The 115,343-nt window shown below is 65.6% G+C and carries 92 protein-coding genes, 3 tRNA genes and 4 pseudogenes (2 of these 99 only partly in view); 43 read left to right on the top strand and 56 right to left on the bottom strand.

Features of this window, described 5'->3' with window-relative positions; all coding sequences use genetic code 11:
- The 3 genes in view from ACH5N8_RS12420 to mtnA are tightly spaced (at most 56 nt apart) and all read right to left on the bottom strand, a layout consistent with a single transcriptional unit that may run on beyond the window.
- Positions 1-248: the 5' end (the start) of a DUF2806 domain-containing protein gene (locus tag ACH5N8_RS12420; RefSeq protein WP_483281531.1), read on the bottom strand. Its footprint begins 613 nt before the window's first position; the window shows 248 of its 861 coding nt (coding positions 1-248); its start codon is at positions 246-248; its stop codon lies off the left edge, out of view.
- Positions 245-1,519: a serine--tRNA ligase gene (serS, locus tag ACH5N8_RS12425; RefSeq protein ID WP_483281532.1), complete on the bottom strand. Its 1,275-nt coding sequence runs from the start codon at positions 1,517-1,519 to the stop codon at positions 245-247. The genes ACH5N8_RS12420 and serS overlap by 4 nt, the downstream gene beginning before the upstream one ends.
- A gap of 56 nt (positions 1,520-1,575) precedes the next feature.
- Complete coding sequence (gene mtnA / locus ACH5N8_RS12430) at positions 1,576-2,625, bottom strand: S-methyl-5-thioribose-1-phosphate isomerase (protein ID WP_483281533.1); 1,050 nt, start codon at positions 2,623-2,625, stop codon at positions 1,576-1,578.
- 114 nt (positions 2,626-2,739) lie between these two features.
- On the opposite strand from mtnA, the gene ACH5N8_RS12435 reads away from it, so the two are divergent.
- Positions 2,740-2,943: a hypothetical protein gene (locus ACH5N8_RS12435; protein WP_483281534.1), complete on the top strand. Its 204-nt coding sequence runs from the start codon at positions 2,740-2,742 to the stop codon at positions 2,941-2,943.
- A 24-nt stretch (positions 2,944-2,967) separates the two neighbouring features.
- Here ACH5N8_RS12435 and rlmB read toward each other — a convergent pair whose 3' ends face one another.
- Both rlmB and rnr read right to left on the bottom strand, forming a co-directional pair.
- Positions 2,968-3,711 carry a 23S rRNA (guanosine(2251)-2'-O)-methyltransferase RlmB gene (rlmB, locus tag ACH5N8_RS12440; protein ID WP_483281535.1) on the bottom strand — a complete coding sequence of 248 codons (744 nt, stop codon included), beginning with the start codon at positions 3,709-3,711 and terminating at the stop codon, positions 2,968-2,970.
- A complete protein-coding gene (rnr, locus tag ACH5N8_RS12445; protein WP_483281536.1) occupies positions 3,708-5,948 on the bottom strand; it encodes a ribonuclease R in 2,241 nt (746 codons plus the stop codon). Before rnr ends, rlmB begins: the two co-directional genes overlap by 4 nt.
- Before the next feature lie 312 nt (positions 5,949-6,260).
- Here rnr and ACH5N8_RS12450 point away from each other — a divergent pair, with 312 nt between their 5' ends.
- On the top strand, positions 6,261-8,495 hold the full coding sequence (locus tag ACH5N8_RS12450; protein ID WP_483281537.1) for a heavy metal translocating P-type ATPase: 2,235 nt from the start codon (positions 6,261-6,263) through the stop codon (positions 8,493-8,495).
- Between the two features lie 29 nt (positions 8,496-8,524).
- Here ACH5N8_RS12450 and ACH5N8_RS12455 read toward each other — a convergent pair whose 3' ends face one another.
- From ACH5N8_RS12455 to ACH5N8_RS12470, 4 genes are all read right to left on the bottom strand, one after another.
- Positions 8,525-9,466, bottom strand: a complete 942-nt coding sequence (locus ACH5N8_RS12455) for a class I SAM-dependent methyltransferase (RefSeq protein ID WP_483281538.1) — start codon at positions 9,464-9,466, stop codon at positions 8,525-8,527.
- 211 nt (positions 9,467-9,677) lie between these two features.
- On the bottom strand, positions 9,678-11,744 hold the full coding sequence (locus ACH5N8_RS12460; RefSeq protein WP_460027405.1) for a sodium-translocating pyrophosphatase: 2,067 nt from the start codon (positions 11,742-11,744) through the stop codon (positions 9,678-9,680).
- Positions 11,745-12,104: 360 nt separating this feature from the next.
- Positions 12,105-14,276, bottom strand: coding sequence for a zeta toxin family protein (locus tag ACH5N8_RS12465; protein WP_483281539.1), 2,172 nt, complete (start codon positions 14,274-14,276; stop codon positions 12,105-12,107).
- Between the two features lie 182 nt (positions 14,277-14,458).
- Positions 14,459-15,877, bottom strand: coding sequence for a M20/M25/M40 family metallo-hydrolase (locus tag ACH5N8_RS12470; RefSeq protein ID WP_483281540.1), 1,419 nt, complete (start codon positions 15,875-15,877; stop codon positions 14,459-14,461).
- A 74-nt stretch (positions 15,878-15,951) separates the two neighbouring features.
- Between ACH5N8_RS12470 and ACH5N8_RS12475 the strand changes: the two genes are divergently transcribed.
- The 7 genes from ACH5N8_RS12475 (at position 15,952) to ACH5N8_RS12505 (ending at position 25,019) form a co-directional block, all read left to right on the top strand.
- Positions 15,952-16,884 (top strand): HAD-IIA family hydrolase, encoded by a 933-nt coding sequence (locus ACH5N8_RS12475; RefSeq protein ID WP_483281541.1) that lies wholly within the window; start codon positions 15,952-15,954, stop codon positions 16,882-16,884.
- Between the two features lie 16 nt (positions 16,885-16,900).
- Positions 16,901-17,545, top strand: a complete 645-nt coding sequence (gene adk / locus ACH5N8_RS12480) for an adenylate kinase (RefSeq protein WP_483281542.1) — start codon at positions 16,901-16,903, stop codon at positions 17,543-17,545.
- Positions 17,546-17,617: 72 nt separating this feature from the next.
- Positions 17,618-19,180, top strand: a complete 1,563-nt coding sequence (leuC, locus tag ACH5N8_RS12485; RefSeq protein WP_483281543.1) for a 3-isopropylmalate dehydratase large subunit — start codon at positions 17,618-17,620, stop codon at positions 19,178-19,180.
- The gene (leuD, locus tag ACH5N8_RS12490; protein WP_483281544.1) at positions 19,177-19,821 is read left to right on the top strand and encodes a 3-isopropylmalate dehydratase small subunit; all 645 of its coding nucleotides are present in this window, start codon (positions 19,177-19,179) and stop codon (positions 19,819-19,821) included. Before leuC ends, leuD begins: the two co-directional genes overlap by 4 nt.
- Positions 19,822-19,845: 24 nt before the next feature.
- Positions 19,846-20,925 (top strand): 3-isopropylmalate dehydrogenase, encoded by a 1,080-nt coding sequence (gene leuB / locus ACH5N8_RS12495; RefSeq protein ID WP_483281545.1) that lies wholly within the window; start codon positions 19,846-19,848, stop codon positions 20,923-20,925.
- Positions 20,926-20,935: 10 nt separating this feature from the next.
- A complete protein-coding gene (locus ACH5N8_RS12500) occupies positions 20,936-21,958 on the top strand; it encodes an aspartate-semialdehyde dehydrogenase (RefSeq protein WP_483281546.1) in 1,023 nt (340 codons plus the stop codon).
- A gap of 247 nt (positions 21,959-22,205) precedes the next feature.
- On the top strand, positions 22,206-25,019 hold the full coding sequence (locus ACH5N8_RS12505) for a FimV/HubP family polar landmark protein (protein ID WP_483281547.1): 2,814 nt from the start codon (positions 22,206-22,208) through the stop codon (positions 25,017-25,019).
- A 21-nt stretch (positions 25,020-25,040) separates the two neighbouring features.
- On the opposite strand, the gene trmL is transcribed toward ACH5N8_RS12505, so the two are convergent.
- The 7 genes from trmL to ACH5N8_RS12540 all read right to left on the bottom strand — a co-directional run bounded on the left by trmL (position 25,041) and on the right by ACH5N8_RS12540 (position 32,878).
- Positions 25,041-25,532 (bottom strand): tRNA (uridine(34)/cytosine(34)/5-carboxymethylaminomethyluridine(34)-2'-O)-methyltransferase TrmL, encoded by a 492-nt coding sequence (gene trmL, locus ACH5N8_RS12510; protein WP_460027383.1) that lies wholly within the window; start codon positions 25,530-25,532, stop codon positions 25,041-25,043.
- A gap of 4 nt (positions 25,533-25,536) precedes the next feature.
- On the bottom strand, positions 25,537-28,020 hold the full coding sequence (locus ACH5N8_RS12515; protein ID WP_483281548.1) for a glycogen/starch/alpha-glucan phosphorylase: 2,484 nt from the start codon (positions 28,018-28,020) through the stop codon (positions 25,537-25,539).
- Between the two features lie 252 nt (positions 28,021-28,272).
- On the bottom strand, positions 28,273-29,688 hold the full coding sequence (gene ntrC, locus ACH5N8_RS12520) for a nitrogen regulation protein NR(I) (protein ID WP_483281549.1): 1,416 nt from the start codon (positions 29,686-29,688) through the stop codon (positions 28,273-28,275).
- Complete coding sequence (gene glnL, locus ACH5N8_RS12525) at positions 29,681-30,760, bottom strand: nitrogen regulation protein NR(II) (RefSeq protein ID WP_460027380.1); 1,080 nt, start codon at positions 30,758-30,760, stop codon at positions 29,681-29,683. The genes ntrC and glnL overlap by 8 nt, the downstream gene beginning before the upstream one ends.
- A 153-nt stretch (positions 30,761-30,913) precedes the next feature.
- Complete coding sequence (locus ACH5N8_RS12530) at positions 30,914-31,699, bottom strand: HvfC family RiPP maturation protein (RefSeq protein ID WP_483281550.1); 786 nt, start codon at positions 31,697-31,699, stop codon at positions 30,914-30,916.
- Positions 31,671-32,522: an HvfB family MNIO-type RiPP peptide maturase gene (locus ACH5N8_RS12535; RefSeq protein WP_483281551.1), complete on the bottom strand. Its 852-nt coding sequence runs from the start codon at positions 32,520-32,522 to the stop codon at positions 31,671-31,673. The genes ACH5N8_RS12530 and ACH5N8_RS12535 overlap by 29 nt, the downstream gene beginning before the upstream one ends.
- A 32-nt stretch (positions 32,523-32,554) precedes the next feature.
- The gene (locus ACH5N8_RS12540) at positions 32,555-32,878 is read right to left on the bottom strand and encodes an HvfA family oxazolone/thioamide-modified RiPP metallophore (RefSeq protein ID WP_460027377.1); all 324 of its coding nucleotides are present in this window, start codon (positions 32,876-32,878) and stop codon (positions 32,555-32,557) included.
- Positions 32,879-33,226: 348 nt separating this feature from the next.
- Between ACH5N8_RS12540 and ACH5N8_RS12545 the strand changes: the two genes are divergently transcribed.
- Positions 33,227-33,418: a zinc ribbon domain-containing protein gene (locus ACH5N8_RS12545; RefSeq protein ID WP_483281552.1), complete on the top strand. Its 192-nt coding sequence runs from the start codon at positions 33,227-33,229 to the stop codon at positions 33,416-33,418.
- Positions 33,419-33,430: 12 nt separating this feature from the next.
- Here ACH5N8_RS12545 and orn read toward each other — a convergent pair whose 3' ends face one another.
- On the bottom strand, positions 33,431-33,976 hold the full coding sequence (orn, locus tag ACH5N8_RS12550; RefSeq protein WP_483281553.1) for an oligoribonuclease: 546 nt from the start codon (positions 33,974-33,976) through the stop codon (positions 33,431-33,433).
- An 83-nt stretch (positions 33,977-34,059) separates the two neighbouring features.
- Here orn and ACH5N8_RS12555 point away from each other — a divergent pair, with 83 nt between their 5' ends.
- Positions 34,060-35,304: a M48 family metallopeptidase gene (locus tag ACH5N8_RS12555; protein WP_483281554.1), complete on the top strand. Its 1,245-nt coding sequence runs from the start codon at positions 34,060-34,062 to the stop codon at positions 35,302-35,304.
- Between the two features lie 3 nt (positions 35,305-35,307).
- On the top strand, positions 35,308-36,237 hold the full coding sequence (gene rsgA / locus ACH5N8_RS12560) for a ribosome small subunit-dependent GTPase A (protein ID WP_483281555.1): 930 nt from the start codon (positions 35,308-35,310) through the stop codon (positions 36,235-36,237).
- Positions 36,238-36,294: 57 nt separating this feature from the next.
- On the opposite strand, the gene ACH5N8_RS12565 is transcribed toward rsgA, so the two are convergent.
- The 6 genes from ACH5N8_RS12565 to lptM form a co-directional block, all read right to left on the bottom strand.
- Positions 36,295-37,323 carry a DUF2333 family protein gene (locus tag ACH5N8_RS12565; RefSeq protein ID WP_460027372.1) on the bottom strand — a complete coding sequence of 343 codons (1,029 nt, stop codon included), beginning with the start codon at positions 37,321-37,323 and terminating at the stop codon, positions 36,295-36,297.
- Between the two features lie 277 nt (positions 37,324-37,600).
- Positions 37,601-38,515 (bottom strand): tyrosine recombinase XerC, encoded by a 915-nt coding sequence (gene xerC, locus ACH5N8_RS12570; RefSeq protein ID WP_483281556.1) that lies wholly within the window; start codon positions 38,513-38,515, stop codon positions 37,601-37,603.
- Positions 38,516-38,518: 3 nt separating this feature from the next.
- On the bottom strand, positions 38,519-39,223 hold the full coding sequence (locus ACH5N8_RS12575; protein WP_483281557.1) for a DUF484 family protein: 705 nt from the start codon (positions 39,221-39,223) through the stop codon (positions 38,519-38,521).
- The gene (gene dapF, locus ACH5N8_RS12580; RefSeq protein ID WP_483283193.1) at positions 39,220-40,047 is read right to left on the bottom strand and encodes a diaminopimelate epimerase; all 828 of its coding nucleotides are present in this window, start codon (positions 40,045-40,047) and stop codon (positions 39,220-39,222) included. The genes ACH5N8_RS12575 and dapF overlap by 4 nt, the downstream gene beginning before the upstream one ends.
- 6 nt (positions 40,048-40,053) lie before the next feature.
- Positions 40,054-41,304 carry a diaminopimelate decarboxylase gene (lysA, locus tag ACH5N8_RS12585; RefSeq protein ID WP_483281558.1) on the bottom strand — a complete coding sequence of 417 codons (1,251 nt, stop codon included), beginning with the start codon at positions 41,302-41,304 and terminating at the stop codon, positions 40,054-40,056.
- Positions 41,304-41,486, bottom strand: coding sequence for an LPS translocon maturation chaperone LptM (gene lptM / locus ACH5N8_RS12590; RefSeq protein ID WP_460027368.1), 183 nt, complete (start codon positions 41,484-41,486; stop codon positions 41,304-41,306). The genes lysA and lptM overlap by 1 nt, the downstream gene beginning before the upstream one ends.
- Positions 41,487-41,697: 211 nt before the next feature.
- Here lptM and ACH5N8_RS12595 point away from each other — a divergent pair, with 211 nt between their 5' ends.
- The 4 genes from ACH5N8_RS12595 to ACH5N8_RS12610 are packed head-to-tail and all read left to right on the top strand — an operon-like array spanning position 41,698 to position 43,961.
- On the top strand, positions 41,698-42,327 hold the full coding sequence (locus ACH5N8_RS12595; protein WP_460027367.1) for a MotA/TolQ/ExbB proton channel family protein: 630 nt from the start codon (positions 41,698-41,700) through the stop codon (positions 42,325-42,327).
- Entirely contained in the window at positions 42,324-42,746 is a 423-nt protein-coding gene (locus tag ACH5N8_RS12600) for an ExbD/TolR family protein (RefSeq protein WP_483281559.1), read from the top strand. Before ACH5N8_RS12595 ends, ACH5N8_RS12600 begins: the two co-directional genes overlap by 4 nt.
- Before the next feature lie 8 nt (positions 42,747-42,754).
- Entirely contained in the window at positions 42,755-43,771 is a 1,017-nt protein-coding gene (gene lpxK / locus ACH5N8_RS12605) for a tetraacyldisaccharide 4'-kinase (RefSeq protein ID WP_483281560.1), read from the top strand.
- Entirely contained in the window at positions 43,752-43,961 is a 210-nt protein-coding gene (locus tag ACH5N8_RS12610; RefSeq protein WP_460027364.1) for a Trm112 family protein, read from the top strand. Before lpxK ends, ACH5N8_RS12610 begins: the two co-directional genes overlap by 20 nt.
- 73 nt (positions 43,962-44,034) lie before the next feature.
- Here ACH5N8_RS12610 and ACH5N8_RS12615 read toward each other — a convergent pair whose 3' ends face one another.
- Both ACH5N8_RS12615 and ahr read right to left on the bottom strand, forming a co-directional pair.
- On the bottom strand, positions 44,035-46,443 hold the full coding sequence (locus ACH5N8_RS12615; RefSeq protein ID WP_483281561.1) for a fatty acid cis/trans isomerase: 2,409 nt from the start codon (positions 46,441-46,443) through the stop codon (positions 44,035-44,037).
- A gap of 28 nt (positions 46,444-46,471) precedes the next feature.
- Positions 46,472-47,488 carry an NADPH-dependent aldehyde reductase Ahr gene (ahr, locus tag ACH5N8_RS12620; RefSeq protein ID WP_483281562.1) on the bottom strand — a complete coding sequence of 339 codons (1,017 nt, stop codon included), beginning with the start codon at positions 47,486-47,488 and terminating at the stop codon, positions 46,472-46,474.
- Between the two features lie 148 nt (positions 47,489-47,636).
- Here ahr and ACH5N8_RS12625 point away from each other — a divergent pair, with 148 nt between their 5' ends.
- Entirely contained in the window at positions 47,637-48,215 is a 579-nt protein-coding gene (locus tag ACH5N8_RS12625; protein WP_483281563.1) for a DOMON-like domain-containing protein, read from the top strand.
- Positions 48,212-49,417 (top strand): exo-beta-N-acetylmuramidase NamZ family protein, encoded by a 1,206-nt coding sequence (locus ACH5N8_RS12630; RefSeq protein WP_483281564.1) that lies wholly within the window; start codon positions 48,212-48,214, stop codon positions 49,415-49,417. Before ACH5N8_RS12625 ends, ACH5N8_RS12630 begins: the two co-directional genes overlap by 4 nt.
- Positions 49,418-49,566: 149 nt before the next feature.
- On the opposite strand, the gene ACH5N8_RS12635 is transcribed toward ACH5N8_RS12630, so the two are convergent.
- Entirely contained in the window at positions 49,567-49,806 is a 240-nt protein-coding gene (locus ACH5N8_RS12635; RefSeq protein ID WP_460027359.1) for a hypothetical protein, read from the bottom strand.
- Between the two features lie 306 nt (positions 49,807-50,112).
- Between ACH5N8_RS12635 and ACH5N8_RS12640 the strand changes: the two genes are divergently transcribed.
- The 3 genes and pseudogenes from ACH5N8_RS12640 (at position 50,113) to ACH5N8_RS12650 (ending at position 53,194) form a co-directional block, all read left to right on the top strand.
- Positions 50,113-50,892: an oxygen-binding di-iron domain-containing protein gene (locus tag ACH5N8_RS12640; protein ID WP_483281565.1), complete on the top strand. Its 780-nt coding sequence runs from the start codon at positions 50,113-50,115 to the stop codon at positions 50,890-50,892.
- 3 nt (positions 50,893-50,895) lie between these two features.
- Positions 50,896-52,296: pseudogene (locus ACH5N8_RS12645) on the top strand (PAS domain-containing protein); the annotation flags it as partial.
- Positions 52,238-53,194, top strand: coding sequence for a diguanylate cyclase domain-containing protein (locus ACH5N8_RS12650; RefSeq protein WP_483281566.1), 957 nt, complete (start codon positions 52,238-52,240; stop codon positions 53,192-53,194). The pseudogene ACH5N8_RS12645 and the gene ACH5N8_RS12650, both read left to right, overlap by 59 nt.
- Before the next feature lie 48 nt (positions 53,195-53,242).
- Here ACH5N8_RS12650 and ACH5N8_RS12655 read toward each other — a convergent pair whose 3' ends face one another.
- Both ACH5N8_RS12655 and ACH5N8_RS12660 read right to left on the bottom strand, forming a co-directional pair.
- Positions 53,243-53,809, bottom strand: a complete 567-nt coding sequence (locus tag ACH5N8_RS12655) for a lipid-binding SYLF domain-containing protein (RefSeq protein WP_460027356.1) — start codon at positions 53,807-53,809, stop codon at positions 53,243-53,245.
- A 737-nt stretch (positions 53,810-54,546) separates the two neighbouring features.
- Positions 54,547-54,711: pseudogene (locus ACH5N8_RS12660) on the bottom strand (IS3 family transposase); the annotation flags it as partial.
- Between the two features lie 72 nt (positions 54,712-54,783).
- Between ACH5N8_RS12660 and ACH5N8_RS12665 the strand changes: the two are divergent.
- Positions 54,784-55,916 (top strand): IS3 family transposase gene (locus ACH5N8_RS12665; protein WP_483281567.1). Its coding sequence is split into 2 segments (ribosomal slippage): positions 54,784-55,039 and positions 55,039-55,916, totalling 1,134 coding nucleotides; the frame shifts between segments, so codons are not numbered across the junction.
- A gap of 57 nt (positions 55,917-55,973) precedes the next feature.
- Here the strand turns inward: ACH5N8_RS12665 and ACH5N8_RS12670 are convergent.
- From ACH5N8_RS12670 to ACH5N8_RS12755, 18 genes and pseudogenes are all read right to left on the bottom strand, one after another.
- Positions 55,974-56,857: pseudogene (locus ACH5N8_RS12670) on the bottom strand (transposase); the annotation flags it as partial.
- Positions 56,858-57,289: 432 nt separating this feature from the next.
- Positions 57,290-57,472: a hypothetical protein gene (locus tag ACH5N8_RS12675; RefSeq protein WP_483281568.1), complete on the bottom strand. Its 183-nt coding sequence runs from the start codon at positions 57,470-57,472 to the stop codon at positions 57,290-57,292.
- Positions 57,473-58,105: 633 nt separating this feature from the next.
- Complete coding sequence (locus tag ACH5N8_RS12680) at positions 58,106-60,223, bottom strand: YfjI family protein (RefSeq protein WP_483281569.1); 2,118 nt, start codon at positions 60,221-60,223, stop codon at positions 58,106-58,108.
- A complete protein-coding gene (locus ACH5N8_RS12685; RefSeq protein ID WP_483281570.1) occupies positions 60,220-60,513 on the bottom strand; it encodes a CHC2 zinc finger domain-containing protein in 294 nt (97 codons plus the stop codon). The genes ACH5N8_RS12680 and ACH5N8_RS12685 overlap by 4 nt, the downstream gene beginning before the upstream one ends.
- 953 nt (positions 60,514-61,466) lie before the next feature.
- Positions 61,467-62,339: a hypothetical protein gene (locus tag ACH5N8_RS12690; RefSeq protein ID WP_483281571.1), complete on the bottom strand. Its 873-nt coding sequence runs from the start codon at positions 62,337-62,339 to the stop codon at positions 61,467-61,469.
- Positions 62,336-63,370 carry a tyrosine-type recombinase/integrase gene (locus ACH5N8_RS12695; protein ID WP_483281572.1) on the bottom strand — a complete coding sequence of 345 codons (1,035 nt, stop codon included), beginning with the start codon at positions 63,368-63,370 and terminating at the stop codon, positions 62,336-62,338. Before ACH5N8_RS12695 ends, ACH5N8_RS12690 begins: the two co-directional genes overlap by 4 nt.
- A 1,046-nt stretch (positions 63,371-64,416) precedes the next feature.
- Positions 64,417-64,490, bottom strand: a tRNA-Gln gene (locus tag ACH5N8_RS12700).
- A gap of 18 nt (positions 64,491-64,508) precedes the next feature.
- A complete protein-coding gene (rpsI, locus tag ACH5N8_RS12705) occupies positions 64,509-64,901 on the bottom strand; it encodes a 30S ribosomal protein S9 (protein WP_460028796.1) in 393 nt (130 codons plus the stop codon).
- A gap of 21 nt (positions 64,902-64,922) precedes the next feature.
- The gene (rplM, locus tag ACH5N8_RS12710) at positions 64,923-65,351 is read right to left on the bottom strand and encodes a 50S ribosomal protein L13 (RefSeq protein ID WP_483281573.1); all 429 of its coding nucleotides are present in this window, start codon (positions 65,349-65,351) and stop codon (positions 64,923-64,925) included.
- Positions 65,352-65,442: 91 nt separating this feature from the next.
- Positions 65,443-67,332: a polysaccharide biosynthesis protein gene (locus ACH5N8_RS12715; RefSeq protein WP_483281574.1), complete on the bottom strand. Its 1,890-nt coding sequence runs from the start codon at positions 67,330-67,332 to the stop codon at positions 65,443-65,445.
- Between the two features lie 12 nt (positions 67,333-67,344).
- A complete protein-coding gene (locus tag ACH5N8_RS12720) occupies positions 67,345-68,349 on the bottom strand; it encodes an MraY family glycosyltransferase (RefSeq protein WP_483281575.1) in 1,005 nt (334 codons plus the stop codon).
- 104 nt (positions 68,350-68,453) lie between these two features.
- Positions 68,454-69,014 (bottom strand): ribosome biogenesis factor YjgA, encoded by a 561-nt coding sequence (yjgA, locus tag ACH5N8_RS12725; protein ID WP_483281576.1) that lies wholly within the window; start codon positions 69,012-69,014, stop codon positions 68,454-68,456.
- 22 nt (positions 69,015-69,036) lie between these two features.
- Entirely contained in the window at positions 69,037-69,249 is a 213-nt protein-coding gene (locus ACH5N8_RS12730) for a hypothetical protein (RefSeq protein ID WP_483281577.1), read from the bottom strand.
- A 45-nt stretch (positions 69,250-69,294) separates the two neighbouring features.
- Positions 69,295-69,744 (bottom strand): type II toxin-antitoxin system RatA family toxin, encoded by a 450-nt coding sequence (locus ACH5N8_RS12735; protein ID WP_460028802.1) that lies wholly within the window; start codon positions 69,742-69,744, stop codon positions 69,295-69,297.
- A gap of 107 nt (positions 69,745-69,851) precedes the next feature.
- Positions 69,852-70,310: a PAS domain-containing protein gene (locus ACH5N8_RS12740; protein ID WP_460028803.1), complete on the bottom strand. Its 459-nt coding sequence runs from the start codon at positions 70,308-70,310 to the stop codon at positions 69,852-69,854.
- A gap of 41 nt (positions 70,311-70,351) precedes the next feature.
- The gene (locus ACH5N8_RS12745; RefSeq protein WP_460028804.1) at positions 70,352-70,840 is read right to left on the bottom strand and encodes an SRPBCC family protein; all 489 of its coding nucleotides are present in this window, start codon (positions 70,838-70,840) and stop codon (positions 70,352-70,354) included.
- Positions 70,841-70,902: 62 nt separating this feature from the next.
- Positions 70,903-72,057 (bottom strand): NAD(P)/FAD-dependent oxidoreductase, encoded by a 1,155-nt coding sequence (locus tag ACH5N8_RS12750; protein ID WP_483281578.1) that lies wholly within the window; start codon positions 72,055-72,057, stop codon positions 70,903-70,905.
- Positions 72,058-72,141: 84 nt separating this feature from the next.
- Entirely contained in the window at positions 72,142-72,618 is a 477-nt protein-coding gene (locus tag ACH5N8_RS12755; protein ID WP_483281579.1) for a Fur family transcriptional regulator, read from the bottom strand.
- A 136-nt stretch (positions 72,619-72,754) separates the two neighbouring features.
- Here ACH5N8_RS12755 and ACH5N8_RS12760 point away from each other — a divergent pair.
- The 3 genes from ACH5N8_RS12760 (at position 72,755) to ACH5N8_RS12770 (ending at position 75,345) form a co-directional block, all read left to right on the top strand.
- Positions 72,755-72,831, top strand: a tRNA-Arg gene (locus ACH5N8_RS12760).
- A gap of 415 nt (positions 72,832-73,246) precedes the next feature.
- A complete protein-coding gene (locus ACH5N8_RS12765) occupies positions 73,247-74,536 on the top strand; it encodes an Lcl C-terminal domain-containing protein (protein ID WP_483281580.1) in 1,290 nt (429 codons plus the stop codon).
- A gap of 611 nt (positions 74,537-75,147) precedes the next feature.
- Positions 75,148-75,345 (top strand): hypothetical protein, encoded by a 198-nt coding sequence (locus tag ACH5N8_RS12770; RefSeq protein ID WP_460028758.1) that lies wholly within the window; start codon positions 75,148-75,150, stop codon positions 75,343-75,345.
- A 103-nt stretch (positions 75,346-75,448) separates the two neighbouring features.
- Here ACH5N8_RS12770 and ACH5N8_RS12775 read toward each other — a convergent pair whose 3' ends face one another.
- On the bottom strand, positions 75,449-76,351 hold the full coding sequence (locus ACH5N8_RS12775) for a hypothetical protein (protein WP_483281581.1): 903 nt from the start codon (positions 76,349-76,351) through the stop codon (positions 75,449-75,451).
- Between ACH5N8_RS12775 and ACH5N8_RS12780 the strand changes: the two genes are divergently transcribed.
- On the top strand, positions 76,350-77,315 hold the full coding sequence (locus ACH5N8_RS12780) for an IS481 family transposase (protein ID WP_483281582.1): 966 nt from the start codon (positions 76,350-76,352) through the stop codon (positions 77,313-77,315). The genes ACH5N8_RS12775 and ACH5N8_RS12780 overlap by 2 nt on opposite strands.
- Here ACH5N8_RS12780 and ACH5N8_RS12785 read toward each other — a convergent pair.
- Together ACH5N8_RS12785 and ACH5N8_RS12790 are read right to left on the bottom strand one after the other, a co-directional pair.
- Positions 77,291-77,800 (bottom strand): LD-carboxypeptidase, encoded by a 510-nt coding sequence (locus tag ACH5N8_RS12785; RefSeq protein ID WP_483281583.1) that lies wholly within the window; start codon positions 77,798-77,800, stop codon positions 77,291-77,293. The two genes, ACH5N8_RS12780 and ACH5N8_RS12785, sit on opposite strands and share 25 nt — an antisense overlap.
- A 190-nt stretch (positions 77,801-77,990) precedes the next feature.
- Positions 77,991-81,632 carry a PAS domain S-box protein gene (locus ACH5N8_RS12790; protein WP_483281584.1) on the bottom strand — a complete coding sequence of 1,214 codons (3,642 nt, stop codon included), beginning with the start codon at positions 81,630-81,632 and terminating at the stop codon, positions 77,991-77,993.
- Positions 81,633-81,996: 364 nt separating this feature from the next.
- Here ACH5N8_RS12790 and ACH5N8_RS12795 point away from each other — a divergent pair, with 364 nt between their 5' ends.
- Complete coding sequence (locus tag ACH5N8_RS12795; protein WP_483281585.1) at positions 81,997-82,809, top strand: DUF2092 domain-containing protein; 813 nt, start codon at positions 81,997-81,999, stop codon at positions 82,807-82,809.
- 10 nt (positions 82,810-82,819) lie between these two features.
- Positions 82,820-83,806, top strand: a complete 987-nt coding sequence (locus ACH5N8_RS12800) for a DUF6515 family protein (RefSeq protein ID WP_483281586.1) — start codon at positions 82,820-82,822, stop codon at positions 83,804-83,806.
- A gap of 41 nt (positions 83,807-83,847) precedes the next feature.
- On the opposite strand, the gene ACH5N8_RS12805 is transcribed toward ACH5N8_RS12800, so the two are convergent.
- Positions 83,848-84,183 (bottom strand): hypothetical protein, encoded by a 336-nt coding sequence (locus tag ACH5N8_RS12805; protein ID WP_460028762.1) that lies wholly within the window; start codon positions 84,181-84,183, stop codon positions 83,848-83,850.
- Positions 84,184-84,314: 131 nt separating this feature from the next.
- On the opposite strand from ACH5N8_RS12805, the gene ACH5N8_RS12810 reads away from it, so the two are divergent.
- From ACH5N8_RS12810 to ACH5N8_RS12830, 5 genes are all read left to right on the top strand, one after another.
- On the top strand, positions 84,315-84,566 hold the full coding sequence (locus ACH5N8_RS12810; RefSeq protein WP_460028763.1) for an accessory factor UbiK family protein: 252 nt from the start codon (positions 84,315-84,317) through the stop codon (positions 84,564-84,566).
- Between the two features lie 16 nt (positions 84,567-84,582).
- Complete coding sequence (locus tag ACH5N8_RS12815; protein ID WP_483281587.1) at positions 84,583-86,097, top strand: YifB family Mg chelatase-like AAA ATPase; 1,515 nt, start codon at positions 84,583-84,585, stop codon at positions 86,095-86,097.
- Between the two features lie 85 nt (positions 86,098-86,182).
- Positions 86,183-88,192, top strand: coding sequence for a UvrD-helicase domain-containing protein (locus ACH5N8_RS12820; RefSeq protein ID WP_483281588.1), 2,010 nt, complete (start codon positions 86,183-86,185; stop codon positions 88,190-88,192).
- A gap of 22 nt (positions 88,193-88,214) precedes the next feature.
- Positions 88,215-88,291, top strand: a tRNA-Arg gene (locus ACH5N8_RS12825).
- 542 nt (positions 88,292-88,833) lie between these two features.
- Positions 88,834-92,247 carry a PAS domain S-box protein gene (locus tag ACH5N8_RS12830; protein WP_483281589.1) on the top strand — a complete coding sequence of 1,138 codons (3,414 nt, stop codon included), beginning with the start codon at positions 88,834-88,836 and terminating at the stop codon, positions 92,245-92,247.
- Here ACH5N8_RS12830 and ACH5N8_RS12835 read toward each other — a convergent pair.
- On the bottom strand, positions 92,244-93,839 hold the full coding sequence (locus tag ACH5N8_RS12835; RefSeq protein ID WP_483281590.1) for a CHAD domain-containing protein: 1,596 nt from the start codon (positions 93,837-93,839) through the stop codon (positions 92,244-92,246). The two genes, ACH5N8_RS12830 and ACH5N8_RS12835, sit on opposite strands and share 4 nt — an antisense overlap.
- Before the next feature lie 148 nt (positions 93,840-93,987).
- Between ACH5N8_RS12835 and ACH5N8_RS12840 the strand changes: the two genes are divergently transcribed.
- Positions 93,988-96,144 (top strand): RelA/SpoT family protein, encoded by a 2,157-nt coding sequence (locus tag ACH5N8_RS12840; protein ID WP_483281591.1) that lies wholly within the window; start codon positions 93,988-93,990, stop codon positions 96,142-96,144.
- A gap of 9 nt (positions 96,145-96,153) precedes the next feature.
- On the opposite strand, the gene ACH5N8_RS12845 is transcribed toward ACH5N8_RS12840, so the two are convergent.
- The 4 genes from ACH5N8_RS12845 to ACH5N8_RS12860 form a co-directional block, all read right to left on the bottom strand.
- On the bottom strand, positions 96,154-96,849 hold the full coding sequence (locus ACH5N8_RS12845; RefSeq protein ID WP_483281592.1) for a Dph6-related ATP pyrophosphatase: 696 nt from the start codon (positions 96,847-96,849) through the stop codon (positions 96,154-96,156).
- Complete coding sequence (locus tag ACH5N8_RS12850) at positions 96,846-97,367, bottom strand: ester cyclase (RefSeq protein WP_483281593.1); 522 nt, start codon at positions 97,365-97,367, stop codon at positions 96,846-96,848. Before ACH5N8_RS12850 ends, ACH5N8_RS12845 begins: the two co-directional genes overlap by 4 nt.
- Positions 97,364-98,728, bottom strand: coding sequence for a catalase (locus ACH5N8_RS12855; RefSeq protein ID WP_483281594.1), 1,365 nt, complete (start codon positions 98,726-98,728; stop codon positions 97,364-97,366). The genes ACH5N8_RS12850 and ACH5N8_RS12855 overlap by 4 nt, the downstream gene beginning before the upstream one ends.
- A 380-nt stretch (positions 98,729-99,108) precedes the next feature.
- Complete coding sequence (locus tag ACH5N8_RS12860; RefSeq protein ID WP_483281595.1) at positions 99,109-99,537, bottom strand: DUF1353 domain-containing protein; 429 nt, start codon at positions 99,535-99,537, stop codon at positions 99,109-99,111.
- A gap of 217 nt (positions 99,538-99,754) precedes the next feature.
- Between ACH5N8_RS12860 and secA the strand changes: the two genes are divergently transcribed.
- The 6 genes from secA (at position 99,755) to ACH5N8_RS12890 (ending at position 109,128) form a co-directional block, all read left to right on the top strand.
- Positions 99,755-102,484, top strand: coding sequence for a preprotein translocase subunit SecA (secA, locus tag ACH5N8_RS12865; protein WP_483281596.1), 2,730 nt, complete (start codon positions 99,755-99,757; stop codon positions 102,482-102,484).
- A 57-nt stretch (positions 102,485-102,541) separates the two neighbouring features.
- Entirely contained in the window at positions 102,542-103,483 is a 942-nt protein-coding gene (gene secF, locus ACH5N8_RS12870) for a protein translocase subunit SecF (RefSeq protein ID WP_483281597.1), read from the top strand.
- Positions 103,484-103,516: 33 nt separating this feature from the next.
- Entirely contained in the window at positions 103,517-104,941 is a 1,425-nt protein-coding gene (gene nhaD / locus ACH5N8_RS12875) for a sodium:proton antiporter NhaD (protein ID WP_483281598.1), read from the top strand.
- A gap of 20 nt (positions 104,942-104,961) precedes the next feature.
- Entirely contained in the window at positions 104,962-106,476 is a 1,515-nt protein-coding gene (locus ACH5N8_RS12880) for a DUF4118 domain-containing protein (protein ID WP_483283194.1), read from the top strand.
- A 1-nt stretch (position 106,477) separates the two neighbouring features.
- Positions 106,478-107,167: a response regulator gene (locus ACH5N8_RS12885; protein WP_483281599.1), complete on the top strand. Its 690-nt coding sequence runs from the start codon at positions 106,478-106,480 to the stop codon at positions 107,165-107,167.
- Positions 107,168-107,265: 98 nt separating this feature from the next.
- Complete coding sequence (locus ACH5N8_RS12890) at positions 107,266-109,128, top strand: potassium transporter Kup (protein WP_483281600.1); 1,863 nt, start codon at positions 107,266-107,268, stop codon at positions 109,126-109,128.
- Between the two features lie 210 nt (positions 109,129-109,338).
- Here ACH5N8_RS12890 and metE read toward each other — a convergent pair whose 3' ends face one another.
- Complete coding sequence (gene metE / locus ACH5N8_RS12895; protein ID WP_483281601.1) at positions 109,339-111,648, bottom strand: 5-methyltetrahydropteroyltriglutamate--homocysteine S-methyltransferase; 2,310 nt, start codon at positions 111,646-111,648, stop codon at positions 109,339-109,341.
- A 96-nt stretch (positions 111,649-111,744) separates the two neighbouring features.
- Here metE and ACH5N8_RS12900 point away from each other — a divergent pair, with 96 nt between their 5' ends.
- The 3 genes and pseudogenes from ACH5N8_RS12900 to ACH5N8_RS12910 all read left to right on the top strand — a co-directional run.
- Positions 111,745-112,722, top strand: a complete 978-nt coding sequence (locus tag ACH5N8_RS12900) for a LysR family transcriptional regulator (protein WP_483281602.1) — start codon at positions 111,745-111,747, stop codon at positions 112,720-112,722.
- 83 nt (positions 112,723-112,805) lie between these two features.
- Entirely contained in the window at positions 112,806-114,716 is a 1,911-nt protein-coding gene (gene htpG / locus ACH5N8_RS12905) for a molecular chaperone HtpG (RefSeq protein WP_483281603.1), read from the top strand.
- A 319-nt stretch (positions 114,717-115,035) separates the two neighbouring features.
- Positions 115,036-115,343: pseudogene (locus tag ACH5N8_RS12910) on the top strand (transposase); its annotated part runs 180 nt beyond the window's last position; the annotation flags it as partial.

The raw sequence follows: 115,343 nt of genomic DNA on the forward strand, positions 1-115,343 counted from the left end.
CGCGAATCCGCGGCTGTCACCGCACGGCGCAGCACCCGCTCGAGGTTGGCCTGGCTCAACAGCTGACGCCGCTGGTCCAGCAGGATCGCCCGGGTGGCGAACCCAGCCTCATCGCTGTCCCCGGAAACCAGCGCCGAAAGCGGGAACCCGAGCTGATCCGCCAGCGCCAGCTCCAGCGCATGGGCCCCGCCGCCGCCCGCGAACGATGCCGCTGGCGATTCAATCCCGTCCTGCCGGCCGGCCGTCATCCGATGAACTCCAGACCACCCATGTAGGCACGCAGAACATCCGGCACCCGAATGCGCCCATCGGCCTCCTGGCAGTTCTCGACGATGGCGATCAGAGTGCGTCCCACGGCCAGCCCCGAACCATTCAGGGTATGCACCAGCTCCGGCTTGCCAGTCTCGGGATTGCGCCAGCGCGCCTGCAAGCGTCGCGCCTGGAAATCGCGGAAATTGCTGCACGAGGAAATCTCCCGGTAGGCGCCCTGCCCCGGCAGCCAGACCTCCAGATCGTAGGTCTTGGCCGAGGAAAAACCGGTATCGCCCGCACACAGCAACACGCGCCGGAACGGCAAACCCAGCCGCTGCAACACCGCTTCCGCATGTCCGGTCAGGGCCTCGTGCGCCTCGGCGGAGGTTTCCGGCGGCACGATCTGCACCAGCTCGACCTTCTCGAACTGGTGCTGCCGGATCATGCCCCGCGTGTCCTTGCCATAGGAACCGGCCTCGCTGCGGAAGCAGGGGGTGTGACAGACATACTTGAGCGGCATGGCGCCGGCTTCGACGATGTCGCCGCGCACCAGGTTGGTCACCGGTACCTCGGCCGTCGGAATCAGGTAATAGGGCGGTTCCGTGGCCAGCCGGAAAAGGTCGGCCTCGAACTTGGGCAGCTGGCCGGTGCCGCGAAGACTGTCGGCGTTGACCATGAACGGCACGTAGGTCTCCGTATAGCCATGCTCCCCCACATGCAGATCGAGCATGAACTGCACCAGTGCGCGTTGCAACCGACACAGGGGCCCGAACAGGGTCACGAAGCGCGCACCGGCTATCCTGGCCGCCAGCTCGAAATCCATCAGTCCCAGGGTGCCGCCCAACTCGACATGATCCTTGGGCTCGAAATCGAAAACACGCGGTTCGCCCCAGCGATGCACTTCCCGATTGTCCTCCTCGCTGCGCCCGTCGGGCACGTCGGCGTCAAGAAGGTTGGGAACGCCCAGCAGCATATCCTCGAGCGACGTCTGAATCTCGTCGAGCGCTGCCTCCATGCGCTTCAGCTCATCGCCAAAGCCCTGCATCTCGGCCAGCAGCGGCTCGATGTCCTCGCCGCGCGCTTTGACCTGACCGATCAGCTTCGACCGGCTGTTGCGTTCGCTCTGCAGGGACTGGGTCTTCTGCTGCACCTCGCGGCGACGCTCCTCGAGCTCGCGGAAAGCGGCGGTATCCAGCCGGAAGCCGCGACGCGCGAGCTGCGCCTCCACCTGCTCCAGCTCCGTGCGGATCAATTTCGAATCTAGCATCTGAGGTCCTGATCAAGTAGTGAATGTGGCTGTGACGTGCGCCCCGGCAGATCGGGTCAGGCCGCCGGCGACGGACGCAAGGCCCGCATGCTCTCGATCGACGGCTGGCGGACGATGCCACGTTCGGTGACCAGGACATCGATCAGGCTGGCGGGGGTGACATCGAAAACGGGATTCCAGGCACGGATCACGCTGCCCGGCGCCAGGTAGGTGGGCGGCAACAGCTCCCGGCTGTCGCGCTCCTCGATCTCGATGGCCTCGCCAACCGCCGTGTCCCAGTCGATGGTGGACATCGGCGCCACCACCATGAGGCGGACCCCGTGCTGCCGGGCGGCGACCGCCAGGGCATAGGTTCCGATCTTGTTGGCGGTATCGCCGTTGGCGGCAATCCGGTCGGCTCCGACGATGACCCACTGCACCTTGCCCGAACGCATCAGCAGCGCAGCGGCCGAATCCGCGATCAGCGTGGCGGGAATGCCATCCTGGTTGAGCTCCCAGGCGGTCAGCCGCGCGCCCTGGTTCCAGGGGCGGGTCTCGGTGGCGAAGATGGCCTTGCCGCCTTGTGCCCAGGCGCTGCGGATGACGCCCAATGCCGTGCCGTAGCCGCCCGTCGCCAGCGAGCCGGTATTGCAGTGCGTCAGCAAGCCGGTGGCATCCTGCACTTGCGCCGCGCCCCATGCACCCATGACGCGATTGGCCTCGATATCCGCCTCGTGAATCGCACTCGCCGCATCAAGCAGGGCCTGCAGCGGATCTTGCGTGGGTCGGGACAGGATCTCGCGCATGCGATCCAGCGCCCAGAAGAGATTCACTGCCGTGGGGCGCGACCTTGCCAGCGTGGCCAGGTCCGCCTCGATGGCGACGCGCCAGGTCTCGGGGTTCTGCCGCCATCGCGCCCGGGCCGCCAGCACCACGCCATAGGCAGCGGCAATGCCGATGGCGGGGGCGCCGCGCACGGCCATATCCCGGATGGCATCGGCCACCTCGTTTGCCGACCGGCAGATGAGATACGTCAGCGTCTCGGGCAACCGACGCTGATCCAGCACCTGCAGGCTGTCATCGTTCCACCGCAGGGGGCGTACCGTATCGTTGAGAGGCTTGGTCATGGTCTCGGCGTCAAAAACTGTCTGCGGTTGCGGGGGAACCCTGGGGCATACGCGCCTTCCAAGGGCTCACCTTTGTCAAGGGAAAGGTCATGAACGGGTCAAGGACATAACATCATGCTGCTGGAAATCTATACCTGGAGCTGGATCAATCTGCACCCCCGGCATCTCGCGCGGCGACTCACCCAGCTTGCGGTGATGTCGGCGCTGATATTGCTGCCGCTGCTGGCTCTCAACGTCGTCATAGTCAAGCGGGGCTTCGTGCCGGACAGGCCCGGGCTCGAGATCGATCTCAGCCAGGCCGGACTTGCCGGTGGCTGATGATCCGCCGCCGTCTGGCGAAACCTATTGCCGCCGTTGCCGGACCGCCTCGAACAGCAGGATGCCGGTTGCGACCGAGACATTCAGGCTCGCGACCGTGCCCGACATCGGTATCCGCACCAGCCAATCGCACCGTTCGCGGGTCAGGCGCCGCAGGCCCTTGCCCTCCGCTCCCATGACCAGCACCAGCGGCAGGGCAAGATCCACCTCGTAGACCGTCCGTTCCGCCTCCCCGGCGGCCCCCACCAGCCACAGCCCGGCCTCCCTGAACCAGCCCAGGGTTCTCGCCAGATTCGTCACCCGATAGATCGGCATGGTCTCGGCGGCACCACTGGCGACCTTGGCCACCACCGGCGTGATGCCGGCCGCCTGGTCCCGGGTCAGCACCACGCCCTGCACACCGGCCGCATCGGCGGTCCTGAGGCAGGCCCCCAGGTTGTGCGGATCCTGGACATGATCCAGCACCAGGAACAGGGGCGCAGGACCCGGCGCCTCCAGCGCCGTTTGCAACGCATGCTCGTCCAGTTCCGCGGGCAGGGTCATCTCGATCACCACGCCCTGGTGCGCCTGCCCCTCGGCCAAGGCATCCAGCCGGCCCCTGTGCGCCGCCTGTGGCCGGATGCCCAGCCGCCCCAGCGCATCGGTGACGGCGCTCAGGCGGCGGTCGACCCGGTCGGCGTCGACCCAGGCGGCGAGGATACGCTCGGGATGGCGCAGCAGGGCCGCCTCGACCGCATGCAGCCCGGCGACCCGCCGGCGCGCCTTCATGAACGGGACCGCTTCCGCTTCTTGCGGGGCCCTGCGGCAGACGGCTTCGGCTCGGGCGCCTTGACGATCTCGAGATCGATCTTGCGGTCGTCCAGATTGACGCGCGCCACCACGACCTTGACCACGTCGCCCATGCGATAGGTGATGCCGGTCCGCTCGCCCTTGAGGCTGAGGCCGGCGGGATCATAGTGGAAGAAATCCTTGTCCAGGCTGGCGACATGCACCAGCCCCTCGATGAAGATGTCCTTCAGTTCCACGAACAGCCCGAACGCCGTCACCGACGAGATGACCCCGTCGAATGCCTCGCCCAGCTTGTCGAGCATGTACTCGCACTTGAGCCAGGCGACGACGTTGCGCGTCGCCTCGTCGGCCCGCCGCTCGGTGAAGGAGCAGTGCTCGCCCAGCTGGGCCATGTCATTGGTGCCATAGGGGAACGCGCCGCGCTTCTTGCCCTCGATGGCATGACGGATGGCGCGGTGCACCAGCAGATCCGGATAGCGGCGGATCGGCGAGGTGAAATGGGTGTACATGTCCAGAGCCAGGCCGAAGTGGCCCTTCTGCTCCGGGCTGTAGACGGCCTGCGCCATGGAGCGCAGCAGCACGGTCTGGATCAGGTGCTCGTCCGGGCGCCCGGCGATCTCCTCGATCAGGCGGCAATAATCCCGTGGCTCCGGTTTTTCGGCGCCACCCAGATTCAGGCCCAGCCGCCCCAGCAGCGTGCGCAGATCGGCCAGCCGCTCGGCGCCGGGTCCTTCGTGAATGCGCACCAGATGGGGCAGCTTGTGCCGCTCCAGGAAGCGGGCCGCCGCCGTGTTGGCGGCCAGCATGCATTCCTCGATCAGCTTGTGGGCGTCGTTGCGCACGACCGGAATGATCTTCTCGATCTTCTTGCCCTCGCCGAAGACGATGCGCGACTCCTGGGTCTCGAAGTCGATGGCGGCACGGTCCTCGCGGGCCCGCCGCAGGGCACGGTAGAGCGCGTGCAGCTCCTCGATGTGCGGAATCAGGGTACGGTAGCGGCGACGCGGCGCTTTCTCGCCGGCCAGGATCGCCGCCACCTCGGTGTAGGTCAGCCGGGCATGGGAATTCATCAGCCCCTGGAAGAAGCGCGAACGCAGCAGGGTGCCGTCGCGGCCGATGCTCATCTCGCAGACCATGCACAACCGGTCGACCTGTGGATTCAGGGAGCACAGGCCATTGGACAGCACCTCCGGCAACATGGGTATCACCCGGTTGGGGAAGTAGACCGAGGTGCCCCGCCGCTGGGCTTCCTGATCCAGGGCGGTATCCGGCCTGACGTAATAGGAAACGTCGGCGATCGCCACCAGCAGCTTCCAGCCCTTGGCCGCAGGCTCGCAGTAAACCGCATCGTCGAAATCCCGCGCGTCCTCGCCGTCGATGGTCATCAGCGGCAGGTGCCGGATATCCTCGCGGTCCGCGCGGGCCGCCTCGGGAATTTCCTCGCCCAGGTACCGAATCTCGGCCTGCACCGGCTCCGGCCACTCGCTGGGCAGATCGTAGCTGTGGATGGCGACCTCGATCTCCATGCCCGGCGCCATGTGCTCGCCCAGCACATGGGTGATGCACCCGATGGGGTCGCGCTTGCGACTGGGCTGCTCGATGACCTCGACCACCACAATCTGGCCGGGTACGGCATTCGCCAGCGATTCGGCGGGAATCAGGAAATCGTGGGTAATGTACTTGCTGTCGGGCACCACGAAATAGATGCCACGCTCCTCGTGCAGGCGGCCAACGATGCGGTGGGTCTTGCGCTCCAGCACCTGCAGCACGCTGCCCTCGCGGCGTCCGCGACGATCGACCCCGCGCACGCAGACCAGCGCCCGGTCGTCGTGCATCAGGGCGCGCATTTCCTTGGAGGAAAGGTAGAGGTCCTCGCCGCCATCGTCCGGGCGCAGGAAACCGAAGCCATCGGGGTGGGCGATGACCCGGCCGGCGATGAGATCGGTCTGGTTGACGACGCAGTAGCGGTCGCGCCGGTTGCGGAGCAGCTGACCATCGCGCTCCATCGCATTCAGGCGGCGACGCAGCGATTCCAGATCATCGGGTTCCGTGATCTCCAGGAAGCCCGCCACCTCCTCGCCCGCCAGGGGCACGCCCTGCTGTTTCATCACCTCCAGGATCAGCTCCCGACTGGGAATGGGGCGTTCGTACTTGCTGGCCTCGCGTTCGGCGAACGGATCCTTGAGCTTGGCTTTTCCGGGTGTCTTGGCAGTCAAGTTGCGGTTCTCGATGAGGTGGGCGTCAGGCAGACGGAGCGATCAAGCAGACCGCAGGGCCGGATCGGCCATGGCAAGGGCGGATGAGTCGGCAAAGTGCATCTCGTCCGGGACAGTGGTTGTCGCATCAGGATAAAAACTTGAAGAGTATAACGATTGCCCGCCTTCAACTCTAACCCCAGCCGGCTCAAGCCCTGCAACTGCTGGCCGAACGATGGTCATGCGCCGGACAGCCCGCTTTTGTTTTATAGTCCCGGGTCTAGCCTACACCGGGCCGAACGCCGCCCGCCCACCGCGCCGGAGGATTCCCTTATGTCGTCCCCCACCGTTGATATCGCCAAACCCATCCGCCTGTCCATCGCCGGCATGCGCTGCGCCGGCTGCGTCGAGGCGGTGGAAACCGCCCTGCGCAACACGCCCGGCGTGGACGCGGCGGATGTCAGTTTCGCCGATCATACCGCGCTGGTGCGTGGCCAGGTCGCGCCGGAAACCCTGAAAATGGCCCTGCAGGATGCCGGCTATGACGGCGCGGTCATGGAGGGCCTGGAAGACCCGGCGGCGCAGGAGCACCTCGAGATGGACCGTTACCGGGAACTGTTGCACAAGGCCGGCGTCGCCGCCCTGCTCGGCGTCCCGCTGATGGTGGCCGAGCATTTCCACTGGCTGCCGATGCTCGGCGAACCGCTGGCGGGGCTGTTCTGGATCGTGATCTCGGCGCTGACCTTCGCGGTCATGCGCTACTCGGGTGGGCATTTCTTCCGTGGCGCCATCAAGAGCCTGGAACATCGCCAGGCCAACATGGATACCTTGATCGCCCTCGGTACCGGTGCCGCCTGGTTCTACTCCACCGCCGCCATCATCTTCTCCGACAGCCTGCCGCCGATGAGCCGTCACGCCTACTTCGAGGCAGCCGTCACCATCCTGGCGTTCATCAACCTGGGCGGCGCGCTGGAAATGCGCGCCCGGGGTCGCACCTCCTCGGCAATCCGTGCCCTCATCGGCCTGCAGCCGCGCACCGCCCGGGTCATCCGCGACGGGCAGGAAATGGACATCGCCATCGCCGAGGTCGGTCTCGACGAGGTGCTGCGGGTCAGGCCGGGGGAAAAGATTCCCGTCGATGGCGAAGTCATCGAGGGCCATTCCAGCGTCGACGAGTCGATGCTGACCGGCGAGCCGATGCCGGTGGAAAAGAATCCCGGCGACGAGGTTGTCTGCGGCACCCTGAACCAGACCGGTTCGTTCCTCTTCAAGGCCACCCGTATCGGCCGCGACACGGTGCTGGCGCAGATCATCGCCAGTGTCCGCAACGCCCAGGCCAGCAAACCCGAGATCGCGCGGCTGGTCGACCGGATTGCCGCCGTGTTCGTGCCGGTGGTGGTGGCGATTTCCGCGCTGACCTTCCTGGTCTGGTGGAACCTCGGCCCGGCCCCGGCTTCCGGCTACGCCTTCGTGACCGCCATGACCGTACTGGTCATCGCCTGCCCCTGCGCGCTCGGGCTGGCGACGCCGATCTCCATCATGGTGGCGGTCGGCCGGGCGGCCCAGGCCGGGATCCTGATCCGCCAGGGCGACGCGCTGCAAAGCGCGGGGGGACTGACCACCCTGGTGCTGGACAAGACCGGCACCGTCACCGAAGGCAAACCGCGGCTGGTGCGCATCGAAGCCAGTGGGGACTGGACCGAGGCAAGCGTCCTGCAATGGGCGGCCAGCCTGGAGCAGGGGTCCGAGCATCCGCTGGCCGCCGCCATCCTGGCCGGCGCCGCAGAGCGCCAGACCACGCTGCTGCCGGTGGCCGGCTTCGGCGCGCTGGCAGGACACGGCGTGCGTGGCGAGATCGAGGGCAAGGCCGTGCTGCTCGGCAACCTGCCGCTGATGACGAACGCAGGCATCGCGGGCGGCAGCCTGGCAAAGCGGCTCGACGAGCTGGCCGCGGCAGGTCAGACGCCGGTGATGCTGGCAGTCGGTGGCCGGGCGGTGGGCCTTTTGTCGGTCGCCGACCCGATCAAGCCGGATTCGCGCGCCGCCATCGCCGCCCTGCGCGAACTGGGCATCCGCCTGCTGATGGTGACCGGCGACAACGAGATCACGGCCGGGGCCATCGCCCGCGAGGCGGGCATCGACGAGGTCCGCGCGCAGGTGCTGCCGCAGGACAAGGCCGCCGTCGTCAAGGCCCTGCAGACGCAGGGCGAGGCCGTGGGCATGGTCGGCGACGGCATCAACGATGCGCCGGCCCTGGCGCAGGCGAACGTCGGTTTCGCCATCGGCACGGGCACCGACATCGCCATCGAAAGCGGCGACGTGGTGCTGATGAGCGGCTCGCTGACCAAAGTGCCGGAAGCCATCCGGCTGTCGCGCGCCACTGTCCGCAACATCAAGCAGAATCTCCTGGGCGCTTTCATCTACAACGTGCTGGCCATTCCGGTCGCCGCCGGGCTGCTGTACCCGCTGTTCGGCCTGCTGCTGAACCCGATGATCGCCGGCGCGGCGATGGCGATGTCATCCGTGACCGTCGTCACCAACGCCAACCGGCTGCGCTTCATCAAGTAGGCGACGCCGCGCCTCCCCGGGCCACCGGCTCAGGCCGGCTTGGTGGCCCGGAACAGGCAATAGCGCACCAGGCCGCCATGGAAAACCTTCCATTGCGCCAGCGCGACCTTGAAGTTGGCGGTCTGCGCCTTCTTGCGCAGGCCCAGCACCTGCATCAGCGTCTGCATCGGGTAGGTCCAGAGCGCCGTCAGATACATGCGGCGGGCCGAGGGCAGGGTTTCCTGGGTTGCCTCGGTAACCTGCACGTTCCGGAATCCGCATTCCTCCAGACCCGCCTGGAATTCCTCGACGCTGGCGAGGTTCGGTACGGCCCAGCCGTTGAGACAGTCCATGACGGCCTGCCACTCCTCCTCGTCGAAATCCCGCCGCGTGGCGTAGCCATCGCAGGCGATCAGCGTGCCACCCTCCTTCAGCAGCCGGTAGGCCTCGCGAAAGAAGTCGCGCTTGTCCACGGCATAGCAGCTGCTTTCGACGGCCCAGACCACGTCGAATGACTCGTCCGGAAATGGCGTCTTGAGAAAGTCGGCAACCTCGAAATGCACCCTGTCGGCCACACCATGGCGTTCGGCATTGCGACGCGCGTGGCGCACCTGCTCGGCACTGACGGTGATGCCGGTGGCCCGGCAGCCGATGTGCTTGGCCAGCCAGATGGAGCTGCCGCCGATGCCGCAGCCGGCATCCAGCACATGGTCGGTGGGCTGGATGCCGGCGGTGACAGCCATGATGCGGTTCTTGTTCAGCAGGGCCTGACTGTGGGTCCTGATGCCTTCTTCCCAGTAGCCGTAATGCAGAGCCAGGTTCTCGTTGTCGAACCAGGCGGTACGGTAGTCCCAGTAGCAGTCGTCGTAATGCTTGGCGGTATCGAGGCGTATCTCCTCCTCGGAGAACGCCGCGCCCTTGCGCAGGCTATCGGTACGGTAATCCCGGTTGGGCTCCAGGAAATAGGTTTTGGCTTTCGCGGATGCAGACATGGTCGATGGCTCGTGAGGTCAAAGGCGATCGGCCGCGCGGGCCGTGCGAGTCGGCGCGAGGGCCGCTGAGGGCTGGGAATGGGCTGGAAACGAAAATTTCCCGCCCCCCCTGGCGAGGGACGGGAAATCCGGTGGGCGTCCTAGGGATGCCCGGACACCCGGCAAGCCGGCCGCCGGAGGCGCGCGAAGCGCCCCGACGGCCGACCGGGGCTCAGAAGCTGAACCAGCCCGAGCCGAAGGCGGATGCGAACACCAGGCTGACGATGCTCATCAGCTTGATCAGGATGTTCAGCGACGGACCGGAGGTGTCCTTGAAGGGGTCGCCAACGGTATCGCCGACCACGGCCGCCTTGTGGGCGTCGGAGCCCTTGCCGCCATACTCGCCGGTCTCGATCCACTTCTTGGCGTTGTCCCAGGCGCCACCGGCATTGGCCATCATGACCGCCAGCAGGAAGCCGGAAGCGGTGGTGCCGACCAGCAGGCCAGCCAGCGCTTCCTTGCCAAGGATCATGCCCACCGCCAGCGGCACGATGACCGCCAGGGCGCCGGGCAGCATCATCTGCTTCAGGGCGCCCTCGGTGCTGATGCCCACGCAGGCGGCATAGTCGGGCTTGCCGGTGCCTTCCATGATGCCGGGAATTTCCTTGAACTGACGGCGTACCTCGAGAACGATGTCATGCGCGGCCTTGCCCACGGCGGTCATGGTGAGCGCCGAGAAGAAGTACGGCATCATCGCGCCGATCAGGATGCCCGGCAGCATGGTCGGGCTGAGGATATTGAGCGATTCCACCTTGGCGGCAGTGACATAGGCGGCCAGCAGAGCCAGCGCGGTCAGTACCGCGGAACCGATGGCAAAGCCCTTGCCGGTGGCAGCTGTGGTGTTGCCGAGGCTGTCGAGGGCGTCGGTACGCTCGCGGACTTCCTTGGGCAGATGGCTCATCTCGGCGATGCCGCCGGCGTTGTCGGCCACGGGACCATAGGCGTCGGTCGCGAGGGTCACGCCCAGGGTGCTGAGCATGCCGACACCGGCCAGAGCGACGGCATAGAGGCCGGCAGTGATGCTGCCATCGGCCTTCATGCCCAGCCAGATGCTCAGCAGGATGGCGACGGCGGTGATCAGGACCGGAATGGCGGTACTCATCATGCCGACGGCGGTGCCCTGGATGATGGTGGTGGCGGCGCCGGTCTGGCAGGCGTTGGAAATCGACTTGACCGGTTTCTCGGTGTAGGAGGTGTAGTACTCGGTCACGTAGGCGATACCGTTGCCCGCCACCAGACCGACCAGGATCACCAGCCAGTAGTTGAAGCTCACGCCGGTCAGCAGCACCGCGGCCAGCGACAGGCCCAGGATCACCACGGACGCACCCCAGACCGAGCGACGCAGGGCGTGCAGCAGGTCTTCCAGGCTAGCGTTCTCGTCGATCTTGTGGACGTACTTGTCGATGTGCTTGGTCAAGCAGGCCGGCAGCTTGATGGCTTCGTCGCCGCCGATGACCATGTAGATGCCGAACAGCGAAGCGACGACGCCGACCGCGGCAACCAGGAACGGCAGACCGATGAAGGCCATGGCATTGGCGCCCAGGCTCGCGCCCAGGGCGGCGGCGGCGATGATGGAGCCGCTGTAGCTCTCGAACAGGTCGGCGCCCATGCCGGCGACATCGCCAACGTTGTCGCCGACGTTGTCGGCAATGACCGCCGGATTGCGGGGATCATCCTCGGGGATGCCCTGCTCGACCTTGCCCACCAGGTCGGCGCCGACATCGGCGGCCTTGGTGTAGATGCCGCCACCGACGCGGGCGAACAGCGCGATGCTGCTGGCGCCGAAGCCGAAGCCGGTGATGTAGGTCATCTGGTTGGGATCGCCGTTGAAGTACAGGAACAGCAGGGTCATGCCCAAGAGGCTGAAGCTGACCACCGACATGCCCATGATGGCGCCGCTGCCGAAAGCCACCCGCAGACCTTCGTGCAGGCCCTTGCTGGCCGCCGCCGCGGTGCGCACGTTGGCGCGTACCGCCACGTACATGCCGAGGTAGCCGGCGCCGGCCGAGGCGATGGCGCCGATGATGAACGACAGCGCGGTCTGCCATTGCAGGAAGACGGTGATGACGATGGCGACGACGGCGACGAACATGCCGAGCACCCGGTATTCCCGGTTCAAGAATGCGGACGCACCCTCCTGGATGGCCAGGGCGATGTTGCGCATGGTGTCGTTGCCTTGGTCGCAACTGAGCACGCGCTTGAATTGCCAGAGCACGTACCATACCCCGGCCAGTCCCATCAGCAATGCGATGGTCACTGATGCATTAGCTTGCAACACGATGTCTACCTCTCTGTAGTTATTTTGAATTTGTCTTGCCGGACGCAGCCCGGTGCTTTGCGGCATGCCAACGGGCGCGCGTCCACCCCCTGCGCGACCCCGCTCAGCGCGCTTGCCAGATGTGTTGAACCTGAGTTAACAGACCGTGCACGACCGCAAAAAACCTCGGCAGGGTACTCAAAAATGACCGGGAGCTCAATAAAAAACCACGCTCGCGTATCCGTTCGACCTGGAAAAGTTCCCACCGGCCGACCCGATCCGCACCTGCCGGGTTGACGCGACCCCCATCGCCTGCCCGAGCCGGTTCAGTCGATCACGCCGTTAGCTCTTGGCGGTGGAGGAATCCTGCAGGCGGATGATCCAGGGCTCGGGCGTGCGCGGGTCGATGTGGAAGGACAGGGAGGCATGCTTGTGCAGCAGGCCCTCCTCCCCGGAGGCGTTCGGGTTGAGTTGCCCCTTCTCGAGAAAATCCACCATGCGGCGAACGTTGTAGACCGCCAGCACGCGGTGCTCGCTCTGGTAGCTGTAGACCTGGTAGCCCACATTGGCCTCGCTCCAGGCCGGAATGCGGGCGATCAGCTCCTGCAGGCGGGCATCGTCGCCGCCGGCCAGGCTGCCGAGGATGGAACCCGGCCGCGTGCGGATCAGCCCTCGCAGGAAGTCGGCCAACCGGCCCTCGCGCTGCGCGTCCTGGAGCGAACGTACCTCCTCGCCGGAGAACGCGAAGGTCTCGGCGACCAGGTAATGGCGGTCCATCTCGCCGTCGTTGGCGAACAGCGACAGTTTGTCCAGCGCCGTGTGCTCCAGCGCATCGAGGAAGGCGCCGGGCGCCCGTATGTGCTTGTCGACCGCGACGACCCAGGGCAGGGCGCGGCCAGTCTTCTCGAAACGGTGCTTGACGCTGCCGATGGCGGCCTCGCGCGGCAGTTCGTCCTCGCGTCCGCGCGGCTTGACGATGAAGGCGTCGACGGCGGCGATCAGGGTCTTGAAGCCGGCCGCCTTGAAGTTGTCGACGATGCCCGAGTAGCGCGGGATGTAGGGAATGCTGGTGCCATCGTAGAGCAGATTGATGCGGTCCTGCCGCGCCTGGCTCGCGACCCAGTCACGCAGGCTGTTGGCAAACGGCTCCACGTAGATGTAGTCGTCGCTGTGATGGTTGGCCGCCGTCAGGACCAGGTAGAGATCGCTCTGCTTGCGAAATTCGTCCAGCGAGGCAACGACGAAATTGTCGCCGCAGCGGGAGCGGGCGATTTCCTCCACGGCCGTCTTGCCGGCACCGGCGCCGCCCATGCAGAGAAACAGGATCGGCGTTTCCGCCGGTGTCTTGCCGCTGAAGATGGACGCCTTGACGCGGTCCAGCTTGCTGGCGATGTTGCTGAGCCGCTCGAAGGCGATCTCGACCGTGCGGCGCAGTCGCTCGTCGCCGTCGGCGGCCTCGATCAGGCGGTCGCGCAATCCCGGGTTGTTGGCCAGCGTGAACACCGGGGTCTTCTCGCCAGTGCATTCATGGAGCAGTTCCACGAACTCGGTATGGCTGGGCGAGCGCAGTCCCGTCAGGATGTTGACGTCCAGACAGAACAGCGGCGCCTCGCCGTTGGGCCCGATGGGGATGCCGTCGATCTCGCGCCGGTCGCGCAGGCTTTCGGTGCCCGGCAGATAGCCGATGACGTGCTCGGAGAGGGACAGGGGGTAATCGGCGAAGTGGATGCCGAGAGGGATCAGTTCCTCGCGCAGGCTGGAAAGGGGGACCAGACCACCATTGACCGTGACCAGGCAATCGATGCCATCCGGCGTCCGGTGACGCAGGAAGGGCATGCCGAACACGAAGGCCTTCTGTTCCGGCCACTTGCCATAGCCGTTCGGCGCGTTTTCCAGCGACCGCGCGCGGGTCGGGTCCATGGCATGACGGATGGCCCGGGTCACATCCTCCAGCGGAGTGTTGTAATCGTGCAGGACCGCCGCATCGCGGGCGTCGATGCGGCGAAAATCCAGGCCCTGCTCATAGACGCTGCTGAAGGCCGGCAGGTTGCTGAGCGCGATCATGAAGAAATCCAGCGTCAGCTTGTTGCCATAGCCGAACGGCTTGATGGTGCGCATGGTGTGGTAGAACCGCGCCAGCCGCTCGGCGATGTTGGAGGTGCGGATGACGAAGCCATTGTTGTCGAACAGGGCCGTATCCTTGTTCTCATCCTCGTTCAGCACCAGGCTCTCGATGGCCTCGCGGAAGCGCTTGCGCTTTTCCGCATCGGCCATGGTGCCGGGCCGGTCGCCGGTGATCGCCTGATCCTTCCAGTCCTGGAAGATCTCGCGATGGATGCGCGAAAACAGCTCGGTCAGGTAGGTGACCCGCTTGGCCTGGTCATGGGAAATCGTGCCTTCGGCTTCCTTCTGGAAGGTGGACAGCAGGCGCCGGCAATGCATGATGGCCAGGGCATTGCGCAGCCTCTTGAGCTGGGCGTGTCCGGCAATGGTCGGGTAGGCAGGATTGTTCATGGAATGACATGGCGTTGGCAGGCGGACGCGGGCGTGTCGCTGTACGATTCCCGCATGAGCAAGCCTGGAAAAATACCATTCAAACCGGTTACTGAGAACTGCGGCAGTGCCGTCGGCAGCCGGGCCGGCGGGGACTGCCGCCATCGGGCCCGACCGCCACGCCACCCAGGATCGCGCAAGCGTCAGCCGGGGATGCCCTCGGCGCCCAGCCGCGCGAGGATATGCGCCACGCAGCAGGTCAGCCGCTTGGCATAGGGAATGTGCAGGAATTCGTTGGGCCCGTGCGCATTGCTGAGCGGGCCGAGAACGCCGGTGATCAGGAACTGCGCCTCGGGAAACCGCTCGCCGAGCAGGCTCATGAAGGGAATGCTGGCGCCCAGCCCCACGTGCACGGCATCCTGCCCGTAAAACTGCCGCGACGCCTCCGCGGTCAGGCTTTCCAGCCAGGGCGCCAGGGGTGGTGCGTTCCAGCCGGTGCTGGACTGCTCGAAGCTCACGGCGACGTGGGCGCCGTAGGGTGGATCGGCCGTCAAGGCGCGTCGCAGGGCCTGCTCGGCCGCATGTGCGTCGACGGTCGGCGGCAGGCGCAGCGACAGCTTGAACGCCGTGTGGGCACGCAAGACATTGCCGGCGGACCGCAGCGGGGGCAGCCCGTCCTGTCCGACCACGCTCAGCGTCGGTCGCCAGGTATTGTTGAGCAGTTGCTCGACCGGGGCCTCGCAGGCGGCCTGTAGCCCCGGCACGATGCTGAAGCTTTGCAGCAACCGGTCCTGCAGGATATCGGCCGCGGCCTGGGCCTGCCGTACCCGCTGCGCCGGAATCGCGGCCCTGAGCTCGGGCAGGCGGATCTCGCCGGTCTGCGGATCCTCGATGCGGTCGAGCAGCCGCCGCAGGATCCGCAGGGAGGACGGCACGATGCCGCTGGCCATGCCGGAGTGCGCGCTTTCCGTCAGCACCCGGATATCGACGACAGCGTTGACCATGCCGCGCAGCGAGGTCGTCGACCACAGCCGCTCGTAATCGCCGGCGCCGGAATCGAGGGCAATCACCAGATCCGGCCGGCCGATCAGGTGGCCATGGGCTGCGAGATAGGCCGGCAGGTCTGGCGAACCGCTTTCCTCGGAGAACTCGATCAGGATGACGACGCGCGGCAGGCGGCAGCCGGCCAGGGCCTGCAGCGCCGCCACCGCCGCGAACAGCGCATAACCATCGTCGGCGCCGCCACGGCCATACAGCCGTCCCTCGCGAAGAACCGGCTGCCAAGGCCCCAGCCCCGGATGCCAGCCCTCCATTTCCGGCTGCTTGTCGAGATGCCCGTAGATGAGCACCGTTTCCTCGCCGGTACCCGGCACATCGACCAGGATCAGCGGCGTCCGCCCGGGCAGTTCGAGGTCGTGCACGATGGCCCCCGGCAGGGCATGCCGCCGCAGCCACTCGACCGCCAGGCGGCGCGCCGCCTGCAGATGGCCGTTCGTCGCCCAGTCGGGATCGAAATGCACCGACTTGCACGGAATTTTGATGTATTCGGTCAGCGCCGGTAGGATTCCCCGGTCCCAGAAATCCCCGATCTGCGTGGCCAAGTGGTTGAGGTTGCGGTTCATGCGGATCTCCCTGTGCGTACCATGCGAGTGTAGCGCCCGCGCCGCCATCCCGACACCGAACCTGCCACCGCCCCATGATGCGCGATGTTCCCGTTACCACCGTCGAAGCCCTGAGCGATCGCTATCAGGCCCTGCTGTTCGACGCCTATGGCGTGCTGGTCCATGCCGACGGCCCCCTGCCCGGCGCCGTGGAGCTGCTGCGCTGGCTGCGGCAGGCGGGCAAGCCGTTCTACGTGGTCACCAACTCGGCGGCGCGCCTGCCGGAAGTCGCCGCCGAGCGCTACCGGCGCTTCGGCCTCGACCTCCAACCGACCCAGATCATCACCGCCGGTTCCCTGCTGGGACCCTACCTCCGGGCGGCCGGGCTGCTCGGCTGCCGCTGCGCCATCCTCGGCCCGGAGGGCACCTTTCGCTACGTCGAGCAGGCCGGCGCCGAACCGGTGCCGCCGACCGCCGATTTCGATGCGCTGGTGATCGGCGACCAGGTCGGCTTCCCCTTCCTCGAGGGCGTCGATGCTGTCCTGTCGCGGCTGATCGAGAAGTTCGACTGCGGCGAATCGCCACCGCTGATCCTTCCCAACCCGGACCTCATCTACCCGAAACCCAGGGGTTTCGGCATTACCTGCGGCGCCCTGGCCCTGATGCTGGAGGCAGCACTGCGGCGGCGCTATCCGGGTCGCCCCGACATCCGCTTCGTGCCGCTGGGCAAGCCGGAAACGCCGATCTTCGCCGAGGCCGCCCGGCGGGCCGGCAGCCGTAACCTGGTGATGATCGGCGACCAGATCGAGACCGACATCCGCGGCGCGTGGCACTTCGGCATCGATTCCGCGCTGGTCGCGGGCGGTGTCGCCGGGCTGGCCTTCCACGCCGGGCAGCCCGCCTGGTGGCCGACCTGGCGGCTGGAGACACTGCAACCCGGCCACCGGCCCCGCATCGCGCCTGACCCCGAGGGCAATGCCCAATCTGTGACACTCACAGGCAGTTGTGACAAAATCGCGCACTTTTGACGCGGGAGGCGTTGTCATGCGAGTCATCCTTCTGGGCGCCCCGGGTTCGGGAAAAGGCACCCAGGCCCAGGCCATCACCGAGAAATTCGGCATCCCCCAGATTTCCACCGGCGACATGCTGCGCGCCGCGGTCCGCGCCGGCACGTCGCTGGGCCTGGAAGCCAAGAAGATCATGGATGCCGGGCTCCTGGTATCGGATGACATCATCCTCGGCCTGATCAAGGAACGCATCCAGGCCGACGACTGCCGCAACGGCTTCCTGCTCGACGGCTTCCCGCGCACCATCGCTCAGGCCGATGGCCTTGAGCACATGGGCATCGCCATCGATCACGTGGTGGAATTCATGGTCGACGACGAAACCATCGTGGCGCGCATGAGCGGCCGGCGGGTACATCCGGCCTCGGGACGGACCTATCATGTGGTCTTCAACCCGCCACGCGAGGCGGACAGGGACGATGTCACCGGCGAACCTCTGATCCAGCGCGACGACGACAGCGAGGCAACGGTGCGCAAGCGCCTCGCCATCTACCATGAACAGACCCGGCCGCTGGTCGGTTACTACCAGCAGAAGGCCGCGCAGGGAGCCGTCCGGTTCGCCAGCATCGACGGCATCGGCAACGTGGAAGCCATCACCGAGCGCCTCCTTGCGGCACTGCGCTGAGTCCCCGGATTCCCTGACAGCCACGCACCGCAATCGACGCCCCATTCACCCAAGACCTGAGACCCAACGCCTATGGCCGGTAAAACGCTATACGACAAACTGTGGGACGCCCATGTGGTCTGCACCGAACCCGATGGCTCGGCGCTCATCTACATCGATCGTCAGCTGCTGCACGAGGTAACCTCGCCGCAGGCCTTCGAAGGCCTGCGCCTGAGCGGCCGCAAGCCCTGGCGGGTGGGCGCCAACCTGGCGACGGCGGACCACAACGTGCCGACCAAGGGTCGCGACCAGGGCGTGGCCGATCCGGTAGCGCGCGTGCAGATCGAGGCGCTGGACAGCAACTGCAAGGAATTCGGCATCCTCGAATTCGACATGGCCGACGAGCGCCAGGGCATCGTCCACGTCATGGGGCCGGAACAGGGCGCCACCCTGCCCGGCATGACCATCGTCTGCGGCGACTCGCATACCGCCACCCACGGCGCCTTCGGCGCGCTGGCCTTCGGCATCGGCACCTCCGAGGTCGAGCACGCGCTGGCCACCCAGTGCCTGGTGCAGCGCAAGTCCAGGAGCATGCTGGTGCGCATCGACGGGCAGCTGGGTCCCGGCATCACCGCCAAGGACATCATCCTCGCCGTGATCGGCCGCATCGGCACCGCCGGCGGTACCGGCTACACCATCGAGTTTGCCGGCAGCGCCGTCCAGGGCCTGAGCATGGAAGGCCGCATGACCCTCTGCAACATGGCCATCGAGGCCGGTGCCCGCGCCGGTCTGATCGGCGTCGACAGGACCACCATCGACTACCTCAAGGGCCGCCGCTTTGCGCCCACCGGCGCGGCGTGGGACCGGGCGGTCGACCACTGGATGAACCTGCACAGCGACCCCGACGCGACCTTCGACGCGGTGATCGAAATCAACGCCGCCGAGATCCAGCCGCAGGTAACCTGGGGCACATCGCCGGAGATGGTCGTCGCCATCGGCGACAAGGTGCCCGACCCGCAGCAGGAGAAGGACGCCGTCAAGCGCGACAGCATGAGCCGCGCCCTGCACTACATGGGCCTCGAACCCGGCACGCCGATCCGCGAGGTCCACATCGACAAGGTCTTCATCGGCTCGTGCACCAACGGCCGCATCGAGGACCTGCGTGCCGCGGCCGAGATTGCCCAGGGGCGCAAGGTGGCCGCGAATGTCAAGCTGGCCATGGTGGTGCCCGGCTCGGGGCCGGTCAAGCGGCAGGCCGAGGCCGAGGGGCTGGACCGCATCTTCGTCGAAGCCGGCTTCGAATGGCGCGATCCGGGCTGCTCCATGTGCCTGGCGATGAACGCGGACCGCCTGGAGGCCGGCGAACGCTGCGCCTCCACCTCCAACCGCAATTTCGAGGGCCGCCAGGGCTACGGCGGACGGACCCACCTGGTGAGTCCCGCCATGGCGGCGGCGGCGGCGGTCAGCGGCCATTTCGTCGATGTCCGCCAGCTGGCAAAGATCGCCGCCGACCGGACCGCGACGGCACACGCGGAAGCCGATCCGGCGCCCGCGCCGGCGGTCCAGCCGGCCGCCCCCGCGCGAAAGCCGGCCGCGCCCAAACAGATCGGTTCCAATGCCGCCGCCACGCCACGCAAGAGGACACCCAAGTCATGAGATCGTTTCGCTACATCAGCTCCCGTGTCGTACCGCTGGACCGCGCGAATATCGACACCGACGCCATCATCCCGAAACAGTTCCTGAAGTCGATCAAGCGCAGCGGCTTCGGTGTCTACCTGTTCGACGAATGGCGCTACCTGGATCGCGGCGAGCCGGACATGGATTGCAGCAACCGCCCGCTGAATCCGGACTTCATCCTCAACCAGCCCCGCGCCTACCGCGCCCGCATCCTCCTGACGCGGGAGAACTTCGGCTGCGGCTCCTCGCGCGAGCATGCGCCTTGGGCGCTGGAGGATTACGGTTTCCGCGTCATCATCGCGCCGAGCTTCGCCGACATCTTCTACAACAACTGCTTCAAGAACGGCCTCTTGCCCATCGTGCTGCCGGCCGAGACCGTCGACCATCTGTTCCAGGAGGCCAACGGCGTCGGCTATCAGCTGGAAGTCGACCTCGAGAAACAGCTGATCACGACCAAGTACGGGGAGAAGATTCACTTCGACATCGAACCGACCCGCAAGCACCGCCTGTTGAACGGCCTGGACGACATCGGCCTGACCCTGCAGCAAGCCGATGCCATCCGCGCCTACGAGGAACGCCGCCGCAAGGAGGCACCGTGGCTGTTCGCCGACGTCGCCTGAACCAGATCACAAGGACTCCAACCCATGACCCACAAAATCGCAGTCTTGCCGGGTGACGGCATCGGCACCGAAATCGTCGCCGAGGCACTCAAGGTACTGGACGCGCTCCGGCAGGACTTCGGCCTGCACGTCGAAACCGAACAGGCCCTGATCGGCGGCGCCGCCTACGACGCCACCGGCACCCCGTTCCCCGAGGCCACGCTGAAGCTCTGCCAGCAGGCCGACTCGGTGCTGCTGGGTGCCGTCGGCGGCCCCAAGTGGGAACCGCTGGATTATTCCGTGCGCCCCGAGCGCGGGCTCCTGGGCCTGCGGGCCGAACTGGCGCTGTTCGCCAACCTGCGCCCGGCCATCCTCTATCCACAGCTGGTCGCCGCCTCCACGCTGAAGCCGGACGTGGTCGCAGGACTCGATATCCTGATCATCCGCGAACTGACCGGCGGCATCTACTTCGGCCAGCCGCGCGGGCGCCGCACCAACGCGCAGGGCGAGCGCGAGGGCTTCAACACCCTGATCTACAGCGAGTCGGAAATCCGCCGCATCGGCCACATCGCCTTCCAGACCGCGCAGAAGCGCAACCGCAGGCTCTGCTCGGTCGACAAGGCCAACGTGCTGGAATGCACCGAGCTGTGGCGCGAGGTCATGATCGAGGTCGGCAGGGATTATCCGGACGTCGAGCTCAGCCACATGTACGTCGACAACGCCGCCATGCAGCTGGTCCGTGCGCCCAAGCAGTTCGACGTCATGGTCACCGAAAACATGTTTGGCGACATTCTCTCGGACTGCGCCGCCATGCTGACCGGGTCCATCGGCATGCTGCCCTCCGCCTCGCTGGACAAGGACGGCAAGGGCATGTATGAGCCCATCCACGGCTCGGCCCCGGACATCGCCGGCAAGGGCCTGGCCAACCCCATCGCCACCATCCTGTCGCTGGCCATGATGTTGCGCTACAGCTTCGGCGACGCCGCCAACGCCGATCGCATCGAACAGGCCGTGACCCGGGCCCTGGATGCCGGCTACCGGACCGCCGACATCCACTCCGAGGGCACGCGCAAGGTCGGCACCCCCGAAATGGGCGATGCCATCGTCGCCGCCCTGCGCGCCTGAGGACCCTGCCATGAGCCAGACCTACAACGTCGCCGTGCTGGGCGCCACCGGCGCCGTCGGCGAGACCATGCTGGAACTGCTGGAGGAGCGCGATTTTCCGGTCGGCGAGGTCTATGCCCTCGCCAGCCAGCGTTCCGCCGGCAAGCAGATCCCGTTCAGGGGCGGCGAGCTGACCGTGCTGGACGTCGAAAGCTTCGACTTCAGCCAGGCCCGGATCGGCCTGTTCTCGGCCGGCGCCTCCGTATCCGAGGTCTACGGCCCCAGGGCCGCCGCTGCCGGCTGCGTGGTGGTCGACAACACCTCGCGCTTCCGCTACGAGGACGACATCCCGCTGGTGGTGCCCGAAGTCAACGCCGCCGACATCGCCCGGTATACCCAACGGGGCATCATCGCCAACCCGAACTGCTCGACCATCCAGATGCTGGTCGCGCTCAAGCCGATCCATGACGCGGTGGGCATCGAGCGCATCAACGTCGCCACCTACCAGGCGGTGTCCGGTACCGGCAAGCAGGCCATCGAGGAACTGTACGAGCAGACCGTGCAGCTGCTCAACGGCAAGCTCGTCACGCCCAGGGTCTACCCCAAGCAGATTGCCTTCAACGTGCTGCCGCAGATCGATGTCTTCATGGACAACGGCTACACCAAGGAGGAAATGAAGATGGTCTGGGAGACCCGCAAGATCATGGGTGACGAATCGATTCAGGTGAACCCCACCACGGTGCGCGTGCCGGTGTTCTACGGTCACTCCGAGGCGGTGCACATCGAGACCCGCGAAAAGCTCACGGCCGAGCGCGCCCTCGAGCTGCTGCGCGCCGCGCCGGGTGTCACCGTGCTGGACGAGCGCAAGCCCGGCGGCTATCCGACGGCGGTCACCGAGAGCGCCGGCAAGGATCCGGTCTTCGTCGGCCGCGTGCGCGAGGACATCTCCCACCCACGCGGGCTGAATCTCTGGGTCGTCTCCGACAACATCCGCAAGGGCGCCGCGCTCAACAGCCTGCAAATCGCCGAAGTGCTGGTCAGGGACTATCTCTGACAGCGCTGGGGATGTGCCCGGAATGCGGCACATCCCCACCCTCCGGCTCACACCGGGGATTCCGCCAATACCCGCGCGGCCGGCAGGTGGTTTCCGGCAAGCCCCGCAGAGTAGCGGTCGCGACCGTTTGCAAATTGCCGGAGTCCTGATACAAAGACGGCCTCTGATGCCTCATTCCGGGCCCGGACGGCATCCCCGGCCGGGTCCGCACTTCGTGGAGATGGCTGGCCCGGCTCGACAGATGCTTATGTCCCGACTGCCCAAGGTTCTCGCGCGGCTCGGCCTGCTGGCGCCGCTGGCTGCCCATGGCCTGGGTATCGGCGACATCCGTGCGCAGTCGGCGCTGAATCAGGCGCTGCGGGCCGACATTCCGCTGGTGCTCTCCGGTTCTGACCGGATCGACGCCATCCAGGTCCGCCTGGCCAGCCCAGCGGCCTTCGAAAAGGCCGGGGTGGAGCGGATCCATGCCCTCAGCGAGCTACGCTTCCAGCCGGTCGCCCTGCCAAACGGCCGCCACGCGATTCAGGTCAGCTCCCGCGCCGCCATCACCGAGCCCTTCCTGGATTTCCTGGTGGAGGTGGCGTCGCCGCTGGGAACGGTCCTGCGCGAATTCACCCTGCTGCTGGACCCGCCGCGCGGCCTGGTGGGCGGTCCGCTGGCGGATGACACGGCGAGGCCTGTCCCGCAACGCCAGCCCCAGGGCGCCAGCCTGGAGCCGGTCACAGCCGCCGATGCCATCACGCCACCACGCTACCGGGTGCCGGACGCAAGAACCGCGGCGCCGGCCAGCCAGCGCCCAGTCATCGGCAGCGACCAGCTGTCGGGCCAACGCTATGGACCGGTCCAGCGCCACGAAAAGCTGCTGGATATCGCCAACTCGCTGGACCGTCCGGCCTCGGTGAGCCCCGAGCAGATGGCGCTCGGACTCTATCTGGCCAACCCGCGCGCCTTCTCGCGCAGCCTCAACAGCCTGCGGGCCGGCAGCATCCTGCAGATACCCAGCGAGACGGCGCTGGCGCAGATCGATCCGGCCGATGCGGCCGCCATGCTGTTCGGTGGCGCCCCGGGCATGCGCCAACGGGCCTATGCCGCACCGGAGGATACCGGCGGGGTGACCGCCCGGCTGCCGCCTTCCCCGCCGCAGGCCCCTGACAGCGCGGCGACAACGACAGGCGCGGTGGCGGAGGTTTCGGCCCGCATACCGGCCGCCCTCAAGCGGGAAAACGAGGAACTGCGCGAGCAGTTGGTGCGGCTCGAACAACGGCTGGAGGAAACCCAGCGCATGCTGGCGCTCAAGAACGCCGAACTGACCGCCCTGCAGAGCCATGCCGCCACCCAGGTCGGGGTGCCGCCGGATGGTCAGGACGAACCCTCCCTCCCGGACAGCCAGCCACCGGCAGCCGGCACGGAAAGCAGCGAATCCGCCATCGCCGCCGCACCGCCGGTCATGCCCCAGGCACCGGCCATAGTGGCGCAACCGGAGCCCCCGGCGCCATCAGGCAACGCGACCAAGCACACCGCACCGGCTCCGCCGCCCACCCCGATGGCCGAACGGCCTGCGGAACCCGAACCCGTCATTGCGCCCGGCTACTGGCTGGCCAGTGCCGGCTTCACCCTGCTGGGTCTCGCCGCCTGGCGGTATCGGCGCCGACGCCGGCACGCGGACGAGACGGGAGCGGAAGTGGCGCAAGCTCTCGCCGAACCCATGGACAGGGCCAGACCACCCGCCGAAGCCGCGCGCCCGGTGGCGACCCTCGACCCCGCGGCCAGCGGACTGGACGAACCGACGGCCGCGGCGGAGGCCGAACCGCTGGACCCCGTATGGGAGGCCGACGTCTACCTCCGCTATGGCCGCTTTGTGCAGGCCGAATCGCTCATCCGCGCCAGCCTGGTGCAGGAACCGGAGCGCCTGGTGCTCAAGCTCAAGCTGCTGGACATCCTGCAGCAGGCCGGCAAGCAACAGGCCTTTACCGACTATGTGCGCGAACTCGAAGCCCAGCAGCCCGGGCTGCCAGCGGAGTTCTGGGCGGCCGTGCGGGCACTGAATCCCGGGCAACCGGTGGGGAACGATGCCGCCGTCGCCCCGGACATGACCGAGGCAACGCTGGAGAGCCTTGACAGTCAGGCATCCGCGGCAACCGACACTGACGATTCGCCGGCCACGGAACTCGACCTCGACGACACCGACTTCATGGCCGAACTGCGAACGCTGGAGGCGCAATTGTCGGCACAGCCCCTTCAGCCCCAGGCGGAGCAGGCCGCGCCGGAACCGGACATCGTCGAGGCAGACCGGCCGGCAGCCAGCGATTGGCAGACGACGACCGCGATACCGACCCTGGAGGCGGGCTTGCCCAAACCCGGCGCGGATGACACCGGCGCAAGCCGGCAGGAAACCGCTCACACCGAGTTCCCCCCCATCCCGCAGCACCAGACCGAGGCAGCAGACACGACGGTGGACGAATCACTGCCGGCCGCCGCAGACGTCAGCCGGAACGAACAGCCCCCGGAGACAGCCCACCCGGCGGACAGCGCCTACCTCATCGATTTCGTCGCGCCGGACCTCGAGGACTGGAAAACCCCAGCCAAGACGGCAGAAGCGTCGGCGCCGGAAGCCCGCACCGAACCCGGCAACTGGATCGACTACGAGGTGCCGACCACCGGGGATCCCGCCCGCACGAGCGCTGCCGAAACGGCACCACCAGCCGGCCTCGTGGAACTGGACTTCAACACCTTGCCCGCCCGCCCGCGCCCGGACAACCCGCGCTTCGGCATGCTGGATTTCGAACTGGAGTTTCTGGAGGACATCGCCGGGACGGGTACGGGGACAGCGGCGTCAAGCCTGGATCGGGCGCGCGCGCTCATGGCCAGGGGCGACAAGGGCGCGGCCCGCCGGCTCCTGCAGACGGTGCTCCAGGACGGAACCCCCGCGGACAAGGCCGCGGCGGAGACCCTGCTCGACGAATTGCACCGGGTCCGGCTGACGCTGGTTCCCCCGCCGCCTCAGGACACGCCGGCGCCGGACAGCGCCGGCACACGCCCCAAGGCCCGCCCCGCCATCTGACCCCGCGCCGGTGGCTCAGGCTCAGGCAGCGGACGGGCCGCCCTCCACCGCGCTGGCGCCGGCATAGCCCAGCTGGCGCCAGGCCTCGTAGAGAACGATGGCGGCGGCATTCGACAGGTTGAGACTGCGGCTGCCCGGCCGCATGGGAATGGCGAGCCGCTGCGCCTCCGGCAGGCTGTCCAGCAGCGCCGCCGGCAACCCCCGGCTTTCCGGCCCGAACAGCAGCGCATCGCCCGGCTGGAAGCGGATTTCGGCATAGGGGCGCCGCCCCCGCGTCGACAGAGCGAGGATGCGCCCCGGACCGAACGCGGCGCGGAAGGCGCCGAAGTCCGCATGCTCGCGGACCTGCGCATATTCGTGATAGTCCAGACCGGCACGCCGGAGCCGGGCGTCGTCCAGCGAGAAGCCCAGCGGCCGGATCAGGTGCAGGCAGGCGCCGGTGTTGGCGCAGAGCCGGATGATGTTGCCCGTGTTGGGTGGAATCTCCGGCTCGAACAGGACGACGTGCAGCACGCCGTCAGGGCGCAACCGGCGTCAGCTGCCAGATGTCGCGGTTGTATTCCTGAATGGTGCGATCCGAGGAAAACTTGCCGGCAGCCGCGGTATTGAGAATGCTCATGCGGGTCCAGGCGTCGCTGTCGCGGTAGGCGGCGGCGGCCCGCCGCTGGGCCTCGAGATACGCCGGGAAGTCGGCCGCGGTCATCCACGGATCCCAGGCGCCCTGGATGGCGTCGATGACCGGGTCGAAGATGCCGGGCTCCTCGGCGTTGAAATGCCCCGACGCCAGCAGGTCCACCACGCGCCGGAGATCCTCGTTCTCGCGGATGATGCGCTGCGGGTCGTAGTGGGGACGCAGCTGCTCGACTTCCTCGGCCGTCAGCCCGAACAGGAAGAAGTTCTCTGCTCCCACTTCCTCGCGGATCTCGATGTTGGCGCCGTCCAGGGTGCCGATAGTGAGCGCGCCGTTGAGCATGAATTTCATGTTGCCGGTGCCCGAGGCCTCCTTGCCGGCGGTGGAAATCTGCTCGGAGAGATCCGTGCCGGGGCAGATGATCTCCATCGCCGTCACCCGGTAATTGGGCAGGAACACCACCTTGAGGCGGTCGCCGACCAGGGGATCGTGATTGACGACCTGCGCCACGTTGTTGACCAGCTTGATGATGCGTTTGGCCATCTGGTAGCCGGGCGCCGCCTTGCCGCCGAAGAAGACGACGCGCGGGGTCCAGTCGCCGACATCGCCGCGCCGGATGCGGTCATAGAGGTGGATGCAGTGCAGGACGTTGAGCAGCTGGCGCTTGTACTCGTGAATGCGCTTGACCTGGGTGTCGAATAGCGCCGCCGTGTCGAGCTGCACCCCCAGCTCGTCCCGGGCATAGGTGGCCAGCCTTTGCTTGTTGGCCAGCTTGATTGCCCGCCAGCGCTCGCGGAAGGCCGGCATCTCGGCATAGGGGGCCAGCTTGGACAGCTGGGCAAGGTCGCGCGTCCATTCGTCGCCGATGGCCTCGGTGATCAGCGCCGCCAGGCTCGGGTTGCAGCCCGCCAGCCAGCGCCGCGGCGTGATGCCGTTGGTCTTGTTGTTGAACTTCTCCGGCCACAGCTCGTAGAAATCGCGGAACAGGCCGTGCTTGAGCAGGTCGGAATGCAGCGCGGCGACACCGTTGACCGAGAAACTCCCGACGATGGCCAGGTAGGCCATGCGGACCTGCTGTTCCCAGCCTTCTTCGATCAGCGACATGCGGGCGACGCGCTCGTGGTCGCCCGGCCAGCGGGCCTCGACCTCGCGCAGGAAGGTGGCGTTGATGTCGAAGATGATCTCCAGCAGCCGCGGCAGCAGCTGCCGGAACATCCGCACCGGCCACTTTTCCAGCGCCTCCGGCAACAGGGTGTGGTTGGTGTAGGCCATGGTCCGGCGGGTGATCGACCAGGCCTCGTCCCAGGGAACGCCGTGCTCGTCCACCAGCAGGCGCATCAGTTCGGCGACGGCGATGGTCGGATGGGTATCGTTGAGCTGGAAGACATTCCTCTCGGCGAACCGGCTGAAATCCTCGCCGTGGCTCTGCACCCAGTAGCGCAACACATCCTGGAGGCTGGCCGAGGCGAGGAAGTACTGCTGCCGCAGGCGCAGTTCCTTGCCGTTCTCGCTGGCGTCGTTGGGATACAGCACCATGGTGATGTTCTCGGCCATGTTCTTCGAACGCACCGCCTCGGTGTAATCGCCGGCATTGAATTCGCTGAGGCTGAATTCATCGCTGGCCGCCGCCTTCCACAGGCGCAGGGTGTTGACCGTGCCGTTCTGGTAGCCGGGAATCGGCACGTCATAGGGCACCGCGAGCACCTCCTGCCCGTGCACCCAGCGCGCGCGGCCCTGCTCGTCCCGCTCCGTGTGCCCGCCGAAGCGGATGGACACGGTCAGCTCCGGGCGCTCCAGTTCCCAGACGTTGCCGTCCCGCAGCCAGTGGTCGGGCTCCTCCAGCTGATGGCCGTTGTCGATCAGCTGGCGGAACATGCCGTATTCGTAGCGGATGCCGTAGCCGGTGACCGGCAATTGCAGGGTGGCGCAGCTGTCGACGAAGCAGGCCGCGAGACGGCCGAGACCGCCGTTGCCGAGGCCGGCGTCGACCTCGATGTCGGCCAGTTCCTCCAGTTCCAGCCCGAGGCCCTGCAGCGCCTTGTGCAGGGGACGATCCAGCCCGAGGTTAAGCATCGCGTTGCTCAGGGCGCGGCCCATGAGGAATTCCAGCGATAGGTAATAGGCTCTCTTGCTGTCCGCTTCGCGGTAGGCCTGCAGGGTATTCTTCCAGCGCTCCATCAGCCGGTCGCGCACGGTCAGAGCCAGCGAGGTATAGGCGTAGTAGGCGGACTTGCAGGATTTGTCGCGCCCCAGCGTGTAGTTGAAGTGCTGGGCGATATCCCGGGCAAGCTCCTTCGGCTTGACGCCCAGCGGCTTGGTCTCGGTCAGTTCGGCGGTCGGGCGGCTCTGGATCAGTTGGCGGGTCAGCATGCGCGTCTTCCTTTTCGTGGAACGGTGAGAGGGGTCCCCGGGGTGGGGATCAAGGCGCCGCCGGCAACCTGGCGAAAGCAGATTCCCCGGGTCGGACGCACGCGGTCGGCTGCGCAACCGGGGTTTCACCCGGGCAGGCGCTTCCGTCAGACGGTCATTATCCCATCCCGGCCGCCGCGTATCAGCACTCTGGCCGGTAGCGGCGCATTTCCTCCCGCTGCACGCACGAGCGGGCCCGGGGCCGGCCCCCGATCAGACGTCGAGGTGCAGCTCGGCGATCTTGCGCGTCAGGGTATTGCGGCCATAGCCCAGCAGCTTGGCGGCCTCCTGCCGGCGACCGCGGGTGGCGCCCAGAGCGGTGGTGATGAGGATGCTTTCGGCGGACTCGATGGCATCCTTGGCGATATTGACGTGCCCCAGGCGCAGCTGCTCGTCGACCCACTGCCGCAAGGCATCCTGCCAGCCCTCGGCCACGACCGTCGACGACGCTTCGCGGGGCGGTTGCAGCAGCTCCGGCGGCAGATCGTCGAGGTGCACGTCGTTGCCCGCCGCCATCACCGTGATCCAGCGGCAGGTGTTCTCCAGTTGCCGCACGTTGCCGGGCCATTCCAGCGCGCAGAGATAGGCCTCGACGTCGGGCCGCAGGATCTTGGTATCGACCTTCAGCTCCCGGCTGGCCTCCTTGAGGAAATGCCTGAGCAGCAGCGGGATGTCCTGCCGCCGCTCGCGCAGCGGTGGCAGATGGATGCGGATGACGTTGAGGCGGTGGTAGAGATCCTCGCGGAAACGTCCTTCGGCGACCAGGGCATCCAGATTCTGGTGCGTGGCGGCGATGATGCGGACATCGACCTTGACCGGCGCGTGGGCGCCGACCGGAAAGAACTCGCCGTCGGCCAGGACGCGCAGCAGCCGTGTCTGCAACTCGGCCGGCATGTCGCCGATCTCGTCCAGGAACAGGGTCCCGCCATCGGCCTGCTCGAAACGGCCGGCGCGACGCGCCTGGGCGCCGGTGAAGGCGCCGCGCTCATGGCCGAACAGCTCCGACTCGAGCAGGTCGCGCGGTATCGCCGCCATGTTGAGGGCGATGAACGGCTGCTTGGCGCGCGGGCTGTGACGATGCAGGGCCTTGGCGACCAGTTCCTTGCCGGTGCCGGACTCGCCATTGATGAGGACGGTGATGTGCGAGCGCGCCAGACGGGCGATGGCCCTGAATACTTCCTGCATGGACGGCGCGGCGCCGATGATTTCGGGCGTCGCCTCCGTGGCCGGCGCCGGCTCGCGCTCGTGCCGCAGGTTGCGGGCGTGGGCACAGGCGCGACGCACGCGGTCGACCGCCTCGTCCACATCGAATGGCTTGGGCAGGTACTCGAAGGCACCGCCATGAAACGCCGAAACGGCGCTCTCCAGGTCGGAGTGGGCGGTCATGATGATGACGGGCAGTTCGGGATGACGCTCCTGCAGGCGCTTCAGTAGCGACAGGCCATCCATGCCCGGCATGCGGATGTCGGTAATGATGGCTTCCGGCTGCTCGGTTTCCAGCGCCTCCAGCGGGCCATTGGCGCTGGCGAAGCTGCGGGTCTTGATACCCGCTTTCTGCAGGGCCTTTTCCAGCACCCAGCGGATGGACCGGTCATCATCGACGATCCAGACCTGATCGGCTTCAGTCATGGCCCGACTCCAGAGGCAAGTAGATGGAAAACACGGTATTGCCGGGCGTGCTGGCGCACTCGATCAGGCCACCGTGCTGATTGATCAGCGATTGAGCGATCGACAGCCCGAGCCCCGTGCCCTCGGCGCGGCCGGTGACCATCGGGTAGAAGATCTGCCCCATCAGCTCGGCCGGAATGCCGGGCCCATCGTCCTGGACATCGATCTTCACCGCCATGCGGTTGCGCTTGTGGCCGATGGTGACCTGGCGGTGGATGCGGGTGCGGATCACGATGCGGCCGCGGGTGCCGACGGCCTGGGCGGCATTGCGGACGATATTGAGGATGGCCTGAATCAGGAGATCGCCATCCCCCTGCACCAGCGGAATGCTGGGGTCATAATCGCGTTCCAGCAGCACGCCGGCACGCGCCTCGACCTGCACCAGCTGGCGGACCCGCTCCAGTACCTTGTGGATGTTGATGGGCTCCATGATCAGGGGCTTGTTCGGCCCCAGCATCCGGTCGACCAGCGATTGCAGCCGGTCGGATTCGTCCATGATGATCTGTGTGTATTCGCGCAGTTCCTCGTCCTGCAACTCGCGCTGCAGCAGCTGCGCCGAGCCGCGGATACCGCCGAGGGGATTCTTGATCTCGTGCGCCAGCCCCCTCAGCAGCATGCGCGCGGCATTCTGCTGGGCCAGGATCTGCTCCTCCATGGAGATGCGCAGATGGCGGTCGACCTGCTCGATCTGCACCAGCACCGCTTCCGCCCGCTCCTTCTCCAGCACCGGCACGATGGTCAGGTTGACGGTTAGCGGATGCGAGGGCGCGCCGAGCACCAGGTTGCGCTTGGTCAGGGTCTCGCCACGCTGGACGGCACGACGAAAATCGGATTCGATGCGCCGGTCGCAAAGCCCGAACATCTCCCGGGCCCGCATGCCGCGCACCTGGCGAGCGCTGACCGCGAACAGCATCTCGCCGGCCAGGTTGATGTAGGACAGCCGGCATTCGGCGTCGAACAGCAGGACCGCGTCCGTCAGGTGATCGAGGATGCGCAGGCTGAGGTCGTCGGTATCCGGAGCATTAGCATTCATGCCCTGTGGCCAAGCAAATAAGGGGCCAAGCCGGTTCACGGAAGCTGACGCAAGGCATCACACCCGCGGCGGCCATCATGCACCATTATTGGGCATCAGTGGCCGACAAAAAAGCCCCAGAACGGGGCATGTCCGGCGTGCGAACCGTGCGGCTCAGGCGCTCGGCCCCACCACGCCGCGTTGATGCAGGGAAACGAGCAACGCCTGGCCGAAGGCCAGCACCGGGTCGGGCTCGGGAGCTTGCAGCTCACGGGCGATTTGCCGCAGATGCACCCTGACGGGAAGCTCAGGGTCATCGCTCAGCAGTTCCAGCAGCCGGTGCGAGACGGCATTGGCCTCCATGAAATGCACGACATCGTCGCGGCCGCGGTAGGCCACGAGGCAGGTCGGGGTCTCCGGCATCACGCTTGGCCGGTGTTGCGGGCCGATCCGGTGCACCGGATAGCGGTATACCAGCGACCAGGCCACCGGCGAACGCAACACGCCGATATCCGGCAGGCTGGCGGCGAAATCGGCGCGCAATTCCGGCGGCTCGTCCTCTGCGACCGCCAGGGCCAGCTCCACCCACTCGTAATGGGCAAGTTCGGCCAAAAACGGTGGCTCGCCAGGTCCGGGCGTCCGCTCGGTTTCCAGATAGCGCAGGAACTCCCGGGCGATCTCGCTGAAAAGGGGGGTCTCGCATCGATGCCGGGCGTAGAAATCCCGCACCAGGGCACGCCAGCCATCCTCCGCCAGCAAGCTCCTGAGAACCGGGAACCCGGCCGAGAGGAAGCTTTCGATATTGTTGAAAAACAGCTCCCGGTAGGCTGCCAGCCGTCGCTCGGGAACTCCCGCCGGCCCCGGCGCCGCGGCCGGATTGCGGATATGCGCGGCGAAGACCAGCTGCAGCTGCTGGAAATGCGGTCGCGCCTCAGCCATGGCAGTGCGCAAGCGGCGCATGGGCCAGCTGCAGGCGGCGGATTTCCGCGATCTCCGTCAGCAACTCGGCCAGCGGCGGCAGATTGAAGTCGCGCTCCAGCAGCGTCGGCAAGACCCCGAACAGGCTGTAGGCCAGATCCAGAAGGCGCCAGACCGGATCGATGACGGCGGCACCGTGGGTATCGATCAGGAAATCCTCGTCCTCCACGTAGTGCCCCGCGATGTGCAGGCCGACGATCCGGTCTGCCGGCAGCGCCCGGATGAAGGTCTCCGGGTCATAGCCATGATTGACGCTGTTGACATGGACATTGTTGACGTCCAGCAGCAGATCGCAGTCAGCCGCCGCCAGGACGGCGCGCAGGAAGTCGGATTCCGGCATTTCCTGCCCGGGCGCGGCATAGTAGGAAATGTTCTCGATGGCGATGCGCCGCTCCAGGATGTCCTGGGTTCTGCGGATGCGGCCGGCCACGTAGTCCACGGCCTCGGCCGTGAAGGGAATGGGCATCAGGTCGTAGAGATGCCCGTCGTCGCCACAGTAGCTGAGATGCTCGCTGTAGGCGGCGATCCGATGCACAGCGAGAAACGCCTTCAGCTCGACGAGGAAATCCTGGTCCAGCGGCGCGGGGCCGCCCAGGGAGAGCGACAGGCCGTGGCAGGAGAAGGGATATCGCTCGGTGAGTCGCCGGAACTGCCGGCCGAGGCGGCCGCCGACCCCCATCCAGTTCTCGGGCGCCACCTCGTAGAAATCGATGCCGGGCGGCGCCTGCTCGACCAGCTGGTCGAGCAGGGCCCGACGCAACCCCAGCCCGGCCCCCCGAATCATCCGGTCGCGCGATGTCGACATGCCGGACCGGGGCTCGGGGGGAGGGGCTGGCCTTACTTGGCCGGCTCGGCAGCCGGCGGATCCATCTTCATGCCCGCGGCGCACTTGCCTTCCATCGCCTTCTTTTCCTGCTCGGGCGTCTTCTTGGACTGCTCCATCATGGCGCCGCAGTTCATCTCGGGGCTCTGCATTTTCTGTCCGCCGCACTTGCCCTCCCCACAGACCATTTCCTTGCTGTCCTTGCCGGCCTCGGCAACCTGAACATAGCCGGAAGCCAGATCCTTGAGGGCAAAAGGATTCTCGCCTGCGCTGACGGCGCCGGCCAGCGATCCGGCGACTGCCGCGCCCAGCACGGTCGAAAAGGTTTTCTTGCTCATGTCGTTCCTCTTGAAGTTTAAGGGGGTGCAGGAAAATCGGCCTGAAGGCTCATCCGCCCGGGGGTGGGCAGGGCTTGCGCCGGTCTGAGGCCTGGCGCGTCACGAGCCGGGCCGCGGGCCTGCTGACCGCGCCGGGCATTCTCACACATGCCCGAAAATTGTGCACCGGCTCACGCCGGACCGGCCCCGACGCGCCATGCATCGACCACGGGGGCGGGACAGGGTTCCCGCCTGAGGAGCCACGGCCCGCCCATGGCACGCCGGAAAGGCTTAGGCTATGCTCTGCGCGTTGCGAGAGCCCGGGCGTTCGCCGGCGCTCCCCGTTTTCCCGTCTGCCGAGGTCACAGCATGTTTTGCCGTCATTGTGGAACCGAGTTGAAAGACAAGGCCATCGTTTGCAGCCACTGCGGCAACGCCGTCGCCGAGGGCGGCGAGGCACCCGTGCCATCGGCGGCGCCGCGCTGGAGCTGGTTCACCATGCTGGTGACGCTGGGCATCATCCTGGTCCTGCTGCTGGTGGCCATCATCGCCGGACTGTGATCGCAGCGAGGCTCAGATCCTGAACAGGCCCGCCCGGTAATGGCGCAACTCCGCAATCGACTCGCGGATGTCGTCGAGCGCCCGATGGGCGTTGTTTTTCCTGAAGGCGTCCTTGACCTCCGGCGCCCAGCGCGCCGCCAGCTCCTTGAGGGTCGAGACGTCCAGGTTGCGATAGTGGAAGAAGCGCTCCAGACGCGGCATGCTCGCCGCCATGAAGCGGCGATCCTGACAGATGCTGTTGCCGCACATGGGTGAAACGCCGGGTGGCACCCAGGCGGCGAGAAAGTCCAGGGTAGCGGCTTCGGCGGCCGCCTCGTCCAGGGAACTCTCGCGTACCCGCTCCATCAGACCCGACGCCCCATGATGGGTCTGGTTCCAGTCATCCATGGCGGCGAGAATCGCCTCGTCCTGATGGATCGCCAGCACCGGCCCCTCGGCCAGAATGTTCAGGTCCCTGTCGGTGACCAGGGTCGCGATTTCGAGGATGCGATCCCTGAGCGGATCCAGCCCCGTCATTTCCAGATCGACCCAGACCAGATTCTGTGCATTCGACGACATGATGATGAAATATCCGTGTTACGCGACCGACGCCACAAAGGCTGTCCCGTTCGGCTCCCCGCGATAGACCCCACGAGAACCCCATGAACGATTTTACTGTAGTGTTCCTGATCGCCCTAGCCGCCTCCACCGGCATCGAATACTGGCTGTCCCGGCGCCAGGCCGACCATGTGAGTCGGCATCGGACGGCAGTTCCCGAGGCTTTCCGGGCGAGCGTCAGCCTGGAGGCGCACCAGAAGGCAGCCGCCTACACCCTCGACAAGCTCCGCCTGGCCAATGTCGATCGGGCACTCGGCGTCGCCGTCCTGCTGCTGTTCACGCTCGGCGGCGGAATCGGCTGGCTGCAAGGTCTCTGGGCCGGCCTCGGACTTTCGTCACGCCTGGCCGGCATCGCCCTGATCCTCAGCGTCCTGCTGCTGATGCAGCTTATCGAGCTGCCGATGAGCCTGTACCAGACCTTCGTCATTGAGGAGCGCCACGGCTTCAACCGCAACACCCCGGCCCAGTTCGCCAAGGACCTGCTCATGCAGACACTGCTGAGCCTAGCCATCGGCGCCCCGCTGCTGGCGCTGGTACTGTGGGTGATGGACTCCAGCGGCAGCTACTGGTGGCTGCTGGCCTGGGCCATCCTGATCGGCTTCTCGATCGTCATGAGCTGGGCCTACCCCACCCTCATCGCGCCCCTGTTCAACAAGTTCACGCCACTGCCCGATGCAACCTTGCGCCAGCGGATCGAGGCCCTGCTGGAGCGCTGCGGCTTCCACAGCCAAGGCATCTTCGTCATGGACGGTTCGCGCCGCTCCGGTCACGGCAATGCCTATTTCACCGGCATCGGCGACAGCAAGCGCATCGTGTTCTTCGATACCCTGGTGGATTCCCTGCAACACGATGAACTGGAGGCCGTGCTGGCGCACGAACTGGGCCATTTCAAGCGCCGGCATGTGATCAAGATGCTGGTTGCCAACTCCACGCTGATGCTGATCGGTTTCGCACTGCTGGGCTGGCTCAGCCAGCAGGCCTGGTTCTACCAGGGACTGGGCGTGCATGAGCCATCCCCTGCCGCCGCCCTGCTGCTGTTCATGCTGGTCATGCCGGTGTTCACGGTCTTCCTGAAGCCGCTCATGGCCTTCTTCCAGCGGCGCTACGAATTCGAGGCCGACGACTTTGCCGCGGCCCACACCCAGGCCCGGCACCTGGTCAGCGCGCTGGTCAAGCTGTACCGCGAGAACGCCAGCACCCTCACGCCCGATCCGCTCTATGCCGCCTTTCATTACAGCCACCCGCCGGCCGCGATCCGCATCGATCATCTCAACGCCAGGCCAGGCTGAGGCGTGAGCGCGGGAGAGCAGTGGGCGGGGGACCGGAGCCGGCCGGAAGCGGAATTGCGCGAGGGCCGGGTTGTCAGCCACCTCGGCCAGGGACTGGCGGTGGAGGACGACCGCGGCGAGGTCGTCATCTGCCATACGCGGCGGCAATTGGGCGCGGTGGCGGTCGGCGACCGGGTCCTGTGGTCGACGGCCGACCGCCAGCAGGGGCGGGTGGAACGCATCCTGCCGCGGCGTAGCGTACTGACCCGGCCGGCGCATGGCGGCCGCATCCGCCCGGTGGCGGCCAACCTGGACCAGATCGTCATCGTCGTGGCGCCGGAACCGGAACCGGACTGGCTGCTGGTGGACCAGTACACCGCCGCTTGCGAACACCGGGGGCTCGGCGTCGTCATCACGGTCAACAAGCAGGAACGCATCGCCGACCGCGCCCGCGTGGAACAGACCCTGTCGGTGTATCGCCGGATCGGCTATACCTGCCTCTTGCTCAGCGCCCACACCGGAGACGGTCTGCCACACCTTCGCGAGGCGCTGAAACAGCGTTGCAGCATGCTGGCCGGCCAGTCGGGGGTCGGCAAATCCTCCCTGACCAACAGCCTGCTGCCCGGCCGGAACCTGCGCACCCGGGAACTCTCCGACAAGGCCGGACTCGGCCGTCACACCACCACGGCGGCCATGCTCTACCACCTGCCCGAGGGTGGCGACCTGATCGACAGTCCCGGGGTGGCCGTCTTCGGTCTGGCGGAGATGACCGCCGCCGACGTGGCCGGTGGCTACCGTGAATTCCGGGAATGGCTGCCGCAATGCCAGTTCAACGACTGCCGACACCTTGGCGACAAGGGCTGTGCCATCCTGGCCGCGGTCGAAGCCGGCCGGGTCGACGCCGGCCGCTACGAGCGCTTCCGGAAGCTGCTGGCCAAGATGCACCTGGCCTGAGGAAGGAGACCGGCCCGCCCCGGGCAGCGCCGGAAGCAGGCCAGCGGTGATGCGGGCTTAGCCCTGCTGCAGCAGCGAGCGCAGATCGATGGTGGCCGCGTTGGCGCGGGCGATGTAGTTCGCCAGGGTCAGCGAGTAGTTGGCGAACAGACCGAAGCCGCTGCCATTGAGGATGACGGGGCTCAGGTGGGATTCCTGGCTGTTTTCCAGTTCGCGCACGATCTGCTGCAACGACACCAGCGCCGTCTTGTTGCCGAGGATGTCGCGGAAATCGAACTCGATGGCCTTGAGCACCAGCATCGCCGCCCAGGTGTAGCCGCGCGCCTCGAAGAAGCGGTCGTCCAGCTTCAGCCAGGGCGTGCGTCCCAGCTCGGAATGGCGGACCTCGGAGCCCTCGGGCTGACGATCGGCGGTACTGGCGCTCAGGCGGTTGGAGTAATCGCCCAGACGTTTCTCCAGCACTTCCAGATACTGGCGCAGGTTGTCCGCACGGGCGTAGAAATTGGCGTCGCGCTTCATCAGGCGGGCACGGTAGGCCTCCAGCGATTCGATACCCTTCTCGTACTCGGATTCCGACGAGGGCAGCTGCCAGGAACGATAATCGAAATACAGGAACGGTTCGCCCTTGGACAGATCGGGGTCTTCCTGGGACTGCGTCTGCGAGCGGGCGATGTTGTTGCGCAGGGCCGTGGTGGCGTCGCGCAGGGCTATCAGCGCGCCCAGTTCCCAGTTGGGAATATTGTCAAGCAGGACGCTGGGCGGGAATACGTCGTTCAACAGGAAACCGCCCGGCTTGTGCAACAGGGTCTCGGCGATCGCGATCAGGGTCGTGCTGTAGGTATAGCCCAGCGGCAGTTCCTTGGGATTCTGGACATTGGCAGCCTTGGCGGCCTCCTCCACCACGTCGAAGGGTTCCGGCTCGCGGCTCCAATACCAGCCAATCGCGTAGAGAAGAATGCACAGCCCCAGCACGCCGCCAACCACCCGGGCTGCGATACGGTTGCCCAGCAGCTTGCGACCGCTGAATCCGGCCTTGCGGGGAGTGGGTTCGGAAGATTCCTGACCGTGCGGATCGGGGACTGACATGCTGAGAATCCTGGTTCGTGCGTCGATCCGGGCAGTATACAACAAGGCAGCCTGGCGACCGGGACGCTGCGCTCGGGACTCCGGAAGCGGCAACCCGGCCCGGGCGGGTCGGGTCGGTGGGGAACGTCAGGGGGGCGGACAGGGGCAATCCCGAATGGCGTGGGTGGTGGAAGGAGACCGCCCCCCCGGGACACCCCTGAGTCACGATACTACCCAAAACCACAGCGCATATCAGTATTTTTATCGCAAGCCATGACCAAGGCCGCGCGCGGCGGGTTCACTCGCCCTTGCGACCGGAACGTGCGCGTGGATGGGCGCGATCGTACACACTGGCCAGGTGCTGGAAATCCAGGTGCGTGTAAACCTGCGTCGTACTCAGATTGGCGTGCCCCAGCAATTCCTGGACGGCGCGCAGGTCGGCGCTGGATTCCAGCAGATGGCTGGCAAACGAATGCCGCAGACGGTGGGGATGCAGGCCCTCGGACAGGCCCAGCCGGAACTGCCAGCGCTCCAGCCGCGCCTGCACCGTGCGCGGCGCGATGCGCGTACCGCGCCGGCTGAGGAAAACGGCGGTCTCGCCTTCCCGGACCAGACGGTCCCGCGCCGCGAACCAGGCCGCCATGGCCTTGCGGGCACAGGCGCCGACGGGAACCTGCCGGGACTTGCGGCCCTTGCCTTGGCGCACCAGCACCATGCCGTCGCGCAGGTCGACATCGACGATATCCAGCCCGGTCAGCTCGGACAGCCGCAGGCCGGAGGAGTAGAACAGCTCCCACATGGCCAGGTCGCGCTGCTCCAGAATGTCATCGACCGGCACCTCCAGCAGGCTGACCACCTGATCCACATCCAGAACCTCCGGTAGCCGGCGCGGCGCCTTGGGGGCACGCAGGCCCACCGTCGGGTCACCCGCCAGCTCGCCGCCCCGGATCAGCCAGGCAAAGAAACCCCGCTGAGCCGACAAGGCTCGCTGCAAGCTGCGGCTGCCGAGTTGCTCGCGGTGCCGCTGGGCCAGGTACTGGCGCAGATCGGCGGCCTTCAGCGCCTGCCAGTCAGGCAACCCGCGACGCTCGCAGTAGTCGCGCAGCTGTCGGAGATCGCGGCCATAGGCAGCCAGCGTGTGCGGCGAAAGCCGCCGCTGAAATCTCAGGCTGTCGAGATAGGCCTCCAGCTGCTGCAGGGCCGCGGCATCCATGCCCTAGCCGGGCTCATGGACCAGCATCGCCAGCCGCGCGGCCAGAATCTCGCTCATCTGCCCCAGCAGCACGAAGCTCATATCGGGCCGGAAGCGGGCGGCATCGCGGCTGCCGATGGCGAACAACCCTCGAAGCCCCGCATGGCGAAGCCCCATGACCGCCATCGAGGCAACCTCCGCCGCCTGCCGGCCGAACAGGAACGCTGCCGGCTCCGGCTCGGGGCGACCGCACCAGGGCTGCTCGGCGTCGATGACCGTCTCGCACCAGCTGGCCACGGTCGCGCCGCGCGGCACGAAGAGGTTGGCAACCGGGCTGTCGCGCCAGGGCGCAAGTATCCGCACGACCCCGAAGTCGGCCTGAAAATACTGATGCAGGCCCCAATCCAGGCTGGCCAGCACATCCTCGACAGTGCGCGCGTCCAACAGGGCCAGCGTCAGCTGATGCGTGCGCTGGTAGAGCGCATCGTTTTCCCGCGCGATCTGCACCAGTTCATCGAGCTGCTGGGCCAGCCGCCGGTTGCGCTCGCGCAGCACATCGAGCTGGCGCGCCACCAGCGACACCGCGGTACCGCTCTCGTGCGGGATCGTCAGGGTTTCGAGGAGATACTGATGCTCGCCGAAAAACTCGGGATGACGCTGGAGATAACGTGCGACCTCCGCTCCGCCGATCGACTCCTCGCCGCGACGCGTGGACAGAAACTGCTTCATAACTCGATGACTCCCTCGAAGACGGTGACGGCGGGACCGGTCATGAACACCGGGCAACCCCGCCCCTGCCAGGCGATCGACAGGCGGCCACCCGGCAACTCGACCGATACCGGGCTGCGCAACAGGCCCTGCTCGATGCCAACCACGGCCGCCGCGCAGGCGCCACTGCCACAGGCCAGGGTTTCGCCCGAGCCCCGCTCGAACACGCGCAAGCGGATCGCGTGCGCCTCGACGACCTCCATGAAGCCGACATTGACGCGTTCGGGGAACAGCGGATGGCTCTCCAGCTGCGGCCCCAGCACCGCCACCGGCGCGGTATCGACCGCATCGACCAGCAGCACCGCATGCGGATTGCCCATCGACACGGCACCGAAGGACCAGGTCCGCCCTTCCAGTTCCACCGGATAGCGGTAGCGCTCGTCGGCAAAGACCAGCGGAATCTCCGCCGGCGCATGCCGGGGCACCCCCATGTTCACGGTCACCTGGCCGGTCGCCGAAAGCCGCAGCACCAGGCGCCCGGCATCCGTGTCGACCTGGATCTCGTCCTTGTCCGTCAGCCCCTGCTCGCGCACGAAGCGGGCGAAGCAGCGGGCGCCGTTGCCGCACTGCGCCACCTCGCTGCCGTCGGCGTTGAAGATGCGATAGCGGAAATCGGCATGCGCCTGATGCGCCGATTCCACCAGCAGCACCTGATCGCAGCCGACGCCGAAATGCCGGTCAGCCAGAAAGCGGATCTTCTCCGGCGTCAGCTGCACCGCCTGGCGGATGGCGTCGACAACGACAAAGTCGTTGCCGAGGCCCTGCATCTTGGTGAACTTGAGCAGCATGGCTCAGCCCGGCAGCACGGCTTCGAGGGCGAACAGCTCCGGCAGCGTCTCGCGACGGCGGGCCAGGAAGGCGCGATCGCCGTCGACCAGCACCTCGGCGACGCGGGGCCGGGCATTGTAGTTGGAGCTCATGCAGAAGCCGTAGGCGCCGGCGGAACGCACCGCCAGCAGGTCGCCCTCGCGGATTGCCAGCTCTCGGTCCTTGCCCAAGAAGTCGCCGGTCTCGCAGACCGGCCCGACCACATCGTAGCGTCGCGCCACCTGCCGGTGGTCGACCTCGACCGGCAGGATAGCCTGCCAGGCCTGGTAGAGCGAGGGCCGGATCAGATCGTTCATGGCCGCGTCGACGATGGCGAAGTCCTTGGCGCCGGTGGACTTCAGGTATTCCACGCGGGTCAGGAGCACGCCGGCATTGCCGACGATGGCCCGGCCCGGCTCGATCAGCACCTCGTAGTCCAGCCCGGCCAGCTGCCGGGACAGTATGCCGGCGTACTCGGCCGGCTCCGGCGGCTCCTCGCTCTGATAGCGAATGCCGAGGCCGCCGCCGAGATCGAGATGGCGGATACCGATGCCTTCCTGCTTCAGGCGCTCGACAATCGACAGGACCCGCGCCAGGGCATCGACGAACGGCGCCAGTGACGTCAGCTGCGAGCCGATGTGGCAGTCGATGCCCACCACCTCGACATGGGGCATCGCCGCCGCCCGCCGATACTCGTGCAGCGCGGTCTCGACATCGATGCCGAACTTGTTCTCGCGCAGCCCGGTGGAAATGTAGGGATGGGTACCGGCATCGACATCGGGGTTGACGCGCAGCGATACGGGGGCCTTGCAGCCCAGCTCACCGGCAATGCGGTTGAGCCGGTCCAGCTCGCCGGCCACCTCGACGTTGAAGCAGCGGATGCCGACCTCCAGCGCCCGCCGCAGCTCGTCCTTGCGCTTGCCGACACCGGAAAACACCACCCGCGCCGGATCGCCGCCGGCCGCCAGCACGCGCTCCAGTTCGCCGACCGAGACGATGTCGAAGCCGGACCCCAGGCGCGCCAGCACATTCAGGACGGCCAGGTTGGAATTGGCCTTGACGGCATAGCAGACCAGATGCGGATGGTTGGCGAAGGCACGGTCGAAGGCGTGCCAGTGGCGCTCCAGCGTGGCCCGGGAATACACATAGCAGGGCGAGCCATATTCCGCGGCGACGCGCGCCAGCGGCACGTCCTCGGCATACAGCGAACTGCCGCGGTAATTGAAATGATCCATCAGTTCGGCGCCGAAGGTTCGAGCTGCGGCGTCGGCTCGGCCGGGGCTTTCCTGACCGGCTGCTTCGCCGTCTTCATGCCGGGCGGCTCGTGGCCCTCCATGTACAGCGGGCCCTTCTGCCCGCAGGCCGAGAGCAGAAGAAGCGTGAGCGACAACAGGGCCGCGGTCGTGCGGTGCATCATGACAGGGGGATGACGTGGTTCCAGGGAGCGCGCATTCTAATGGAATTCCGCCCCACCCACATGCCGGCGCGCCCGCCGCCCGGGCAATGTCCCGGCAAGCGGCCGGGAGCGGGTGGCGAAATGATAGAATCCGCCCGACCGGCCGATCCCTGCCGACCACAACCGCTGTCCCGCCAGGGCGGCCGCCGGACATACCACTGACGAGTCCCCCGTGCTGGAAATCATCAAACTCGGCGGCTGGGTGATGCTGCCCATCATCGCCTGCTCGGTCGTCGCCCTGGCCATCGTCGGCGAACGGCTGTGGTCGCTGCGCACCGTCCGTGTCATGCCCGCGGAACTCATTCCCCGCGTCGTCGAGCTGCACCGCAACCAGCGGCTGGATGCCATGGAGCTGCGCCGGATCCGGGCCAGCTCGCCACTCGGCGCGATCGTCGCGGCGGCACTCGGCAGCCAGCGCCAGGGACGCGAGACGCTGAAGGAGAACGTCGAGCAGGCTGGCCGGCAGGTCGTGCACGAGCTGGAACGCTACCTCAACACCCTGGGCACGATCGCCTCCATTTCCCCCTATCTGGGGTTGCTCGGCAGCGTGCTCGGCATGATGAAGGTCTTCGCCAACTTCTCCGCCGGCGGCAGCGACATCGCCAATCCGGCGCAGCTGGCCGGCGGCATCTCGGAAATCCTGATGGCGACGGCGGCAGGCCTCGCGCTCGCCATTCCCAGCCTGATCTTCTACCGCTATTTCCAGGGCAAGGTCGCCGAACTGACGGTACGCATGGAGGAAGAGGCCGTGCGACTGCTCGACGCCCTGGACCGTGTCGACGCCCCGGGCCAGCCGTCATGAATTTCCGTCCGCGCCAGCGCGAGGAGCCGGAGCTGAACCTGATCCCGATGATCGACGTGCTCATCGTACTGCTGATCTTCCTGGTGCTGACCACCACCTTCAGCCGCGAGGCGCAGCTGCGCATCAGCCTGCCGGATGCGCCGGGCGCCGCGGGCGAGGCCAGCCATGCCCAGGCCGTGCAGATCGTGATCAGCGCCGAAGGCCGCTACCGGATCGGCCAGCAGGAGCTTCCGGACAGCCACCTGGCCACCGTCAAGGCGGCGCTGCAGGCGGCCGCCGGCGGCAATCCCGATCCGCTGATCGTCATCGACGCCGACCGCGCCACCCCACACCAATCCGTGATCATGGTGCTGGACGCGGCCGGCCTGCTCGGTTACCGGCGCGTGAGCCTCGCGGCCGAGAACCGCGGCGGCGATTGATCCCGGGCGTGAACCGCAAAGCCGCCGTGGCCGCCTGGCTGCAAGCACAGTGGTACGACAACGAGCGTCCGGGCCCCTGGCTGACCGGCGCGGAGGCGCTGTTCCGGCGGGCCGTCGCCCTGCGCCGCAAGGCCTACCGCGAGGGGCGCAGGCCGGTCGAGCGACTGCCGGTCCCGGTGGTGGTGGTCGGCAACCTTACCGTGGGCGGCACCGGCAAGACGCCGCTGACGCTCTGGCTGGCCGATTTCCTGCGCCAGGCTGGCTACCGGCCCGGCATCATCAGCCGCGGCTACGGCGGCCGCAGGCTGTCGCACCCGCTGCAGGTGGGCGCCGACACGCCGCCCGGACTGGCCGGCGACGAGCCCGTGCTCATGGCCCGCCGCGCCGGCTGCCCGGTCGGGGTGTTCCCGCGCCGCGCCGAAGCCGCGCGCGCCCTGCTCGCCCAGGGGAACGTCGACCTCATCCTGGCCGATGACGGACTCCAGCATTACGCCCTCGGCCGCGACCTCGAGATCGCCCTGATCGACGGCGCGCGCGGCCTCGGCAACGGCCACTGCCTGCCGGCCGGCCCCCTGCGCGAACCGCCGGAACGGCTCGACAGCGTCGACTTCGTCGTCTGGACCGGCCGGGGTCCCGCAGGCGCCACCGTCATGACGCTGACCGGCGATCGTGCCGTGAACCTGCTCGATCCCGCGCTCAGCCAGCCGCTCGACCGGTTCGCGGGCCAGACCGTCTGCGCGGTGGCCGGCATCGGCCACCCGCCACGCTTTTTCCGCCATCTCGAAGATCGCGGCCTGACGCTTGTGGCCCGGGCCTTCCCCGACCATCATGTGTTCCGCCCCGGGGATCTCGCCTTCGCCGGCGCGGCCCCGCTGCTGATGACCGAGAAGGACGCCGTCAAATGCGCCGGCTTCGCCCGCCCGAACCACTGGTATGTGCCGGTCGCCGCAGAGCTCCCCGCCGATTTCGGCGCCCGATTCCTGACGCAACTGAAGAACCCACGCCATGGACAAGAAGCTGCTTGAAATCCTCGTCTGCCCGATCTGCAAGGGCGATCTGGTCTACCGCAAGGACGAACAGGAACTGATCTGCCGGGGCGACCGCCTCGCCTATCCGATCCGCGACGGCATCCCCGTGATGCTGGAAAACGAGGCGCGCCGCATCAGCCTGGAGGAATACGACGCCCTGCCCAAGCGTACCCCGCTGGTCGAGTGAGGGATGCGCACGGCCCCCTCGCCGGCCGAACCGGGGCAGCCGGCAGGCGATCCGGCCACCGGCAACCGCGCCGCTACCGGTTCTCGTAGCGGCTCAGGTCGAACAGCCCGGCGGTCAGCGGGCTCTGGCCCAGGTGGCGGCGGTTGAAGAAATCGGCGTAATTCCAGAAATCGGGGCGCGTCCGCCGCACACCGAAGTCGGCGGCCAGACGGGTGGCGTCCGCGCTCCCGCCCAGCGCCAGCACCCGGCTGACGAAATCCGGCAGCCGGTCGATGGCAACGTCATAGTAGAAATTCGGATAGCTGCCGACAAAGCCGGGCACGATGGTCAGGGTATCCTCCGCGGGCAGGCGCCGGGCGGATTCCCAGAACATGAAGGAGACATTCTCCAGCGCCTTGTTCTGTATCAGGCTGTAGACGGCGCCCTCGCCGATCGGCGCGTCCGCTTCGTGCACGCGCAGGAAGGACAGCTCCGGCAGGTACTGGATGCCGCCGCCGGTCAGAAAGGTCAGCGGCTTCAGCACCCGCTCGGCGCGCCGCTCCAGGGGCGTGGCGCTGTCGCGCTCGCAGGGGGCCCGGGCGCAGCGGTAGAGCGTGGTCGCAGGTCCCGCCAGCGGTCCCAGGCGGGCCTCGATGGCGCCGTACAGCTCGTTGGCGTAATCGCGGGTCCGGTAGTCGACGGCGGTGTCCTTGCCATAGCCGTAATAGGGATTGACCAGCGCCGAGTTGAGCTCGGCCAGTAGCCCGCGGTTCCAGTGCCGATAGATGGCCGGCCGTGCCGAGGCAGGGAACAAGCTGAGGAAATTGTTCTCGGCCTCCAGGCGCAGGTTGTCCATGTACAGCCGTGTCGCGGCCTGATGGGTGACCGAGCCGAACACGTTGAACCCCGCCACCAGCAGGTAGTGGATGCGCTCGAACAGCGGGTAGTCGATGACCCAGGCAGTCGCTGGCCGCGCGCCGACCAGGCCCCACATCAGCGAGGCGCTGTCGAAGTGCCGGAATGCCGTCAGGGCGGCGTTCGGATTGTGCCCGTCCCCCAGCCACAGGGCGTCCAGGCTGTTGCGGACATTGTCCGGCAAATCGGCAAGATAGGCCTGCTTGGATGCGAGATAGCGGGTCTGCGCCTCGGTGTAGCTGACGATCAGGTCCTCCAGGCCGACCGCGTCGCCCTGCTCGCTGGGCAGCCGCAGGCGATTGGCTTCCGAGCGCAGGAAATCCGCGTCGCTGCTGATGCGGTCGTGGTCGGGATCGTAGAAGAGCACCCAGAACTGGTCACGGATCACGTTGAGCGCCACCTGCCCGCGACAGACCGGCCCCTTCATGAAGCCGGAGATGAAGTAATAGGCATCGTCCAGCAGGAACCGGTAGCGCGCCTTCGCCGGCAGATCGTCGTAGACGCGGAAGGGGTTGGCGGCCACGCCCGGCTGATAGCCCGGCCAGCGGCGGACGGCGTAGTCGGGCTCGAGGAACAGCGCCCTGAGGCGGCGGATACGCGCATCGCCGATCTCGTAGACGCTATGGTTCTTGTCGACGATGGTCTGCTGCAGGGGGCGCAGGCGGTACCAGAAGCGCCCGCCCGGATCGTCGTAGGGCCGCACGGTCGGTATCTCGTGCACCGGTTCGCCGGGTGGCGTGGTCGAGCGCACCAGCCGGAAATAGGTCCCCGGCGGCTGGTCCTGGATGTGCAGGTGCCCCATGAACAGGTGTTCGTAGACATAGCGGGCCACCAGTCGCGACTTCAGCCCGTCGGCGTTCATGAAATCCTCCCAGCGCCGCGCCGGCTCCGGCAGCGGCGACGGTTCGGGATAGCGCGCGCCCTGGGCGATCCAGTCGCTCAGCGTCCGGTGCTCGCGCGGCGTCAGTCCCGGAAAACCATATGGCATGCCCCAGCCGGGGTGACGCCGGGCGAAATCGTCGAACTCGCCGGGCCGCGGGCATTCCAGCGAGCGGTTCAGATCGAAGTCGAAGTCATCGGCCAGGCGCCCCGAGGACGGCAGGGGATGTTGCTGCTTGAGCTGGAGGAAGCGGGCCAGCAGCGCATTGTCGCGATTGGCCTCGGGCGACTCGCGGCGCTCGTTCAGGACCGGGTAGAAGCCCTTCTCGCGCCACCCGGCCGTGCTGTCGGCATCCACCCGCATGCGCGTGGGCGCCATCGGCGCCAGCCGCGCGCCATCAAACACCACCAGCTTGCTGGCGCCGCGGTCCAGTGCCTGCGGCGACTCCAGCTTCAGCTGGCAGGGCGCATCGTAGCAGCCGTGGCAGACCACACAGCGATGGTCGAGGATGGGCTTGACGTCGCGCGGATAGGACACCTGCCCCCGGGCAAGGCTGGCGAGATACTGCCCGGCGTCCAGCTCGCGGTCGATCGGCGCGCCGGGGCCGTAGCGCACGGCGACCGGGTCGATGGCCGGCCGGAACAGCGAGCAGGCCGACACCAGCAACAGCAGGCACAGGCATGCCCACCACCCGGGACGCGGGCACATCGGCGGTGACATCGGGCGGCGGCGCGAATCAGCCGAAATCGGCGTCGAGCACGATGCGGTAGCGCGGCTTGCCGGCGCGCAGATGTTCGAAGGCGTCGTTGACCCGGCTCATCGGGAAGTGCTCGACCTGCGGCAACACCTGATGCCGCGCCGCGAACGCCAGCATGGTGGCGATGGCGGTGGGCGAACCGGTGGGCGAACCGGAAACATCCAGCTGCCCCAGCAGCAGGTTCATGGCGGCGACCGGGATCGGCTCCAGCACGGCACCGACGAGGTGCAGGCGGCCCTTGGGCGCCAGCGTCGCCATCAGGGTATCCCAGTCCAGCGGCACATTGACGGTGACGATGATCAGGTCAAGCGACCGGGCCATGGTACGCATGGCGCCGGCATCGCGGCTGGAGACGACCCGGTGGGCGCCGAGCCGGCGGGCTTCCTCGCGCTTGCTTTCGCTGGATGTGAAGGCGGTCACCTCGCAGCCCCAGGCCCTGAGGAATTTCAGCGCCATGTGCCCCAGGCCACCGATGCCGACCACGCCGACCCGGGCCGTGGGCCGGATGCCGTACAGCAGCAAGGGCGAGAAAACGGTAATTCCACCGCAGAGCAGCGGGCCGACCGCGCCGGGATCGAGTGCATCGGGTATCGGCACGGCCCAGGCCCAGTGGCTGCGCAGGCGCTCGGCAAAACCGCCGTGATGGCCGACGATGGTTGCCTGGGCCGCGGCGCACAGATGCTGATCGCCACCGAGGCAGCTGTGGCAGTGCATGCAGCTGCCGGCATGCCAGCCGACGCCGACCCGCTGGCCCGGCGCCAGTCCCGCGACCCGCTCGCCCACGGCGACGATACGGCCGACCGCCTCATGCCCGGGCACTAGGGGATAGCGCGAAATGCCCCAGTCGTTCTGCAGCACGGACAGGTCGGAGTGGCAGATGCCGCAGTGCTCGACGGCTATCTCGACCTCGTCCGGTCCCAGCGGTCCCGGATCGTATTCGTAGGGAACGAAGCGGTTACCGGCGGCCAGCGCAGCCCAGGCGCGGATGTTGCTCATGCGGGAACTCCTGCGGACGAAGTGGAAACGGTGGTTGCGGCCAGCATGCTAACCGATTCCGGCCACGCACGCGCCCCGGCAGCCATGACCGGCCCCCGGTGCCATCCTGCCGCCCCAAGCGCCGCCGGCCAGCCGCTACAATAGATACATGCGCACCATCCCGCTGAGCCCTCATCCCGCCACGCCCTGCCCTGCCGTCCACCAGTTGTCGGTCGACTACGGCTGGCAAGCTCCGGGGCACCTGCTCCTGCGCTATCGGCTGCGCGGCGCGCTCGCACAACTCCGGCTGCCGCCCCCTGGCCCCGCGCCGACCCGGCGGGATGAACTCTGGCGCAGCACCTGCTTCGAGGCCTTCCTGCGCCGCGACGGGAACCCCGGCTACTGGGAGGTCAACTTCACCCCCCGCGGCGACTGGGCCATCTACCGCTTCGACGCTTATCGCCAGGGCATTCACGCACCCCAGACGGTTGCCGCACCCGCCATCGCCTGCACGGGCGACGCCGGGACCCACGAACTCACCGCCTGCCTCGACCTGTCCGGCTGGGACCGGGAAACCGGCGGCTGGCAACTGGCGCTGGCCACCGTGCTGGCCACCCCATCCGGCGAGATCAGCTACTGGGCGGCGCACCATCCGCCCGGCACGCCCGATTTCCACGCCGCAGCCGCCTTCCGGCTGACGCTGCCCCCCATGCCCCGACCGACCCCATCATCCGGCGAAACCCCATGAAATTCGGCATCGACCGCCTGCTCGAAACCCCGACACTGCGCCGGCCGCTGGCCGGCCGCCGTATCGCCCTGCTGGCGCATCCGGCCTCGATGACCCAGGATTTCCGCCACTCGCTGGATGCGCTGGCCGGCCTGCCGGACATCCGGCTGACGGCCGCCTTCGGCCCCCAGCATGGCCTGCGCGGCGACAAGCAGGACAACATGGTCGAGTCGCCGGATTTCCGCGACCCGGCGCTGGGCATACCGGTGTTCAGCCTGTACGGCGAGGTGCGCCGCCCCACTGCGGCGATGATGGACAGCTTCGACGTGCTGCTGGTCGACCTGCAGGATCTCGGCTGCCGTATCTACACCTTCATCACCACACTGCGCTATGTGCTGGAAGCGGCGGCCCGGCACGGCAAGTCGGTGTGGGTGCTGGACCGCCCCAACCCGGCCGGCCGGCCGGTCGAAGGCCTGAGCCTGCACGAGGGCTGGGAAAGCTTCGTCGGCGCGGGGCCGATGCCGATGCGGCATGGCCTCACCCTGGGCGAGATGGGACGCTGGTTCGTGGCCGCGTTCGATCTGGACCTCGACTATCGGGTGATCGAGATGCAGGGCTGGCAGCCGGAAGCCGCGCCCGGCCACGGCTGGCCACTGGGGGAGCGCAGCTGGATCAACCCCAGCCCCAACGCGGCCAACCTGTGGATGGCGCGCGCCTATGCCGGCACCGTGATGCTGGAGGGCACGACGCTGTCCGAGGGCCGCGGCACCACCCGACCGCTGGAGCTGTTCGGCGCGCCGGATCTGGCCGCCGAGCGGTTGCTGGCCGAGATGCAGGCACTGGCGCCGGACTGGCTGCGGGGCTGCCGGCTGCGCCCGTGCTGGTTCGAGCCCACCTTCCACAAGCATGCCGGCCAGCTCTGCGCCGGTGTGCAGATCCACGTCGACGATCCCGCCTACGACCATCAGGCCTTTCGCCCCTGGCGTCTGCAGGCGCTGGCCTTCAAGGGCATCCGCCGGCTGTGGCCGGACTACCCGCTATGGCGGGACTTCGCCTACGAATACGAGTTCGATCGTCTGGCCATCGATCTCATCAACGGCAGCCCGCTGCTGCGGGAGTGGGTGGACGACGCCACCGCCCAGCCCGGCGACCTCGACGCGCTGGCCCGTGCCGACGAGGACGACTGGCTCGCCCGGCGCGACGCCTGCCTGCTCTACCGCTAGACGGCGGCACCCGGGGCTACTGCATCCCGGGCGGACCGTGCCGGCGTCGGCGCCCGGTTTCGCCGGCCCCGCCGCAAGGGCAAGGGCCTTGGGCGGGCCCGGGGACGACGGGGCAGACGCCGCCCGGCGCGGTCTTCCGCCCGCGGACTTCAGAGGAATTTCGCCATCATGAACAGCGCGATGCCGGGCAGGAGGGCCGCCGGCCCCCACCAGGTACCGAGCGCCGTGCCAATGACGGCGACCGCGATGACAACGACGCCGATCAGCGCCAGCTTGCCGCTGAGCTGGCGGATCGGGGCCACGGCCCGCACGGGATTGCCGCAATGGGTGCAGGTGCCGGCCGTGTCGGAGGTCTGGGCGGCGCAGGATGGGCAGGTTATCAGGGCCATGAGGTTTCCTCGCTTGTTGTTATGGATGTCCCGGCACGCGGCCGGAATCGCGGGCGGCGGCCGCCTGACCCCGGCCCGGCCGGCAACATGGCATTGCCGCCCCAGCCTTGTCAATGATTTCCCGACCTCCGGCAAAGCAGCCAAGGACCTTGCCGGCGCTGGTGCCTCCAGTTCCGGACCATGGTGCTGGCACGGTACCCTTTCCGGATATAAACCCTTCATATCGTGGCATTTCTCATCACTTTTCCAACCCTTGAGGATAAGATGCATCATGGATCCCTTTCCGCATGGAGGACGATGAGCGACATGACGATCAACACGGTTCCGCAACTTCAGGTGGACACGGACCGGCCCACCGTGCTCTATGACGAGGATGGGCACCGCATTTACTGGCTGGGCATCACCGAAGTCACCGCCTTCCGCTGCAATGCCTACCTGATCCATGACGGCAAGGAAGCCATCCTGGTCGATCCCGGCAGCAAGGCGTTCTTTGGCCAAGTCAGGGAGCGGGCAGCGCAAATCCTGCCACCCGAGCAGGTGACCGGCATGGTGCTGTGCCATCAGGATCCGGACGTGGCGGCCTCGATGGTCGACTGGCTGGACCTCAACCCGGCCATCCGCGTCTACACCACGCCACGTACCCAGGTGCTGCTGCCACACTATGGCTGCCGCGATTACGACTATTGCGACGTGACGGCACAACCGTCGCTGGAACTGCCGAGCGGCGCCCGGTTGCGGTTTGTGGAAGCGCCGTTCCTGCACTTCCCCGGCGCCTTCACCACCTACGATGCGCGGGCGCGCTTTCTCTTCTCGGGCGATATCTGGGCCGCACTGGACCTGGACTGGACACTGCTGGTGGAAAACTTCGAGGAGCACATCGCCAAGATGAACCTGTTCCACCTGGACTACATGGCCTCCAACCTGGCCGCGCGAGGCTTCGTCCAGCGGATCGAGACACTGCCCATCGATGCCATCCTGCCACAGCATGGCTCGATCATCCCCGCCCGCGATGTCGCGGCCGCGCTGGCGTACCTCCGCTCCCTGCGCTGCGGAACCGACATTCTCTACGCCGCGCTGGATGGCTGAGGCATGAACGGGGAAGCCGAGCATCCGGACTGGCGGAGCCAGCTCGAGGTACTGGAACGCAAGAACCGGCTGCTGGCAGAAGGCATCAAGCAGGCGGAGCGGCTGCGCCAGCTGTGGGGCGATGCGGTCCAGGAACTCAAGCACGCCCGGGCGGAGCTGAAGGCGTCGCGGGAATTCCTGGAACAAGTCCTGACCGTGTCTCCCGATCCACTATTGGTGGTGGATCGCCACGGCAGGATCCTGCTGGCCAATCTCGCCGCCAGCCGACTGATGGAGAGCCCGCGGGAGAAGCTGATCGGCCGGCAGGTACTGCGCCTGCTGGACGCCCGGGAACGCCGGCGAATCCTGGCCCTGTTCCGCGGCAATCTGGGCAGCGGCAAAACGGAAGTCATGGTGCGAACCCGGCAAGGCAAGCGCCTGGTCGTGGCGGAATGGTCCCTAGTCCGGCATGCCGGCCACGCAAGCGACATCGAGATCGTGCTGGCCGGCTGCGACATTACCGAACAGCGGCGCAACGAACGTCTGCTGGAACTGGAGAACTCGCTCCTGGCCACGGTCAGCAGCTCCACATCCCTGCCGGTCATCCTGGAAACCCTGTGCCTGGGTATCGAGAGCATCCTGCCGGGCGCGCTCTGCTCCATCCTGTTGCTGGACGACACCGGGCAACTCCGGCTCGGGGCGAGCCCCAGCCTGCCGGACCACTACAACCAGGCGGTGGACGGCTTCAGCCCGGGCCCCACCGCCGGCTCCTGCGGCACCGCGGCCTACCGCAAGCAGACTGTCATTGTCGCGGATATCGCGCAGGACCCGCTCTGGCGGGACTACCGGATGCTGGCCGGGACGCACGGATTGGCCGCCTGCTGGTCGATGCCGATTCTCACCTCGGCCGACACCCTGCTGGGCACCTTCGCGATCTACCATCGTGCGCCCCATGTGCCGGCGCCGCACGAATTGCAGATTGCCACCCGGGCGGCGCATCTGGCCAGCCTGGCGATCCAGCGCAAGCGTGCCGAAGAGGCGCTGTCGAAAAGCGAGGCACAGCTCAAGGAAATCACCGCAACCTTGGGCGAAGGCGTCTACGTGCTGGATACCGATGGCCGTATCGTCTTTGCCAACCCCGAGATGGAAAAACTGCTGGGCTGGAGCATCGCGGAACTGATCGGCAGGGAGGCGCACGCCATGTTTCACGACATGCGCCCGGATGGCGGCCGCATTCATCCCAGCGCCTGCTGCGTGAACGCAAGCCTGCACACCGGCCAGACCCTGCACGCCGATGACGACTGGCTGGTGCGGAAGGACGGCTCCTGGATCCCGGTTGCGCTCGTCTCCAGCCCCATCCTGCGGAATGGGGAGATCATGGGGGCGGTGGTCGCGGTGCAGGACATCCGCGAACGCAAGCAGGCGCAGGAAGCGCTACGGCGCGCGGCCCACTACGCGCGCAGCCTGCTGGAAGCCAGCCTGGACCCCCCTGGTCGTCATCAGTCCCGAGGGCAAGATTACCGACGTCAACAAGGCCTCCGAGGAGGTGACCGGAGTACCGCGCGAGGAGCTGATCGGCACCGATTTCGCCGATTACTTCACCGAGCCGGAACGGGCCCAAGCCGGCTACCGGCGCGTACTGGAACAGGGCTATGTGAGGGATTACGCCCTCACCATCCGCCACCACTCGGGACGCAGGACCGACGTGCTGTACAACGCCACCGTCTTCCGCGGCGAGTCCGGCGAGTTGCGCGGGGTATTCGCGGCAGCGCGCGACATCACCGACCGCAAGAAGACGGAGCAGAAAATCCATCACCTGGCGTACTACGACATCCTGACCAACCTGCCCAACCGGCGCCTGCTGCTGGACCGGCTGCATCACGCCATAGCCCTGGCCAAACGGCACCAGCGCACCCTGGCCGTCCTCTTCCTGGACCTGGACTTCTTCAAGCAGATCAACGACACCCTGGGCCATGACGCCGGCGACGGACTGCTCAAGGAATTCGCCAGGCGCCTGCGCGGTTGCGTGCGCAGGGCGGACACGGTGAGTCGCCAGGGGGGCGACGAGTTCGTCATCGTCCTGACCGAAATCATCCGCGAACGGGACGCGGCAACCGTGGCGGAAAAAATTCTTCGCGCCCTGGCCCAACCCATCCTCATCAAGGGCAACGAACTGCACATCACCACCAGCATCGGCATCGCCGTCTATCCGCGGAACAGCGACGAGGACGCCCACGCGCTGATCAAGTATGCCGATACCGCGATGTACGCAGCCAAGCAGGCGGGGCGCAACTGTTACCGCTTCTACCCGCTGGATCCCTGAGCACGGCCCGGTTGATGCCGCTGCCGCGCCTGCAGGCAGCGAGGCTGTTCAGTTGAGATCGTCGTTGCGCCAATACTTGGCACCCGTGACGCTGAGGCCCACCAGCGCCCCCTTCTCCGTCAGCTGATAGACGTTGATGCCCGGCGCCACGTTGTAACCGAGGTCGCCGGCGGCACCCTGCACGTCATCCTTGGCCGCCGCCGTGGCCCGGCCGCCGAACTCCCAACCGGAAGTGACGAAATCGTTCATCGCCTCGCGCGTGTCAAAGACGAAGACCAAGCGGAAATTGGTATAGCCGAACCCCAGCCCTGGCTGCAGCTCGAACATCTTCATATAGGTACGTCTGCGCGAGCGGTTGTCCACCACCACACCGTTGCCGTGATCCATCCCGCCCCACAGGAACTTGCCGCCACTGGCGTCGAACACGCCGTAGCCGGCTGCCGCCTGGACGTGCCTGCGCGCACCCGGATGCTGACTGTAAAGTTTGCTGAGGGTATCGCTTTCCATCGCCATGACCTGCCGGCGCTGCTCGGCGACCGAGCCTTCCAGCTGCACGCCGCAACCGACCAAGGCCACCATGGCCCACAATGCCCAACTCCATCCCAGCCGCTTCATGTCATGTCCTCCGTCGACGATTAGCCCCTGATCACCGGCGCAATGCCCACCGGGAGACCGCATAGTACGGGGAGCACACCCTTATGGCTATCCCCTGGTGGCATGGGGTGGCAACGGTATCCCGCGTTGCCGGCAGACAGAAAAAAAGACCCGTGGACGGGGCTTGTTAAGACACTGCTCTTGTCATGCATTGCTACGTGGGACAGGACGTCCTGTCAGTAGTCAGTTGTTCGGCGGCGACGCACTTTCCTGGCTTTCACAGGAATCATCTCAAGCCTGGGGGATCTGCAATTGGGTAAGTCGACGGTTGCCATCGCCAGCACGAGCACAGATGCGAGTATGAGAATTTCCATAACAGCTACCGGTTGTTGAACAGGCGGCTGCTTCGACACGGCAAGGTGCAAAGAAATTCTCGAACAGATTGTTTCGTCTCCATCGCCGCCACCCACGAGAGATTCGGGACGGAATCAACATTGTCTTGGCTATGGAATGGATAGCGGGTCAGCGCTCACCGGGAACTTGATCGGGCGTGCACCACCATCGCCCGCATGGGGATGCGAGTGAGCGGCGCATCCTTCAGGCTCAACGACAGGGTTTTCGCCGCATGGCCTCCTGGATCGCCTGCCTTTGTCCCCTGAGTGCCGCGATCTCATAGGCAGTCATGTTGTCGCCATAGCCAACGCCAGTTCCCCAGAATGACCACCAGAGACTGGAGTTGCGGCGCTCCGTCTGGGGTTCTACCCCGTTTCCATGGACGGTTTTAAAAGGGCAGAAAACGTCTTGTCCTGCCTGGCCACTCTACGGCGCATTCCGGGATTGTGGAACCGTTCGATGTCGTCGAACCGATCCGCCCTTGCTTCATCGCGAGTTCGATACAACGGGTGGCTGACGCGCTCGCGCTGGTGACCTGCTCCCCACCTGCCGTACCAATGTAAAGTTCGTGAAGTCCGTTAATTTTATGGAGAATGACGGATATGAAACGAACACGATTCACCGGAGAACAGATCATCGGCTTTCTGAAACAAGCCGAAGCCGGGATGCCGATCAAGGAACTCTGCCGCCAAGGCGGGTTCAGTGACGCGACCTTTTACAAGTGGCGCTCCAGGTTTGGTGGTATGCAGGCATCCGACGCCAAGCGACTGCGTGATCTGGAGGTTGAGAACAACTGGCTCAAGAAGTTGCTGGCTGAAGCCTACCTCGACATGCACGTGCTCAAGGATGTGCTCGGGGTAAAAAGATAGCCCCACAAGTGAAACGTGTAGCGATTGGTGTAGCCATTGAGAAACACGGCTTCACTGAACGTCATGCGTGCCGTCTTGTGGGGCTATCCCGAGACAGTTACCGCCACCCGCCGCAATCAACCCCAGAGAACGAGCAGATCAGCGCTGCCATCGTTGATCTAGCCCAGGCGCGACGGCGTTTTGGCTATCGACGTATTCATGACCTGCTGCGGCCGGTATTTCCCGGCATCAACCACAAGCGGGTATATCGGCTTTACAGCAATGCCAATTTGGCGGTCAGGAAACGCAAGAAGGCCAAGCGGCCAATGTCTGAGCGTGTGCCATTGCAGATCGCCCAGCAAGTTCATGAGGTGTGGAGCAGGGATTTTGTGAGTGACAGCCTGGCCAGCGGTCGTCGAATTAAATGCCTGACGGTGGCGGATGACTTCAGCCACGAGTGTGTCGACATTGCCGTGGATGACGGCATCTCGGGGCAGTACGTCACCCGTATCCTGGATCGGGCTGCCATCTTCCGCGGCTATCCCGATGCGGTGCGAACCGACAACGGCCCCGAATTCACCAGTCGGGCATTCATGGCTTGGGCGCTCAGGCATGGCATCCGGCATATCCTGATTGAGCCGGGGCGACCGATGCAGAACGGCTATATCGAGAGCTTCAACGGCAAGTTCCGGGACGAGTGCCTGAACGAGGACTGGTTCGAGACGCTACCGCAGGCCAAAGCCACCATCACGGACTGGCGGCAGGACTATAACGAAGTCAGGCCGCACAGTAGCTGCAAACGCATGCCGCCGGCCAAGTTTGCCGCCCTACATCGGAAGAGAAGAATTGATTCAACCCAGCATCACCAAAACGAGGAAATCAGTTAACCTTGCAACCGGATTTCCGAACTCCAAGTTGGTACGCCGGTAGGGCGCAGGTCAATTGAGCATCCCGAAGAGGCCCTCGCAGGCAACCTTGTCACCACCATGCCCCACTGCACTCATGCGGCAGATCAGCGTATTGCGACTCTGGAAGCGCAGGTCGTCGCCGCTCACGAACTGACAGCCGCGGTCCGAATGCAGCATCACTGACTAGCCCACTGGCGCTGCCAGACCGCCATCTCCGCCGCGCGCATCACCCGATGGCCGGTCCTGCCGGTGGTGTATCGATCAGCCGATCACCAGCTTGCCGTACAGGTTGAGCACCACGCACAGGAACAATTTTCCTTCCTGCGTCGCGACCAGCCTTGAAGACCGTCCGCCGCCATCAGACGCGCAACGCGATCGAGACGGACACGCTCACCCTCGTCGAGCAGATCCTCATGCATGGGCGGCGCGCCAATCACGCCGCGACTGCCCTCGTGGATGTGGCGAAGACGGCTCAGCCGACGCACAGTCTCCTGAGCACGCGGGCTGGGTGTGCGCCCCTCCCAGGCGTCATCATCGCGGGGTGATGGATGCCGGCAGGCAGCGGCACATCAACCGTACCGGGTACTCGTTGCGGCAGCGCCGGATCATCGCGTACCGTTTGATGATGCCATGGCGAAGTACGCTGCCGCGTCTCTTGAAAAATCCCGTTCCTTGGTAACACGAGCCAGCTCGCGCTTGAGGCGGACCAGTTCCTCATCGCGCGGGCTGCCGGTGCCCGAGAAGACCTTCTTGCCGACGGCCTCTGCCTCCCGAACCCACCGGGTGAGCACGTTCGGGCCGACCCCGATCGCCATGGCTATCTGCCGGCAGCGGGTTTCAGATCGACGAACCCGCTCGACCGCTACTCGCTTGAACTCGGGGCTGTACTTCTTGCGCTCATAGAAATGAACTCTCCTCATGGCGCTTGCAAGCCTGCTCGAAAGTATCCGTGATATCGGGGTAGAACCCGGTGGAACCCATCTGACGCCATGCTCGACCCAAAAAAGCCCCTGCTGAAGGGGCTTGTAGGGATGCTATTGGCGTTATTCATTGTCGAAGCTGAAGGTCCATGCGGTCAAGTGGAGGGTGAGCGACGAGCCCGGTTGACGTGGATAGGCGCCATGGGTGATTTGGACGGCCTGCCATGCGGCAGATCAACGGTTGCCATCGCCACGATGAGAATGAACGTTACGATAAGAAATTCCATAATGTTTGTGGGTTTTTGAACACGCAAACATTATGACAGCCATAGGCAACAAAAGATCGGGATTTGTCTAGACTGTTTCCATTTTATTTGCTTATGGTACCGATAAGCCCCACACAGTTCAGCGGGTCCCCTTCCTGGCTGACGCTTATTGGCTCACAGACGCTGGAGTGGAGGTGCTGGGTTTGGTGGCGCTTGTCTTGTCGCTGCTGGATGAGCTTTCCGACGCTTTCTTAGCGATCCGTGCCGCCATCATCGCCGGACAGCCCGCCAACGACACGAGCACCGGCAGGGCCATGAGCCAACCACTGATCTTTACAAGCTGGTTCACCGTGTTCTCTCCTAACCGATGGATCCATCCCCATCGAATGTCTTAATTTTTACAGTTCGGCTGACCCGAGTAGCTTGTTCATCTGAGTGTGTAACCAAGCTGGCAGACGAGAAAGGTGTGTAACGGACAAAAAAAGAGGCTACGCTCGGTAACCTCTTTTCCTTGTTGGCTGGGGGACTAGGATTCGAACCTAGGTTGACGGAGTCAGAGTCTTTCACAAGGGGTTAACGGCAACACTCTGCAGCACATAAAAACAATGCAATTCAACAGCTTGCAGTGAAACGCTTGTTTTACTTGCCTGTGGATAACCGCCGTTTTTTGCGGTCAACTGTCCCACCAGTGTCCCATGGGGCAGCCCCACAGTCCCGTGTCAGACAAGGGAAAGATGCCCCAAGTGATATTTAAGGGAACCTCTACAGAAAATACAAAACCCCCATTACCCCATACAAAAAATACAAAATTCCTCAAGTGATATTTAAGGGCACTCATACAGAAAGTACAAAACCCCCCACACCTCATACAATAAATACAAAAATCCCTTCCCACGTCGCCACGGCTGGCAGCGCACAAGGTGACAGCCACAAAAAACCCGCCATCGCCGGCGGGTCTGTCTTGCGGGCGCCGGATGCGGCGTTAGTCGTGGGCGGCAGGGTTCACCTCAAACACCTTTGAAGGTCTGCCCCGGCCTTGATGTCCCGGGGTACGGGCGCGGCGAATGTAGCCCCGCTCGGCCAGCACCTCTAGCACGGGGTCCAGCCCATCGGCTCGCTTGAACCGGCCTTGATGGCGGTTGTGGCAGTCACGGAAGGTGAACACCTGTAAGCCTTCGGCGCGAATCCAGCCCAGCACGGCCCGGGCACCGTCTAAGGCAGGGTCAGCGCCCATCAGGTCAAACACTGCCAGTGCATGAACGCTCAGACAGCGGCCTACCTGTATCGCCTTGCTCATGTCGGCAAGGTCGATTTCCTGAGTGTGCGCACCCCGGAACACATGCCGGGCAATGTGCAGCAGCCCCGCCAACCTTGCCACGGCACCCGGCAACTTTCCAGCCCAATCGGTTACGAACTCGAACCGGCCACCCGGCCCCATGTCTTGCTCGACCTCGCACCAAAACGCTTGCCAGGATGCGAAAGCCTCGGGGGTCAGCTTCAGCGTGTGCGGCATCGGCTCGCCATCGGCACCCGTCGCCACAGGCGCGTTCAGGATGGCGGTCAGGATGCCTTCCCAGCGCAGCCGCATATCCTCGGAAAGGGGGCGGGTCTGGCCCGTGCGTTGCCCTAGATTCGGCGCGGGCATGGCGTATAGGAACCTCGCCAGCAGGCCCCGGCCCCGGAATCCCGGCTTGGATGTCAGCCCGCGCAGCACGTCAGGCTGGGGGCTTATGCCGATGGTTAGCGCGGGGCGGTACATAAACACACTCGGTCGGCTCCCTCGGTCGACACGAACGGCGGAACCGGCGTGGCCTTGCAGGTAAACATCAAGGTTCGGAATGCCTGCCGAATAGCGCCCCGCCATGTTCTCGAACACCCCGGCTTCGTCGGAGAGTATCGCCATCCGCTCGCTATGGTCAGCCATCAGCGAACCCAGCCGCTCGGCGGTCACGTCATCGGTGAACACCTGGGGGGGTATCGGTATCGGCTTCATGCTCGCCTCAAGGTCGGCAATCTCTCGGCTCATGCTCTCGGCCTCCATGCCTTTCGCCTGCGCGCATTTCTTGCGCATGGCGGCCACCCGCTCGGCTATGGTCTTTTGCTCGCTGGCAGCGGCCTTGATGTCGGCTTCCATGGCTTGCCGTTGTTCGCGTTCCCACTTCACAAGGGGGGCGGTCACGCTGGCCTTGACGGCGCTTTTGCGTGAACCCGGGACCAGTGCCGGACAGGTCCAGATGTTCACCGGCTCGACGTAACCCGGCTTGATGCACACCTGAAACTTGCCCTGCGCAGCCGTCGATAGTGCGGCCAGCGTGAACAACGCGGGCAACTCAACCGGCGTTTCCGTCGCTTCGGCCAAGCCCCGTACGAACTCCTCGATAGAACCAGGAAATACGCCAGCGGGCCACGCTGGCAGGTGGCCGGTCTCCAGTGACACCGGCGCTTCCCAGTCGCTTTTCTCGGCTTGGGTCCAGTCGTCAGGGATTGGCGCGGCGGCGTCCTTCACCAGGGCGCGAAGCTCGGCCAGCAACCGCTCCCGCTCGGGCTCGGGCACCGGCCGGAAGCCGTCCCACCCCGGGCACCGCGCCTGTATCCAGTCAACCACGTCGCCAGCCTCGGGCAAGTCGGGCAGGGTCAGTAGATGGCAGACGGGCGGCGCTTCCAGGGCTTGCAGCAGGTTGAAAACGTCACGGGCGTAGCTCATGCCGGGCTCGTCGTTGTCGGGCAGCAGGTAGGCGTGCGCGAAGCCTGACACCGGCCCCCAGTCGCTCTTGCAGGCAGCTTTGCTTCCACCTTGCGAAGTGATGGCGCACAGCCCCAGCGATTGCAACGCGGCGGCGGCCCGCTCGCCCTCCACCACCAGCACGGCGCGGCGGTCAGGGTCAGCCTTCACATACTCAAGACCAAATAGCGGGCGCGGGTCGGGTGATGCACCAGCGGCCCATCCTGCCCCGCTTTGCCTGAAAAATGGCACCACGTCCTTATGTGCCGTTCCGTTTTGATACCGTGCCACGATGCCCACCACGTCACCCACGGGCGAACGGTAGGGCCAAGCGTGGCGCAAGGGCTTGCCGTTGTAACTTTGCGGGATGGCGTTCATGCTCTCGCCCCCATGTATTCAGTGGCCAGATACTCCAGGGTTTCGCGGAACCCCCGCCCGTCGCGAAGCATGATAAAGGCCAAAATGTCGCCACCTCTGGCACCACATGAAAAGCAGCAAAAGGCCCCGCTTTCGGTGTGCACCCGAAACGACCCGGCGTGGGCGTCAGCATGGAAGGGGCACAGCCCGCCATCAGCCCACCCGATGCGCTTGGGCGGCCTCATGTCCGGCAGTTCGGCGGTGTAGAACTCCTCTGGCTGAATTTCGCGCTTAACGGTTTCCGCTCTCATGCGCGGCCCCTGCCCCTTGCGGGCGGTTTTGGCGGATAGTCATGCAAGCTCGCGATAGTCTCGCAAAGATACCGGGACGAATCCTCACGAATAAAATTAGCGGCGGCCCCACTACTCGCCAGTCGTTCAAGGGCATCGGCGATGCGAGTTAATGCGGCCAGCAGTTCATCGGCCCCACTGCTCGGGGGTATAATTTGGTCGGTCATTGGATTACCTCGAAGGATAGGGGGCGGGCGGCACCCGCCCCGGTCATTGATTAGGCGGCTCTTTCGCGCTCTTTCCGCAATACCCTAAAGGCCCATGCTCGCTCATCGTCTGAAATTGTGGCGAGTGTTTCGGTGCCCAGAAAGTACCTCTTATACCGGGCCCGCCTTCCCGCGTCCCCGGTATAACAGTCCATCCAAACATCCTCGATAGGCCACCCGTAAAGGTTGCGCAGCCTTTCAATGGGCGAACTCAGGCGGTATGAATGTGCTATACCGTCAAAGCTTCGGTGCGAGTGTTTTTCACCCAGTATCAGCCTCGCCAATACGCGGGCGGGCATGTGCCCGGGCAGGGGTAGCGTTCTGTCGCTCATCAGGCCCCCCGCCTGTTCTGGTCTTCGACGATGGCGAAAAACCGGGCTTCGTCAATCAAAACGCGTCGGCCGACTCGCTTGATGGCTGGGGAAAACCCATTCGATTCGGCGTTGAAAATGATATGGCGCAAACCACCCACAGGCGGCCATGTGTGAAACTTTGGCCAATCAGTTACGGGTATGAGTCTCGAATCGGTCATTTGAATGTACCTCTGGGTAAGGCCCCACACGGCGCGGGGCATGGGCACATTCAACAGTCGATTTTTTCCCGGTCTCAGAAATCGGGAAGGCGGGATATTCCCCCGGGAAGCTCCCCCGGGAAAATGGCGGGCAGTTTCGGTCTTGACAGCGTTTCGCTGCTTGCCGCGCCCTGTGGTTATGGCTTGTCAGGGGCGGCGGCCTGCCTCCAATTGCTGATTTTGTTTCGAAGTGTTTTCACGGTCCATTCTTTGCGGGCCCCGGCGCTTGTTTCGTATTCAATCCCGGCCCTTTCCCCAGCTTGCCACCATTCCCGAATAGGGCTACCCGGCTTTCCTTTGTATGCCTTCAGCTTGCGGAAAAACGCGGCCCCACCGGGGCGGCCCTCGGCTTCCCATGTGTCCCTAAGCCAGCGGTTAATTTCGGTTTGCCGGGGCTCAGGTTTGGCGGGCTTGGGCTTTTCCTGCCCTTCCTGGGGCGCGGCGGCGGCTTCACCCTGGGGAAGCGTAGCGGGTTCAACCTGTAGGGCTTGGACCGGCTCGCTCTTGCCTTGCGCTTGGACGATGGCGGCGGCGTTGGCTTCGGCCATGTCTCGAATGAACCGGGCGCGGTCGTCCTGAATCCGTCGCCTCAACAGTTCCTCGTTGCGGCGGCTCGATTCGAGACTCTCATTCAATCGGCGCTCTAGCTCTTTTAGCTCTAGTTCCTCGGGCGTCATCCGCAGTTCGTCCGGTATCGTCAGCCGTCGCACCATCTCGGACAGGTCCGGCATCGTGGCGCGTTGCATTTGTTGCCACATCTCGGGCAGGTTTGGGGTTGCCTGTCGGGCAATCTCGGACAGGTCCGGGATGGTCAGCCGATGCACCGCCAGCGCGGCTTCCATGGTTTCCCGGGCGCGTTCAGCCATTGGGCGTATGAACTCATCGGCGGCGGCCCGGATGGCATCCTGTTGTTCGGCGTGTCTGGCCTCGCGTTCGGCGCGGATGCGCTCGAGTTCCTCGGGCGATTTCTTGCGCAGCACGAACGGGGCCGTTGCCTTGTCATCGGTCATTTCGCACCCCCAAACATGACGCTATCCAGCTTGCCCACCGCCTCGCTCACGTGCTCGCGGCTCAGATGGCTGTAGCGTTGCGTCATTTTCAGGTCACGATGGCCTAGGATTTCGGCCACGGTCGGCATCGGAACCCCGGCCATCACCAGATACGATGCGGCGCTGTGTCTCAGGTCGTGGAACCTGAAATTCTCGATGGCGGCATCCCGCAAGGCAGCCCGGAAGATATTTTCGATGGCCAGCGGCTTGCCCTTGGTCTTTTCGGTCCGGCCAGGAAATACCAGCCCGCTCGGGTCTTTCAGCTTGCGCTCAGCGGCGATGCCTTTCAGCAGTTCGAGTGCCTTGCCGGTTACTGGCACCCGGCGAACACTGCCGTTTTTGGTGCGGGGGAAGGTCAGCAGCCCGGCCTTTAGGTCGACCTCGGACCACTTCAGGCCTAAGATTTCATTGCGTCGGGCACCCGTCGACAAGGCCAATACGATGATGGCGTGAAGGTCGGGGCTCTTGGCTTCGGCGGCTTCCAGCAGGGCGGCGCGTTCCTCATCGGACAGGAACCGAATCACCCCCTCGGGTTCTTTCAGGTTGGCAATCTTGAAAAACGGGTTATCGTTCACCCACTGCCGTTCCTTCATGGCCCATGAAAAAGCATGGCTCATGGTCGAACAGTAGCGGTTCACGGTCGACTGGCCCACCTTGCCGCGTGGGCTTGGCTTGTCGAACAGGGCTTTTCGGGTATCCAGCAGCAGGGCGGGGCGAACATCGGCCAGCAGGTAAGGCCCCAGCACGTCATCCCACCATTGAAGGTGAACCTCTCGGGCACTGGCACTGCGAAGCCTAGGCAGCACATCGGCCCGGTATGCCTTGATAAGGTCGGACACCGTGCGTTTTTTGGCCTCGCTTGTCTCGAAGTGCCGTCCCTGTCGGATGGCGCTTTCGGTATCGGCGGCCCAGCGGCGGGCGTCTGTGAGTCTGGGGAATGTTGCGGTTTGGGCGGGATAGCCCTTCATGCGAACCTTGACGCGAAAGCTCACGGTCCCATCTTGGGCGGTACGCTTCTCTATTACAGCCATGATTGCCCCCCTGTGGCGTGTGTATGGGGGCGTGGCAGCGGCGGCGGGTACAATGTCAGCGGCCCGAACCCAGCCCCCTGGGTTTTGCGGTCACGAACGGGGTAGCTCCTACCTGCCCCGTTCACCTTGCACAAAACTCTAGCGAAAACCGCAAAAGATAGCAACAAAGGATGCCGAATCCTTTAACCTGCTATCCCATGCCATTGTTTTTCATGGCATCGTCATGTGGCGATGCGGCCCATGGGACACTCATGGGACAATCTGCCCGAATTTTGTATTTTTTGTATGACTCTCGGCAGGGGTTCAGATTGTCATTTCTGAATCATGGCGGGATGGTCGGGCGGGTCTGGCAGTCGCCACGGTTGCCACCCATCAGGGCGGCGGCTGGATGGCAAAAACAGGAGCACCGGATTAGCAATCCAATGCGCCATCCTCTACAGGCCACGAATGGCGGGGCTTCCCGTTTATTGGTCATCCGCATGGGGCACTCACGGGGCACTCACGAAAAAAAGGGGCTCACTCCGGCCCGATTTCTGTATTTTTTGTATGACGCTTGGGGGGGGGGTTGATTCCATCACCAGGGCAAGCGGGCCACTGCTACCCTCTCACGGGCACTCATGGGGCACTCAGTCCCGAATTTTGTATTTTTTGTATGGGGTTTGGCGGGGGTTCAAAAAACAATGCCCGGGTCCTCCCCATCCACAGCCACGGCGGGTAATGAGAGCCCCTGCGGTGCGCTAGCCACAAAAATTGCTTAAGGTTCCTCCATTACTTAAGCGAATACTAATATATTCATTGTGCGACTTGAGCGGCAATGGCGGCCTGTATGGTGAACGCCACCGCGCACCACGGGCACCCCTGGCTTCAAGCGATGGATGAAACCGGCACCATGCGCAGGCGGGCAGCGAGTAGCGGCCATTTGTTGCTATCTCTTTTCAGCGAGTGTCCCACCAGTGTCCCATGGGCGAAAAAAAAGCCCTTACATTTCTGTAAGGGCTTGATTTTATTGGCTGGGGGACTAGGATTCGAACCTAGGTTGACGGAGTCAGAGTCCGTAGTCCTGCCGCTAGACGATCCCCCATTTAACGTGGTGGCCCGATCAGCGCTTGGAGTACTGCGGCCGACGACGGGCGCCGTGCAGACCGACCTTCTTGCGCTCGACCTCGCGGGCATCGCGGGTGACGTAGCCGGCGCGCCGCAGGGGCTGACGCAGGTTTTCGTCGAAATCGATCAGGGCGCGGGTCAGTCCGTGACGAATGGCACCTGCCTGGCCGCTGGGGCCACCGCCGGAAACGGTGATCATCACATCCATCTTCTCACCCAGGGAGACTAGTTCCAGCGGCTGACGCACAACCATCTGGTCGGTCTTGCGGCCGAAATATTCCTCGACCGGCTTGTTGTTGACCAGAATGCGGCCGCTGCCGGTCTTGGCGAATACGCGGGCAACGGCGCTCTTGCGACGGCCGGTTCCGTAATAGTGCTGTTGTGCCATGGGTGTTCCAGCTTGTCTCGGTTAGATTTCCAGCAGTTTCGGCTGCTGTGCCTGGTGTTGGTGCGCGGCGCCAGCATAGACCTTGAGCTTGCGGAACATGGCGCGACCCAGCGGGTTCTTGGGCAGCATGCCCTGCACGGCGGTCTCGATGATGCGGGCCGGATGGGTCTGCCGCAGCTTGCCCAGCGCCACCGACTTCATGTTGCCGATGTAGCCGGTATGCCTGTAGTAAATCTTGTCCTTTTCCTTGGTGCCGGTGACGCGAACCTTCTCCGCATTGATGACGATAATGTAATCACCGGTGTCGACATGCGGGGTGTATTCGACCTTGTGCTTGCCGCGCAGGCGGCGCGCGATCTCTGTCGAAAGGCGGCCCAGCGTCTTTCCGTCGGCATCGATGACATACCAGTCGCGTTTAACTTCGGCCGGCTTGGCGCTGAAGGTCTTCATTACTGCGCGCTCCAAACAAATGGCAATACGTGAAAAGCCGATAAGGATAATGGAAAGTGTGCGACAAGACAAGCACTGCTCATCGGCGAGCTCAACGGCCGCCACGCTCCGCGCTGCCGGCAGCCCCAGGCGGCTCCGGGAGACCGGCCGCTGCCGGCGCATCGACAAACTCCGGCACCAGGGCGCGCAGCTGACCAAGGACCGCGGCCTCGTCGAAACGGGAGACCGCCTCGTCGAGCGCCTCCACCCGGCGCCCGACCTCGGCGCGCTCCAGGCTCACGGAACGCGCCAGCAGCAGCTTGGCATGCGGTGTCGGCATGGGCCGCTCGTCGTCCAGGAACAGCTCCTCGGTGAGTTTTTCGCCAGGCCTGAGGCCGACATAGTCGATGGCGACATCATCGCCGACCCGCTTGCCGGAGAGGCGGATCATCTGCTCGGCCAGATAGCGGATGGATACCGGCTCGCCCATGTCCAGCACGAAGATTTCCCCGCCCTGGCCAACGGCGGCCGCCTGCATGATCAGCTGGCAGGCTTCCGGAATGGTCATGAAATAGCGGGTGACCTCGGGATGGGTCACGGTGACCGGGCCACCGCCGCGGATCTGCTCGCGGAACAGCGGTACGACGCTGCCGGCGGAATCCAGCACGTTGCCGAACCGCACCGTGATGAAGCGGGTCCCGCCGTCGCCATTGAGGCTCTGCACCAGCTTCTCGGCGGCACGCTTGGTGGCGCCCATGACATTGGTGGGCCGCACGGCCTTGTCGGTGGAAATCAGCACAAACTGGCGCACGCCTGCCGCACATGCCGCCTCCGCGACGATCCGGGTGCCGATGACGTTGTTGCGCACGGCCTGACGGGCCTGGCCCTGCAACAAGGGCACATGCTTGTAGGCGGCGGCATGGAAGAGGATGTCCGGGCGCGCCTCGAGCATCGCGCGCTCGACGGCCAGCCGGTCGGTCACATCGCCAAGCCGGGCGACCAGCCTCAGGTCCGGAAACGACCGCCGCAACGTCTGCTCGATCCGGTAGAGGTTGTATTCGCACTGCTCGAAGATGACCAGTTCCGCCGGCGCGAAACGAGCGATCTGCTTGCAGAGCTCCGAACCGATGGAACCGCCGCCGCCCGTCACCAGAATCCGGACGCCCGCGACATGCGCCTGCACGGCGCGGCGGTCGAGCTGCACCGGGGTGCGTCCCAGCAGGTCTTCGATGGAGACCTCGCGCAGATTGCCGGCCATCTGCCCGGCCAGCATGTCCTGCACCGACGGCAGGGTCAGGAAGGGGATGCCGGTGCCCTCGCAGGTCTCGACGATGCGTCGCATCTCCCGATCGGTGGCCGACGGCACGGCGATGAGAATGGCCTCGATCTCCAGCCGCTCGACCAGCGCGGGAATCAGTTCGCACGGTCCGCGGACCCGCACGCCGTGGAGCTCGCTGCCTTTCTTGCCGGGATCGTCATCAACCAGCGCCACCGGGATGAAACGGCTGTCGCGGGCACGCAGCAGGTCGCGCACCAGCAGCTCGGCGGCACGGCCGGCGCCCACCACCAGCGTGCGCCGACCCACCACCAGGGCGATACCCTGATCCTTCCACATGCGGTAGATCAGTCGCGGCCCTGCCAGCAACAACCCCAGCAGCATCACGTACAGCGGTGGCACGGAGCGTGGCACGTCCTCCAGACGGTTGTAGAAGTACAGCGCCACGGCGAGCAGCGCCACCCCGACCAGAGCCGACTTGCCGATGCGGATCAGGTCCGGCACCGAGGCGAAGCGCCAGACACCCCGGTAGAGCCCCAGCCGGGAGAACACCAGCAGCTGGACCAGCAGTACCACCGGCAGGGTCTCGAGCGCGGAATCGACGTACTTCGGCGGCGGCAGCGACAGGTTGAAGCGCAGCCAGTAGGCACCCAGCCAGGCCAGCACGACCATGACCAGGTCGTGCAGGAAAACCAGGGAGCGCAAGCGCAGTTTGGCGGGAATCAAGCCGGGGTTCCCTCAGGGCCTGCCGGCGCCCAGCCGATAGGCTGCCAGTGCCAGGGGCAGGATGGCCATGGCAAGCGCGACGGGCTCCAGCCATGGGTGCGCCGCTGCCAGCCAGGCCAGCGGCAACAGCCAGAGCACATTGATGGCAAAGACCCCCAGCGTCACCGGGCGATGGGCGCCCCGGCGCCGGGCGGCATGCTGATAGGCGTGGCTGCGGTGGGCCTCATACCAGCGTTCGCCGCGACCGAGGCGTATCAGCAATGTCAGCGTGGCATCGACCAGAAACACGGCCGCCAGTATCCACCACACGCCAAGGCTGAGGGTTCCCTGCCCGGCAGACCACAGCGCCAGAACCGCCAGCACGAAGCCCAGCGCCCCGCTGCCGACATCGCCCATGAAAATTTTCGCCGGCGGCCAGTTCCAGATCAGGAAGCCGCCGGTAGCCGCCGCCAGCGCCAGCGACGGGCCCGCCACCGCTGCATCGGTACCGGCCAGCAATGCCGCCGATGCCGCCACCGACATGGCTTCCAGTCCGGCGATGCCGTCGATGCCGTCCATGAAGTTGAACAGATTGATCATCCAGACGATCCACAGGGCCGCCAGCAGGTGCCCGATCCCGCCCAGGTTCAGAAGATGACCGCCGATCGTCAGGCGCGAAAGGTCGCCCAGCCAGGCGAGCGCCCAGACCGCGGCGGCCAGCTGGACGAGGAAGCGCCAGCGGGCCGGGACATGGCCGTGGTCGTCAACAAAGCCGATGGCGGCCAGCGGGACGAATCCCGCCAGTGCCATGAACAAAGGCCAGGGCACCCGGCCAAGACCCGCCAGCCCGGCCAGGGCAAGCGAGAACACCAGCACGATGGCCAGACCGCCGCCGCGCGGCGTCGGCTGCCGATGCGAGCTGCGGGCATTGGGCAAATCCATGAGTCGCCGTTCCGCATAGCGCCGCACCTGGCCCGTCAACAGCCAGGCCAGCCCAACGGCCAGCCCGTACAGCAACCACCCCAACCCCTGTGACATAAGCGCCGCCGACCGATCCCTATCCCGCCGAAACAGCTGGCATGATAATCGCAATTCGGCCCGTTTCATAAGGGCCGACCGCGGGACCGGCTCGCAGATGAGGATCAGCCCTGTTCCGCTCCGGCCGGCGAAGCCGGGGCCTCGGCGTCCGCGGACAGAAACTCGCGCAAGTAGCGGAACAGCAACCGTGCCGCGCGCGGCGGCAGGCCGGCATCGCGCTCGCATCGGGCCTCGCGCACCCACTGGCGCAACTTCTGGCGCTCAGCCCCGGGATGTTCGCCGACAAAATCATTCACGGCAGCATCGCCCTCGGCCACCATGCGATCCCGCCAACGCTCGCACTGGTGCTGCACCCGCACCAGCGCCGCGCTCTCGCCACGCAGGGCCGCCAGGCCCGCGCGGATGGGCTCGGGGTCCAGCCCGCGCAACAGTTTGCCGATGAACTTGCGCTGGCGCGCCAATCCGCCATGGGCGGTGATGCCCTGCCCGATCCGGACCGCCTCCAGCAGTTCCTCTGGCAGTTCCAGCCGTGCCAGCTGTTCGGCCGACAGCGCCATCAGCGCCTCGCCGAGATCCTGCAACGCCGAGCTTTCCCGCTTGCGGCTGGATTTGCTGGGTCCGCGGACGTTATGGCGCTCTTCCTCGTGGTCGTATTCGTGTTCCATGCGCTCGGTGGGTGAGAATCGGTCAGGGGTGACAGCCTGCGCCGGTGTTGCTGGCCAGGCCATCATACCGGCGGATCAGGGTCCAGCCGGTGATGCCAAGATGCAGGCTGGCCGTGCCCGCCAGTCTGTCGCTGCGGGACAGGCGCACACCGATGCGGAGGGTCTCGACCCGGACCGGCAGGCTCATCGCCAGCCATGGGCGGGCCAGGACCACCCGGCGCATGACGGCGCTCATGGGCAGCGGCAATCCGGCGGCAACGATCGGGCTTCGCCGCCGGTATCAGGCCAGCCGGGTGCGGTCACCGTACTTGCGGGCCGCCTGACGGCAGAAGGCGTCCACCATCGTCTCGGTGACCTCCTTGAAGAAGCCGCCGAAAGCCATGCTGAGCAGGGCGTTGGCGAACTCGAAATCGAGCCGGAAAGTGGCCTCACAGCCCATGTCGCCGCTGGGCTCGAAGCGCCAGACGCCGTTCAGCCGCTTGAAGGGGCCGTCGACCAAGCGCATGCGGATGGATTTCCCGGCCTCCATGGTGTTCTCGGTGGTGAAAGAGAGCTTGATCTTGCCCTTGGCCATGGTGATGGTAGCCTTGAGGCTTTCCGGCGACTGCGCCAGCAGCTTGACGTCGCTGCACATGGGGATGTAGCTGGGGTAGGACCTGACGTCGTTCACCAGATCGTACATCTCGGCAGGCGTGTAGTTCACGCACACGCTGGTGGAAACATTGGGCATGGTGGGGCCTCTCCTCTCCTTCTTCTTTCTCGAAATGTTCCCGGATGTCCGGGGTCATTCGCCCCGGCGGGCCGGCATGCTCCGGCCGACCGCGCCGGCCACTGGCATCAGCTGAACCGGGGCGTATCGGCCAGGGTCTGGCTCAGGCGCTGGATTTCCTCCTCGGCCTGGACCTGCCGCGTGACGTCGTACTGCACACCCAGGTAATAGATCAACTTGCCTTCGCGATCGAACAGCGGCGTCAACGCCAGATGATTGTAGAAAAGCTCGCCGTTCTTGCGATAGTTGCGCAGCGTCACCTCGACCGGCTGGCATTCCTGGATGGCCTCCCGCAGTTGCCGGCGTGCCAGCTGGTCACGGTCCTCGCCCTGCAGGAAACGGCAGTTGCGGCCGACCACCTCGGCCTGGCTGTAGCCGGAAATTCGCTCGAAGGCCTGGTTGGCGTAGACGATGGGCATATCCGGCAGATCCGGATCGGCCAGGGTAACGCCATTGACGCAGGCATCGAGAATTTTCGACAGCACCTGCGGAATGATGCCGGGATCTTTTTCGGCAATGAAGAACATGTCCTTGGCCTCCTCTCGCTGGGGGTTGTTGGCGGTATCGGTCAGACCCTGGCGGCCTCGCGCTCGATCAGGCCCTTGAGATTGCGCACCGTGCGCTCGGCACCGTCCTGGACGGCGACGCGCACCAGTTTCTCGAAGGGCCGCAGGATCAGTTCCAACTCGGGAAATTCGAACGTGAAGGCCAGGCGGGTCGCCTCGCCCTCGTCGACGTGCGATGCGAACACTTCGAAATCGTAGATGCAGCGGTAGGCATTGGAGACACCATCGAAAGCTAGCCGCCGGTTGGGCAGGTAATCCGTCACCCGGAAGCTCGATTCCGACTTGTGGCCATGGTCGATCCGCACCTGCCGCAGCAGGCTGCCGACCCGGATCGGCCCCTCGCTGAGCCGCCTGAGATCGACCACCTCGGGCGACCAGCGCGGATAGTTGACGAGAAAATCATCGCCGACGAAACGGAACACCTCGTCCACCGGCCGGTGGATCACGGTGCTGGCCTTGCCCGTCACGGGCCTGTTGGAGCCGAACAACATCGTCAACCTCCTCGCTGTGGTGGTGTTTCCGCGCGGCGTTCAGTGATCGCCCTGTGCATGTCTCACAGGATATAGGTATCCATGCCCGCCAGCAGCAAATCATACTGGGCCTCGACCACCTCCTTCAGCAGCGCGGCGGGCTGACCGGCCACGATGTTGCCCTCCAGCGCCAGCCAGCCGACCGCATCATCCCGGCCCATGCCGATGACATAGCCGAGGTCGCGATGCAGGTAGGGCTCCAAGAGCTTGAAACGGCTGGCATGACGGAGGATGTTGCGTGCCGCCAGGCGGCCCTTGCGCAGCGCCGTCTGTGCACTGAGCGCGTTGGAACCGGGCAGGCGGTACTGGGCGCAATCGCCCGCCGCGAACACGCGCGGCAGGGTCTTGCCGTCGATCCGGACCTGGCCGAAGGCATTGGCCTGGAGACGCGGCTCGGGGTTCATGCCGGCAAACAGCAGTGCGGCGCTGGAAGGCAGGCACAGACGCTCGCCGGTGTCCGCCTGCTCGAGTTCGATCTCGGCCTGCGTCTGGCCACGGCAGTAGTGGTGCGGCAGATAATCGATCCCGAACGCCTGCAAGCGCGACGCCACGTAGCGCCCCAGCTTGGGATTGAACTGGCCCAGCGGTGCGTCGCCGGCGTCGACCAGCCGCAGCCGCCACGACAGGCCGCATCGACGCAGGTGATCGGCGATCTCGAACAGGAACTGGATGCCGGTGGCGCCGCTGCCGACCACCGAGATCACCGGCTCGGCCAAGGGTGAGCGGCTGACGGTACGCGCCAGCAACTCGGGCCCCGGCGTCTGCATGAAGTCCAGCAGGTCCAGGCAGTGCTCCGATGGCATCAACCGCCGATAGCCGGCGCCGGTCGCCCAGAGCAGGTAATCGAAGGGCAGCACTTCGTCGCCGACGGTGAGCGCGCCGGCCGCCGCCCAGGATGAAACCTGCCCGGCATCGAACGGCAGCTCCGCCTGCACGTGCCGGATGTCGAACCGCTTTTCCAGCACCGTGAACGGCAGCCGCAGGTCGTCGAGGGGGCGCCGGAAGGTTTCGTGCAGGTGGGTGATCTTGAGATGGTGGTCCCGCGGATCGACCAGCGTCAGTTCGGCATCCGGCCGGCGCTCGCGCAAGGTCACCAGGGCAGCCAGTCCGGCGTAGCCGCCCCCGACGATCACGACACGGAGCGGCTCGCGGGAGGGAAAGTAAAGCGGCATGAACATCGGTGATCCCTGAAGCTGGGTGGATGGATATCTCGGACCGGCGCGAGCGGTAGACTGCCGCCACGCCATGAAATTCCGCGCCGGTCAGCCGGCCGGGGGGCCCTGACGTGCCGCGCATTCCGCGCAGATGCCGCGAATCTCGAATGACTGCCGGTGCGGCGTGAAACGGGCGCCGGCGATCTCACGGGCGGCCGCCGCCAGAAGGTCGAGGGCCGGGCGCTCGTCGACATTGTGGCAACGTTCGCAGATCAGCAACAGCAGTTCGTGCGCCCTCCCCGGTTGCCGGCAACCGACGAAGGCATTGAGGCTCTCGATGCGGTGGATCAGGCCCTGTTCCAGCAGGAAATCCAGCGTACGGTAGACGGTTGCCGGCTTGGCGGACTTGTCGAAGGACTTCAGCTCGTCCAGAAGGTCATAGGCCTTGACGGATTCATGGCTGGACCAGATCAACGCCAGAACCCGCCGTCGCAGCGGCGTGAAGCGCACGCCACGCTCCTGGCAAAGCTGCTCCGCCCGCGCCATAGCCGTGTCGATGCAGCCCTGATGATCGTGTGCCGTCATGTTTTTCCCGCGCTGGCGTTGAGTTGGCGCCGAATTGTACGATGCCACCCCCGACAGCGTAACGACACCCCGGCGCGCGGATGCCGGCCCCGGGTGCGCGATTCCCGCCGACCGGGCTATAATCGCCGACCGCGCCGCCCCGGTAGCTCAGCTGGATAGAGCATCCCCCTCCTAAGGGGAAGGCCACACGTTCGAATCGTGTTCGGGGCGCCATAAGAATCAGGGGCTTGGCCGAAACTTCCGGTCAACCGAAAATCACGGGGCTACGCCGGGCTACACACCCCGCCCCGGACAAATCATCGCCCACGAAAAAGGGCTCCGCAGCAGCCATTGTCATTCCATCCACCCGTACCCATCGCGTCGCGCCGGGTGCATGGGATGGTCTGCGCGACCTTCCTGCTGCCTGAACCCTTGAATCTCAAGGTGGCTGACCCACTGCCTGGCAGGCAAGTCGCGACCCGGGGAGCACGGCATGCTCGACACCCCGGACGTGGGGCGCGAAGGGGCCAAGACGATGCCGGGGCTAACGGGTCCCAGGAAAAGTCAGCACCCGAAACCAGCCACGTTACGGCTATCGCAATGAACTTGTCCTCGCTGGGCAAGCCCCCGGACCTGTAGAGACGCACCCATGCTCAAGCTCATGAGCTTCGCACGCCATTCATGCCTCTCCGTGGCTGTCCTGGCGGCCATGCCAAGAACAGGGCATGCCGTCGTGCCGATAAGTCGATACTACGGCAAATGGAATCCAGCACTGACCTACACTGCCGGTGATGTCGTGAGCTACAGCAACCAGACCTTCCTCTCGCTGAAGATTCGCAATCGCCTACAGACACCCGGCATGTCGTCATACTGGCAACCGCTGGGATCGAATCTCCCGGGTCCGGCCGGACCTCCCGGCCCCATGGGGAAGATGGGCTTACCAGGGCCAGAGGGCCCTCAAGGCCTCCAGGGGATTCAGGGGCCACCCGGCACACCGGGAAAGGATGGGGTTGATGGCGTGGCCGGCGCACAAGGTCCGGTCGGCAAGGATGGCGCTCCCGGCACCACCGGCAAGAACGGCGCCACGATACTCAGCGGCAACGGCGCGCCCAACAGCACATTGGGCGCGGTTGGTGATTTCTACGTGGATCTGACGAACGCCCGTTTCTATGGTCCGAAAGTCGATGCTGGGTGGCCAGACACGTTCATGTCATTGGTCGGACCGAAAGGTGACAAGGGTGATGCTGGCGAACAAGGCCCGCCAAGTCTGCCGGGTATCGACGAGATTCCCGGCACGCCAGGCACAGACGGCAAGGACGGTGCGCAAGGTCCAGCCGGGGCGAAGGGCGATCCAGGGAGATCGCACACAGAGGCCCACGCTGGCGACCCATGCACGCCACCAAGTGGCATGTGGAATTCCGGTATTGTCGTTGCCTTCACGCTTAAAGGTCATGCGCCAAGTTTAGGGTGCCCCCTTTCAGAGAATGAAAAATATATCGATCTGGGGCCGGTAGTCGTTGACAAGGAAGCCGGACTCATGTGGGGAAAAAAGACGAGCGATGCCTCCATACATGGAGCCAACGCCCTCTTTACGTGGAGCACAGGTGCCCCCTGGAACTTTGATGGCACGGCAAAGACGGAATTCATTGATGGGCTGAACACCCCGCAACCGGCCTGCTTTGCCGGTTACTGTGACTGGCGCCTGCCAACAGAGGCGGAACTGAAGACCCTTTACAACCCGGCCTTGCCATCTTGCCCCAGCAAGGTACCATGCATCGACCCGGTCTTTGGCGCGGCCCCCGGCAATCCCTACTTTGTTTCCTCGACGTCATCCTCTGATCCCGCACAAGCGGGGTATGTCGTTTTCACCAATGGCCAGACCTACTCTTCAAGCAAACTGAACCTTGGGAGTTTTCTGGCGGTGCGTGGCGGGCCATAACGATCAGGCATGTGTCCGCCAGGAAACTCCGGCCCCGCCTCCTGCCCGCTGCCGGGGCAATCCCCATCGTCAGGGAGCAACATCCCGCCACCATGATCAACGGCATCCGCTGCCAGCGTACACAGCGGTTCCTTGAGGCCGATATCGGCCCCAAAGGGCTTTCAGAGCCATCGAGGATCAGGCCAGGAGAAAGCGGGAGATGCCGGGGCGGCCACGTGCATGACCGATCTCCGGGTGCCCCACCGGGCGATCGGCCTGAGAAGCTGTCCGGGGACCGTGAAGGGCGGTACAGTATCCGCATCTAGCGACACCCCGCCCGACCTGAACGTGGATACCCTGGCGGCCGCCGGGGTGGTGCTCCCCCGCGGATCCGGGCGATCCTCCAGCAGGTCGATGGCATCGATGCCGATCTAGTCTTGCCATACGGTTGGGCCGCCACTGCGGAACGACCCGCGAATTCTGGATGAACTTGCAGACGGCCTACGCGCTTCGCAAGCCCAAACCCATGCACGGGACATAGGGCGCGAAGTACAGCCAGGCGCCGCGCAGGCGCCAGCCGGACGCTGTTGGTGTGATTGAGGTGGGGTGAGCGACGTGACGCGAGGTCAGGCATGCACGAAGACGGATTGAAAGTTCTGGTCGCCATCGGCTCGGTGATCCTGATAGCCCTGCTGATTCACTGGGCCTTCGACACATGGCAGGCCACGGTGAACATCTATGCCTCTGGCTGCGAGACGCCATCCGGCCGGCAGCTGCCCGCCGAGATGTGCAAGTACATCGTTCACTACCGATACCAGCAAGGGGAGTGATGCCAAGCCTGGCCGACCAGGCGGCAAGCCTGTTCTGGCCGCGTGGGGTTTCCCGTGCCCGGCCCGGGAATGCGCCCGCTTGCAGCGCCTGACGGATACCCGGTCACGGTTCGCCACCTCCACCCATGACAGGTTGCCAGGCACCGCAAGCCCGGCACTCGGCTGTTGCCCCCGGCTTGCCCTGCGCGGGATTGCCCATGGAGGGGGCGAACTGGCACGCCGCGGCCATGGCCAGGAAAAATGCGGCAGCGCCGGCTACCCGGGGCGGCCGGCCCCGGCAGCCAGATGCAGAGGCGTGCGTTCGGCGTGCCATGGCGCTGACGCCTGATGCAGGCGGCTTTATCGGCCCAGCCGGTGGATTCGGGGATGTTCGGGCAAGGCCCGCAGGCGCCGGATAGCGTCGCAACAGGCGTCCCAGCCCTTCGGCACAGGCTCCGCAATTCAGCTGGCGGATCATATCCCGCGCCCCGTAACCCGGCAGCAGGCCGGCGGCTGCCCGGGCCGCGAACCAGACCGGGTGCGAACTCTGACTCACGTAGCTGGCCGTTGCCCGTCGCCAGTCGTCGGCGTAGGTGGCCTTGAGGACCGGCGACCAGGCCAGCCGGTCGAAAGACTCGTCGCCGACCTGGGGTCTCAGCGATTCGGCGTACCGGCCATGCTCCCGCAGGCCGAACAGCCGGGGGCGCGACGCGCCCGGGCGATCAAAGACGCCAGTCCGATGCAGGCGTCCGACCAGCCGCCCCAGCCCACGATGCCGGGGATGAGCCCAGGCTTCGTCGGGATTCAGGGTGATGACGATGTCCGGCCGGCTACGCCGGGCGATCCGCTCGGTCGGTCGGATCGGGCATTCCCACAGGTTGGTGCCGGACAGGGTGGCGATACCGGTTTTCAGGGTGTAGGTGTTGCGTCCCGCGAGATCATATTCCGCTGAGGAGTTATGCTCTGTTTGAGGCGCGGGGCATTCTCCGCGCTGTCTTTGATGCGCGAGAAATGGAGTCCGGCACATGAACATTCGTCTTCATCAGCAGGCGCGTACCACCCCGGCAATTCGACGAGAGATTCAGTCTTCGTCGCTTAGTGAACGCGCCTTGGCCCGGCTGTATAACACCACCCGCTCCACCCTTCGCAAGTGGAAACAGCGTGACGCTGTCGACGACGCCTCGCATCGCCCCCATCACGTGCAGACCACTCTGGCTCCGGCCCAGGAACGCATTGTTGTGTACCTGAGGACGGCCCTGCAGTTGCCCTTGGAGGATCTGCTGGCGGTCACGCGGGAATTCCTCAATCCAGCGGTGTCCCGTTCCGGCCTGGACCGGTGTTTGCGGCGCCATGGCGTCTCCAATTTAAAAGCCCTGCAACCCGACGCACCGCGGCCTGCCGTGAAAGCCTTCAAGGCTTACGAACCGGGCTTTGTGCACATCGATGTCAAATACTTGCCAGCCATCGACGGTGAACCCCGGCGCTATCGGTTCGTGGCCATTGATCGGGCAACGCGCTGGGTCTTCATCGCGCTGAAGAAAGACCGTACCTCGCATTCAGCCAAAGCCTTCCTGAAAGCCTTGATTCAAGCCGCACCCTTCCGCATTCAAAAGTGCCTGACCGACAATGGCTCCGAATTCACGGATCGGTGTCTGCGCCGCGAACAGCGCCCCTCAGGAGCGCACGTCTTTGATCACGCCTGTGCCGAGCAGGGCATCGAACATCGCCTGATTCCGCCACGCCATCCGCAAACCAACGGCAGGGTCGAACGCTTCAATGGCCGGATTGCCGAGGTACTGCAAACCCATCACTTTGCATCGACCGAGGACCTCGAAACAACCCTGCATCGGTACGTGAACCTTTACAACCACCACATACCGCAAAAGGCCTTGAATCATCGATCACCAGTGCACCGCATGAAAGAGTGGCAATCTTCACACCCTCTTCTCTTTCGAAAAAGGGTTTATCACCTCACGGGACTCGACATGTAGGGCAGCATGAAGGTGCTCATGTCGGAATAGCCGAGCATCCATTTCAGCCGGGTCCGCCCGAGGCGTTCGAAATCGACGAAAGGCAGCATGTCGAACAGCAGCTCGCCGCCATTCGGCGGAAAGATCGCGCCGATCGCGTCGTCCAGCAGCATGCGGGTCAACTCCTCGGCCCGTTGCCGCGCCGGAGCGCTGAGCAGCGATCGTCCCCACAGGCACTCACCCTCGCGATAGGCGTAACCCAGGCAATTCAGCGTCTGATAGGCAAACCGCATGCGCGGTCGGAGCGCGGGCTTGACGCCCGCCGAAGGCGACGTGATGCCCATCACATCACCGGACCGCAGGGGCCGGGGGAAACGAAGGCTGCGGGCGCCCGGGCTGGCCGCCAATGGCTCCGCGTCCAGCAGCGGGGAACGGACGGTGCCGGCGGAGCCGGCCATGGTGGCCAGGCCACCGAGCCTGAGGAAATGGCGTCTGCTGGTATCCATGGCGGAATCACGCAGGTGAATGGGAACATGACCGCACCGCCCTTCGGTGCGAGCCTCACCCGTCAAACCTAGCCGGAAAAGACCGGAGGGCAAGCTAGATTTACCTTCGCATGGGCGCGACACATTTCCCGGGCGCCGGCATCGGGGCCGGCCCCCTGGCCGGTGCGCCGGACACCGCGACGGCCGGCGCTCAGCGCTTGAGGTAGCGTGACAGCACGGCGAACAGCTGCTGCAGATCCAGCGGCTTGTTGATGAAGTCGTCCACGCCGGCCGCCAGCGCCGCCTGGCGCTCCTCCTCCAGCACCCCGGCCGACAGCGCCAGCACGGGCAACCCGCTCAAGGCGGAATCCGCGCGAATTTCGCGGGTCGCGGTCAACCCGTCCATGACCGGCATCTGGATGTCCATCAGGACCACATCGAAGCGGTCCGGTTGGCTCCTAAGCATCTGCAGGGCCTGCGCGCCGTCATTGGCCAGCGCGCAGGCGGCACCTGCCAGCCGGATGGCCCGCTCCGCCACCATCCGGTTGATGGCGCTGTCATCGACGACCAGCACCCGCAGCCCGGCGAGATGCTTGCCGGTTTCCGGCCCGGCCGCAACCGGTGCCGCGGCCCCCTCCGCCGGCGCCATCCCCTGACGGTCAACCCGCTCGGCCGGCCAGTCGAACCAGAACAGGCTGCCAGTCCCGGGCGTGCTGCTGACCCCGATCTCGCCGCCCATCATCCCGACCAGGCGCTTGCAGATCGAGAGCCCCAGGCCGGTACCGCCGAAGCGCCGGGTGATGCTGCCGTCGGCCTGGCTGAACGGCGTGAACAGGCGGCCCAATCCCTCCGCATCGATGCCGATGCCGGTGTCCTGCACCTCGAAGCGCAGCCGACCCGGCTCGCCATCGGCCTGCCGCCACTGTGCGCGGATGACCACCTCGCCCCGCTCGGTAAACTTGATGGCATTGCCCACCAGGTTGAACAGCACCTGCTCCAGGCGCAAGGCATCGCCCAGCCAGCCGCCGGCAACGGCGGGATCGGCGTCGAGCCGCAGTTCGATGCCCTTGGCGCGGGCATTGACCCCCGCGATGCTGGCGACATGCGCCAGGGTCCGGCCCAGGTCAAAGGGGCGGAAATCGAGCTGGAGTTGCCCCGCCTCGATCTTGGACAGGTCCAGGATGTCGTTGATGATGCCGAGCAGGGACCGGCCGGCAACCAGGATGCCATCGACCATCTGCTGCTGATCGGGCGTCAGCGGCTCCTGCGCCAGAATCTGCGCCATGCCGAGGACGCCGTTCATGGGCGTGCGAATCTCGTGGCTCATGTGGGCCAGGAACCGGCTTTTGGCCTGATTGGCCTGGTTGGCGGCGTCGCGGGCCAGCTTCAGCTCGTGTTCGTGACGCTTGCGCTCGTCGATGTCCCGGGAAACGCCCAGCAGCTCCACGAAGCTGCCGTCCTCGCGCAGGATGGGAATGGCGGTGACCTCGGCCCAGAAGGTGCCGTCACCCTTGCGGTAATATTCCTGCTCGCCGCGATAGCTGTCCGGCCGCTCGCCGGCCTGGACGGCGGCGATCAATCGCTGAAGATAGCCGATAGCCTCCGCCTGCGAGGCCGGCGTCAATATCTCGCCGATCGGCTGCCGCATGGCCTCCTCCTGGGTGACGCCGCGCACCTCTTCCACCGCCGGGCTGACATAGGAAACCGTGCCATCCAGCTGCATGGCCCAGATCACGTCCCGGGTATTCTCGGCCAGGATCCGGTGGCGCTCCTCGCTGATGCGCAATTGCTCCTCCTGTCGCTTGCGCTCGGTGATGTCGCGGACCAGCAGGATGAAGTGCTCGGCCGTCCCGCCATGGGCGCCCATGGCGGCGATCGAGATCTCCCGCCACAACAATCCCCGGGGTGTCGGCAGCGAGTAGACAGCGCCCCGGTATGCGCCCCTGATGGCGGCCGCCTCCAGCGCCGCCATGATCACGCCGGAGGCTGGCTCGGGCAGCACCTCGGCGAGGCGCTTGCCCAGAAATTCGGTGGGTGGCAGGGCATATTGCCCGACATTCACCGCATGGCTTTCCAGAATCCGCCCGTGTCGGTCCACCTTGAACATGACATCCGGCAAGGCATTCAAGGTCGCCTCGAGACGTTCCTTGATGGCCAGCAGTTCATCCTCGGTCCGCTTCTGCTCGGTGATGTCGCGGGTGATGCCGAGGATCGCAAGGAAGCGCCCCGCCCGGTCGTACAGGCTGGTGGCCTTGACATCCGTCCAGACCATCCGGCCATCCCGGCGGCTGCCGCGTTCCTGCAGCCGCTCATGGAATTGCACCGGCCGGCCGGCCGCCACGTCATCCAGGGCTCGGGCGAAGCCCCGCTGCACCAGGGCCAGGGAATCCGGGGTGAAAATCTCGTCCCAGGACATCGCCATGGTCTCTTCCGGGGTACGTCCCAGTATCTTGGCGACCGAGGGACTGATGTAGGTAAACCGACCGTCCAGGTCCATAGTCCAAACCACGTCGGCCGAGTTGTCGGCCCACAGCCGGTGCCGCTCCTCGCTGAGCCGGAGACGCGCCTCCATGCGCTTGCGTCGCGTGATGTCGATGAAGGAGACCAGCAGGCACTCGCCCATGGCGGACGCGCTGACGAGGACATCGCGCACGCGCCCGTCCCGGCAGCTGACCCGGATCTCCCGGGACGGCACGACGCCCTGGTGCAGGGCGGTCTGCGCCACCGCCTCATCCCACCAGGCGAAGGTTTGCCGGCGATAGGCCGGGTCGGGGAAGGCCAGCTCGGCCCAGTCGGCCACCGTGGGGATATCCTCCCGCGTGTAGCCGAAGGTCCGGGTGAATTGCCGGTTGACAAACAGGACGCCGCGTCGCGCATCCAGGGCATAGCACCCCATCGGTATCGGCGCGTGCTCCAGCATCCCGCGAAAGCTTTCCTCGCGGGCCCCGGGCCGAGCCTCGGCCTGCCTGCGCCGGGTCAGGTCGCGCAGGGAGCCGGTCAGCCTGATCACCCGCCCCCGGACGTCGCGGGCAATCCAGCCATGAACCTCGACATGGGCCTGCCGCCCGTCGCCGCGTGGCAGGCGACACTCGCCGGACCCCGGGGCGCGGCGCACACCCAGCGCGGCCAGGAGCCCCGTCCGGACGCCGGTCTGATCTTCCGGACGGGTCAGGGTCCGCCACACCCTGGCGAAGGGCCGCGGCAGGCCGGGCGGGCAGGCGGACCGCGCGGCGCGGGAGCGGCTGCGCCAGAGCCGCCGCGCCGGGAAAACCCAATCCCAGGTGACGCCCGGCGTGGCCTGGCTGGCAAGTTCGCCGGGGCTCGCCCAGGGCACCTGCCCGGGCGGTTCCGGGTCCAGCTCGACCCAGGTCAGCAACAGCCCGGGCGCTGGTCGCCCGGCGACATGCAGGCTGGCGGCCTGGACGAGACAGGCGCGGGGTTCCCCACCATCCCCCGCCGTGATGCGCAACCGCAGCCTGGCGGGATTCGCCGCATCCGGCTTGTCCCGGAGCAGCCGTTGCAAGGACAGACGGCCGGCGTCATCGAGCAACCGCATGAACGCGTCCCCCGGCAGCGATCCGGCCGCCGGGCCCAAGCATTGGATGGCTTGGCGGTTGGCGACCTCGACATGGCCATCGTCGTCGAGCAGCAGGGCCGGCACGGGCAGCTGGACGAAAAGGTCGGGCTGGCCGGCCGTGGCCCTTGCCGTGGCATGGCGGTCGGCCACCGCTGCCGAGGCCGGTCGCCGCGGCCCGGCACACCCATGGCGCAGGGCATCGGCCAGGGCGGCAGGCTCCCCGGGCTGTCGCAGGCTCGCCGGATCGCGGGCATCCTGCCGGTTGCGCGCGATCACGCGCAGCATCCGCTCGAGCCATGAGCGTAATCTGATGTTCCCTGCGCTCAACTGGGCAACCCGCCTGAAGTTGTATCAGCCGCCATTAAAGCATCGTTCGCGGCCAGGATCGGCACAGGCCGGCATCGGTGGCCGCAGCACGAGGCCTCGCAGAACCGCCGCCCCCGCGGGCACTCGTCCCACGGTTGAGGTATCCTCGCGTGGGCATCATGCCGCGCATCAACAGCCATGGGCAGTCATGCCCGCTCGCCGGCGGCAGGAAGCCTGCCGCTGCCAGGGCAACGCGGGCGGCACTGGCCGCCGGCATGAGCGATGGATGCACCCGCCCACGGCCGACCACCATGCCTGACAGAGGAGACCCATCATGCGCACCCTGACGAGAGCTGGAACGCTGCTGAGCCTGACACTGGGGCTCGGCGCGCTTCCGTCGCCGGCCCCGGCGGAAGGAGACAGCCCACCGCCCGCCCCCGTCGTCGAGGAACGGGCCAGACAGTGGCTGCACGACATGAGCGAGTATCTGAGGGCGTCCAAGTCGTACAGCTTCCATGCCGATATCCAGTACGACGACGTGCTGCCGAGCGGCCAGAAGATCGCCTTCGCGGCGGAAACCGACATCGCCCTGCGTCGCCCGAACGGCATCCATGCCCGGCAGGTCTCCGACACCGGCAGCAAGCGCCTGTGGTTCGACGGCAAGCAATTGACGCTGCTGGACCCGCAGAAGAACACCGTCGGCGTCGAAGCCCTCTCCGGCAACACCGACAAGGCGCTGGAGTACATGATCAACGAACTGCACTTCAGCCTGCCGCTGGCCGATTTCCTCTACGAGGATCCGGCCAGGGCGCTGGGCCACAACACCCGCTACGGCTTCGTGGTCGGTCCGAGCAGCGTCGGCGGGATTCCCTGCCAGCATCTCGCCTTCGTCGACAGTCATGTCGACTGGCAGATATGGATCGAGGACGGCCGCCTGCCCCTGCCGCGCAAGCTGGTCATCACCTACAAGACCCTGCCGAGCTCGCCGCAGTTCAGCGCCACCCTGAGCGACTGGGATTTCGGCAGCCGGCTGCCGGACAGCCTGTTCCAGGCCAGCCTGCCGGCGGATGCGATGCGGATTCCCTTCCTCAAGGAGGCCCAGGCCAGACCCCCGGCCCCCGAGGCAAAACCCAAGGAAAAACAGTAAGGTGGCTCCCATGCAGAGACCAGACATCGATGACATGGCCCCGCTGCAAGCGCTTGCCCGGCAGCTGCTGGGGCTATCCCTGCTGGCGCTGCTGGCGGGCACGGCGGAGGCCCGCGGCGGCTTCGGGGGAGGATTCGGCGGCGGCTTTGGCGGCCACCTCGGCGGCTTCGGCGAACGCGCCGGCGGCGGCGCCTTCGGCGGTGGCGGCTTTGGCGGCGGTGACGTCCAGCGCTTTGGCGGCGGCGGCGTCGGCGACGGCCATTTCGGCGGCGGCGGACTCGGCAGTGTGCGCGGCTCGGGCGCCGACTCGGGGGTCGGCCGGGACTGGTCGGAGCGCGGTGACGCCGACCGGACGCCGGCGCAGCAGGACCGCTTCCAGCAACAGGACAAGGTCCAGGCCAACCGCGACCAGGAGCTGAACCACCTGCAGAACCAGAACGAGCTCTACCGCCACTACACCAACAACAACTATTACTACGGTGGCGGATTCGTGCCCTACTATTACGGCGGCAGCTGGGGCGGCTTCTATTCCGGCATGATGATGGGCGAGATGACCGGCATGATGATCGGCGCCAGCATGGCCAGCCTGCCGCGCCAGTACACCACCGTGGTGGTCGAGGGCACGCCCTATTACTACGCGAACGGCGCCTATCTCGCCCAGGCGTCCGGCGGCACCGGCTATACCCTGGTGCCGCCACCGCCCGGGGCCGTCGTCAGCTACCTGCCGAGCAACTGCGCGCCGGTCTACCTCGGCCAGCAGAGCTACAGCGACTGCGGCGGCGCCTTCTATCAGACGGTCAGCGGCGGCTATCAGGTGGTCATCCCCCCGGCCGGCATCCAGGTCAACAGCATTCCCGGCGGCGCGGTGGCCCGGCAGATCAACAATACCCAGTACTTCGAGTACGGCGGCGTCTGGTACCAGCCGTTCTACGGCGGCAGCGACGTGATCTACCGCGTCGTCAGCAACCCCGCCAAGTGCGAGGTCTGCGGCTTCTGACGCCCGGCGCCGCGCGGCAGCCGCCAGGGGCCCGCGCCGGGTCAGAAGGCCCTGGCGTAACCCAGGGCCAGCGCGGCATCCCCGACCCGCAGGCTGAGCCGCACCCCGCGCGGCCGCTGGTCCGGCAGCGCGGCATAGGCCCGCAGCAGGGCCCGCGCGTGCGGCCAGGAATCCGGCGTGAAATAGACGCTGTAACCGTCGCCGCCGGCTCTGGGGGCGCCCAGCATGGCCATGCCCAGGGGCGCGTTGCAGGCGATGTAGATGGCGCGGAAGGCCCCCTCGATCACATCGGCCTCGCCGCCCGCGTAGTCCTCGGCGGTCAGATCGATGCGATACCAGCTTGCCCCGGCTGCCGCGCCGTCCGAATGGCCTGTCATGTTGCTGCCCTCCTGCCGCCAGTCTGAAGAAGCCGGAGAGTTTACCCGAAGCCCCTGCCCGCCTTGGACGCTGGCTTCCCTCCCTTGCTATCCTTCCCCGCCCGATAATCTTCGCCGACAGGGATACGCCCATGTTTGAACCGCCCGCCCTCAACGAACTTGCCAAGCGACTCGCCAGCGTCGTACCGGGCGATCTGCAGTTGCTCGGAAGCGACCTGGAAAAGACCTTCCAGGCCATCCTGCAAGCCGCCTTCAGCCGCATGAACCTGGTCAGCCGCGAGGAGTTCGAGGTCCAGCGCGGCGTCCTGGCACGCACCCGCGAGCAGCTGGAGGCGCTGGAAGCCCGCGTCGCCGCACTGGAGAAGCAGCTCCTGCAGGATTAGCGGTTCGTCGCACGGCATGTCGCTGGCGATTGTCTACACCCGCGGCCGGCAGGGTATCGCGGCGCCGCTGGTCACGGTGGAGGTGCACATCGCCAACGGCCTGCCGGCGCTCAACATCGTCGGTCTGCCGGAAGCGGCGGTCAAGGAAAGCAAGGACCGGGTGCGCGGCGCCCTGCTGAACTGCCACTTCGAGTTCCCCCTGCAGCGCGTCACGGTGAACATGGCGCCGGCCGACATTCCCAAGGAAGGCGGCCGTTTCGACCTGCCCATCGCCCTCGGCATCCTGGCGGCATCCGGCCAGATTCCCCGCGAGCCCCTGGAGGGGCTGGAATGCCTCGGCGAGCTGTCGCTGGGCGGTGAACTGCGCGGCATCGCCGGCGTGTTGCCGGTCGCCCTGCGGGCGCGCGAGGCCGGCCGCGCCTTGGTGATCCCGGCCGGCAATGCCGCCGAGGCGGTGCTGGTGGACGGTGTCAGCATCCTGCCGGCCGGCCATCTGCTCGAGGTCTGCGCCCACCTGAACGGCCAGCGCCCGCTGCAGCCGGCCATGCCCGGCCCGGCGGAGGCCAGTCCCGCCTCCCTGCCCGATTTCGCCGACGTGCACGGCCACTTCCAGGCCAAGCGGGCGCTGGAAATCGCCGCAGTCGGACGCCACAACCTGCTGATGCTGGGGCCGCCCGGCACCGGCAAGTCGATGCTGGCGGCACGCCTGCCGGGGATCCTGCCGCCGCTGACGGATACCGAAGCGCTGGAGAGCGCGGCCATCGCCTCGGTCAGCGACCTGCCGTTCGACCCGCGCCGCTGGCGGCAGCCCCCCTTTCGCGCCCCGCACCATACGGCCTCGGCCCCGGCACTGGTCGGCGGTGGCGGCAACCCCAAGCCCGGCGAGGTCTCGCTGGCCACCAACGGCGTGCTGTTCCTGGACGAATTGCCGGAATTCGACCGCCGGGTGCTGGAAGTCCTGCGCGAGCCGCTGGAAACCGGCGCCATCACCATCTCCCGCGCCGCCCGTCAGGTCGACTTTCCCGCCCGCTTCCAGCTGATCGCGGCGATGAACCCCTGCCCCTGCGGCTATCTCGGCGATGCCTCCGGACGCTGCCGCTGTACGCCGGATGTGGTGCTGCGCTATCGCGGCCGCATCTCCGGCCCCCTGCTCGATCGCATCGACATGCACGTCGAGGTGGCCCGGGTGCCGCAGGCGATGCTGCGCGACGGCACACCCGGCGGCGAGGCGAGCAGCACCGTCATCCGCGCCCGCGTCGAGGCCGCCCGGCAGCGCGCCCTGGACCGGTCCGGCCACCCGAATGCCTGGCTGACGGCGGCAGAAACCAAGCGCGACTGCCGCCTCGACGACGCGGGCCACCAGTTGCTGGAACAGGCCATGGACAAGCTGGGGCTGTCGCACCGGGCCTATCATCGCATCCTGAAGCTGGCCCGCAGCATCGCCGACCTGGCCGGCAACGAGACCATCGGGCTGCCGCATCTGAGCGAAGCCATCGGCTACCGGCGCCTCGACCGCGCGCCCCGTCGCTGACCCGGCAGGTCCGCCCCGGACGCGCCGATGATCGCTTAAACTTCCCCGCCCGCACGACCGTTCGCCTCCCCCTCTGACTGCCCGCATGTCCCAACTCAATCCGCAACAACACGCCGCCGTCGTCGAGGTGGAGCATCCCCTGCTGGTGCTTGCCGGCGCCGGCAGCGGCAAGACCCGCGTCATCACCGAGAAGATCGCCCACCTGATCCGCCAGGGCCTGCCGGCCCGCCACATCGCCGCCGTAACCTTCACCAACAAGGCGGCACGGGAAATGAAGAGCCGGGTCGGCAAGCTGGTCGACGACCGCGCCATTCGCGGCCTGACCGTGTCGACCTTTCATGCGCTGGGCCTGGACATCATCCGCCAGGAACATGCGGCGCTGGGTTTCAAGAAGGCCATTTCCATCTTCGACGAGCACGACCGGCTGGTACTGATCAAGGAACTCATCAAGCACGGCCGGCCGGAATGGGACATCGACCATGCCGAGCGCGTCAGCGGCCAGATCAGCCGCTGGAAGAACCTGTTCCTGCTGCCGGAACAGGCGGCCGGGCACGGCACCGATCCCGTGCCCGGCGGGCTGGAACTGTACGACCTGTACCTGCGGCAGATGAAAGCCTACAACGCGGTCGATTTCGACGACCTGATCCTGCAACCGGTGCTGCTGTTCCAGAACCAGCCGGAGATCCTGGAAAAGTGGCGCAACAAGCTGCGCTATCTGCTGGTGGACGAATACCAGGACACCAACCTGACCCAGTACCAGATGGTCAAACTGCTGGCCGGCCGGCTCGGGCGCTTCACCGTGGTCGGCGACGACGACCAGTCGATCTATTCCTGGCGCGGCGCGCAGCCGGAAAACCTGGCCCAGCTGCAACGCGACTTCCCGCGCCTCAAGGTCATCAAGCTGGAACAGAACTACCGCTCCACCCGACGCATACTCGGCGTGGCCAACAGCCTCATCGCCAACAATCCGCATGTGTTCGAAAAGCGCCTGTGGAGCGCCCTGGCACCCGGCGATCCGCTGCGCGTGCTGCATCACCGGGACGAGACGCTGGAGGCGCGGCAGATCGCCTCGGACCTGATTCACCACAAGTTTCGCCACGGCAGCCGCTTCCGCGACTACGCCATCCTCTACCGCGGCAATCACCAGTCGCGGGTGTTCGAGACGGCACTGAGGGAAGCCAGCATTCCCTACTTCATCAGCGGCGGACAATCCTTCTTCGGCTATGCCGAAATCAAGGACATCCTGGCCTACCTGCGCCTCATGGTGAACCCGGATGACGACGCGGCCTTCCTGCGCATCGTCAACGTGCCGCGCCGCGAAATCGGCCCGACCACACTGGAAAAGCTCGGCGCCTACGCCAACCGCCGGCGCATCAGCCTGTTCGCCGCCTGCTACGAGATGGGCCTGACGGCGGAGCTGTCCGACAATGCCCGCCAGCGGCTGCAGCACTTCTGCGATCGCATCCAGGATGTCGCCGACCGCGCCCGGCGCGGCGACACCTTCGCCGTCATCGACGACTTCATCGTGGCCATCGACTACGAAGGCTGGCTGCGGGAAACCGCTAATACCGAAGAAGCCGCCCGCCGCCGCATGGGCCAGGTACGGGAACTGCTGGACTGGCTGCGGCGTATCGCCACCGAGGACGAAGGCCAGGAAAAGAGCCTGGCCGAGGTCATCGCCAAGATCCTGCTGCTCGACGTACTGGACCGCAGCCAGGAGGAGCAGGCCGGCGACCGCGTCAACCTGATGACCCTGCATGCCGCCAAGGGACTCGAATTTCCCTACGTCTATTTGGTGGGCATGGAGGAAAACCTGCTGCCGCACGAAACCAGCATCGAGGAAAACGGCATCGAGGAGGAACGGCGGCTGGCCTATGTCGGCATCACCCGCGCCCAGCAGCATCTGATGCTGAGCTACTGCACCCACCGCAAGCGCCGCGGCGAACTGGAAAGCCGCCAACCCAGCCGTTTCCTGGAGGAACTGCCGGAAGCCGACCTCGAATGGCCGGCCCGCCGGGCGCTGGATCCGGAAGTGAAGCGCGAACGTGGGCAGGCTTCGCTGGCCCAGCTCCGCAACCTGTTAAACGCCCCCTGAATCCGTTATACTGATTATCCGCGCGCCCGTAGCTCAGTTGGATAGAGTGTTGCCCTCCGAAGGCAAAGGTCGTACGTTCGAATCGTATCGGGCGCGCCATGACATCAACATCCCGCTTACCGCCTCCGTCTGTAGGCATCATGAGATAGCCGCCCTGGAACCCCTGTAGTTGCCGGGCTCAAGGCCACGGCTTTCCCGGTTTTCCATCGTCTCCCGACAGCCCTGACCCACGGCATCCAGCGCGATCGCCTTCGCCAGGGAATCCGCAGCCTGCCCCCATGCTGCACACCGACGCCCAGTCGGACCCTCTCGTGTCGCTCCCCCCTTCACCGCGGCGGCATGGCATGGCGCGCCAATCCTGACCCTCTCGGCTTCCCCGCCACGGGATTTCGCTCGCGTACAGGTGATGATGGGCTTAACATCCCGACATATTGAATCAAAATGAAATCCGATAAATGGCAAAATGAAAACCGGCGACTGACCTCCCGGTGAATGGCGCAGCCGGCAACGGCGGGATCGCAACAGCCCCCGCGGCCAGGCTCGGCCGGGCACCGAGACAGGCCAATCGCCATCCTTGCCGCCGCTGCATCGGTGTCGTGGCACCCGGCCGCGGGAGAGAAGACGCGATAGAGGTACATAACATGCGCCTGCCCGCTGTCCGGCCCGTCGTTTCCCGGCCACCCGAGCCTTTGGCAAGGAGTGCCCATCTGCGTTTCATCCTGCCTCTGTGCCTGGCGACCCTGACCATCGCCGGCATCGGCACCTTGGCCTACCGGGGACTCTGCGACAGCCTGCGACGGGAAACCTACCGCACCCTGACCGTGATCGCCGAACAGAAACGCCAGCAGATCGAGAAATTCCTCGCCGAGACGGTCAGCGACGCCGAGATGTATTTCTGGGGCAACGCGCAGCTGCCGCTGCTCTTGGGCCAATGGCTGGCCAGCGGACGCCAGCAAGCGCATCTGTTGTCCCGCATGCGCGAGCGTATCGACCGCTATGCTCAAACCCGGGGCTGGGACGGGATCGTGATTCTCGACGCGCAGGGTCAGCCGGTTTTCACGGTCGGCGCGCCTGCCATCACGCCCGATCACCCCGCCATGCGGGACATGCTTGGCCGACCACGGATAGAAACGCTGGGCCTGCACCTGAGCCCGGAGGGCCGCATCGCCTATACGCTGATCGCCCCCATCGGCGAGCCCGGCAAGCCGCTGCTGGGCGTCGGCATCATCACCTGGTTCGCCGAGCGGCGCCTGTTTCCCCTGGTCGAGTCCTGGCCGGTGCCGACCAACAGCGCCGAAACCCTGCTGGTTCGGGCCGAGGGCAACGAGGTCCAATTTCTCTCTCCGCTGCGTCACGAGGCCGAGGCGGCCCTGCGCAAACGCCTGCCCATCGCGGCCGAGCATCTGCCGGCCGCCCTGGCGGCAAGAGGTCATCACGGCATCGTGGAGCAGGCCCGGGATTACCGGAACGTGCCGGTCCTGGCCTACATCACGCCGATCAGCGGCGCGCCCTGGCTGATGATCGCCAAGATGGACCGGGACGAGGCGGAGGCCTATCTGCGCGATACCGCCTGGATCACCGGCATCATCGTGGCGCTGTCACTGCTGCTGGTCTACATGACGACCTACCAGCTGTGGCGGCGGGACCGGCAACGCCGCGAGATCGAGCATCTGCAGGTCCGCGAGGCGGCGGAAGCGCGGTTCCGGATCATGTTCCGGCAGGCGCCGGTGGGCGTGGGCCTGTTCGATCCCGCCAGCGGTCACATCTACGACACCAATCCACGCTTCGCGGAGATCGTCGGGCGCTCGCTTGAGGAACTGCGCGCGCTCGACTGGATGGCGGTCACCCACCCTGACGATACCGTAGCCATCGCGGCAAAGCTGGCGCAGCTGAGCAGCGGCGAGCTGTCCGACTGCCAGCTCAACCGCCGGCTCCTGCGACCGGACGGATCGGTTGTCTGGGTCAGCATGACCGTTGCGCGCCTGGCCCTGGAGATCGGCGACACCCTGCCGTACCTGCTCTGCATGATCGACGACATCACCGAACGGGTGCAGCGGCAGCAGGAAATCGTCCGCCAACGGGAACTCAAGGCCCGCCAGGAAAGCGAACAGCGGCTGGGCGCGATGGTCGCGCAGAGCCTGACCGGCATCATCGAGACCGATCCCACCGGCCGCTTCGTCAAGGTCAACGACCATGTCTGCGCCCTGCTCGGCTATACCCGAGAAGATATGATCGGCAAAACGGCCCGGGACATCACCTACGCCGAGGACTGGGAGGGCAACGAACGGCTGCTCCGGCAACTGTTCGAGGATGGCCAGGCCTTTCTCCTGGAGAAGCGCTATTGCCGCAAGGACGGCAGCCTGATCTGGGTCAACGTCAGCGTTGCCAGGCTGCTCGATGATGAGGGCCAGGTCAGCGGCATGATCGCCCTGGTCGTCGATATCGACGCCCGCAAGCGCCAGGAGGAAACCCTGCGGCTGGCCATCCAGGCGGCGCACATCGGCATCTGGGAATGGAACCTGGTCACCGACCACTTCACCTGGTCGCCGGAGCAGGAGCAGCTGTGGGGCTATGCCCCCGGTGAATTCACCGGCGCCCGGAAAACGTTCACCGACCGCATCCATCCCGACGATCGCGCCCGCCTGGGCGCGTGCATCGAGCAGAGCCGCCGGACGCGGGCGCCCTATGTGCAGGAGTTCCGGCTCGTCTGGCCCGATGGCAGCCTGCACTGGACCGAAGGCCGCGGCGAGTTCTGCTACGACACGAACGGCAAGCCCCTGATGATGCGCGGCACCAGCATCGACATCACGGCCCGCAAGCAGGCGGAGCAGGAACTCCTGGAAAAGAACCGCCAGCTCGGCATCGCCAATGCGGCCAAAACCCGGTTCCTCGGTCACATGAGCCACGAACTCCGCACCCCCCTGAATGGCATCCTCGGGTTCGCGGAGCTCCTGGAACGGGACGCGCCGCGCCCGGATCAACGCGACGCCCTGGGGATGATCCGCGAATCGGGCAAGCACCTGCTGCACATCATCAACGACTTGCTGGATATCGCCGAACTCGAAACCGGCCGCCTGAGCCTGGAGACACAAACCTTCCGCCTGCCGCCGATCCTGGCGCATGTGGCGCTGATCCTGGGCCCGCGGGCGCAGCAGAAGCGGCTCGCGCTGCATATCCCGGCAGCGGCCGCACCGGACGAGGAAATCGTCGGCGACCCGGGCCGCCTGGAACAGATCCTGCTCAAACTGGTCGGCAACGCCATCAAGTTCACCGAGCAGGGCTCGGTCGAGCTGGCAATCCAGTCCATTCCGGGCGATGCGGCCACGCTGCGGCTGCGCATCGAGGTCAGGGATACCGGAACCGGCATGAGTCTGGCGGCCCAGAGCCAGCTGTTCCAGGCTTTCCGGCAGGGCGATGCCAGCCTCGCCCGGCGCCACGGCGGCACCGGCCTGGGGCTGGTCATCGGCAAGCAGCTGGTCGAACTGATGGGGGGAGAGCTGGGCGTCGTCAGCCACGAAGGCATCGGCAGCACCTTCTGGCTGGAAATTCCCTTCCGGCGGGCCCATCCCGATACCGGGCCGGCGACAGCGACCGTGGCGACCGTCACCACCGAACCGACCCGGGCGCCGCTGGACGGCCTGCGGGTGCTGGCCGTCGATGACAATCCCGTCAACCTGCGCATGCTCGAACGGGTACTGCAACTCCAGGGCGCGAGCGTGATGAAGGCCTCGGAGGGGCGGACGGCGCTGGCCACCCTGCGCGAGCGGCCCCGGGACTTCGACGTGGTCCTGATGGATGTCCAGATGCCGGTCCTGGATGGCCTGGCCGCGACGCGCGAAATCCGCAGCAACCCCGATTGGGACGCCCTCCCCGTCATCGCCCTGACGGCCGGCGTGCTGCCCGAGGAGCGTGCCGCGGCGCTGGCGGCCGGCATGAACGACTTCCTCGCCAAGCCGCTGGACATCGAGCGGATGAAGGCGGTGCTGTCGCCCTACGCCGGACGGGCGGCGGCGCGGCCGGCCGACGCGGCTGTCCCGCTGCCCGTGCCCGGTTAGCCCCGCGACGATCCGGCGCCGGGGGTGGCGCAAGGATCGCGCGGCCGAAACAGCTGGCGGAATCGGCGGCGATGGCCGGCGCTGGCGAAATCCTCGAACACGGCGGCGTAACGCGCGCGCAGGCGCTGCCGCTCGTCGAGCAGGCGGGTGATGGTGCCGCCGATCGCCAGCAGGGTGGCGGTGGGCGCGCCCCGCTCGCGGAACCGGTCGGCCAGCTCGCGGAGCCGTTCGACCTGCACGCTGGCATCCTGGAACGCGCCGAGCAGGTTCTGCAGCTTCTTCAGCCATTTCAGGGAGACGGCCAGCCGCTCCGCCGGGTAGAGCCCGGCGAACACTTCCATCTGGTAGCGGAGTTTCTTGGCCGTCTTGCGCAGCTCGTGCAGGGCCTCGGCGGGGCTGTCGGGGGCAATGGCCCGGCCCTCGCGCAGCAGGCGGCGGTAAAGCTTCCAGATGCGCCGGCTGGCCAGCGGCTCGATCGGCTGCCGGGCGGCGGCGGCGACCGGCCGGCGCGGCGGCGGGCGATCCAGGAAGCGGCCCCAGGCGGCCAGGAAGCGTCGGTGCGCGGCCGAGCGCAGGCGGACAGCGAGCCGCTGATGCGCCTTGCACGCCTGTGCCGCCACCGCGTCGCGCAAGGGTCCGAACTGTCCACGCAGTTCGGGCGGCAGCGCTGCGTCGAACGGCTCCAGCGCCAGCAGCATGACATCGAGATCCCGCGATTCGCCGGTGGCCTGGGCCAGGGCGGCAAATCCGCGCCGGAAGCGTTCGACCTGATGCGCCGGCAAGGCGCGGCAGCCGAGCTGGCCGAGCACGGCGCGGGTACGCCGCACGGCAACCCGGAAGTCATGCAGGAACTCGGTATCGGTCTCCGCCAGCACGCCTTCGCTATTGGCCAGCATGACCTCGAGCAGTCCCCGCAGCGCCTGCCGGGCCGCCTGGTCGGACCGCTGGGCGGGGTCGTCCAGCACCCGCATGGGCGGCACGGTGGCCGGCCAGCCCGCGCCGAGCTGACTGACGGCGTCAAGATACAGACCCGGCGCCGGCGTCAGGATCGCCGCCTGTTGCAGGCGCTGGAGCAGCGCGCGGGCCTCGCGCCGCGCGCCCTTGAGCGGGACGATGCGGAGGCGCAGCGGCAGAACCGCCTCGGCGGTGCCGCAGTGCGCGCGCCAGCGCTCCTCGAACAGCAGCACCCGTGCCGCGCCGGTCCCGGCATCGGTCAGCCGCCACTCGGCGCGGGTGCCGGTGAGGGCCAGCTGCGGCAGCAAGGCGCGCAGGCCGATCCGGCGCACCAGCCGGTCGGCGCCCGGCAGCGGGGCCAGGTCGGCGGCCAGCAGATGCTCCGCCGCCCGCACCGCCGCCCGCTGCCAGACCCCCCGCTCATCGGGACAGACCAGGCGGGAACCGGCCCGGCGTCGCTCCAGCCCCAGCCAGAGACCGGCCGCCAGCAGCGCACGGTCGAAGGTGTCCAGCACGACCAGATGCGGGGTGGTCTCGCGGACCGGGCGCAGGCGCTCCGGCTCGGCCAGCAGCGTCCGCCAGCTGCCGGCCGCCAGGCTGGCCGGCAGCTCATACTCACGCGCGTCGGAATCGGACATGGGGCCACCATCGGCAGGCAGGACAAGCCGGGATTCTGCCACAGCCACGGTGGGCCGTCCCTGGCGCTCAACCCCTTCCGCCGTACCGACTTTGGTACTATCAGCCAGGTCATATCCGAGCGGCAGGTGCCGCCCCGTCAGCTGCCGCATGAAGCATTCGAACTATCACGCCGACATTTCCTCCCAGCCCGAAGCCGACCTGCTGGCCCGCCTCACGGCCGGCTATGCGGACGAGGACCGGCAGCGCATTGCCGACGCCCTGAGCCTGGCGCTCGACGCCCGCGACGAGGACGCGCTGACCCGGCCGCGCGGCATCGATGTCGCCCATATCGTGCATCAGCTGCGGGTCGACGCGACCACGGTGATCGTGGCGCTGCTCAGTGACCCCTACATCCGCGACAGCATCGACGCCGGCCTGATCGAGCGCCGCTTCGGCGCCAAGACCGCGGCGCTGGTGCAGAAGGTCAACTGGCTCAACACCTTCGACGAGTACCACAAGGTGGAAAGCAAGCAGCCGGATCAGGCCGAGCTGCTGCGCAGCATGCTGCTGGCGGTGGTCAACGACGTCCGCGCCGTGCTGGTGAAGCTGGCCTACCGCCTGCAGCGCCTGCGGCTGCTGAAGGACAATCCGGATCCGGAACTGCGCCGCAACATCGCCCTGGAAACGCTGGACCTGTTCACGCCGCTGGCCAACCGGCTCGGCGTGGGCCAGCTCAAGTGGGAAATGGAGGACCTCTCGTTCCGCTATCTGGAACCGGAGGAATACAAGCGGCTGGCCAAGTCGCTGGCGGCCAACCGCGCCGCCCGCGAAAGTTTCGTCCAGCACTTCATGAACGAGCTGCGGGAAAAGCTGGAAGCCGCCGGCATCCCCGGCCGGGTCTACGGGCGGCCGAAGCACATCTACAGCATCCACAAGAAGATCGAGCGCAAGGAAATCCCGCTGGAGGAGCTGTATGACCTGCATGCGGTACGGGTGATCGTCAAGGACGTATCCACCTGCTACACGGTGCTGGGCCTGGTCCACAGCGCCTGGCTGCACATTCCCAAGGAATTCGACGACTACATCGCCAACCCCAAGGCCAACGGCTACCAGTCGCTGCACACGGTGGTGGTGGGGCCGGAGGGCCGGCCGGTGGAAATCCAGATCCGCACCGAGGACATGCACAGCTTCGCCGAGTACGGCGTCGCCGCCCACTGGCGCTACAAGGAAGGCAGCAAGCAGGACCAGGCGCTGGACCGCAACGTCAACACCCTGCGGCAGCTGCTGGAAAGCCGCGACGACGAACAGGGCATCCTCGACTCGTTCCGCTCGGAAGTGTTCGAGGACCAGATCTTCGTGCTGACGCCCAAGGGCCAGGTCATCCGCCTGCGCAAGGGCGCCACCCCGGTGGATTTCGCCTACGGCATCCACACCGAGGTCGGCCACCGCTGCCGGGGTGCCAAGGTCAATGGCCGCATGGTGCCGCTGACCTATGTGCTGAAATCGGGCGAGAAGGTCGAGATCCTCACCGCCAAGCACGGCGGCCCCAGCCTCGGCTGGATCGACCCGCACCTGGGCTACATCAGGACGGCCCACGCCCGCAACAAGATCCGCGCCTGGTTCCGCCAGCAGGATCACGAGCGGCACATGAAGGCCGGCAAGCAGATCTTCGACCACGAGCGGCAGCGGCTGGGCATCCGCGAAGCCGACCTGGAACAGCTGGCCCGGCATTTCCACCTGCCGCGCGGCGACGACCTGCTGCTGGCGCTGGGCCGGGCCGATGTCACCGCCATGCAGCTGGCGGCGGCGCTGAAGCCGCAGGACCTGATGCCCCGGCCGGCCAGACCGCCACGGCCGCGACAGGCGCCGGCGCGCGACGAGATCACCATCCAGGGCGTGCGCAACCTGGTCACGCACATGGCCCGCTGCTGCAACCCGCATCCCGGCGATCCCATCATCGGCTTCGTCACCGTGGCGCGCGGCATCGCCATCCACCGTCAGGACTGCGTCAACATCCTGCAACTGCCGCTGGAGAAGCATGGCCGGCTGATGGATGTCGCCTGGGGTTCGGAGCCCGAGGGTTTCCCGGTCGATGTCGAGGTGCGGGCGCTGGACCGCAAGGGTCTGCTCAAGGACATCGCCCACATCCTGAGCGGCGAGCACATCAACATCGTCCACACCCACAGCCTGACCGACCCGCAGGACAACAGCGTGATCATGGAAATCACCTGCGAGGTGACCGACCTCGGCCAGCTCAGCCTGGCGCTGGGCCAGATTGCCAAGGTGCACAACGTGCAGGCGGCGCGCATCGTCACGGCCGCCTGAGCGGGCGGTTCAGCCCGGCGCCGCCCCGGCGACCGGCAGCCAGTCGGTATAGACGAAGCCGTCGCGCCGCAGCGTTTCCCCCCGCCGCATCGCGATCGGCCAGCGAAACATCGGCCCGTCGTAGGCGATGCTGTGAAACTCGCCGTTCTCCCCGCACGGATCGACCGTGGCCGGCAGTTCGTCGAGCAGCGTGGCGTCGTATTCGCGGCCGGCCAGCCGCTCCGGCAGGCGACCGGGGTCCAGGCAGGTCAGCCGGGCCTTCAGTCCACCGGCCAGCATGGTGCGCGCCAGACTGGCCGTGGACCGGCCCCAGAGCGGAAACAGGGCGCGGATGCCGGTGCCGCGCAGGCGCGCCTCGCGGTAGCGCCGCACGTCCTCCAGCAGCAGATCGCCGAAGGCGAAGCCTTCGACCCCCGCCCCCGCGGCGGTCTCCACCAGGGCGGCCATGATGTCGGCATAGCCGGCATCGCTGCAGGGCGAGGGAATCCCGACGATCCGCAGCGGCAGTCCGGCGCTTTCCGCCTGCTGCCGCAACAGCGACACCCTGACGCCGTGCAGGCTGACCCGATCATGCTCCCGGTTCACGGTACAGAACAAACCGTCGACCTGGTAGCGTGGGTCCTGCCGCAGGACGTGCAATGCCCAGGCACTGTCCTTGCCGCTGCTCCAGGCCAGCCAGAGGCGCTGGCCCATCGGCGCGCTCATCCGGCACCGGCGTCCATGCCGTGATCCGGCGGCGCCAGGCCCAGCTGGCGGGCCTGGGCGGCGGCATCCCGCGCGCCCCAGCGCCGGCGGATCCGGCCGTCCTCGATCTCGAACCACTCCATGGCCACCAGTTCGTAGGACCGGCCGGTGGGCGCCTGACCGAAGGCCGGGGCGCGGAAGGTCCCGGTCTCCGTGTACAGCGCGGCGACCAGATTGCCCTCGGCAATCAGGCCGCGGAGGCGCAGGCGCATGCCGTAACCCTCGATCAGCTGGCGCCAGACCGGCTCTACCCACTGGATGCGGCCCCGCCCCAGGACACCCTGGATTTCCGCGTCCTCGTGCAGCAGTTCCTTGAGCGCGGCCAGGTCGCCCCGGTTGAAGGCGTCGACATAGCGGCGGACCACCGCCTTGGCGCCATCCTCGACCGACAGGCCAGCGCCACCGGCGCGGGATGCGTCACTGCCAGACGGGTGCTCGCCCCCCTGCCCGCCCGGTGCCGGCACAGGCCCGCAGCTCATGCCGGCGCTCCCGGCGCCATGTCCAGGGCTCTGGCAACGCCCTCGCCGTAGGCCGGATCGGCCTTCCCGCAGTGGCGGACATGACGCCGCCGGACGGTCTCGTCGACCTCGCGGTGGTTCCAGTGGTCGGCGGCACCTTCGAGAGCCAGCGGCGGCTCGCGCACCTCAGGCTGCTCCCGCCACACGTCATGGCTGTTGGGCTCGTAGCCCGGGGTGCCACCATGGTTGCCGTCCACGCGCATGGCGCCGTCGCGGTGATAGTGGTGCACCGGGCAACGCGGGGCGTTGACGGGAATCTGATGGTGATTGACCCCCAGGCGGTAGCGCTGCGCGTCACCATAGCTGAACAGCCGCCCCTGCAACATGCGGTCGGGCGAGAAGCCGATGCCGGGCACGATGTTGGCCGGGTTGAAGGCCGCCTGCTCGACCTCGGCATGGTAGTTCGCGGGGTTGCGGTCGAGCGTCAGCACGCCGACATCGATCAAGGGGTAGTCGCCGTGCGGCCAGACCTTGGTCAGGTCGAAGGGGTTGTAAGGCAGCGCCGCGGCCTCCCGCTCCGGCATGACCTGCACCTTGAGCGCCCACTGCGGGTACTCGCCGCGCTCGATGGCCTCGTAGAGATCGCGCTGGTGCGACTCGCGGTCGCGGCCGATCAGTGCCGCGGCCTCGGCATCGGTCAGGTGCCGGATGCCCTGGCGACTCTTGAGGTGGAACTTCACCCAGTGGCGCTCGTTCCGCGCGTTGATGAAGCTGAAAGTATGGCCGCCGAAACCGTGCATGTGGCGATAGCTGGCAGGGATGCCACGATCCGACATGACGATGGTGATCTGGTGCAGCGCCTCCGGCAGCAGGGTCCAGAAATCCCAGTTGCTCTGTGCGCGGCGCAGATGGGTGCGCGGGTCGCGCTTGACCGCGTGGTTGAGGTCGGGGAACTTGAGCGGATCGCGCAGGAAGAACACCGGCGTGTTGTTGCCCACCAGATCCCAGTTGCCCTCCTCGGTATAGAACTTGATCGCGAAACCGCGGATGTCGCGCTCGGCATCCGCCGCGCCGCGCTCGCCGGCGACGGTCGAGAAACGGACGAAAACCTCCGTCTGCCTGCCGATCGCGGCAAACAGCTTCGCCCTGGAGTAGCGGCTGATGTCGTGGGTCACGGTGAAGCGGCCATGGGCGCCGGAGCCCTTGGCATGCATGCGCCGCTCGGGGATCACCTCGCGGTCGAAATGCGCCAGCTTCTCCAGGAACCAGACATCCTGCAACAGCATCGGTCCGCGCGGCCCCGCCGTCAGGACATTCTGGTTGTCCGCCACGGGGCAGCCGCTGGCCGTGGTCAGCTTGTTCTTGTTGTTGTTATCGCTCATCGGACATGCTCCTCAGGGTTGGCAGACAGGGGGGTGGCGATGGCGACGGCTTGAGCGGTGCCGGCCGTCAGCGCAAAGGCAGATACACGTCGGTGATCATCATCGCCTCGGTGACGCCGGGGCCGACGTTGACGTAGTGAAAGAAGACCGGAAAGTCGCGCAGTTACTCGCCGCTGGCCGGCAACCATAGGCGATGGAGAAAGTCCGCCGCCACCACATGGTCGCGGGAACCGACGTGTCGGGCGACGGCGCAGCGGCCGCCACGCAGAAATCCGCCCGGTGGTGCTCCGGCGCCACGGCGCGGGGATCGGTGTGATGGATGCCGCAGGTACGATACTGCCCGGGCGGCGGACAATCCGCCAGCGGTCCGCCCGGCCGGGTCACGCCCGGCAGCCCTTGGGCGCCCGCTGGACCGGACGCTGGGCGGCGGGGTCGGCGGCCGGGTCGGCAAACAGGCGGACCCCCTGGTAAACCCACCAGGCGCGCAGCGACCACATGCCATCCTCCAGGCAGATGCGCCGCAGGATGCGGTCGGCCAGCTCGCGCGTCCGCGCCTTGTCCAGATGGCCTTCCCGCATCAGCTGATAGAGCGCGTCATGCACCAGCGAGGCGCGCATGAAGCTGAGGGTGTCGATCGTCGGCCCCGAGGGGCCATCCCAGGCATAGCCCTTGGCAAGGCTGAGCCGGCCGTCGCCGTCGAGCTTCACATAGTCCGTGTCGATCGGCACCACGGGCCGGATCTCGAGGGTAACGGCATAGGGTTCCTTCAGCTGGTACTTGTAACCGCTGTTGTAAGCGATGCACGGCATGCGCACCTCCCCCGGTCGGTGACAGAAAAGAACGCGCCCGGCACGGCGCGTGGCGCGAGTTTGAAACCTGACCCGGATTCCGTCAACGACGTCGCCCCGGATGGGGCGGACTGCCGGCCCATCCCCCGTCACCTCGGGTGGCCGCCGTCTTTATGCGATTTTTATGCGCCGCTGAATAGACTGGAACCACCCCTATATGGCGACCCCGGTATTCAGCATGCTACATGCCCTCATCAAGCGAGTCGTTGGCAGCCGCAACGACCGCATCGTCAACAAGAAACGCAGGATCGTCAAGCGCATCAATGCCCTGGAGGCGGAGTACCGGGGGCTGTCCGACGCCGAGCTGCAGGACAGGACCCAGGTGTTCCGGTCGCGCCTCGCCGAGGGCGAGACGCTGGAGCAGATCCTGCCGGAAGCCTTTGCGACGGTGCGGGAAGCTTCGCGCCGGGTGCTCAACATGCGCCACTTCGACGTGCAGCTGATCGGCGGCATGGTGCTCAACGACGGCAAGATCGCCGAGATGAAGACCGGCGAGGGCAAGACCCTGGTCGCCACCCTGGCCGCCTACCTCAACGCCCTGCCGGGCAAGGGTGTCCACGTGGTCACCGTGAACGACTACCTGGCCCGCCGCGACTCCGAATGGATGGGCCGGATCTACCGCTTTCTCGGCCTCACGGTCGGCTGCATCGTCAGCAACCTCGGCACCGAGGAACGCCGCGCGGCCTACGCCGCCGACATCACCTACGGCACCAACAACGAGTTCGGTTTCGACTACCTGCGGGACAACATGGCCTTCAGCCTGGACCAGCGGGTCCAGCGCGACAAGTTCTTCGCCATCGTCGACGAGGTCGACTCCATCCTCATCGACGAAGCGCGGACGCCGCTGATCATCTCCGGCCCGACCGAGGACCGCAGCGACCTGTACCAGAAGATCCAGGTGCTGATGCCGCGGCTGACCCGGCAGGCGATCGAAGACGGCCCTGGCGACTATTCGGTCGACGAGAAATCGCGCCAGGTGTTTCTGAGCGAAGCCGGGCACGAGCACATCGAGCGGCTGCTGGTCGAGAGCAGCCTGATCCAGCCCCACGAAAGCCTGTACGACGCCGTCAACATCCGCCTGCTGCACTACCTCAACGCCTCGCTGAAGGCCCATGCCCTGTTCCAGCGCGATGTCGACTACATCGTGCGCGACGGCCAGGTCATCATCGTCGACGAATTCACCGGCCGCGCCATGCCCGGCCGCCGCTGGTCGGAGGGGCTGCACCAGGCCGTCGAGGCCAAGGAAGGCGTGGCGGTGCAGAACGAGAACCAGACCCTCGCCTCGATCACCTTCCAGAACTACTTCCGCCTCTACGCCAAGCTGTCCGGCATGACCGGCACGGCCGACACCGAAGCCACCGAGTTCCACCAGATCTACGGCCTGGAAGTCGTCTGCATTCCGCCTAACCGGGCGATGGCGCGCCGGGATCTCGGCGACCTGGTCTACCTGACCGTGCGCGAGAAATACCAGGCCATCGTCGAAGACGTGAAGGACTGCCACCAGCGCGGCCAGCCGGTGCTGGTCGGCACCACCTCGATCGAGAACTCCGAACGCATCTCCCAGCAGCTCACGCAGCAGGGTATCCCGCACCAGGTGCTCAACGCCAAGCATCACGAGCAGGAAGCCCACATCGTCGCCCAGGCCGGCAAGCCCGGCGCCGTCACCATCGCCACCAACATGGCCGGTCGCGGCACCGACATCGTTCTCGGCGGCAGCCTGGAAGAGGATACCGCCGGCTTCGACCCCGGGGACCAGGCGGCCCTGGCCGCCGCCAAGGCCGCCTGGGAAGCCCGGCACCAGCAGGTCACCGCCGCCGGCGGCCTGCACGTCATCGGTTCCGAGCGGCATGAATCGCGGCGTGTCGACAACCAGCTGCGCGGCCGCTCCGGCCGCCAGGGCGACCCCGGCTCCTCGCGCTTCTACCTGTCGCTGGAAGACCCGCTGATGCGCATTTTCGCCTCCGACCGGGTTGCCGCGCTCATGCAGCGACTGGGCATGAAGGACGGCGAATCCATCGAGCATCCCTGGGTCACGCGGGCCATCGAGAATGCCCAGCGCAAGGTCGAATCGCGCAACTTCGACATCCGCAAGCAACTGCTGGAATACGACAACGTCGCCAACGACCAGCGCCGCGTCATCTACCACATGCGCGACCAGCTGATGCAGAGCGACGACATCTCGGCCACCATCGACGCCGCCCGTGGCGACAGCGTGGCCCAGCTGTTCACCCAGTTCATCCCGCCGCAGACGCTGGAGGAACAGTGGGACGTCAAGGGCCTGGAAGAGGCGCTGGAGCGCGACATCGGCGTCCGCCTGCCGGTCCAGCAATGGCTGGACGACGACGCCCGGCTCGACGAGGACCGCCTGCGCGAGCGCCTGGTCGAGCATCTGGGACGGCTCTACCGCGACAAGGCCGACGCCATCGGCCCCAAGGTCATGCGGCACTTCGAGAAGACCGTGATGCTGCAGGTGCTGGACGACTCCTGGAAGGAGCACCTGGCGGCCATGGATCACCTGCGCCAGGGCATCCACCTGCGCGGCTACGCCCAGAAGGACCCCAAGCAGGAATACAAGAAGGAAGCCTTCGAGATGTTCACCTCCATGCTCGACGGCATCAAGCATGAAGTCATCGGCATCGTCTCCAAGGTACAGGTGCGCTCCGACGAGGACGTGAACCAGATGGAGGAGCAGAACCGCGCGCCGCAGCAGTTCGAGTACCAGCATGCCGAGGTCAGCGCCCTCGGCGAGGCGGCGGCGGAGGCGGCCGACGACGCCGACACCGGCGAACCCGCCGCCCCCCCGGCGGCGCGCCCGTTTGTCCGCGACAGCGCCAAGGTCGGCCGCAACGACCCCTGCCCCTGCGGCTCCGGCAGAAAATTCAAAAATTGCCACGGCCGACTCAGCTGACTTGAGGCGACACACCTCAAGCAGCACGGCATCACCCAGCTTTCCGAGGAGAGTCTTATGAAGGGATCAAGCCATAATATCAGCTACAGAATTGACTTCATGAAAATGCGCCTGCTATGGGTTGGCATTTCCGTCGTGCTCAGTGTGGCAGCCATTATCTCGTTGGCCGCCAAAGGTTTGCATTACTCAGTGGACTTCACGGGCGGCACGGTAGTGGAAACCTCGTTTAAGGAGGCGGCTGACATTCATGATATTCGGTTACGGCTGGAGAGAGCGGGCTTTATCAAGCCCGTCGCCCAGACATTCGGCAGCTCGCGTCAGGTTCTGATTCGTTTGGCACCCGCAAAAGATCTCACGAATATAGAGCTCAAGAATAAGATCATGCATGCCATCAACGATGACGCCTCCAACCAGGCCGACATGACCCGCATCGAGTTTGTCGGACCACAAGTCGGTGAGGACCTGGCCGAGGGCGCCGTGCTCGCGATGATCATGGCCACGATAGGCATTCTTATATATGTTGCCTGGCGATTCGAATGGCGATTCTCATTGGGAGCCATCTTGGCAACCTTGCATGACATCATCATGATTGTAGGGTTCTTTTCCTTTTTCGACTGGGAATTCGACCTGACCGTTCTGGCAGCCGTGTTGGCCATCATGGGATACTCACTGAATGACACAATCGTCGTTTTCGACAGGATACGGGAAAACTTCAGGAAGGTCCGTCGCGCAGACACGATCCAGGTCGTGAATCTGTCAATCAACGAAACCCTCAGCAGGACCCTGATGACATCCTTTCTAACCTTGCTGACCGTTCTGGCAATGGCCCTATGGGGAGGACAGGCCCTGCATTATTTCTCGCTTGCCTTGATTATTGGCATCGTCGTTGGAACCTACTCTTCGATATATGTTGCAAGCGCGCTGACTGTCTGGCTTGGTATTAGCCGGGCAGACATGCTGGTATCCGAAAACGACAGCACCACAGACAATAGGCCTTGACCAGACACCACCCCCGAGGTTCCAGAGGTTCAAATGGCTTCCATCAAATGGATATTGGCGTTGCCAATCGGCCTCCTGCCTACCATCAGCCTTGGTGACTTTCCCGATTCGAACGTGCACCTTGACCTCACGCATACTTGGGCTGGATATTTTGCACTGACTACCATCACACTGGCCTACATCTTCGCCATGCTTGAGGATGTGACATACCTACGGAAGTCCAAGCCCATGCTGCTGGGAGCCTCCATGATATGGATAGCCATTCTTGTCACCTATCGCCAGCATGGGGGCACCCACATTGCCGTCAAAGCATTCGAGGAGAACCTGCTTGCCTACATGGAATTGCTGCTGTTCATCATGGTGTCAATGACATACCTGAACGCCATGGAAGACATGAAGGTTTTTGACGCCTTGCGCATCAGGTTGGTGCAGCTTGATCTGAGCTACAGGGCCTTGTTCTGGGTTACCGGGATACTTATATTCCTGATCTCAAGCGTCATAAATGGCTTGACCGCAGGACTCTTGATGGGTGCAGTCATTGTCGCAGTAGGCAGGGATAATCCAACATTCGTTTCTCTGGCCTGCATCAATGTCGTGGTCGCCTGCAATGCTGGTGGCTCCTTCAGCCCCCTGGGCGGCATCTCAACGCTGTTTGTATGGCAAGGCAACGTCTTGAAGTTCACACAATTCCTGACCCTGTTCTTGCCCTGCCTGATCAACTTTCTTATCCCTGCCGCCCTTATGAGCATGGCTGTCCCTCCAGGCAAGCCCGATATATCTATTGAGCATATCGAGCTACCCCGAGGCACAAAACGGATCATCTCGCTATTTGGCCTGACGATCGCACTGACCGTCATCTTCAATATGGCTCCCGAACTACCGCCGGTTGCCGGCATGATGGCCGGATTTTCGCTATTGCAGTTTTTCGAGTTCTACCTGATGAAGACCGCCCACCAGGAACTGGGGGATATGCCGAATATCACGACAGAATTCCTGGAAGAGGAGCAACGCAAGCGCAGTTATGCCATCTTCGAAAAGGCAGGTCGCCTGGAGTGGGATACATTGCTGTTTTTTTACGGTGCCATGATGGGCATTGGGGGACTCGGCTTCATTGGCTATCTTGATATGGCTTCAAGCTGGCTCTATGGGCAGCATAGCGCCACTTTGGCCAATATCCTGATTGGCCTCTCATCCGCCTTCGTTGACAATGGAACACTGATGTTCGCGGTGTTATCGATGCGCCCGGATTTGTCGCAAGGACAATGGCTGCTGGTCACCCTTAACCTGGGTGTCGGTGGCAGTCTGCTGGCCATTGGCTCAGCTCCCGGCATAGGGCTCTTGGGCCTGAGCAAAGGCAAGTACACTTTCGCCAGCCACATGAAGTGGTGCCCGGCCATACTCCTCGGCTACCTTGCCGCCATAGGCACGCATCTCCTGGTGAACGCCAGATACTTCTGATGGGGACCTTGCAAAGCTGGATGGGCAGGGTTGCCCCATACGCCTGGGGATTGGCGTCCCCCCTTATCTGTACGCTGGTCAGCTGGCCCTTTGGAAGCCTCTTGGGATCGGCCAGCATTCTTCTGATCTACTTGCTAGGCGTTTTTCTGGTGGCCAGCCGCTTTGGACGTGGCCCTTCGATTGTCGCATCTTTGCTAAGTGCGCCTGCTTTCGCCTTCTTCTATGCCCCACCCATTTTTTCACTCGTGATGACCGACCTGAAGAACATCACGGGACTTGGCATCATGTTGATCGTGGCAAACGTGACGAGCAACTTGGTCGAGAAACTGAGGATCCAGGCAGAAGCGTCTGCCAAACGCGAACATTGGTCTTCCGCGCTCTATCGCTTCAGCGTGGCCCTCTCTGAGGCAGGCACCCGGGAAGAGGCAGCCAGGATTGCAATCAAGCACATAGAAGAGGAATTTCATAGCCGTTCCGCGGTATTCCTGACGGAAGTTACCGGAGACCCCATTAAACAAGTGATTCACGCAGACAACCCTACCGATGACTTCCTGGATTCCACCCTAGCGGAAAGCCTGGTTGATCTTCCCCCTCATTCATGCGCACACGTCACCAGCAGCGTGGATGCCCGTCGAATCGTCCTGAACGCTCCGTCTGGAGTCGTTGGCGTCCTGATCATGGCTCCCGAATTCATCATGCCCTTGGCGAAGTCCGAAGAGCTCAATTTCTTCGAAGTCTTTACCAATCTGATTAGCCAGACCCTGGAGCGCATCAGGTTATCCGAGCAGGCAAAGACAGCATCGCTGCAGGCGGAATCGGAGATTTTGCGGAACTCTCTGCTCAGCGCCATATCCCATGACTTGCGGACCCCACTGACACGGATTGTTGGTTCAGCCAGCGCCTTGGCGGAGCAGGATGCTCAGCTAACACCTGAGGCACGGAAGGAATTCACATCCGCGATCCAGGATGAGGCCCAGCATATGGCAGACCTCATGACCAAGATTCTGAACATGGCGCGCCTGACGACAGGAAGGCTGGCCCTGCACAAGGAGTGGAATACCCTCGAAGAAATTATCGGCAGCACACTGACGCGCCTGGAGATTCCGTTACAGGACAGAAATATATCGATTGAGATACCCAGAGATATTCCCATGTTGCTTGTTGACGCCGTACTGATACAGCAGGTGCTCATAAATCTGCTCGAAAATGCGATTAAATATACACCGGAAGCTGTCGGAATCACGATTTCAGCAGAGCGAATTGGAGCTAAGATCAAACTCCACATCATCGACTCCGGCGCAGGCATCCCTCTTGAACAGCAGGCCAGGTTGTTTGAAAAGTTCCACCGTCTCGCGCCTGAAAGCGCACTCAGCGGAGTCGGCCTGGGGCTCGCGTTATGCCGCTCCATCATGGAGGCGCACGGGGGTTCCATTTATCTCAGCAACCCCACGCAAGGGGGGAGCGACTTCGTTCTGGAGCTGCCACTGCCGGAACCACCTTCGATTCAGGACATCAACGAAAGAGCCATGACCTAGCATGGCTGAGTGCAGCAAGCTGATTCTGCTGATCGAAGATGACAGCCAAACCCGACGGATTCTAAAAAGCTGCTTGGTCAACCATGGCTGGCAAGTTGCCGAGTCGGCCGATGGAGCGACAGGGCTTGCAGACGTTGACAGACTCCACCCCGATCTTGTAATACTGGATCTTGGACTGCCAGACATGGACGGTGTATCGCTCATCAAAAGACTACGCCCAACCATCGATATACCGATATTGGTTTTGTCGGCCCGTATCCAGGAGCAACAGAAGGTCGAGGCCTTGAATGCCGGTGCCGATGATTACCTAACCAAACCGTTTGGGGTCAGCGAACTAAAAGCCCGCCTTCAGGCATTGCTGCGTCGCATGAACGAGATAAGGCAAACACGCAGAACATTGAGACTTGGGAACCTTTTTGTAGATTTGACGCTACGCAGGGTGGTCAAGGATGGGCAGGAAATCCATCTGACACCCATCGAGTATCGCCTCTTTGAACTACTGCTGAAAAATGCAGGTGCAGTCTTGACACACCGTCAAATTCTCCATGAGGTCTGGGGACCCGAGCATGTCGACGACCTGCATTATCTGCGCATCTACATGGGCCAGCTGCGGCATAAACTTGAATCCGACCCAACCAGACCCAAGCACCTCATAACCGATGTCGGGATAGGATACCGATGGATAGACTGAGGGGGGACAACACTCGGCTAGGAAAACCAGGCCCATCCGGCCAACGTAGTGCCAACTGAAATTGGCATCGGCTCTCTCCGCCCTCTCTGAATCACTCCATGGCTCATGATAAAAAATCTGGCAGCATGATTGTTGCTGCCATAGGTGTCGTGTTTGGCGATATCGGGACAAGCCCGCTCTATACCTTCAAAGAGTGCTTCTCCGGTGAGCATGCCGTACCAGCCAGCCCGAGCAATGTTCTGGGTATCCTGTCCTTGATTTTCTGGTCCATTCTGATCGTTATTTCACTCAAGTACGTTGTCTTCATCATGAAGGCGGACAACAAAGGTGAGGGAGGGATCATGGCCATGACCTCGCTCATGATGCAAAAGGCCAGACTCAACCCAAAAATCAGGTACTTACTTGTCCTGCTGGGACTGGTCGGCGCCTCACTTTTTTATGGGGATGGGATCATAACCCCGGCCATCTCCGTACTCAGCGCCGTGGAGGGGCTTGAAGTCCTCAAGCCAGGCCTGCATGACTACATCATCCCCATCGCCGTGGTAGTATTGATAGTGCTCTTTCGCGCCCAAAGCCACGGCACGGAAAAAGTGGGGGGACTTTTTGGCCCCATCATGGTTCTATGGTTTATCTGTATCGCGATGCTTGGCCTGAAAAGCCTGCTATCAACACCTATCGTATTGCAGGCAACAAACCCGCTGCATGGCATCAGGTTTTTCCTCGATAATGGCTGGCGTGCGGCCCTGACGCTGGGCGCCGTCGTTCTCTCCGTCACGGGAGGCGAGGCACTTTACGCCGATATGGGGCATTTTGGCCGCACCCCGATCCGGAAGGCCTGGTTTCTCCTGGCATTACCCGCACTCCTCTTGAATTATTTTGGACAAGCAGCCTTGCTGATACGGGATGGCACAGCCATTCACAATCCATTTTATCTGACAGTACCTACGCCATGGCTATCCTTCATGATCGTGCTGGCGACACTCGCCACGGTAATCGCATCACAAGCCGTCATATCCGGTGCTTTTTCTCTTACTGCACAGGCGATTCAACTGGGCTTCTGCCCCCGCCTGGCCATTCGACAGACTTCAGAAGGTGAAAAGGGACAAGTTTACCTGCCCGTCATCAACGGAGCCTTGATGCTCGGTGTTGTCGGATTGATCCTTACCATGCAGTCCTCCTCGAACCTGGCTGCGGCTTATGGCATAGCCGTAACGGGTACCATGTCCATCGATACGATACTCGCCTTTGTTGTGGCCACCAGCATCTGGCGATGGAACCCGATATTAAGCGCACTCGTCGCGCTCGGCTTTCTTGCCATAGACCTGGCCTTCTTCACCGCAAATGTACCCAAGATACCTGACGGCGGCTGGTTTCCTTTGATCATTGGCAGCTTGGTGTTTGTCGTCATGAGCACATGGAAATCGGGGCGAGCCATCTTGCAGGAAAAGCTGCAAGAGATGGCCATGCCCATGGAAAGCCTGCATCAATTGCTCCAGGATAACCCACCGGTCCGAGTCAAGGGCACGGCCGTCTTCCTGACCACCAATCATGCAGGAATACCCCTTTCCCTGCAGTCCAACCTCCGCCACAACCATGCGATGCACGAGAATGTGATCATTCTCAGCGTCTTGACCGAGCCGATCCCCAGAGTGCCCCCCGAGAAGCGGAGGGTGGTGGTCAACCTGGCTGAATCGATATTTCGAATCACCCTCCACTATGGCTTTGCCGAATCGCCCAATATTCCCAAAGCGCTCAGATCAAGCAGTCGCGCCATTGATGTCGACCCGGCCGACACCTTTTACTTCCTCAGTCGAGAAAGCTTGATTTGTCAATCCAGCAAGATGGCGGCCTGGCGCATGAAGCTTTTCACGATCATGGCCCGCAACGCAGGCTCCGCTGCCCGCTATTTTGGCATCCCGTCAGAGAAGGTCGTCGAGCTTGGCATGCAAGTCATCATTTGAGCGCGCCTGTGTTGGTGTCCTAGGCCTGGACGCAAACCATGGGGGTCGCGCGCGCACCCTATCTTTTACCTTTTCAGGTTTGAACCGACATCTTCCGCTTGCTTGCCGATGCTCCGTCCATAGATAAAGGGGACACTTTCCAGGCATTCCTTGCCGGATATGGCCCGGGGAGCCGCCAGCGCCGCTCCCCGGCCTGGATCGGGCATCCGTCTAGTACACGGTGGCGGTAGCGCATTCCCGCGCGCTCGCCTGCGCATCCGCCGCCATCCGCTGGCGCATCCCTTCGGCAGCGGCAACCATGCGGGCCAGGCCCTCCCTTACCTCCGGCCAGTCGCGGGTCTTGAGGCCGCAATCCGGGTTGACCCACAGCCGTTCGGCGGGAATCGCCGCGCTGGCCTTTTCCAGCAATGCCCGCATCGCCTCGACGGTCGGCACCCGGGGCGAATGGATGTCGTAGACGCCGGGACCGATGTCGTTCGGGTAACGGAAACCCTGGAAGGTTTCCAGCAGCTCCATGCCGGAGCGGGCGGTCTCGATGGTGATGACGTCCGCGTCCAGATCGGCGATGGCCTGCAGGATGTCGCCGAATTCCGCGTAGCACATGTGGGTATGGATCTGGGTATCGTCGCCGACGCCGCTGGCGGCCAGCCGGAACGCGCGCACCGCCCAGTCGAGGTACGCGGGCCAGTCCTGCCGCCGCAGTGGCAGACCCTCGCGGAAGGCTGGCTCGTCGATCTGGATGATGGCGATGCCGGCCCGCTCGAGATCGTCCACCTCGTCGCGGATGGCCAGGGCGATCTGCCATGCGGTCTGCGACCGGGGCTGGTCGTCGCGGACAAAGGACCATTGCAGCAGGGTCACCGGGCCGGTCAGCATGGCCTTGACCGGCTTGCGGGTCTGCCGCTGGGCGTAGCCGATCCACTCCACGGTCATGGGCCGGGGCCGGGTCACCTCGCCGTAGAGGATGGGTGGCTTGACGCAGCGGGACCCATAGCTCTGCACCCAGCCCTGACGGGTGAAGGCGAAGCCGTTCAGCTGCTCGCCGAAGTATTCCACCATGTCGTTGCGCTCGGCCTCGCCGTGCACCAGCACATCCAGCCCCAGCGCCTCCTGCTCGCGCACGGCCTCGCGGATGGCCTGGCGCATGGCCTCGCGATAGGCGACCTCGTTCAGCTCGCCCCGGCGATGCTCGGCACGGGTCTTGCGGATGACCGAGGTCTGCGGAAACGAGCCGATGGTGGTGGTGGGAAAGCCCGGCAGCCGCAGCCGCGCCCGTTGCAGGGCGATACGCTCCGGAAATGACGCGTGGCGCTGGAAATCGGCCGGCCCCAGGGCCTGCAGGCGGGCGCGGAGCCGCGGGTCGTGCAGGCGGGGCGAGGCGGCGCGCTGCCATACGGCCCGGTCCGCTGCCGCCAGTTCGCCGGCAATGGCCCGGGCGCCGAGGCGCAGGCCCTTGTCCAGCGTCGCCAGTTCCTCCAGCTTCTGCACGGCGAAGGCAAGCCAACCCCTGAGTTCCGGGTCCAGTTCGGTTTCCTGATCCAGATCGACCGGGACATGCAGCAGCGAACAGCTCGGCGCGAGCCACAGCCGCTCGCCGAGGACCGCCCGCGCCTGCTCGGCCCGCGCCAGCAGGCGGCGAATGTCCGCGCGCCAGACATTGCGCCCGTCGATCAGGCCCAGCGAGAGCACCTTGTCCGCCGGGTAGCCGTCCAGGAACGCGTCCACCTGCTCGGGGGCCCGGGCCGCATCGAGGTGCAGCCCCGCCACCGGCAACCTGTCGAGCCAGTCCCGGTGCCGGGCCACCGAGCCGAAGTAGGTGGCCAGCAGGATCCGCGGCCCGTCGGCCAGGCTTTCGTAGGCGGTCCGGCAGGCGGCCAGCCAGGCTGGCGGCAGGTCCAGCACCAGCGCGGGCTCGTCCATCTGTACCCATTGCACACCCCGGGCCTTGAGACGCGCGAGGATGTCGGCGTAGACCGGCAGCAGGCGGGGCAGCAGTTCCAGCCGGTCGAAGCCGGCCTCACGCGACTTGCCCAGGTAGAGATAGGTCAGGGGCCCGATGAGCACCGGCTTGGGGTTGAGCCGGAGTGCGAGGGCTTCGTCGACCGCCTCGAACAGCCATCCGGTGCCTGGCCGGAGCGGCATCCGCCGATGAAATTCCGGGACCAGGTAGTGGTAGTTGGTATCGAACCACTTGGTCATCTCCAGCGCCGGCTGGGACGGGTTGCCACGGGCCAGCTGGAAATAGCGCGCCAGATCGAGCGCCTCGTCGCCGAAGCCGAAGCGTTCCGGAATGGCCCCCAGCAGCGCCGTCATGTCGAGCATCTGGTCATAGAAGGTGAAATCGCCGACCGGCACCAGATCCAGGCCGGCTTGCAGCCGCCAGTGCCGTTCGCGCAGCTGGCGACCGCAGGCGGCCAAGGCGCTGCCATCCAGCCGGCCTGACCAGTGGGCCTCCAGCGCCTGCTTCAGTTCACGGCCGACGCCGATGCGGGGAAATCCCAGGGAATGTGTCACGCTCATGGATTCCGACTCCTGTCATGATGGGGAGCGGCATGATCGGTGGCCAGGGTTTATTATTCAAGCTCAATGTTTTCATGACTTTCATCGATTTCATTCATGAACCAATCCCTGCTGGAACTCCGTCACCTGCAAACGTTGACCGCCCTGGTCGAAACCGGAACCCTGTCGCGGGCCGCGACCCGGCTGTTCCTCACCCAGTCGGCCATCTCCCATCAGATCAAGCAGCTGGAAACGCATTACGGCGTCAGCCTGTTCGAGCGCAAGAGCCAGCCCCTGCGCCTGTCGCCCGCTGGCCAGCGCCTGCACACCCTGGCCGAGACAGCGCTGAAGCTGGTCCGGGAAGCCGAGCGGGATGTCGCCCGCATCGCCCAGGGCGAAGCGGGACAGCTGCGTATCGCGGTGGAATGCCACACCTGCTTCGACTGGCTGATGCCGGCGATGGACCGCTTCCGCGAGCACTGGCCGGAAATCGAGCTGGATCTGGTATCGGGCTTCCAGGCCGACCCGCTGGCCCTGCTGCTGGAAAACCGGGCGGAGCTGGTGATCGTGTCGGAACCGCAGCCGCGCCCCGGCCTGGTGTTCCATCCGCTGTTCCGTTTCGAGATCGTCGGCCTGGTCTCCCGGCAGCATCATCTGGCGCCCAGGCCCTGCCTGAAACCTGAGGATTTCGCTGGGGAAACCCTGATCAGCTACCCGGTGCCCGAGGACATGCTGGACATCGTGCGCAAGGTCCTGAAGCCGGTCGGCCTGGAGCCGAAGCGGCGCACCGCCGAACTGACCGTGGCCATCCTGCAGCTGGTCGCCAGCCGGCGCGGCATCGCCGCCCTGCCGCAGTGGTCGGTGCAGAGCTATCTGGAGCGGGACTACGTGCTGGCCAAGCCGATCGGCGCGAAAGGCCTGTGGAGCGAGCTGTACGCGGCCAGCACCGCGACGATGGCGAGCTCGGCCTATCTGCTGGATTTTCTCGATACCGTCCGCGGTACCAGCTTCCGCAACCTCCGCGGGCTGCTGCCACTGGCCGGCGACGCCGGCGCGGTCGGGCAGGTGCCTGATTCGTGCCTCCGGCCGACTTGAAATCGGCCAGGCTCGGCCCCAGACCCGGGTGGCGAAATGTTCCCAACCCTTTCCATCCATATCACCGGGAGGCACGACACACCATGACGGTCGCCGAAAACAAGGTCACCATGGGCTTCGAGGCAGAGGTCAAGCAGCTTCTGCACCTGATGATCCATTCGCTGTACAGCAACAAGGAAATCTTCCTGCGCGAGCTGATTTCCAACGCATCCGACGCGGCGGACAAGCTGCGCTTCAACGCGCTCAGCGACGACGCCCTGTATGAGGGTGATCCGGACCTGAAGATCCGCATCGAATTCGACAAGGATGCCCGCACCATCACGCTGACCGACAACGGCATCGGCATGACCCGCGACGAGGTGCGCGACAACATCGGCACCATCGCCCGCTCCGGCACCCGACAGTTCTTCGAGTCGCTGACCGGCGACCAGGCCAGGGACAGCCAGCTGATCGGCCAGTTCGGCGTCGGCTTCTACTCGTCCTTCATCGTCGCCGACAAGGTGGTGCTGGAAACCCGCAAGGCTGGCACCACCCACGATCATGGGGTGCGCTGGGAATCCGCCGGCGAGGGCGACTACACGCTGGAGAACGTCGACAAGCCGGAGCACGGTACCCGCATCACCCTGCACCTGCGCGAGGGCGAGGACGAATTCCTCGACGGCTGGAAGCTGCGCTCCATCATCCGCAAGTTCTCGGATCACATCTCGCTGCCGATCGAGATGCTCAAGGAGCATTACGGCGAAACCCAGGAGGGCGAGGAACCGCCGGCGCCGGAATGGGAAACCGTCAACAGCGCCTCGGCCCTGTGGGCCAAGAACCGCGACGAGATCACCGACGAACAGTACGAGGAGTTCTACAAGCACGTCTCGCACGACTTCCAGGCCCCGCTGGCCCGGGTGCACAGCCGCGTCGAGGGAACCAACGAATACACGTTGCTGCTGTATCTGCCGTCCAAGGCACCCTTCGACCTCTGGGACCGCGAGTCCAAGCATGGCGTCCGGCTGTATGTGCGCAAGGTGTTCATCACCGAGGAAGCTGACAAGCTGATGCCGCGCTACCTGCGCTTCATCCGCGGCGTCATCGACTCCGACTCGCTGCCGCTGAACGTGTCGCGCGAAATTCTCCAGGAAAACGCCCTGCTGGAAAAAATCCGCTCCGGGGCGGTGAAAAAGGTGCTGGGCCTGCTGGAGGATCTGGCCGCGAACCAGCCGGCGCAATACGCCGCGTTCTGGCAGGAGTTCGGCCAGGCGTTCAAGGAGGGCCCGATCGAGGACTTCAAGAACAAGGACCGCATCGCCAAGCTGCTGCGCTTCTCGTCCACGCATAACGCCACCGACGAACAGAACGTCTCGCTGGACGACTACATCGGCCGCATGAAGGAGGGCCAGGACAAGATCTACTACATCACCGCCGAGAGCTATGCCGCCGCCAAGAGCAGCCCGCATCTGGAAATCTTCCGCAAGAAGGGGCTGGAAGTACTCTTGATGCACGAGCGCGTCGACGACTGGCTGGTCGGCTACCTGACCGAGTACGAAGGCAAGGCACTGCAGTCCATCGCCAAGGGCGACCTGGATCTGGGCACGCTGGAGGACGAGGCCGACAAGCAGCACAAGGAGGAAGCCACCAAGGAACTGCAACCGCTGGTCGACCGTATCAAGACCGTGCTGGGCGACAAGGTCAGCGAAGTCAAGATCAGTGCCCGCCTGACCGATTCGCCAGCCTGCCTGGTCAGCGAAAGCTACGGCATGAGCCGCACCATGGAGCGCATCATGAAGTCGGCCGGTCAGCACATCCCGACCAGCAAGCCGGTGTTCGAGCTCAACCCCGATCATGCCCTGGTGGCGAAGCTGAAGGCCGAGACCGACGACACCCGCTTCGGCGACCTGGCGCACATCCTCTACGACCAGGCCGTGCTCGGCGAAGGCGCGCAACTGGACGACCCGGCGCAATTCGTCCGCCGGCTCAACGGGCTGCTGCAGAACGTGCTGGGCTGAACCGGCCGGCTTGCCGCACCCAAAGCGGGCCTCGTGCCCGCTTTTTCATGCCGGTTTCCCGGCCTGCCCGCCGCTCTCCGCCTCACCGGGGCCGGTGCCATCGAGGGCCTTTTGATGTTCGCACTGATGTATTTAGATCAATCTCATCACAGACATGGTCGAAACTGGTGTGTGAGCTTGGGCTGATGGCTTGAGCGGGTGGCGTACCCTGCTGACCATTCGGTTGTCGAGACTGAAGCGCAGCCTTGAGGTGAGTACGCCATGGCAAGATTACGCAGGACGAGGAGAGAGGGGTAACGGCGTTGGGGGCGTTGCTGAGCCGGCACGGGAAGCGCTGACGGCGGTCGGGCCGGTGTCAGTGCGGGTGCCGAAGGTCCGGGATCGCTCAGGGCGCGGGGTGACGTTCAACTCGGCCCGGGTGCCGCCGTCTGTGCGCCGTTGCGGCCGTATCTCCGCGGCCATGCCGTGGCGGCGGTACCTGAAAGGTGTCCCGATCGGTGACTTGCAGGCGGTGCTGGCGGTGTGGGTCGGTGACCAGGCCAGGGACTTGTCCGCGAATGGGGTAAGTCGCTTGAAGGCCGGTTGGGCGTATCCGGCGTGGGCGCGGCGGGCTCTGTCCGAACAGCG

It is taken from the genome of Methyloparacoccus sp. NF-16, from assembly GCF_056880625.1.

Coding starts and splice junctions, on each gene's coding strand:
- serS (WP_483281532.1), bottom strand. CDS start 1,519: ATGCTAGATTCGAAATTGATCCGCACGGAGCTGGAGCAGGTGGAGGCG.
- mtnA (WP_483281533.1), bottom strand. CDS start 2,625: ATGACCAAGCCTCTCAACGATACGGTACGCCCCCTGCGGTGGAACGAT.
- ACH5N8_RS12435 (WP_483281534.1), top strand. CDS start 2,740: ATGCTGCTGGAAATCTATACCTGGAGCTGGATCAATCTGCACCCCCGG.
- rlmB (WP_483281535.1), bottom strand. CDS start 3,711: ATGAAGGCGCGCCGGCGGGTCGCCGGGCTGCATGCGGTCGAGGCGGCC.
- ACH5N8_RS12450 (WP_483281537.1), top strand. CDS start 6,261: ATGTCGTCCCCCACCGTTGATATCGCCAAACCCATCCGCCTGTCCATC.
- ACH5N8_RS12455 (WP_483281538.1), bottom strand. CDS start 9,466: ATGTCTGCATCCGCGAAAGCCAAAACCTATTTCCTGGAGCCCAACCGG.
- ACH5N8_RS12460 (WP_460027405.1), bottom strand. CDS start 11,744: ATGGGACTGGCCGGGGTATGGTACGTGCTCTGGCAATTCAAGCGCGTG.
- ACH5N8_RS12465 (WP_483281539.1), bottom strand. CDS start 14,276: ATGAACAATCCTGCCTACCCGACCATTGCCGGACACGCCCAGCTCAAG.
- ACH5N8_RS12470 (WP_483281540.1), bottom strand. CDS start 15,877: ATGAACCGCAACCTCAACCACTTGGCCACGCAGATCGGGGATTTCTGG.
- ACH5N8_RS12475 (WP_483281541.1), top strand. CDS start 15,952: ATGATGCGCGATGTTCCCGTTACCACCGTCGAAGCCCTGAGCGATCGC.
- adk (WP_483281542.1), top strand. CDS start 16,901: ATGCGAGTCATCCTTCTGGGCGCCCCGGGTTCGGGAAAAGGCACCCAG.
- leuC (WP_483281543.1), top strand. CDS start 17,618: ATGGCCGGTAAAACGCTATACGACAAACTGTGGGACGCCCATGTGGTC.
- leuD (WP_483281544.1), top strand. CDS start 19,177: ATGAGATCGTTTCGCTACATCAGCTCCCGTGTCGTACCGCTGGACCGC.
- leuB (WP_483281545.1), top strand. CDS start 19,846: ATGACCCACAAAATCGCAGTCTTGCCGGGTGACGGCATCGGCACCGAA.
- ACH5N8_RS12500 (WP_483281546.1), top strand. CDS start 20,936: ATGAGCCAGACCTACAACGTCGCCGTGCTGGGCGCCACCGGCGCCGTC.
- ACH5N8_RS12505 (WP_483281547.1), top strand. CDS start 22,206: ATGTCCCGACTGCCCAAGGTTCTCGCGCGGCTCGGCCTGCTGGCGCCG.
- ACH5N8_RS12515 (WP_483281548.1), bottom strand. CDS start 28,020: ATGCTGACCCGCCAACTGATCCAGAGCCGCCCGACCGCCGAACTGACC.
- ntrC (WP_483281549.1), bottom strand. CDS start 29,688: ATGACTGAAGCCGATCAGGTCTGGATCGTCGATGATGACCGGTCCATC.
- glnL (WP_460027380.1), bottom strand. CDS start 30,760: ATGAATGCTAATGCTCCGGATACCGACGACCTCAGCCTGCGCATCCTC.
- ACH5N8_RS12530 (WP_483281550.1), bottom strand. CDS start 31,699: ATGCGCCGCTTGCGCACTGCCATGGCTGAGGCGCGACCGCATTTCCAG.
- ACH5N8_RS12535 (WP_483281551.1), bottom strand. CDS start 32,522: ATGTCGACATCGCGCGACCGGATGATTCGGGGGGCCGGGCTGGGGTTG.
- ACH5N8_RS12540 (WP_460027377.1), bottom strand. CDS start 32,878: ATGAGCAAGAAAACCTTTTCGACCGTGCTGGGCGCGGCAGTCGCCGGA.
- ACH5N8_RS12545 (WP_483281552.1), top strand. CDS start 33,227: ATGTTTTGCCGTCATTGTGGAACCGAGTTGAAAGACAAGGCCATCGTT.
- orn (WP_483281553.1), bottom strand. CDS start 33,976: ATGTCGTCGAATGCACAGAATCTGGTCTGGGTCGATCTGGAAATGACG.
- ACH5N8_RS12555 (WP_483281554.1), top strand. CDS start 34,060: ATGAACGATTTTACTGTAGTGTTCCTGATCGCCCTAGCCGCCTCCACC.
- ACH5N8_RS12565 (WP_460027372.1), bottom strand. CDS start 37,323: ATGTCAGTCCCCGATCCGCACGGTCAGGAATCTTCCGAACCCACTCCC.
- xerC (WP_483281556.1), bottom strand. CDS start 38,515: ATGGATGCCGCGGCCCTGCAGCAGCTGGAGGCCTATCTCGACAGCCTG.
- ACH5N8_RS12575 (WP_483281557.1), bottom strand. CDS start 39,223: ATGAAGCAGTTTCTGTCCACGCGTCGCGGCGAGGAGTCGATCGGCGGA.
- lysA (WP_483281558.1), bottom strand. CDS start 41,304: ATGGATCATTTCAATTACCGCGGCAGTTCGCTGTATGCCGAGGACGTG.
- lptM (WP_460027368.1), bottom strand. CDS start 41,486: ATGATGCACCGCACGACCGCGGCCCTGTTGTCGCTCACGCTTCTTCTG.
- ACH5N8_RS12600 (WP_483281559.1), top strand. CDS start 42,324: ATGAATTTCCGTCCGCGCCAGCGCGAGGAGCCGGAGCTGAACCTGATC.
- ACH5N8_RS12610 (WP_460027364.1), top strand. CDS start 43,752: ATGGACAAGAAGCTGCTTGAAATCCTCGTCTGCCCGATCTGCAAGGGC.
- ACH5N8_RS12615 (WP_483281561.1), bottom strand. CDS start 46,443: ATGTGCCCGCGTCCCGGGTGGTGGGCATGCCTGTGCCTGCTGTTGCTG.
- ahr (WP_483281562.1), bottom strand. CDS start 47,488: ATGAGCAACATCCGCGCCTGGGCTGCGCTGGCCGCCGGTAACCGCTTC.
- ACH5N8_RS12625 (WP_483281563.1), top strand. CDS start 47,637: ATGCGCACCATCCCGCTGAGCCCTCATCCCGCCACGCCCTGCCCTGCC.
- ACH5N8_RS12630 (WP_483281564.1), top strand. CDS start 48,212: ATGAAATTCGGCATCGACCGCCTGCTCGAAACCCCGACACTGCGCCGG.
- ACH5N8_RS12635 (WP_460027359.1), bottom strand. CDS start 49,806: ATGGCCCTGATAACCTGCCCATCCTGCGCCGCCCAGACCTCCGACACG.
- ACH5N8_RS12640 (WP_483281565.1), top strand. CDS start 50,113: ATGACGATCAACACGGTTCCGCAACTTCAGGTGGACACGGACCGGCCC.
- ACH5N8_RS12650 (WP_483281566.1), top strand. CDS start 52,238: ATGGGGAGATCATGGGGGCGGTGGTCGCGGTGCAGGACATCCGCGAAC.
- ACH5N8_RS12655 (WP_460027356.1), bottom strand. CDS start 53,809: ATGAAGCGGCTGGGATGGAGTTGGGCATTGTGGGCCATGGTGGCCTTG.
- ACH5N8_RS12680 (WP_483281569.1), bottom strand. CDS start 60,223: ATGAACGCCATCCCGCAAAGTTACAACGGCAAGCCCTTGCGCCACGCT.
- ACH5N8_RS12685 (WP_483281570.1), bottom strand. CDS start 60,513: ATGAGAGCGGAAACCGTTAAGCGCGAAATTCAGCCAGAGGAGTTCTAC.
- ACH5N8_RS12690 (WP_483281571.1), bottom strand. CDS start 62,339: ATGACCGATGACAAGGCAACGGCCCCGTTCGTGCTGCGCAAGAAATCG.
- rpsI (WP_460028796.1), bottom strand. CDS start 64,901: ATGGCACAACAGCACTATTACGGAACCGGCCGTCGCAAGAGCGCCGTT.
- rplM (WP_483281573.1), bottom strand. CDS start 65,351: ATGAAGACCTTCAGCGCCAAGCCGGCCGAAGTTAAACGCGACTGGTAT.
- ACH5N8_RS12720 (WP_483281575.1), bottom strand. CDS start 68,349: ATGTCACAGGGGTTGGGGTGGTTGCTGTACGGGCTGGCCGTTGGGCTG.
- yjgA (WP_483281576.1), bottom strand. CDS start 69,014: ATGGAACACGAATACGACCACGAGGAAGAGCGCCATAACGTCCGCGGA.
- ACH5N8_RS12730 (WP_483281577.1), bottom strand. CDS start 69,249: ATGAGCGCCGTCATGCGCCGGGTGGTCCTGGCCCGCCCATGGCTGGCG.
- ACH5N8_RS12735 (WP_460028802.1), bottom strand. CDS start 69,744: ATGCCCAATGTTTCCACCAGCGTGTGCGTGAACTACACGCCTGCCGAG.
- ACH5N8_RS12740 (WP_460028803.1), bottom strand. CDS start 70,310: ATGTTCTTCATTGCCGAAAAAGATCCCGGCATCATTCCGCAGGTGCTG.
- ACH5N8_RS12745 (WP_460028804.1), bottom strand. CDS start 70,840: ATGTTGTTCGGCTCCAACAGGCCCGTGACGGGCAAGGCCAGCACCGTG.
- ACH5N8_RS12750 (WP_483281578.1), bottom strand. CDS start 72,057: ATGTTCATGCCGCTTTACTTTCCCTCCCGCGAGCCGCTCCGTGTCGTG.
- ACH5N8_RS12755 (WP_483281579.1), bottom strand. CDS start 72,618: ATGACGGCACACGATCATCAGGGCTGCATCGACACGGCTATGGCGCGG.
- ACH5N8_RS12765 (WP_483281580.1), top strand. CDS start 73,247: ATGCTCAAGCTCATGAGCTTCGCACGCCATTCATGCCTCTCCGTGGCT.
- ACH5N8_RS12770 (WP_460028758.1), top strand. CDS start 75,148: ATGCACGAAGACGGATTGAAAGTTCTGGTCGCCATCGGCTCGGTGATC.
- ACH5N8_RS12780 (WP_483281582.1), top strand. CDS start 76,350: ATGAACATTCGTCTTCATCAGCAGGCGCGTACCACCCCGGCAATTCGA.
- ACH5N8_RS12775 (WP_483281581.1), bottom strand. CDS start 76,351: ATGTGCCGGACTCCATTTCTCGCGCATCAAAGACAGCGCGGAGAATGC.
- ACH5N8_RS12785 (WP_483281583.1), bottom strand. CDS start 77,800: ATGGATACCAGCAGACGCCATTTCCTCAGGCTCGGTGGCCTGGCCACC.
- ACH5N8_RS12795 (WP_483281585.1), top strand. CDS start 81,997: ATGCGCACCCTGACGAGAGCTGGAACGCTGCTGAGCCTGACACTGGGG.
- ACH5N8_RS12800 (WP_483281586.1), top strand. CDS start 82,820: ATGCAGAGACCAGACATCGATGACATGGCCCCGCTGCAAGCGCTTGCC.
- ACH5N8_RS12805 (WP_460028762.1), bottom strand. CDS start 84,183: ATGACAGGCCATTCGGACGGCGCGGCAGCCGGGGCAAGCTGGTATCGC.
- ACH5N8_RS12810 (WP_460028763.1), top strand. CDS start 84,315: ATGTTTGAACCGCCCGCCCTCAACGAACTTGCCAAGCGACTCGCCAGC.
- ACH5N8_RS12815 (WP_483281587.1), top strand. CDS start 84,583: ATGTCGCTGGCGATTGTCTACACCCGCGGCCGGCAGGGTATCGCGGCG.
- ACH5N8_RS12820 (WP_483281588.1), top strand. CDS start 86,183: ATGTCCCAACTCAATCCGCAACAACACGCCGCCGTCGTCGAGGTGGAG.
- ACH5N8_RS12830 (WP_483281589.1), top strand. CDS start 88,834: ATGCGCCTGCCCGCTGTCCGGCCCGTCGTTTCCCGGCCACCCGAGCCT.
- ACH5N8_RS12835 (WP_483281590.1), bottom strand. CDS start 93,839: ATGTCCGATTCCGACGCGCGTGAGTATGAGCTGCCGGCCAGCCTGGCG.
- ACH5N8_RS12840 (WP_483281591.1), top strand. CDS start 93,988: ATGAAGCATTCGAACTATCACGCCGACATTTCCTCCCAGCCCGAAGCC.
- ACH5N8_RS12845 (WP_483281592.1), bottom strand. CDS start 96,849: ATGAGCGCGCCGATGGGCCAGCGCCTCTGGCTGGCCTGGAGCAGCGGC.
- ACH5N8_RS12850 (WP_483281593.1), bottom strand. CDS start 97,367: ATGAGCTGCGGGCCTGTGCCGGCACCGGGCGGGCAGGGGGGCGAGCAC.
- ACH5N8_RS12855 (WP_483281594.1), bottom strand. CDS start 98,728: ATGAGCGATAACAACAACAAGAACAAGCTGACCACGGCCAGCGGCTGC.
- ACH5N8_RS12860 (WP_483281595.1), bottom strand. CDS start 99,537: ATGCCGTGCATCGCTTACAACAGCGGTTACAAGTACCAGCTGAAGGAA.
- secA (WP_483281596.1), top strand. CDS start 99,755: ATGCTACATGCCCTCATCAAGCGAGTCGTTGGCAGCCGCAACGACCGC.
- secF (WP_483281597.1), top strand. CDS start 102,542: ATGAAGGGATCAAGCCATAATATCAGCTACAGAATTGACTTCATGAAA.
- nhaD (WP_483281598.1), top strand. CDS start 103,517: ATGGCTTCCATCAAATGGATATTGGCGTTGCCAATCGGCCTCCTGCCT.
- ACH5N8_RS12880 (WP_483283194.1), top strand. CDS start 104,962: ATGGGCAGGGTTGCCCCATACGCCTGGGGATTGGCGTCCCCCCTTATC.
- ACH5N8_RS12885 (WP_483281599.1), top strand. CDS start 106,478: ATGGCTGAGTGCAGCAAGCTGATTCTGCTGATCGAAGATGACAGCCAA.
- ACH5N8_RS12890 (WP_483281600.1), top strand. CDS start 107,266: ATGGCTCATGATAAAAAATCTGGCAGCATGATTGTTGCTGCCATAGGT.
- metE (WP_483281601.1), bottom strand. CDS start 111,648: ATGAGCGTGACACATTCCCTGGGATTTCCCCGCATCGGCGTCGGCCGT.
- ACH5N8_RS12900 (WP_483281602.1), top strand. CDS start 111,745: ATGAACCAATCCCTGCTGGAACTCCGTCACCTGCAAACGTTGACCGCC.
- htpG (WP_483281603.1), top strand. CDS start 112,806: ATGACGGTCGCCGAAAACAAGGTCACCATGGGCTTCGAGGCAGAGGTC.